66 protein-coding genes (1 of these 66 running past the window's edge) are annotated in these 115,343 nt (G+C 48.4%); 10 read left to right on the top strand and 56 right to left on the bottom strand.

Annotated elements, in window-relative coordinates; translation table 11 throughout:
- From ACLD72_RS17960 to ACLD72_RS18070, 23 genes are all read right to left on the bottom strand, one after another.
- Positions 1 to 11,762, bottom strand: an 11,762-nt coding sequence (locus tag ACLD72_RS17960; protein ID WP_458476089.1) for an SDR family NAD(P)-dependent oxidoreductase, incomplete at its 3' end; no start/stop codon positions are given.
- Positions 11,759 to 21,952: an SDR family NAD(P)-dependent oxidoreductase gene (locus tag ACLD72_RS17965; protein ID WP_411000651.1), complete on the bottom strand. Its 10,194-nt coding sequence runs from the start codon at positions 21,950 to 21,952 to the stop codon at positions 11,759 to 11,761. The genes ACLD72_RS17960 and ACLD72_RS17965, both read right to left, overlap by 4 nt.
- A complete protein-coding gene (locus tag ACLD72_RS17970; RefSeq protein ID WP_411000649.1) occupies positions 21,949 to 34,152 on the bottom strand; it encodes an SDR family oxidoreductase in 12,204 nt (4,067 codons plus the stop codon). The genes ACLD72_RS17965 and ACLD72_RS17970 overlap by 4 nt, the downstream gene beginning before the upstream one ends.
- A gap of 28 nt (positions 34,153 to 34,180) precedes the next feature.
- Positions 34,181 to 43,807: an SDR family NAD(P)-dependent oxidoreductase gene (locus ACLD72_RS17975; protein ID WP_411000647.1), complete on the bottom strand. Its 9,627-nt coding sequence runs from the start codon at positions 43,805 to 43,807 to the stop codon at positions 34,181 to 34,183.
- Positions 43,808 to 43,846: 39 nt separating this feature from the next.
- Positions 43,847 to 44,098: a hypothetical protein gene (locus ACLD72_RS17980; RefSeq protein WP_411000646.1), complete on the bottom strand. Its 252-nt coding sequence runs from the start codon at positions 44,096 to 44,098 to the stop codon at positions 43,847 to 43,849.
- 28 nt (positions 44,099 to 44,126) lie between these two features.
- A complete protein-coding gene (locus ACLD72_RS17985) occupies positions 44,127 to 45,812 on the bottom strand; it encodes an HAD-IIIC family phosphatase (RefSeq protein ID WP_411000644.1) in 1,686 nt (561 codons plus the stop codon).
- The gene (locus ACLD72_RS17990; protein WP_411000642.1) at positions 45,809 to 46,975 is read right to left on the bottom strand and encodes an SDR family oxidoreductase; all 1,167 of its coding nucleotides are present in this window, start codon (positions 46,973 to 46,975) and stop codon (positions 45,809 to 45,811) included. Before ACLD72_RS17990 ends, ACLD72_RS17985 begins: the two co-directional genes overlap by 4 nt.
- Positions 46,950 to 47,771: a thioesterase II family protein gene (locus ACLD72_RS17995; protein WP_411000640.1), complete on the bottom strand. Its 822-nt coding sequence runs from the start codon at positions 47,769 to 47,771 to the stop codon at positions 46,950 to 46,952. Before ACLD72_RS17995 ends, ACLD72_RS17990 begins: the two co-directional genes overlap by 26 nt.
- On the bottom strand, positions 47,768 to 48,904 hold the full coding sequence (locus ACLD72_RS18000) for an ABC transporter permease (protein ID WP_411000638.1): 1,137 nt from the start codon (positions 48,902 to 48,904) through the stop codon (positions 47,768 to 47,770). Before ACLD72_RS18000 ends, ACLD72_RS17995 begins: the two co-directional genes overlap by 4 nt.
- Positions 48,901 to 49,797: an ABC transporter ATP-binding protein gene (locus ACLD72_RS18005; protein ID WP_458476090.1), complete on the bottom strand. Its 897-nt coding sequence runs from the start codon at positions 49,795 to 49,797 to the stop codon at positions 48,901 to 48,903. Before ACLD72_RS18005 ends, ACLD72_RS18000 begins: the two co-directional genes overlap by 4 nt.
- 43 nt (positions 49,798 to 49,840) lie before the next feature.
- Entirely contained in the window at positions 49,841 to 51,454 is a 1,614-nt protein-coding gene (locus ACLD72_RS18010; protein WP_411000634.1) for a PfaD family polyunsaturated fatty acid/polyketide biosynthesis protein, read from the bottom strand.
- A 19-nt stretch (positions 51,455 to 51,473) separates the two neighbouring features.
- Positions 51,474 to 52,277: a thioesterase II family protein gene (locus tag ACLD72_RS18015; protein ID WP_411000632.1), complete on the bottom strand. Its 804-nt coding sequence runs from the start codon at positions 52,275 to 52,277 to the stop codon at positions 51,474 to 51,476.
- On the bottom strand, positions 52,267 to 52,968 hold the full coding sequence (locus ACLD72_RS18020) for a 4'-phosphopantetheinyl transferase family protein (RefSeq protein ID WP_458476091.1): 702 nt from the start codon (positions 52,966 to 52,968) through the stop codon (positions 52,267 to 52,269). Before ACLD72_RS18020 ends, ACLD72_RS18015 begins: the two co-directional genes overlap by 11 nt.
- On the bottom strand, positions 52,965 to 53,960 hold the full coding sequence (locus tag ACLD72_RS18025; RefSeq protein WP_411000628.1) for a radical SAM protein: 996 nt from the start codon (positions 53,958 to 53,960) through the stop codon (positions 52,965 to 52,967). The genes ACLD72_RS18020 and ACLD72_RS18025 overlap by 4 nt, the downstream gene beginning before the upstream one ends.
- A 48-nt stretch (positions 53,961 to 54,008) precedes the next feature.
- Positions 54,009 to 55,346, bottom strand: coding sequence for an aspartate aminotransferase family protein (locus ACLD72_RS18030; protein ID WP_411000627.1), 1,338 nt, complete (start codon positions 55,344 to 55,346; stop codon positions 54,009 to 54,011).
- 14 nt (positions 55,347 to 55,360) lie between these two features.
- Positions 55,361 to 57,028, bottom strand: a complete 1,668-nt coding sequence (locus ACLD72_RS18035) for a 3-hydroxyacyl-CoA dehydrogenase NAD-binding domain-containing protein (protein WP_411000625.1) — start codon at positions 57,026 to 57,028, stop codon at positions 55,361 to 55,363.
- A 36-nt stretch (positions 57,029 to 57,064) separates the two neighbouring features.
- Positions 57,065 to 57,490 (bottom strand): phosphopantetheine-binding protein, encoded by a 426-nt coding sequence (locus ACLD72_RS18040; protein WP_411000623.1) that lies wholly within the window; start codon positions 57,488 to 57,490, stop codon positions 57,065 to 57,067.
- A gap of 12 nt (positions 57,491 to 57,502) precedes the next feature.
- Positions 57,503 to 58,678 carry a pyridoxal phosphate-dependent aminotransferase gene (locus ACLD72_RS18045; RefSeq protein ID WP_411000622.1) on the bottom strand — a complete coding sequence of 392 codons (1,176 nt, stop codon included), beginning with the start codon at positions 58,676 to 58,678 and terminating at the stop codon, positions 57,503 to 57,505.
- Between the two features lie 46 nt (positions 58,679 to 58,724).
- Positions 58,725 to 60,050, bottom strand: coding sequence for an aspartate aminotransferase family protein (locus ACLD72_RS18050; protein WP_458476092.1), 1,326 nt, complete (start codon positions 60,048 to 60,050; stop codon positions 58,725 to 58,727).
- Positions 60,047 to 61,702 carry a 3-hydroxyacyl-CoA dehydrogenase NAD-binding domain-containing protein gene (locus tag ACLD72_RS18055; RefSeq protein WP_411000620.1) on the bottom strand — a complete coding sequence of 552 codons (1,656 nt, stop codon included), beginning with the start codon at positions 61,700 to 61,702 and terminating at the stop codon, positions 60,047 to 60,049. Before ACLD72_RS18055 ends, ACLD72_RS18050 begins: the two co-directional genes overlap by 4 nt.
- A 24-nt stretch (positions 61,703 to 61,726) precedes the next feature.
- Entirely contained in the window at positions 61,727 to 62,509 is a 783-nt protein-coding gene (locus ACLD72_RS18060; RefSeq protein WP_411000618.1) for an acyl-CoA dehydratase activase, read from the bottom strand.
- A 31-nt stretch (positions 62,510 to 62,540) separates the two neighbouring features.
- Positions 62,541 to 62,861, bottom strand: a complete 321-nt coding sequence (locus ACLD72_RS18065; RefSeq protein WP_411000617.1) for a hypothetical protein — start codon at positions 62,859 to 62,861, stop codon at positions 62,541 to 62,543.
- Between the two features lie 50 nt (positions 62,862 to 62,911).
- Positions 62,912 to 63,268, bottom strand: a complete 357-nt coding sequence (locus tag ACLD72_RS18070) for a hypothetical protein (protein WP_458476093.1) — start codon at positions 63,266 to 63,268, stop codon at positions 62,912 to 62,914.
- A 421-nt stretch (positions 63,269 to 63,689) separates the two neighbouring features.
- Between ACLD72_RS18070 and ACLD72_RS18075 the strand changes: the two genes are divergently transcribed.
- Positions 63,690 to 64,571 (top strand): helix-turn-helix domain-containing protein, encoded by an 882-nt coding sequence (locus tag ACLD72_RS18075; RefSeq protein WP_411000613.1) that lies wholly within the window; start codon positions 63,690 to 63,692, stop codon positions 64,569 to 64,571.
- Between the two features lie 108 nt (positions 64,572 to 64,679).
- Positions 64,680 to 65,960 (top strand): glycoside hydrolase family 27 protein, encoded by a 1,281-nt coding sequence (locus ACLD72_RS18080; RefSeq protein ID WP_411000611.1) that lies wholly within the window; start codon positions 64,680 to 64,682, stop codon positions 65,958 to 65,960.
- A 48-nt stretch (positions 65,961 to 66,008) separates the two neighbouring features.
- On the opposite strand, the gene ACLD72_RS18085 is transcribed toward ACLD72_RS18080, so the two are convergent.
- Positions 66,009 to 66,926 (bottom strand): ArsR/SmtB family transcription factor, encoded by a 918-nt coding sequence (locus ACLD72_RS18085; RefSeq protein WP_411000660.1) that lies wholly within the window; start codon positions 66,924 to 66,926, stop codon positions 66,009 to 66,011.
- Positions 66,927 to 67,097: 171 nt separating this feature from the next.
- On the opposite strand from ACLD72_RS18085, the gene ACLD72_RS18090 reads away from it, so the two are divergent.
- Positions 67,098 to 68,588 carry a glycoside hydrolase family 43 protein gene (locus ACLD72_RS18090; RefSeq protein ID WP_411000609.1) on the top strand — a complete coding sequence of 497 codons (1,491 nt, stop codon included), beginning with the start codon at positions 67,098 to 67,100 and terminating at the stop codon, positions 68,586 to 68,588.
- 75 nt (positions 68,589 to 68,663) lie between these two features.
- Here the strand turns inward: ACLD72_RS18090 and sigK are convergent, their stop codons facing one another.
- From sigK to ACLD72_RS18180, 18 genes are all read right to left on the bottom strand, one after another.
- Positions 68,664 to 69,365, bottom strand: coding sequence for an RNA polymerase sporulation sigma factor SigK (sigK, locus tag ACLD72_RS18095; RefSeq protein WP_124332545.1), 702 nt, complete (start codon positions 69,363 to 69,365; stop codon positions 68,664 to 68,666).
- A gap of 313 nt (positions 69,366 to 69,678) precedes the next feature.
- Positions 69,679 to 70,428 carry a DMT family transporter gene (locus ACLD72_RS18100; protein ID WP_411000607.1) on the bottom strand — a complete coding sequence of 250 codons (750 nt, stop codon included), beginning with the start codon at positions 70,426 to 70,428 and terminating at the stop codon, positions 69,679 to 69,681.
- Between the two features lie 625 nt (positions 70,429 to 71,053).
- Positions 71,054 to 72,139, bottom strand: coding sequence for a hypothetical protein (locus ACLD72_RS18105; RefSeq protein WP_458476094.1), 1,086 nt, complete (start codon positions 72,137 to 72,139; stop codon positions 71,054 to 71,056).
- A gap of 194 nt (positions 72,140 to 72,333) precedes the next feature.
- The gene (locus ACLD72_RS18110) at positions 72,334 to 73,497 is read right to left on the bottom strand and encodes a hypothetical protein (RefSeq protein WP_458476095.1); all 1,164 of its coding nucleotides are present in this window, start codon (positions 73,495 to 73,497) and stop codon (positions 72,334 to 72,336) included.
- A gap of 73 nt (positions 73,498 to 73,570) precedes the next feature.
- A complete protein-coding gene (locus ACLD72_RS18115) occupies positions 73,571 to 74,590 on the bottom strand; it encodes a hypothetical protein (protein WP_411000601.1) in 1,020 nt (339 codons plus the stop codon).
- Positions 74,577 to 76,490: an AAA family ATPase gene (locus tag ACLD72_RS18120; protein ID WP_411000599.1), complete on the bottom strand. Its 1,914-nt coding sequence runs from the start codon at positions 76,488 to 76,490 to the stop codon at positions 74,577 to 74,579. The genes ACLD72_RS18115 and ACLD72_RS18120 overlap by 14 nt, the downstream gene beginning before the upstream one ends.
- 69 nt (positions 76,491 to 76,559) lie before the next feature.
- Positions 76,560 to 77,075 (bottom strand): hypothetical protein, encoded by a 516-nt coding sequence (locus tag ACLD72_RS18125; protein ID WP_458476096.1) that lies wholly within the window; start codon positions 77,073 to 77,075, stop codon positions 76,560 to 76,562.
- 82 nt (positions 77,076 to 77,157) lie between these two features.
- Positions 77,158 to 77,919: a hypothetical protein gene (locus ACLD72_RS18130; protein ID WP_411000595.1), complete on the bottom strand. Its 762-nt coding sequence runs from the start codon at positions 77,917 to 77,919 to the stop codon at positions 77,158 to 77,160.
- Complete coding sequence (locus tag ACLD72_RS18135; RefSeq protein ID WP_411000593.1) at positions 77,916 to 78,140, bottom strand: hypothetical protein; 225 nt, start codon at positions 78,138 to 78,140, stop codon at positions 77,916 to 77,918. Before ACLD72_RS18135 ends, ACLD72_RS18130 begins: the two co-directional genes overlap by 4 nt.
- A 246-nt stretch (positions 78,141 to 78,386) precedes the next feature.
- A complete protein-coding gene (locus ACLD72_RS18140) occupies positions 78,387 to 79,052 on the bottom strand; it encodes a hypothetical protein (protein WP_411000591.1) in 666 nt (221 codons plus the stop codon).
- Between the two features lie 158 nt (positions 79,053 to 79,210).
- On the bottom strand, positions 79,211 to 80,158 hold the full coding sequence (locus tag ACLD72_RS18145; RefSeq protein WP_411000589.1) for a hypothetical protein: 948 nt from the start codon (positions 80,156 to 80,158) through the stop codon (positions 79,211 to 79,213).
- Positions 80,155 to 80,676: a DUF6932 family protein gene (locus tag ACLD72_RS18150; RefSeq protein WP_411000587.1), complete on the bottom strand. Its 522-nt coding sequence runs from the start codon at positions 80,674 to 80,676 to the stop codon at positions 80,155 to 80,157. The genes ACLD72_RS18145 and ACLD72_RS18150 overlap by 4 nt, the downstream gene beginning before the upstream one ends.
- Before the next feature lie 142 nt (positions 80,677 to 80,818).
- Positions 80,819 to 83,761, bottom strand: coding sequence for a type I restriction endonuclease subunit R (locus ACLD72_RS18155; RefSeq protein WP_411000585.1), 2,943 nt, complete (start codon positions 83,759 to 83,761; stop codon positions 80,819 to 80,821).
- Positions 83,761 to 85,170 (bottom strand): restriction endonuclease subunit S, encoded by a 1,410-nt coding sequence (locus ACLD72_RS18160; RefSeq protein ID WP_411000583.1) that lies wholly within the window; start codon positions 85,168 to 85,170, stop codon positions 83,761 to 83,763. The genes ACLD72_RS18155 and ACLD72_RS18160 overlap by 1 nt, the downstream gene beginning before the upstream one ends.
- 5 nt (positions 85,171 to 85,175) lie before the next feature.
- Positions 85,176 to 87,302, bottom strand: coding sequence for an N-6 DNA methylase (locus ACLD72_RS18165; protein ID WP_411000581.1), 2,127 nt, complete (start codon positions 87,300 to 87,302; stop codon positions 85,176 to 85,178).
- A gap of 110 nt (positions 87,303 to 87,412) precedes the next feature.
- On the bottom strand, positions 87,413 to 89,572 hold the full coding sequence (locus ACLD72_RS18170; protein WP_411000579.1) for a Z1 domain-containing protein: 2,160 nt from the start codon (positions 89,570 to 89,572) through the stop codon (positions 87,413 to 87,415).
- 90 nt (positions 89,573 to 89,662) lie between these two features.
- A complete protein-coding gene (locus ACLD72_RS18175) occupies positions 89,663 to 90,982 on the bottom strand; it encodes an McrC family protein (RefSeq protein ID WP_458476097.1) in 1,320 nt (439 codons plus the stop codon).
- A gap of 13 nt (positions 90,983 to 90,995) precedes the next feature.
- Complete coding sequence (locus tag ACLD72_RS18180) at positions 90,996 to 92,558, bottom strand: AAA family ATPase (RefSeq protein ID WP_458476098.1); 1,563 nt, start codon at positions 92,556 to 92,558, stop codon at positions 90,996 to 90,998.
- A gap of 601 nt (positions 92,559 to 93,159) precedes the next feature.
- Here ACLD72_RS18180 and ACLD72_RS18185 point away from each other — a divergent pair.
- Together ACLD72_RS18185 and ACLD72_RS18190 are read left to right on the top strand one after the other, a co-directional pair.
- Positions 93,160 to 93,879: a gamma-glutamyl-gamma-aminobutyrate hydrolase family protein gene (locus ACLD72_RS18185; protein WP_411000573.1), complete on the top strand. Its 720-nt coding sequence runs from the start codon at positions 93,160 to 93,162 to the stop codon at positions 93,877 to 93,879.
- Positions 93,880 to 93,950: 71 nt separating this feature from the next.
- Positions 93,951 to 94,880: a DUF3298 domain-containing protein gene (locus ACLD72_RS18190; protein WP_411000571.1), complete on the top strand. Its 930-nt coding sequence runs from the start codon at positions 93,951 to 93,953 to the stop codon at positions 94,878 to 94,880.
- A 416-nt stretch (positions 94,881 to 95,296) separates the two neighbouring features.
- Here ACLD72_RS18190 and ACLD72_RS18195 read toward each other — a convergent pair whose 3' ends face one another.
- Positions 95,297 to 95,656 carry a DUF488 domain-containing protein gene (locus ACLD72_RS18195; protein ID WP_458476099.1) on the bottom strand — a complete coding sequence of 120 codons (360 nt, stop codon included), beginning with the start codon at positions 95,654 to 95,656 and terminating at the stop codon, positions 95,297 to 95,299.
- A 372-nt stretch (positions 95,657 to 96,028) separates the two neighbouring features.
- On the bottom strand, positions 96,029 to 96,979 hold the full coding sequence (rbsK, locus tag ACLD72_RS18200) for a ribokinase (RefSeq protein WP_458476100.1): 951 nt from the start codon (positions 96,977 to 96,979) through the stop codon (positions 96,029 to 96,031).
- 174 nt (positions 96,980 to 97,153) lie between these two features.
- Between rbsK and ACLD72_RS18205 the strand changes: the two genes are divergently transcribed.
- Complete coding sequence (locus ACLD72_RS18205) at positions 97,154 to 97,606, top strand: flagellar brake protein (protein ID WP_411000567.1); 453 nt, start codon at positions 97,154 to 97,156, stop codon at positions 97,604 to 97,606.
- Between the two features lie 74 nt (positions 97,607 to 97,680).
- A complete protein-coding gene (locus ACLD72_RS18210; protein ID WP_411000565.1) occupies positions 97,681 to 100,809 on the top strand; it encodes an ATP-binding protein in 3,129 nt (1,042 codons plus the stop codon).
- A gap of 21 nt (positions 100,810 to 100,830) precedes the next feature.
- Here the strand turns inward: ACLD72_RS18210 and ACLD72_RS18215 are convergent, their stop codons facing one another.
- The 5 genes from ACLD72_RS18215 to ACLD72_RS18235 all read right to left on the bottom strand — a co-directional run bounded on the left by ACLD72_RS18215 (position 100,831) and on the right by ACLD72_RS18235 (position 105,865).
- Complete coding sequence (locus ACLD72_RS18215; protein ID WP_411000563.1) at positions 100,831 to 101,982, bottom strand: response regulator; 1,152 nt, start codon at positions 101,980 to 101,982, stop codon at positions 100,831 to 100,833.
- Between the two features lie 536 nt (positions 101,983 to 102,518).
- Positions 102,519 to 104,153: an MDR family MFS transporter gene (locus ACLD72_RS18220; RefSeq protein WP_411000561.1), complete on the bottom strand. Its 1,635-nt coding sequence runs from the start codon at positions 104,151 to 104,153 to the stop codon at positions 102,519 to 102,521.
- Between the two features lie 20 nt (positions 104,154 to 104,173).
- Complete coding sequence (locus ACLD72_RS18225) at positions 104,174 to 104,614, bottom strand: MarR family winged helix-turn-helix transcriptional regulator (protein ID WP_411000559.1); 441 nt, start codon at positions 104,612 to 104,614, stop codon at positions 104,174 to 104,176.
- 176 nt (positions 104,615 to 104,790) lie between these two features.
- Entirely contained in the window at positions 104,791 to 105,420 is a 630-nt protein-coding gene (locus tag ACLD72_RS18230) for a LysE family translocator (protein ID WP_411000557.1), read from the bottom strand.
- A 13-nt stretch (positions 105,421 to 105,433) separates the two neighbouring features.
- The gene (locus tag ACLD72_RS18235) at positions 105,434 to 105,865 is read right to left on the bottom strand and encodes an Lrp/AsnC family transcriptional regulator (protein WP_251592543.1); all 432 of its coding nucleotides are present in this window, start codon (positions 105,863 to 105,865) and stop codon (positions 105,434 to 105,436) included.
- A gap of 571 nt (positions 105,866 to 106,436) precedes the next feature.
- On the opposite strand from ACLD72_RS18235, the gene ACLD72_RS18240 reads away from it, so the two are divergent.
- On the top strand, positions 106,437 to 107,240 hold the full coding sequence (locus ACLD72_RS18240) for a nucleotidyltransferase domain-containing protein (protein WP_411000555.1): 804 nt from the start codon (positions 106,437 to 106,439) through the stop codon (positions 107,238 to 107,240).
- A gap of 95 nt (positions 107,241 to 107,335) precedes the next feature.
- Here ACLD72_RS18240 and ACLD72_RS18245 read toward each other — a convergent pair whose 3' ends face one another.
- The 5 genes from ACLD72_RS18245 to ACLD72_RS18265 all read right to left on the bottom strand — a co-directional run bounded on the left by ACLD72_RS18245 (position 107,336) and on the right by ACLD72_RS18265 (position 112,321).
- Complete coding sequence (locus ACLD72_RS18245) at positions 107,336 to 108,337, bottom strand: Gfo/Idh/MocA family protein (protein ID WP_411000553.1); 1,002 nt, start codon at positions 108,335 to 108,337, stop codon at positions 107,336 to 107,338.
- Positions 108,334 to 109,527: a radical SAM protein gene (locus tag ACLD72_RS18250; protein ID WP_411000551.1), complete on the bottom strand. Its 1,194-nt coding sequence runs from the start codon at positions 109,525 to 109,527 to the stop codon at positions 108,334 to 108,336. Before ACLD72_RS18250 ends, ACLD72_RS18245 begins: the two co-directional genes overlap by 4 nt.
- A gap of 34 nt (positions 109,528 to 109,561) precedes the next feature.
- Positions 109,562 to 110,668: a UDP-glucuronosyltransferase gene (locus ACLD72_RS18255; protein ID WP_458476101.1), complete on the bottom strand. Its 1,107-nt coding sequence runs from the start codon at positions 110,666 to 110,668 to the stop codon at positions 109,562 to 109,564.
- Between the two features lie 67 nt (positions 110,669 to 110,735).
- A complete protein-coding gene (locus ACLD72_RS18260) occupies positions 110,736 to 112,076 on the bottom strand; it encodes a hypothetical protein (protein ID WP_458476102.1) in 1,341 nt (446 codons plus the stop codon).
- The gene (locus ACLD72_RS18265; protein WP_411000548.1) at positions 112,073 to 112,321 is read right to left on the bottom strand and encodes an acyl carrier protein; all 249 of its coding nucleotides are present in this window, start codon (positions 112,319 to 112,321) and stop codon (positions 112,073 to 112,075) included. Before ACLD72_RS18265 ends, ACLD72_RS18260 begins: the two co-directional genes overlap by 4 nt.
- Positions 112,322 to 112,479: 158 nt before the next feature.
- On the opposite strand from ACLD72_RS18265, the gene ACLD72_RS18270 reads away from it, so the two are divergent.
- A complete protein-coding gene (locus ACLD72_RS18270) occupies positions 112,480 to 113,403 on the top strand; it encodes a helix-turn-helix domain-containing protein (protein WP_411000546.1) in 924 nt (307 codons plus the stop codon).
- Entirely contained in the window at positions 113,381 to 114,343 is a 963-nt protein-coding gene (locus ACLD72_RS18275; RefSeq protein WP_411000544.1) for a hypothetical protein, read from the top strand. Before ACLD72_RS18270 ends, ACLD72_RS18275 begins: the two co-directional genes overlap by 23 nt.
- A 219-nt stretch (positions 114,344 to 114,562) precedes the next feature.
- Here the strand turns inward: ACLD72_RS18275 and ACLD72_RS18280 are convergent, their stop codons facing one another.
- Both ACLD72_RS18280 and ACLD72_RS18285 read right to left on the bottom strand, forming a co-directional pair.
- Positions 114,563 to 114,967, bottom strand: coding sequence for a hypothetical protein (locus ACLD72_RS18280; protein ID WP_411000542.1), 405 nt, complete (start codon positions 114,965 to 114,967; stop codon positions 114,563 to 114,565).
- A gap of 169 nt (positions 114,968 to 115,136) precedes the next feature.
- Positions 115,137 to 115,343: the 3' portion of a hypothetical protein gene (locus ACLD72_RS18285; RefSeq protein WP_411000540.1), read on the bottom strand. Its footprint extends 1,032 nt past the window's final position; the window shows 207 of its 1,239 coding nt (coding positions 1,033-1,239); the start codon falls outside the window, past its right edge; the stop codon is at positions 115,137 to 115,139.

A 115,343-nucleotide genomic window follows, 5' to 3' on the forward strand; every position in this document is an offset into this window, starting at 1 on the left:
CCTTCATGCAGCTCCCGCGCCGGCGCTCCCTCGACGATCATATGACAGTTCGTTCCGCCAAATCCGAAGGAACTGATGCCCGCCCGGCGCACGCCATCCGCCCCTGCCCATTCCTGCAAAGAGCCGTTCGGATAGAACGGGGAATCCACGAATCGGAACCGCGGGTTCGGCTCGTTCAGATGCAGTACGGGCGGCAACTGACCGTGATGCAAAGCCAGCACTACCTTGATCAGGCTGGCGATGCCCGCCGCCGTATCCAGATGGCCGATATTGGCCTTGACCGAGCCAAGGCCGCAGAAGGCTTTGCGGTCCGTCCGCTTCGCGAACACCCGGGTCAATGCCTTGACTTCAATCGGGTCGCCGATCATCGTGCCGGTTCCGTGCGCCTCCACATAGGTGACCGTCTCCGGATGCACACCGGCCTCTTCCAGAGCCCGCTCGATCACCGCCGCCTGCCCCTCCAAATCCGGCGTCGTAATTCCCATCGTATGTCCGTCGTTGTTGACAGCGGAGCCTTTGATCACCGCATAGACCGTATCGCCGTCCGCTAATGCCCGGCGGTACGGCTTCAGCAGCACCGCCCCGACCCCTTCTCCCGGCACGAATCCGTTCGCCCGTTTGTCGAACACGTGGCAGGTTCCGTCCGGTGACAGCGCCTTCGTGGCGCTTAAGCCTTCCAAAAACTCGGCGGAAGATTTGATCTCTGCCCCCCCGGCCAACGCCATGCCGCACTCACCGTCGCGCAGCGCCTTGCAGGCATAGTGAACGCTGACCAGCGAGGAAGAGCAGGCGGTGTCAAACACCAGACTGGGACCTTTCAGATTAAAAAAGTCCGAGATTCGCGCCGCATTGAAATTGGCCAAACGCCCAGTCACGGCAGCCCGCATGGAAGCATATCCATCGGTGCCTGCGGCCGCGGCGGCTTTGTACGTTCCCCCTCTTGCCCCAACGAACACACCAACCGGCTGTCCCCAAAGACTGCTCTTGGAATAACCGGATGATTCAAATGCTGTCCAAGCCGTCTCCAGCAAGATACGATGCTGTGGATCCAGGGCCGCCGCCTCCGCCTCGCTGAATCCAAACAACGCAGCGTCAAACCGATCGATGTGCCGGACAAACCCGCCTTTCGAACTGTAACGCCCGAAGGTAGCTTCCGGCTTCGTTCCCTGCAGCAATTCAAGCTCCGTTCTTTCATCCGGCACCATGCGGACAGCATGAATGCCGTTCTTCAGCAACTGCCAGAACTCATCTGGCGAGTCTGCCTGAGGGAATCGGCAGGCCAGACCAATTACTGCGATATCCTCGCCGGCAGCGCCCTCAATCGGCTCCGTCGCCGTCCGGTTTGCTTCCGCCAGCCTCTCCGGAATGCTTCCGGCCGCTGTGGCGCTTTCCTCTGCAGCCAAAACAGCCGGCGAATCTGTAAAACTCCGTGACGCTTCCCGTGAGGTTAGATTGAAATAGGGCACTGTTACCTTCGTTTCCGCTTGAGGAGCAGGCTCTGCTTTTTCAACTAATTCTGTCGCTTTCTCTGCCGGCCAACTTTTCGCAAGCTCATGTGCTAAAGCGGGCACAGTAGGGTAATCATATAGCCATGAGATTTCTGCGGGACTCCCTAAGCGGCGTTCCAGTCTTTCGATAAACCGTTGCAGGATCAAGGAATCCATACCCATTTCTTCAAAAGTCCGTTCCTCTGACATTTCGTGATCCTGCAACAACAACAGCTCTTTAAGAACCTGTCGAATAAAGTCCTCGATCTCACTTTGACCATTATTTTGAGAATTAGACGCCAGGCTTCGGGCCTGTGCCTCCTCTCCGAATTGCGCTTCCCGTCCGCGGACAAGTTCCGGTTCATTCCCACCCAATTTATAAGTAACCGCCGGATCATCAGTGGCAATTTTTTCAGCGGACGCTTCATTGATCACATAAACGGAAGAGGGGACATCTGCAAACAGACAACTTTCGAAAACATTCAATGCCTCTTCCGATTCCAAAGGCAGCATTCCCGCCGAGCTCATTTGCTTCAACATTCCAGCGGACGCTTCCATTCCTCCCTCGCGCCAATAGGACCACCCGATTGTAAAATATCGTGTTTCCCCGGAATTCGCTTTTTCTTGCGCATAAGCATCCATAAATGCGTTCCCGGCGGCATAATCCGTTTGGCCGGGATTGCCAAACCAAGCGGACAGTGAGGAAAAGCCTGCGATCCATTTAGGCTTCAGTCCCCGAAAAACGGTATCCAACAGAGAGTAACCGACCGCTTTCGTTTCGAATATTTTCTTGAATTCGGAAAATTGTTTGTTTTTAACGAGTGCATCCCGCTTCAAGCCCCCCGAATGAACGATCCCATCTAATGTTCCGTAATGTTTCCTGATATAATTTGCAATGAAGGCCAGCTTCGTTTCATTTGTGACGTCAGCGTCGAAATAGACAACCTCGGCTCCTGCAGACTCGAGTGCGGTAAGATCTCGAATCCGGCAGGCGACGGGGTCGTCTTCTTCATGTTCCATCGCATACGAATGCCAAGCTTCCTTCGGCGGAATTGAAGTTCTGCCGGTCAGAATTATCTTGACACCGTTTCCGCGGGACAAATGAGCTGCGATCTTAAGCCCGATTCCCGAAGCTCCTCCGACAATTAGATAAACTCCACCCTGCTCCGGAATCGGAGAAACCAAATGTTCAGCAGGCGTCAGTCTGGCGAGCCGCTGAACATAACGTCGCTTGTCCCTGTAGGCAACGACCGGAACTTTCTCTTGTTTTGCCATCAACTCTTGGAGAATCAAGGAAGCCGTTCCCCGTTCTTCCACCGCGTGATCGGCGAAATCCACACATCGGCATACCTTTCCCGTCTCTGAACGGATGGTTTTGAGCAACGCAGCCACGGAAGCCTGAGCCGGTCTCACAGAATGATCCGCCGGACTTACCGGAAAGGCCCCGTGAGTAACAGCGTAAATTGCCGTGCGATTTCCTGAAGCTGCTCTCTCTAGCGCCTTCTCCAGCAAAAATAGAGAATAGACGCCTTTTGTCCACTCTTTGCGGGACACTTCAAGTCGTTCAGAATCGGTCTCGGCCACACGATCCCACATGTGGATAATGGCATGGACGTTCCCGTACTGCGAAGACAATTGATCAACTAAGGCTTCCCAATGTTCTTCCAGGCCGGGGTCAAGGGTATAGACATCCTTTTCAACGGACGTAAAGGCAGAAGCCGGCTCTGCCATCACTACCCGCTGCCCCATTTCTTTCAGGAGACTTGCGAGTTCTTCGCAGCAGGATGATGAATCACCGAGCAGGAGCCATACTCTCTGTTCGGGAAAAGAACTCCAACCCGGCGCATCTAGGGACATGCCGCTCAGTTCCCATACCGGGTGATATATGTGCGTCTGTCCAAACGTATTTTCGGTCTCTTCCGCTTTTGTTGATGAGGCTTCGGGCCGTATTACCGCCAGCTCCCGAAAACCGCGGGCGTCTGCAGCCAACTGCGGCAAAGCATCCATTTTCTTCTCCTGCTCGTCCTGCATCCAGTAGGAGCTTCGCTGAAAGGCGTATGTCGGCAATTCCAACTTGTTGTATGCCGACGGCAGAAATTCATAATATTTTGTCCAATCTATGTGCGTCCCCGATGCGTATAGCACCGCCGCCGCCTTGCATAACGAATGAAAAGCCGCCCCCTCCGACAATGCCAGGTAACGTTGCAAACTTTGCGAATTTCCGCCACACTTGCCTCCCAAGTGCAGGACGATATCTTGTTCTTCAGTCACATGACGGCCGATACACTCCCAGAGGTCAAACTGCCTATTCTCCTTCTCCCAATAGTCTGAAGAAGCCACGGTCGCTGAATCCATGATCGTACCGTCCAGACTGGATACGACCGGAACAAGCGGCGAAGCCACGGACACCGTTGCTAGCAATTCTTTCATTTGTTTTTCAAAATCCATCAACCCCTGCCCAAAGGTACGGCGATGTGCCAAGAGGGTTACGGCATCTTCCAGGCGAAGCATCCCGGACAATACGGCGGCCGACCATTCTCCCACACCTTGCCCGATGTACAGGCCAGGCTTCATTCCCCAATCTTGAAGGGTCATTACCATCGCATATTGGAAAGCTAATAGCGACAGATCCCGTCCAATGCCGGAACCGGCTTCCAGTGGAACTGCAGTACACAGGCCTGCATCGTCATTATTCAGGCTGATATACGGGGCCGCGGCTTGAAGCACGGTTTCCCGATGTCTCAGAAAGGCCGGGTGATCCCTCAACACATCCCGACCTCTGGCATCGCCATGATCCGCCTCATTTCCCAGAACAATGACATTTCGGCGTTTCTCCGCTCCTTCGGATCTAAAAATTCCCGAAGGGGCAAGCTTGGACCGGTCTTCCAGCAAGGTAGCTAGTTTCAATTTGTCGGCCAGACCCTCGATGCTGTCAGCCTCAATCGAAATCCGGCAGGGAAAATGTCTCCTGCCCTCACCTGCCGTCCGGCAGATATCTTCAAGCCTCCATTCCTTATGCCGGTCTACCGCTCCGGAATACCGGTCTGCAAGCTCATTGAGAGCGTGGCGGTTTTTCCCGGAGATGGTAAGGATGAAGGGAAGCCGCGCCTCTTCTTTTTTTACCGTTCCGGGATTTATCGGAGCTTCTTCCAAAATGACATGGGCGTTGGTCCCCGTCAGACCAAAGGAGCTGATTCCCGCTCTGCGAGGTGCTCCTACCGTATACCACTCTGAAGTTCGATCATTCACATAAAAAGGGGTATCGGAAAAATCGATATATGGATTCGGGCAATTAAAATTCAGGGTCGGCGGTAGCTGCTTATGTTTCATAGCAAGAATTACTTTAATAATTCCCGCCATGCCGGAAGCCGGCTCCAGATGTCCGATATTCGATTTGACCGAACCGATGGCGCAATAATTTTTTCTGCCGGTAAAGGTTTCGAATCCACGGGTCAGCCCCTTTACCTCAATCGGATCGCCCAATGAGGTGCCGGTTCCGTGAGCTTCGACATAGGTTACCGTTTCGGGATGAACTCCGGCATTGCTAAAGGCCTCACGGATGACATTAGCTTGTTCCGAAGCGTTGGGCGCTGTCAGATTGTTGGAACGACCGTCATGGTTTACCGCCGTCCCCTTGATAACGGCATGAATCGTGTCCTGATCCTTCAAAGCTTGGCGAAGAGGCTTCAGCAGCAGAGCTCCGGCCCCCTCCCCAGGAACATAGCCGTCTGCCGAACGGTCGAATGTTCTGCAGATCCCTGATGGTGACAAAGCTTGAACCTGGCTCATCATAATATAATGCCTGATTCCAAGCACATGAACACCGCCAGCCAGGGCCATGCGGCACTCCCCGTTCTTTAAACTCTGGCAGGCTAAATGCAAGGCGGCCAGAGACGAAGAACAATATGTATCAACAATCATGCTGGGGCCGTTTAAGTTCATAAAGTGGGATACCCGGTTCGCCGTAACGGTATTGCCGTTGCCTAGGCTCCCGAAAGCCGATTCCCCTTCCTCCGACGGCAATCCGGCAAAATAGTTATTGTAGGAGGTACCGACAAATACGCCGACCTTGCGATCCGGTAGATTTCCCCCGTAGCCCGCGTGTTCGAAGGCTTCCCATGAGACTTCAAGAAACAACCGCTGCTTTGGATCCATCAGAGCCGCTTCTCTGGGCGATATATTAAAAAAAGCGGGATCGAACCGATCCATCTGTTTCAGAAATCCGCCGCGCGTACAGTACGTTTTGCCCGGATTGCCTGGCACTTCGCCGTAATAACGAGCCTTATCGAAGCGGGGAGAAGCCATCTCCGTAAGAGACATATTGCCGGAAATGAGATTGCTCCAGTATTCCTCGCCGCTATCGGCGTCAGGAAAACGGAGAGAGTAACCGATGATAGCAATGTCTTCGGATCTTACCGATGCGGGAACTCCGGTCGGCGATTCCGATAAAAGAATCTCCCTCGCCGCTACCCCGCCCATATGGGAAACTTTTTTTCCGGTATTGTCAGCATCATCGTGTAAAATCTCAGGGGCCGTTTCCAGATAAGCGATTCCTGATTCTTCCCTACGTATATTGCTTGTACTGTAAGTATCTTGTCCGGTCCGTTTCGGGCCTCCCTCTTTACTATGTTTCCCCTGCTGCGTGCCTTGACCGCTTCTGTAAGCTTCAAGCCGTTCCCCATACTCCCCCGTCAAATACGCAGCGAATTCGGAGATGGTCTGATATTCAAAAAATACTGTGGGATACAAATTGATTGTGAATTCACGTTCCAATTCGTGCACTAGTGATACCAGCGAGACGGAGTCCATGCCGAGCTCAAGGAAGGTGGGTTCCCGATCATCATCGGTCCATTCGCGGAATCCGGTCGCCGCTTGGACACGTTTCTCCATATGCTTACGGACCCAAGTTTCCAGGTCAATTTGTGCACGGGGATCGGCAGCGCCCTTGCCGGCGTCCGCAAATTCCATGTTCGGCTCTTGCTCCGGCTTATCCTGGGAATGGCCGGGGCCGCTGTCACCGAATGCATAAATATCCTTATTTCTGCGAAGATCGGCCACGATTTGCACTTCACCCGCTGCTACCGCTTTCTCCAAGGCATCCAGCCCTTTGTTCCCGCTAATGACGGCCACCCCCTGTCTGATTGCATTTTGTATGACTTTGGTATCTGCACTCATCCCCGTTTCCTCCCACAGTCCCCAATTGACTGACATCGTCAAGCCCGTAGACTGTTCCGATCGCCACCAGGCAAATCCGTCAACAAACGCATTAGCGGCCGCATAATCCGATTGCGATGCCGTTCCGGCAATAGAGGAAAGGCTTGAAAACAGCACAAAACATTTTAACGGTTCCTGCTTCGTCAGCAGATCCAGATTATACGCTCCCCAAATTTTCGAACTCATTACCTGCCGGAACGATTCCGCCGATTTCGTGGCAATAAAAGAATCTCGTATATGACCTGCCAGATGAAATACGCCGTCTATTGGCCCAAAACGGTTTTTAATCTGGTCAAGAACATCGCTCAATTGCTTTCTGTCGGTAATATCCGCGGTATAATAGACTAATTCCGGGTTTATTCCCCGAAGCCGCAGCAATTTATCTTTTTTGTCTTCAATCCCCGGTTCCGACTTCGCCGTACCGCGTTCATGGCCGGAAAGATCAACCGGGGTTCGTCCGATCAAAGCAATCCGGGCACCGTATTTGATGGACAGACGCTCTGCGAGTAAGGAACCGATCCCGCCCAAACCGCCGGTTATAACATATACTCCGCCGCGTTTCAGTGGTGCCGGCCGTTGTTCGGACAACTCGGGCGTTATTTCCTTCATTGCTGGCACAATGCGTTTGCTGCCGTCGTAAGTAACCAGAGGCTCGTTTGATCCACCTGCCATTTCTTTCATGAGAAGCATCTCTGCGGTACTGGGCACGGCGATGTCCAGAACGGAGAACTGTGCGCCGGGCATCTCCGCTTTTGCCGAGAGGATGAACCCTGTCATCGCCGATTTCCAGGGAATTGTCGCTCTCCCGGCAACGGGAAACGCACCATTCGTCAGTACCCGAAGTTCTTTGGCCCTTCCATTACTTCCGGACATTATTTCTTTTGCAATAGGGAGCAGTGCATAGACACCGAGCGTCAGGCCGTGCTCCCACGCGTTCCGAGAGTCAGCCGCGACCGGTGTTTGTCCGCTGACCCCTTCATCGAGGGTCCACATATGAATCACAGAACCAACAGGTTCAATTAACCCTTCCTTCAATGACCTCATATCTTCGCAGCTGCCCGGACGAACGGAGTATGTCCCATCATTTAACTTGGCGTATTCTGTCCCAGGGCAGACGGTAATAATGCGCAAGCCGTTTTCGCGCAGCCGGTGTTCAATCCTTTCGTGGTACTCATCCTCAAGCCGAAACAGCAGACAGAGTCCTTCCCGTACGGGGGGGCCCGGGTTAAGTTCCCTTATCGGACATTCCCTCCACACCCGCTTGTAGAAGACGATTTCGTCCAGCTTAAACTGTGAATCCTCTCTGTCGGAAAGAGCTGCCGCGAAATCGGAATGCGGGACTTTCTTCGCGTACGCATCCCTGATCAGTACAAGGGGAGTACCATCGCCACCAGTCAGGGTCAAGTCAAATTTGGTGATCTCGTTGTTGCTCTTGGTAACCTTACAGTTGGCCGTACAAGCACCTTGAACGGAACCCAACACGGCAACCTTGGAGAAATAAAAAGGTATAAACGAATGGGGCTGTTCAATCCGGTCATCCGGGCCGACTTCCAGCGCGGCAATTCCCTGCATAGCACTGTCGAGCAATCCGGGATGTATGCGGAAGGTTTTCCTGGCTCCATCGTCTTTAAGATCAAGACTTGCGACGACTTCCATTTCACCGGGATTGGTTTTCACCTCCTTTACTCCCCTAAAAAACGGCCCATGCCGGATTCCGATCTTCTCGGAATACAGCCGGTACAATTCTTCTCCTTTCAGCGTTCGGCTACAACGTCCAGCCAGCAAAGCGAGATCCGTCTGGTGCTCCTTTAACTGAACGGCAGTATTTACCATTCCCCTGGCGTGGACCTTCACCTCTTCGCCTACGCTTCTCAATGACAGGCTCTGCACCTCAAAACGGAACCCATCCCCAATTTTCTCCAGAATGATCTCCGCTCTCCGTTCCTTCTCCTCCTTCAGATACAGCGGTTCCAAGAAATGCAGATCTTCAAACAGCAATTGGCTCAGACCTGCAAAATCATGCACCGCCGCCGATACCGCTTCGATCCAGATGGTCCCGGCGATAACCGGTGCATTCCGCACGATATGATCTTTGAAGTACACTTCATTTTCGCAAAAGGTTCTGTAATAAATTCGCTTTGTATCGGACAGGAAAGTGAAACCGTCAAGCAAGGGGTGAGGATCGGTCATAGGATAAACTTCGCTTTCGGCCGTAGAATGATTCTTGACGGTGGAATGACCTTCGCTCGAAGGCCTGGATTGCTCTATCCAATGCCTCACGCTTTCGAACGGGTAGGTCGGCAACTGTTCGATGGCGGCCGGATCCGCCATTGTTTTGTACAGCGTCGGTGCCTTCGCTGCGAAGCCAGCCCTGTACAGTTCGGCTCGTGCTTCATTAACCGCTCTCCATACAGGTATCCCTTGCTGAAGTGTTGAAACCGATACGATCTCCCGAGGTCCCCCCAAATTTTGCACCAACTGGGCAAGTGTCTTGGATGGCCCTACCTCAAGAAAAACGTCTTTGCCTTCTTCCAGTAGAAGCTGTGCGGTCTCCATAAAACGAACGGGCTCGGTAATATGGGAAATCCAGTAATTGCTGTCTGTTCGGCTAATCTCGGCAGCCTGTAATGTGGAATAAAACGGAATTTTAGTTTCGTTGAACGAAACGGACGTGAGTACCGGGACGAAATCCTGCAAAACGGAATTCATCAGTGGAGAGTGAAACGCATGGGATACAGGCAATCTGCGATGTTCGAATCCCGCAGCTTCAAGAAGATTAAGCCACTGAACAACGGCGGACTCTTCGCCCGAAACAACGGTGTTGTTGATTCCGTTAACCGCAGCGATTCCAAGGAGCACCCGCCGTTCTCGCGGCAGGTTTTCCAAAGCCTCCTTCACACGATTTTGGGGGGCAAACACGACGGCCATTATGCCCTTTCGTTCCAGTTTATGCATCAGCAATCCCCGGTTGCCAATAAGCCGTATCCCTTCTTCCAGCGTAAACATTCCGCTTAGACATGCAGCCGGATATTCTCCTACGCTGTGCCCTATCACGGCACCGGGACGGATCCCCCATTCCATCCACAGCCGAGCCAATGCGTAATCCAGTGTAAAGGTAATCATCTGTGTTACGACAGTATCCTGTAATTCCAAAGCCGGAATGTCGCTACGCAGCAAGTAGTCCTTAAGAGACCGCTGTAGGTACGGAATGGCCAATTCCGAACAACGGTCCACCACCGCTTTAAAACATGGCTCCGTTTGGTAGAATACCTTGCCCATTCCTGAATACTGCGCCCCCTGGCCAGTAAAGAGAAATACCGGAGCTTTGTTTCTTCTTCCGCAGGAGCCATAACGCAGTACCTCCTGTCCGTTCGCTTCAGAGGACCAGGGCTTTAACGATTTCAGCAGCCGGGCTAGTTCTCCCGCACTTCGGTTCCATTGAACAGACAACCTATGACGATAAACGTCCCTGCCCTCCAACGCCCAATGGCAGATCTGGTGAAAAGTTTCCTCATCCGCATGCTCCAGCGCCATCCCGTAGGCATGCACCAGAGACTGCAGACCTTTCTCCGTAGCAGCGGAAATAGCCAGCATTTGAGAGCCCAGGTAGTGGAAGGCTTCTCTTCTTACCCTCACAGGAGCTTCGCACACTATCAGATGACAGTTGGTGCCGCCGAAACCGAAAGAGCTGATCCCTGCTGTTCTTGGTTGATTGTCCTGGGATTCCCATTCCTCCAGGCGGGAGGGAATGTAAAACGGCGAATCGAGCAATTGTAACCTGGGATTTGGCTCGTCGCAATGCAGGGAAGGCGGAAGCCGACGATGGCGAAGACACAGAAGAACCTTGATCAGACTGGCGATACCGGCGGCTGTGTCCAAATGGCCGATATTGGTCTTAACCGAACCCAAAGCGCAGTATCCCCGCTTTCCTGTATGCATACGGTACGTCTGCTCAAGCGCTTTGAACTCAATAGGATCGCCGATGACCGTCCCGGTTCCGTGGGCTTCTACATAACCAACCTGTTCCGGGTGGATCCCCGACTGCCGAAGGGCTTGCTCTAGCACATCCTTTTGTCCCTGCAGATTGGGGCTGGTTATGCCCATAGTACGACCGTCATTGTTCACCGCAGAACCCTTGATAACTCCGTATATGTTATCCCCGTCGCGGAGAGCGGCACCGAGCTGTTTCAATAGCACGGCACCCAGCCCCTCTCCCGCCACGAATCCATCAGCCTTCCTGTCGAAGGTCCGGCATTTGCCGTCTTCAGACAAAGCGCCGGAAAGACTCAGTATATAGTAAGGGAAAGGCTTCAACTTTAGCTCGCAGCCGCCCGCAAGCGCCATATCGCAATCGCCGGAACGAATGCTTTGGCATGCATAATGAACGGCCACCAGGGAAGAAGAGCAAGCTGTATCCACGGACAGCGAAGGACCCCTTAGATTAAAGAAATCAGAGATGCGCCCTGGAATCAGATTGGCCATATTGGCCGTCGCCATATCTTTGGATGGGACTGTTTTTCCAAACACCTCGTATGTTCCGGCCCTCGTACCGACGAACACGCCCGTTCGCGTATTTTCTATTTTCGACTTGGGGTATCCCGCACGCTCAAAAGTTTCATGGGCCAGTTGAAGAAACAACCGCTGCTGCGGGTCCATTAATTTAGCTTCACTATGGGAAATTCCGAAAAAAGCGGCGTCGAACTGATCGATATTTTCAATGAACCCCCCCCATTTCGAATAACTTGTGTTCGGAGTCCGCCTGGAGGGATCGTAGAATTCATCCAATGGCCAACGATCCGCCGGAATCTCGGTAATGGAATCTTTACCGCTGCTCAGATTGTTCCAAAATTGTTCCACAGAAGAGGAACCGGGAAAATTGCAAGCCAGTCCGATTACCGCTATATCCTCCGGATTTAATGAACCGGCCCCATTCTCCATGCCGATTTGATCGGCCGGGCCTTGTTCGACTGCGGCATTCAACAACAAGCGAGCGGCTTCCTCAGCGTGCATCCGTTTGCGAACCACTTCTTCGAGAATATAATCGAGATTCGATCCGTTCATATAATCTCCCCATCACTAACATATTTGTCCGCCAGAATTGCGAAAATCGCCGATTTGGCTTCCGATGTCGTCCATCTTCCCTCATACAAGCCCTCAAATATATTTTGCAATCGCAAGACGCAGTCTTCCGCTTCAAGCGTACCGGAGCTTGCATCTTTTTGAATGTCTGCTTCCTCATCTCCCAAAGAATCGTAACGAGGGGATTCCCCGAAATACCTGCGGTCCAAATAGGCGGAAAGCTGCCCTATGCTGGGATATTCTTCAAAACAGGAGGGATCTACCGCCGCTCCCGTATACTGTTCCAGCCGATACAAGGCATCTTTCATCATAAGGGAATCTATGCCGTATGCTCCCAACTCGAGGTCAGGCTCCAGTTCGCCGGGATCCAAACCTAGCAAACCGGTAAACAAGTCCGTCAGATATGTCAAGGTTCCCCCAGCATGACTCTGTTTGCATAAAGCGTCAGAACCGGGAGCTGGAGCTTTCCCCTCCCCACTTTGATCCAACGTAGAGACAGGAAGAGGCGGTGTGACTTTTTTCACAACGATATCCAAACCAAAATTATACCCTTCATGCATGCGCTCCAGTTCCGACAAGAACCGCTCGCGGTCTTTCAGTTTCAATACAGCTACATTTCCGTTAATGTTGTCAATACGAACAAGGAGATTCAGCAATTTTACTCCCTCCGCGTCCGTTAGCGGTAAAAGTCCATCTTCTTTCAGGCGTTCGGCCAGCCTCGGCTCAAGAACCATGCCTCCGCCTTCCCAGTATGGCCAGTTTACGGAAATCACCTTTTGTCGCGATTCCAGGCCGAGAACAGCTCCTGCTCCGTCCATGAAAGCATTGGCCGCTGCATAATCGGCCTGCCCAGCCCGCCCATAAAGCGAGGCAATGGAAGAAAAAAGAATCATATATTCGGGTCGATCATGGCGAAACAGTTCGGCAAGAGCGGCCAACCCATGGATTTTTGGTCTGCATACGCGACGAATGCTCTCTGGGGTTTTGCCGGAAAGCAGCGCGTCCTCCCTTGTCCCTGCACAATGAATCACTCCATCAATTCTGCCGAAAGCCCCGATCGTTTCCCGCAGCCATTCGAGCATCGCTTGCTTGTCGGAGATATCGACGGTTCCATAGCGAACGACATCACCGAACTTCTCTAATCTCAGCAGACGTTTAATTTTGGCTGCTGTACCCCCACGATCTTCGGACCGTATAAGCCTGTCCCATTCCGCTCGTGGAGGAAGGGGTTGACTCCCAGTTAAAAGCACGAGTCCAGCCCCCTGCTGGACAAGGACTTCGGCCATTGTCGCGCCCAGCCCTCCCAAACCGCCAGTGATTAGATATATTCCTCCCGGCTTGACTAATCGGCGCCGACCTGTTTCATAATCCGATTTAACAGCAGGGACCAATATTCTTCTATGCCTTTTTCCTCCACGATACACGGCTTCCTTACTAGGCTGCAGAGCCTTAATCTCCGAGGTTACCGCAAGAGATATATTCTCCACGCTCATCTCCGGTAAAGATACATCGACGGTAACGGCATAGACGTTCGGAATCTCCTCCGAGAGACTTAACGCTGCGGATCGTACCGCTCCCGCATGCGGTAAATATTCCGCAGTTCCGGAAGAGAATAGGGCTTGATCGGCTGAAACTGTAACAATTCCGACCCTGTTCTTCAATCTGACCGAATGGAGCGCCTGTCCCAAGAAACAAAGGGAATAAACGCCCAGTTGAAGATCCCTTTCCAGCGCCTCTTTGTCATATGAGCCACCATATTCGGTGGAGCACATCCACAAATGGATGATGCCGTGGACTGATCCATAGTCCTCAAGAGCGCATGAAAGCATATGCCGGTAATGCTCTACGTTGCTTGGGTCAAGCGAATAATTGCCGGAATCCGTCTTACTGAATGCATCGCCTGGGCATATTTTAATAACGTACTGCCCTTCAGCTTCCAATTTCCGTTCGAGATCCGCTGCAATTCCGCGATCGTCCTCAAACAGCAGCCACACCCCGCCAGATTTCAGCGCTCCCGTCTTAAGAGCCCCTAGTTCATGCCACTTCCAGCGGAATATCATATCGCTCTCCGTCAGGACCGGCGAGGATTCCGCCTCCGCTTCCCGTCCGGTGCTCTTAATCGCTAATGCTATTTCCGACTTCCTCTCCGTCCCTGAAGAAATCCAGCAGGAGCGCATATCGAAGGCGTAAGTCGGCAAATTGATTCTTGCGCCGTCCGAGGTCTCATTGAATCGATCCCAATCTATTGAGACGCCTAGTACATAAAGGCGGGCCACCGCAGTCATGATTCCCTGAATCTCGTCCGCTTTGTCATCCACCATAGGAATGAATAGCTTCGCCTCACCGAATGTTAATTGACTAATCGGACCGGCAACGATCGTTGCTGCCGGTTCCGTCAATCCGGGCGCAATGGCCGGCGGGTGCTCGATGGAGTGGCGTTCCGCCGCAATGTCATTCGCGGCCGACTTGGGTGACAACGAGCCCGAAGCAGCAGCAACCGTCGCCTTTCCCGTACCATCACCTTTCAGATGCGTAAAACAAACACCCCATTGACAAAGAACACGGAACAAGCTGTACTGTACGATAAAAGACAATATCCGCTCATCGGCTGAAGTAGAGGCGGGATTAAAATTCACGTTTTGGAAATATTGCTGCACCCCTTCGCTGTACGGGTTTACCGCTGCGATGCATTCGTCGACGGCATGCCGGAACTCAGAAAGGCTCTGATACAACTGCCGTCCGTATCCTTTGGCAAGCATCGGCTGCAATGACCGCCAGTCAGGAAAGTACATTCCAACCCCGGCTTCATCTTCGCTCGTTACAGGGGAAATGCTCTCTTTCCCCCCAAAAGGAAAGCTCCCATATACTTTCGGCAGCCCATTATGCCTCCCGAATGACCCGTCGCCTAACGTTACGCTCTTCAAGGCATGCAGCAATTCTTCCGTATCGTCCACCACCACCGCTAGGCGGTAGGGAAAATGTCCTCTTCCGATATTCAAGGTATAACTTATGTCTTCCAGAACTGGCTGACGGACGCCCAAAAACTTGACAAACCGGTCGACATAGCGTTCCAATGCGGTTTGAGTCTTCGCTGAGAACGTGACGACCCTGGGAAGGCTCCTAACTTCATCCCCCGGGCGGCGCAATTGTTCCGTAGATTCCGGTGCCTCTTCCAAAATCACATGGGCGTTGGTTCCCCCCATTCCGAACGAACTGACGCCCGCCCTCCTAGGGGACCCCTCCGTTTCCCACCTTGTGGTTGTATCCGCGATATAAATCGGCGAATCGACAAATGGGATATAGGGGTTAGGCTCGTTGAAATGAAGGCTCGCGGGAATTTGCTTGTGCTTCATAGCGAGGAGGACCTTAATGACACCGGCGATTCCCGCTGCGGCCTCCAGATGCCCGATATTGGTCTTGACCGCCCCCAGCGCACAGAAGCCCTGCTTGGGTGTCAGGGAAGCAAAAGCATCCCGTATTCCGTTGATTTCGATAGGGTCTCCCAGCGCTGTCCCCGTCCCATGGGCCTCAAGATAAGTAATCGTATCTGCGGGTACCTCGGCTTTATGAATTGCCGTACGGATTAAATCAGCCTGGGAACGCGCACTCGGCGCGGTGAGACTGACGGAACGGGCTCCGTGATTCACATGCACCGATTTAATAATGGCGTAAATGGGATCTCGGTCTCGAAGTGCGTCTTTCGCTTTTTTTAATACAATGAATCCGACGCCTTCTCCGTCCACGAATCCGTTGGCCCGCTTATCAAACGCATGGCATCTTCCGTCAGGAGACAAGGCTTCCATCTGACTTAAGAGCACATAGTAATCCGGCTTGACAATCAGATTGACTCCCCCAGCAAGCGCATGCTCGCAATCTCCCGCTTGCAAACTCAGGCAGGCGTTATAAATAGCTACCAACGAAGAAGAACACTGCGTTTCCAGAGAAACACTAGGACCGGCGAAATTCATGAAGTGAGAAATTCTGTTGGCTATGATTGCATTGGAATTGCCCAAGCCGCTGCAGCTGACGTCCGGATCAAACGCTTTTGTAAAATAATTGTTGTTAGATACGCCTACGAAGACGCCTGTCGTCGTTCCTCCCAAGATGCCGCCTCCGTAGCCTGCATCCTCCAGCGCTTCCCATGCAGTCATTAGCGCCAATCTTTGCTGAGGGTCCATGTAGGCGGCTTCTTTAGGCGAAATATTAAAAAATAACGGATCGAAATTGTCGATACCTTCGACCAATCCCGCTTTCTTGCAGTAGGTTTTTCCGGGTCGTCTATTCGTGTCGTAATAATCTTCTGTATTCCAGATCCGACCGGGAATCTCCCCAACGCTCTCAATGCCGTCGCGAAGATTGTGCCAGAAATCGTTGATATTATCCGCTCCTGGGAATCTTCCCGATACGCCAATGATGGCAATATCACATTCTCTGAGTCCGTCTTCGGACAATATACCGCTGTTGCCTTTCATTTTGACAGAATCCCGTTGCATGCCACCGCTTTGCGGCAAGGTTTCTTCTATGTTTTCGACTTCTTCTTCCTTCCCGGATGACATCCCGGAATGCCGGAATTCATCCAAGGCGAGTACGGCTTCGCTGTCCGCTTTGCTGCTAAACAAGGAGATCAAGGCTTCACGGTGATGCTGTATCAGATATTTGCTCAGATCAGGAAGGGTCGGGTACTCAAAAAACAAGGTTGGATATATTTTCAGGCCCAATTCCTGCTCAAAATGTTCGGTCAACAAAACAATACCAAGAGAGTCCAGCCCCATATCGAGAAAGCTTGCTTTTGTATCCAAAGACGTCTCCTCGCGCAGCAGCAGCTTCGCGATTTTAGAAACAAGCAAAGCTTTTATCCGTTCCTCTAGCCGAAATTCGGAAACTAACGATGTTTCCACGGCATTCTCCTTCTGCATGGGAGACTCTTCTTTTTCTTCGGCGGAAAGTCCGGCAAGCGGGTCATTGGAAATAGCCTTCGTCTGGATGACAAGTTCTTTTTTTTCCAGCGGAGCGATGCCGACCTGCACCTCTCCCAATCTCATCGAAACGTCGAAAGCGGCTATTCCTTCTTCTGTCAACATCGGTCTTATTCCTTTGGCAGATAGAGACGCCGTGTAGAACGGGTCGGCTACAATTCCTGCTTCGCCCCAAATGCCCCAATTAATGACGAGCGTTCTCCCGTTTCCTTTTCTTGCGCGGCTACGGGCAAACTGGTCTTTGTACAGACTCCCCGACATATAGTTGCCTTGGCCCGCATTCGCAAAAAATGTAATCATTCCAGAGAAAAGAATAAAAAAGTCCAGTTGTTCGTTTTGCGTTACCTTATCCAGAATCCAGGTTCCATGCAATTTGGGCTTCATCGCCTCCCACATGTCGGCTTCGGTCATATTCCGAATAAGGCTGTCTTTCAGGACAAGCGCTGAATGAATTACCCCATTGATCTGGCCAAAATCAAGCTTAATTCGGCTAACAATTTCAACCATAGCGTCCTGATCGCAGATATCGCCCTGCATAATTACGACGCGTGATCCGGCAGCCTCGATTTCTAGTATCTTTTTAATCTTTGCTGCGATTTCAGGATGGGACCGCCCGGCATCTTCCCAGCTTTCTCTTGGAGGAAAATAAGACCGGTTGATCATGATCAAAACCGTCTCTGCTCTTTCCGCAATATGCTTGGCCACTTCAAGCCCAAGTCCGCCCAATCCTCCTGCGATCATATATACGCCATTATGTTTAAAGGAAATAGGGCTTGCCGGCAGGACCGATTGCCGTATCTGCTGTATTTCCCGAACATACCTCTCTCCTCCGCGAACAGCCACGGCAGAGACGCCGTCCTTGTTTTGCCGCTCCTCCTTCAACCGATGCCAGATTTCAAAGAACGTCATTCCCCGCTCAACATCAAGCAATGAACAGAAGATATTACCGTATTCCAAAGGAATCGTCCGGAGGATACCAAGTAACGTAGCCTGTTCAGACAGCAATTCTGTCTCATCGCCGGTCACATCGAATGCACAGCAGGTGGCCGCCTGTATAAATAGAGGCTGACGAAAGGAATTGCGAACGGCTTTTACAGTATGAAGTATGCTTATGCAGCCGCTATACTGGCTGTTCTCCAATCGCTCAAGGCCGGCCGTGCCGTCTTTGAGCAAGCTCCAGAGATTGATAATTCCTGCGATTTCCCCGTGCTGCTGCCGGATCTGCCGAAACAGCAATTCGTAATGATCGGGGTTGCGTGGATTAATCGTAAAATATCCTCTATCCTTACAGTCTGTTACAAAATCCTGTCCGCTGAATACGGGTATAATCGGTGTATCGCCCAATTTATTTCCCACGGATTGGATTTGCTGTGGATCACAGAAGACAACGACGCTCCGAACCTCTTCGTTGTCGTTCGCCGTGGGCGACAAAGGCGTTCTGACCCAATAAGGGGCATAGAACCAATCTGACTTATCCATGCTCTCCGTGGCAGTTGTGCCCGATTCCTTCTTCTTCACACGAAGCCCTTGAACAAATACACACACATTGCCGTTTATATCAAGCAAACGCACATCTGCGCGTACTATCGTCCCGCCTGCACTCTGTTCAACATTGTCTGCAATCGCATAACCCTTAAATCCCGGCAAGGCGAAATATTGAATTTCCTCCGCACTAAACGGCATGTATGGGCCATCTTCATGCTGGATCGAGTTGACGCCGGTAATACTCTGCAGCGCGGCGTCGATCAGCGCAGGCAGGATATATTCAGGGCCAAGAGCGGCGGCCGCAGCTTCTCCAAGATCAATTTCTGCAAAAGCCGATTGCCCCCCAGGCCACAACGTTTGCAATCCGCTAAACAACGCACCGTATTCCAGCCCTTTGCGGCGAAGTTCCGCAAGCATTTCCCCTCCGGAAATCGGAGCAGTGACTCTTCTTGCAAAATCATCCAGTGACTGTTTAATTGGAAGAGAAGCCGGGGCCGTCAATATCCCTAGCCGATATTCGCCAGTAGTATGAAGAATCCATTCCTTATCAATGTCCGCCTGCCTGCTAAGAATCCTGAACGACCGCCCGGACGCCAATTCTACTCTGCACTTGACAGACTGCCCCTGCTTTAGAATTAGCGGGAACAGATGCACAACATTACGAAGCGCTCCGGCTTCATCGCCAAAGACGAAGCGTACGGCGTTCCGTACGAGTTGCCAGTAACATACTGCCGGAAAAACTATTTCCCCGTTAACCCGGTGATCCCGAAGCAATGGATCGGCGCTGTCTAATTGGCATTCGTAAACTGACATTCCGTCAAGCGTTTCCGTGCTGACTCCTGCCGGCTTCGCCGATGACGCTGATAAATGCCATTGCTGCTCGGCCCAATACTTCCTCAATTGAAACGGGTAAAGAGGAATGGAGATCTTATGACGTAAACCTTCGCGTTCCAGCTCCTGGAAGCATGGTGCGGCTCCGTTCACGAACAGTTCGGCAGATGCCTTTTTCAGGGAGTCCGCGTCCTTCATAAAAGGGGTTAGAGTACTCACTACAGGGAGCTCTACACCCATATCTTTTACCATCGTTGTTAATGTCGTACCCGGTCCAGCCTCCAACAGAATCGAACAGCCGTCATCCCGTAGAAAGTGTATTCCACTTTGGAATTGTACCGGCTGCAAAACATGCTCCTTCCAATAACCCTTGTCGAAATCTCGAAGATAGCTTCCGGTAACATTGCTTACAATGTCGATTTCAGGAGGATGGAACTGAACGGTGTCCAACACCCTGTCAAAAGCATCCAGCATTGGAGACATCAGAGGAGAATGAAACGGATGGGATACCGAAAGCTCACGGCACGTGATCCCCATACCGCCAAGCAAAATCGCTGCGTCCGCCAATCCGGACTTCGTACCTGAAAGAACGGTATTACCAGGACTGTTAATGGCTGCTATAGACAGTTCGGATTTCAAACGTCCGCTCGAGTGTTCCAGGAACTGATTGATTCGTTCATATCCGGCAAAAGCAACCATCATACCACCATCAACCCGCAATGATTGCATCAGTCTTCCCCGTTCAGCAATCAGCTTGACCGCATCCGGGAGATTCAACACTCCCGCTATGCAGGCGGCCGCATATTCGCCGACGCTGTGTCCGAGCACAGCCGACGGAGTAATACCGGCGGCCATCCACATTTTCGCCATGGCGTAACCGATTGAAAATACTAGCGGTTGAGTAATAGCGGTATCCGACAAGGACGCAGATCTATGACCGTTGTCCGCGTCCCCTTTAAAAATCAGGTCGGTAATATTAAATCCTAGCCAAGGTGCAAACAGGTCAGCGCATGCGTCAAACGCTTCCATGAAATGCCGTTGGGTTTGATACAGTTCGCGGCACATACCGGGATATTGCGCACCTTGACCCGGGAACAGAAACGCAACTCGCGTCTCTTCTCCATGACCGCTCGTCCTCATGTGAATTTTAGAGTTTCCATCGATTCCAAAACCACCCTCAGGATTCTGCCGGGCACGCTCCAGCTTGTCGATGGCGTCACTCCGTCCTTCACAAACCACGGCCAGTCTATATTCAAATGACTCCCGCCCGTTATTCGCCGTATGGCAAAAATCAGGAAACTGCTGATCTGAAATCCGCTCCAGCACCTCCTTGTATCTTTCGATCATTTTGTACAAGGAAGCTTCGTTTCTTGCCGACAAAGTGAGCAAATATGTATCTTCAGGTCCAGGAGCCGCCCCCGGTAATGGTTGCTCCGCTTCCCCGATAATCATATGACAGTTTGTTCCGCCAAAGCCAAAAGAACTGACAGCTGCCAGTCTGGGAAATTCGCTTCTCCACTCCTCCGTACGTGAAGCGACATAAAATGGTGAAGTAACAAGCCCGAATCTTGGATTGGGCCTTTGGCAATGAAGGGTGGGCGGTATGGTCTGATGATGCAGCGACAGCACTGTTTTGATAAAACTTGCAATGCCAGCGGCCGAATGAAGATGCCCGAGATTCGATTTTACCGTTCCAAGGGCACAAAAATTGGATTTTGTGGTGAAATCTCTGTACACTTCCGTCAAGGCGCGGACTTCAATGGGATCACCGAGAAAGGTGCCGGTTCCGTGAGCCTCGATCATACCGATCACTTCGGGATTCACGCCCGCTTGCTCAAGGGCCGCACGGATTACCTTCTTCTGGGCCGATACATCCGGCGTCGTCACACCCACCGTATATCCGTCATTGTTAACCGCTGAGCCTTTAATAACAGCATAGACGGTATCCCCGTCGGCAAGCGCGGAAGAAAGCGGCTTTAACAATACCGCCCCGCCTCCTTCACCCGGGACATACCCATCCGCGGTTGTGTCGAACGTCTTACATTTCCCTTCGGGTGACATGGCGTTAATTTGGCTTAACATAATGTACGTCTCCGGAGTAAGCAGAAGATCGACTCCCCCCGCGATCGCCATTTGGCATTCTCCGCTCCGCAAACTTTGACAGGCCATATGAACGCTAACCAGCGAAGAGGAGCAAGCCGTATCCAGCACTATCGACGGCCCGCTTAAATCCATTACATTCGATATGGCTGCAGCAATCATGTTTGGGGCTTTGCCAAGCAATCCGGCCCGGGCCAATTCAATATAGTCTTTCCTGTTTCGCTGTTCCGGAGTTTGCCGGGCCATCTCCTCCAGCACTTGATAAGCGTTCCCCCTCGCTCCGGCGAACACTCCGATATCGTGCCCCTCTCTGGAGCGACGGCTCCCGTATCCCGCATGCTCCAGAACCTCCCAGCAGAGAATAAGAAATAGTCTCTGCTGCGGGTCAGTAAGATTAGCGAATGATGTCTTCATTCCAAAAAATTCCGGATCGAAATCTTCTATCGAATCCAGAAAACTCCCCCACTTACTGTAGCTTTTGAAAGGGATTCCTCTCTCGGACGAGTAGAAAGCTGCGGAGTCCCAGCGTTCGCTGGGGACTTCGGTTACGGAATCCAAACCGGCCGTCAGATTGACCCAGAAATGGCCGGGATCATCCGCTCCGCTGAAACGGCATGACAGGCCGATCACGGCAATGTCTTCGTGAATCGGATCCCGACCGACTGATGCAGCCTGGCTCTCCATATCCAGTTGATGTGCTTTCAGCAATTCGAAGGCTGTTTCGACAGCAATTTCCCTGGCGGCAACTTTGTTCAGCATGAATTCCGTAAATTCACTCATACGAAACCTCCAAGTCTACCAATAGCTTCTTTAACTTCAAGATTTCCGTCATATAAATCCGTCAACAAGCTGCGCAGCCTCTCCTCGTCAGAAGCCAGCGCGTTCGTTCGACCTTCGTCGCAGTATTGCCCCGACTGAGAGTCCTTGCAAGAAACGATGCCAGGGCCCTCTACAGCCAATGTTCCTTCCGAAGAGGCCACTCCCAGCTCATCTATCAAATAGCGTGCTAATGACTGAGTATCAGGATAATCCAAAATAATGGACGGATGGGTATAGACACCATATTCGCTTTCCAATGCACCGATCATATCCGTAACAGTCACCGAGTCTATGCCGTAATCTTGAAACGGCGTTCGCTTGTCAATTTTATCGTGAGGAAATTGCAAAAACTTTGAAATTAAACTAATAATATATTTCTCCACAAGATAATAGTTTCCTTTTATATTATTTGTTTTTCTTGCAAATTTTGATAAATGATCTATTTTTGTCACATTTTTCGTTATTATGGATTCGTCCTTCAACGATTTATAGCCTTCGGGCTTCATTACTATCATATTTCCGTTCAAGGAATGAGACAGAAGATAATCCAGCGCGCTGATTCCTTCCTCTTTGTCCAACGGACAAATGCCGTCGGATTGCGGCCGTATGGCTCCAAGCCCTACCCCCTCCCATAAAGACCAGTTAACGGATAGAACAGGCCCTTTATGACTCCCTAATACGCTTTGCGATAGAGAATCCAGAAAGGCGTTGGCTGCCGCATAATCTCCGAGGCCCGCGCCAAATTTTCCGTGAACAGAAGCAATCGACGAGCACATCAGGACAAAACAGGTATTCTGTCCGGCTTTGTTCAAAGCTTCAAACAGGGCAATTCCACCGTGCACCTTGGGCAATAATACATTACGAAACGAGCGATTCGACTTGGACAACAGCGAACGATGAACGCTATCCAGAATTCCCGAACAGTGGAATACTCCGTCGAGCGCTCCGAAAGAAGCAGTAATCTCTTCAAGCAACTTTTGCATGGCATGACTGTCGGAGACATCCACGCTGCGGTAATGAACCTCCGTTCCGAATCCTTTAATTCTTCGCAACAATTCCGTTTGTGGAGGAGAACTTCGACCGGTCAAAATTAAACGTCCCGCCCCCCGCTCCGCCAATAGTGCGGCAAATGTCATTCCCAGACCACCTAAACCGCCTGTCAAAAGGTAGCAGCCTCCCTTTCGTACCCAAGTGCCGTCCATGCTGTTTCTTGTTAGTCCGCTGTATGGCTCAACACTATGGAGATAGCGCGTACCCTCCCTGTATGCGACCTCTGTATACTTTTCATTCATGTGACGGGCTTCTTCCGAACAAATCTCCTCGATTTCAGCCGTTTCGACGGTACCGGGAGCGAAATCAAAGGTGACACAGCGGAGCTTGGAACTCTCATAAGGAATAACTCTCGCGAGGCCCGTCATCAAAGCATTCATCGGTGCATAAACAGGCTCGCCAAAAACGTTCTGAACACCTGTCGTCGGAATTAAAACATCTGCCAAGCGAATCTCGTCGCATCTGTTCAATGCCTGTACTGTTGAAAGCAAGGAGAGCACGCTCTCTTCCAACTTTCGGTCAACATCGGCGCCTGAGGTCGATTCAGAGAACAGGCCACCGAGATGGACGACCCGGAAATAACCCCCGTGATCTCTTGCCGTCTCCCGCACTGCACGATGATAATCCTCATTATTTTCAAAATTAATAGAGTAGCTGTATGCGGAATGTCGGGTAAACTGCGAGCCCCCAGTTATTATGACCATGTTCTGGTCCTTGCACCCGAATGTTGTATGTCCCCCAAGTTCTCCGTTTGAAGGATAACGGGGATCAAATACCAGCCAAGGAATTCGGTCTTCTGTCTCTTTGTCCCGAATCGTTTCTTCCTTCCAGACAGGTTTATAAAGAATTGTCGGTGTCTCGCCGGACATGGAACGATTCCCTTGGTGAACACACTTTAGTCTTCCTCTGGTCAACCCAAGCAGGCACATATTGCAATTCCGGCAGAAGGAGACATAATCTTTATCACGCTGTAAACGTTCCAGAAAATCCGGTTCACATATAAATGGCCGGGCCAACCCAATCAGATCGGCAGCGCCCTCCTTTAAATATTCGCTGATTTCCTCGCCAGAGCGCAGTCCGCCGGTAAATACCACCGGAATAGAGACAGAAGCTTTTAATGCCTTCAACTCACGGATACGCTCAGCCCTTTCCGCTGAATTAAGGGAATTTCGGGCGTCAGGGCCGGTGCTGAGCTCAATCATGTCGACTCCGATGTCCTCCAGAATACGCAATAGTTCATACTTCTCCGGAGCTGTTAATCCCAACTTCCGCGGAATATCCAGTTTGACGGACAACAGGGGGCCGCGGCCTATTCTCGTCCGAATCGCGGAAATAGTTTGCGCCAGAAGCGACAAACGCCCCGCAAAGCTTCCTCCCCACCGATCGGTTCTCCTGTTCCCAGCCGGAGACAATGATTGGGATAAAAGATAACCATGCGCTGCATGCAGTTGAACACCGTCGGCCCCTGCGAGCACTGCGATCCCTGCTGATTCCGTAAAACGCTCGATGATATCCACGATTTCCGTCTCACTAAGCGCTTCGAATGACCATCCGTTCGGTTCGGCTCCCTGATTTGCCCTGGGACCGGCATGGTTCAACTGAATAATCGCAATTGCCCCCGTGTCCTTCATCGTTCGCACAACCCGTTCTAACATCTCGTGCTGCGGCTGTTCCCTGGAAATGACAATCTCTCTACCGGCGCTTCTTGCCTGCCGTCCGATCATAATGTTTCCGGATATTGTAATACCCGCCCCGCAGCTCTGCCAGGATTTCAACTGCTCAATATAAGCCTCGGTAATTATTCCTTCCGGCGTTCCTAGCGCCGTCTCGATTGCCGACTTTACGATTCGGTTGCCAAAATGTCTATTTCCGTGGCAAAACGATTCGAAGATTGGAATTTCCAATCGGTCCGGCTCTTCGCAGCCGTCCGGGCAGGTCGGAACCGCTTTAACTTCAGCAGCAGGCTGAACTGGGACTCGTTCATCCCAGAATCGCTCCCGCTCGAAGGCATAGTTTGGCAAATCCAGCATATTTCCGCCAAAGTCCGCGGCTATTTTATCCCAATGGACGGATATTCCTTGAGCATAGGCATGGGCAAGCAGCAGAAACAGTTCTTTCAGTCCTCCTGCGTTCTCACTCGAAATTTCAATCACATCGTCAAAATCGTCGGTCGCCTTTTCAAGCCTGATCAAAGAACCAGGTGCGGTTATTGTTTGAATTGCCTCCGACGGTAAATCGTGCGGTTCTTCTCCCGAACATAACTCACGGAAAATCGTATGAAGTTCTCCATCTCCCGACAGAATCCGGGCCGTAAAATCCCCTTCCCCGGCACCGGTTACCGCCAAAGGCGTTATACCCCAATCCATGAGCACCCTGGCGACAGCATATTCGAACGCGGTTCTAGCGATATTAACAACGCTTTGCGATTTCACGTCCAAAGAATTGGAGGAAGCCGCAGCAAGATTAAACAAGGCGGATGGCCGACTCAGTTTTAACGCTTCACTGAAAGGCTTGGCGTAATAGTTGAATCTGGGTAAGCAGCAAAGTTCCAAGCCATTTGCGCCACAAGCCTTTCCTGAAAAGACAAACAATATTCTGCTTTTCCTCACAGAAGGCTGAACGTGATTGAAATAAACAGAGCCCCTGGTCTCCTCTCTGCTCATAGCCTCCAGACATTGCAGCAGTTCCTCCCTGCTGCTGTACACGCAAGCCATGCGGTATGGAAAATGGTGCGCTCTTCCTGTGCCTAGCGAATATGCGATATCATCGCAGGAGTACTGCGGATTTCGCATGATCGCAACCTGAAGGCGGCTCGACAGCATCGCAAGGGATCGCATGCTTTTGGCTGATAGAGCAGCGACATGCACGGCTCTTCCGCTGACGGCCCTGGTTTGCCTTGGGGCCTCCTCTAAAATAACATGGGCATTAGCTCCTCCCATACCGAACGAGCTTACCCCTGCACGCAGCGGGTAAGGCGATGTCCAAGGAACCGCACGGTCATTGATGTAGAAAGGGGTGTCCTCTAGCAGCGTATTTGGGTTCGCTTCCCTAAAATGGAGATGTGGAGGAAGCAGCCGGTGTTTCATGGCCATCACCACTTTGGTTACACCGGCCAGCCCTGCGGCCGATTCCAGGTGGCCAATGTTTGTTTTGACCGAACCGATTGCACAGAAGCTTTTGCGTTCAGTCCAGTCCTCAAAGCTTGACTTCAAGGCGGATATCTCCACTGGATCTCCCAGCGGCGTACCTGTTCCGTGTGCCTCGACGTAAGATATGGTATCGGAAGGGACGCCCGCTTGTCGCAATGCCTCCGTCACGACGGCCGTTTGTGCTTTCGGATTAGGAGCGGCTAACTGGCTCGATCTTCCGTCGTGATTGACCGAGATCCCTTTGATCACCGCATGAATGCGATCCCCGTCTTCCAGGGCTTTTTTCAGAGGCTTAATAACCACTGCGCAGACGCCTTCACCGGATACAAAGCCATTGGCCCGCTTGTCGAAAGTCCTGCACTTTCCATCCGAAGACAGCGCCTTGATCTGACTGAGCATCGAGTAGTATTCAGCCGGGATGACCAAATTAATGCCTCCCGCCAACGCCAGCTCGCACTCCCCATGAATTAGACTGAGAATGGCGCTGTTCAAAGCCACCAGTGATGAAGAGCATTGAGTGTCAATTGACAGACTGGGACCGTTTACGTTCAAAAAGTAGGATAAACGATTGGCAACCATTGCATTGGAAGTCGCCAAAGCACTGAAGGTATCTTCAGGATCAAATGTTAGTTGGTGATAATGATGATTGGACACTCCGGCGAATATACCGGTACGTGACGGAAGCCGCTGGCCGCAGTACCCGGAATTTTCAAACGCCGACCATGCAACTTGTAAAAACAGTCGCTGCTGGGGGTCCATCCGCTTGGCTTCTTTCGGAGAGATATTAAAGAACGCCGCATCGAAGTCGGCGATACCTTCCATCCACCCAGCCCACTTCGAAATGGTTTTCCCCGCAGCCGGCTGTGTTCCACCATAATGCACCTTCGCATCCCATCGCTCCGGACCGATCTCACGAACGCTGTCTCTGCCCGACACTAGATTGTCCCAAAACTCCTCAATATCGTTCGCTTCCGGAAACATTCCCGCCATTCCTATAACGGCAATGTCCGTATCCTTGACAGGCCGTTCCGGAGAAAAAGAAACCGATTCTTCGGATTCAAAATCGCGTTCGTAAGAATCACTTTCTTGCGGATTTTCCCGATTTGGCGACGAATCCGGAGCCGCAGCGATATTGCGTTGAACATACACGGTAAAGGCTTCGTTATACTTCTCCGATAAATGGAGAGACATCTGATCAAACGTCTGATATTCAAAGAACAGCGTCGGATATAGTTTAATGCCGATATCTTTTTCAATGGCCGACGTCAGCGTCACAAGAGCCAGAGAATCGAGCCCTGCCTCCATAAATCCGGTATCCGGACCGACGGCAGTAAATGGCCGGTTCAATAACTGAGAAGCTTTGAATTCCAGGTATTGAAACACATGCTCATATAAATCCGTTTCTCCCACCCCGGAATTCTTAGTGAAATTTCGGTTATCCCGCACCTCGCCGTCTGGCTTCGCGATTGCAATTGCTGCGGAAGCCGCGGCTGTGGCTCGAGGTTCGGCAGACCCAGCGTATTGCGCGACAATGACCGAAAGGGGAAGCCGGACGGATTGCCGGCGGTCCAAAGGAAGACAGACAGCACGTTCAAAACCCAAAGATGGCATTGCCGCTTCCCAAACATCCGGTTCCAACAACGCTGAGCTCTCACGAAACTCCTCGTCTTCATACTTCCACCAACCGTCGGTAATGCCAAAAATCAGATCTGCATAACGCACTACCTTTGTAGTTTCTACCATTAAAAGAATTGCGCCCGGGGTCATCAGCGCTTGAACATGATTCATCGTGTCCCTCAGTCGGGCAGTGGCGTGAAGTACATTGGCAGCGACGACGATATCGTAGCGCTTGCCTTCAAAGCCTTGCAGATCAGGGCTTTTCTCGATATTGAGCACGCGGTAATCCACAAATTCGTACTCGGCAAAGTTTGTTTTTGCTTTATGCACTAAAACGGGCGAAATGTCGGTATAGGTATAAGAAACGGGCAAGTTCGCAATCCGCGGCAGGATACGGGCGGTAGTACCGCCGGTGCCTGCTCCGATTTCCAGAATATTTACAGTGCCTCTACCAGCCGCTTTGATGCGCACACACTCCTCCGCAACATAGGCGGCTAGATCGTTGTAAGGTGAGGGCATATGATACAAAGGGGCCAGGATATCGGACGAGCCCCGAGGGAACAATACCTGCATCGGGTTCATTTCGCCTCGCAGTACCTCGGGATAATGCTTCATGCAGTGACTTACAATGGAAGTGTAAATATCCGGAATGTTAAAGTTCTTCTCCAGACTCGCTCTCAACTCTGCGATGTCCGGCTGCGCTTGCTTGCCGTCCCGCCAGAAGCGGTTCCCATCCGAAGCTATCAATCCTTCTTCTTTGACCATATGGAGCATGGCAGAAAGCATCCGGACATACTTGGTCTGGACAGAGCACTTCTCCAAAATTTCCTCTAGCGACACTCCCGGTTCGGGGCGTACAAACACGCCATTTCCCTGGAAATATTCAAGACAGTAAAGCGCACACAGTTTGTCCAGTTGAACGCCGAACTCCGCTTCTTGCTTCATGTCGACTTCGCGAAAAAGCCGGTCTTTAACGGCTTCGGCATGCTCTATCAATCGGAGGAATTCCGTTTGGCGCATCGTTTCAAAGCCAATAGTCAATAGAGCTTCTGAATCGGAAGGATACGGGTTAGACAACCTGGCTGCTTGAGCCCCATTAATATGGCCGATTCCAATCTGCGTCTCCATTCCGTTACGCAAAACTTGCTCGAGGGAGTAGAGCGCTTCCTTGGTTGTCAGCGGCATATAGCCTTGGTTGCTTAGATTGTCTCTGTAGAAGGAATTGGCGACAACGCCTGTAGCCCCCCATATTCCCCAGTTCACGGTCAGCGTAGGCCTGTTAAGAACGGAAGAACGATAATGGGCATAACTGTCCTCAAACCAGTTTGCTGCGCTGTGATTTCCTTGCCCGATAATTCCGACGTAGGAAACCAGGCCAGAGTATAGAACGAAAAAGTCAAGTTGCTCATTTTCCGTAGCCCTGTCTAGAGCCCATGCACCTAGCATTTTGGGATTAACAACCTGTTCATACGAGGTTTGAGACATATTGATCAAGAGGCCGTCCCGAAGTACTCCTGCTGCATGGATTACTCCGTTCACAGCCCCGAAAGCTTGCTTGGTCTCCCTCACACAGTCAGAAGCTTGGGCTACATCCGTCACATCTGTCCGCCGAATCATCACCTTTGCTCCGTTAGCTTGCATTTGCCGGATACTTTCGATCTGCATTCGTATCCGCTCCGAACCCGGTTCGACGGAAGAAGTGATGCGCTCCCACTCTGATTCATCCGGGAAAGGAGATCTCCCAGCCAGAACAATGGCCCCAGCCCCCTGAGAGGCTAACCAGCAGCCGGTAACAAGCCCCAGTCCTCCCAAGCCTCCCGAAATGATGTACACGCCCCCCGCTCTGACAACAGGTGCCGAACTGAGAGAAGCCGGCATTGGGTGGCGCAGGATAACCCTTGTATAACGATCTCCCAACCGGTACGCGGTCAAGAGCTGCGGACTCGCTCCGAAAGCTTCCTGAAGAACGGCCTCGGCCATAGACCGAAAATCTCCCTCTCTCTTGTCCAAATCAACATATCCAGAAGATATTCCGCCGAATTCCAGTGAAATGTTTTGGATAATTCCGGCAGCTGTGGCGTTTTCGGGCGCCAAGACATCTCCCGACCCTAGCACCGGCTGTGCGTTGGCGGTAACGACGATCAGTCTCGGGCTGGCTTCCGTACGCCTGGTCGAAAGAGCCTGAACCAATGAAAGGAGCGATAGGGCTCCAGCCGCTTGTGCTGAAAGTAACCGTTCTTGATCCAGCGCAGATATTTTCGAGCCTGTAAACGGACAAAGGTGGATAAAAACTAACGACTTCTTCTCATCTTGCTCCAGCCGATTCAGTATAGCCTCGTAATCTTCCCTTGATCCGCCGGCCCGAACACGGAGCAAAGAAATGCCGAGTCGTTCCAGCCAGTTCAGCAGTTCCACGTGTTCGGCCTCTTCTTCCCGATAGAAGACCACAGCGGTTCCATACAGCACGGGTGCAGGTTCTCTCCGTTCTGTCTTCACCCAGACCGGTTTGAAGAAGAGCTCGCCCTCTTTCTCTTTCTCTTTCTCTTTCTCTTTCCCGTCCCCAACCTGCCGCCGCAAAAATCCTGAACGCACTTTCTTCAAACAGAAATCATCAATTTCAACCAGAAGAAAACCCTCCTCGTCCATGATACGGGCCTTGGTTCGCACAATCTCTTGCCCAGCGGAAGACATGTTTAGTTCAAGATAAGCAACTGCACGGGGGGGCAGCGTCCCAAACAACTTGACGCTCCCGCTGTAAAAAGGCATGTACGAATCTGAGAAAGTCCGGTCAAGCATCAGCGAAATCCCTTGCAGCGCGCCATCCAGTATAGCCGGATGGTAGAGATAGAAGGCATTCGAATAACTTCCTTCGGATGGAACTGACAATGTTATGAGCGCTTCCCGGTCCTGCACTGCCATTGCCTCCGCACCTTGCAGGAGTGGACCGTACTCTAGCTTGAGCTGTTGTAAATGCGTGTAAAACGCGGATTTTCCGTCTTCCGGCTGCCCGATCCTGCTTGTTAAGGCAGCCAAATCAAGCCGCGGAACGGGCTCATCGTTCAGCTCCGACACTGTTCCGGAACAATGTTCCAGCCATTTTTCTTCGCCTTCGGGCTGAAACTCTACAACAAACTGCACTTCCTGCCCCTCTGATTCCTCTTCCCGATTTTGGCGGGATGCCATCAAACGGATACGAAGGCTTCCTTCTCCTTGATGAGCGGGCTCAATGATTAAAGGACGATTGTGGCTTACCTCCCTTAAACGGCAAGCGGGCCAGCCGAACGCCTTCCTTGCGGCCGCCGCCGCCGCTTCCCATAAGCATACCCCCGGCATGACGACGACTTCATCTACCCGGTGATGTTCGAAGAGCTGCTTAAGCGTCCGGTCAAGTCTCTTGACATACACTATCTCTTCATCATCGTCGGAGGACACTTTCATTCCAAGTAGACAAGAATCTGCAGATTCGGTACCCTTAGGCATACCGCTTTCCAGCGGCGAAATCTGCAAACCGACCGATTCGCCCGTCTTGGCGCATACCGGATCCATACCATCCACCGACCGTGGATACTTGCGTTGCCGGGCCCCATAATCCCGATACGGAAAAGCATATACCGGCAAGGCCGTCACCTTGCGCACGGTTTCGAACGTGATCTCTTTGAAGTCAACTCCCTGGACAAAAAGCTGTGCCGCTGTCTCCAGAATATGCTCCGCATCCTCTCTCCCCCGGCCAAGTGAAGACTTGGTAAACGCCATGTCTTCTCCCGTTATGAGATCTTTGGTCATCGTAGTCAGTGTAGTTCCCGGACCGGCCTCCAGAAATATACGGTGTCCGCGTTCCAGTAGAAAGTGGATGCCTGGCCCAAACTTAACCGGTTCCATAATATGGCGGAGCCAATAGCTCTCATCCATGCTCCCCGGATGCCAATCCCCCGTCAAATTGCTGACTATGGGGATTGAAGGTCGTGAGGGAACGATCCCTAATTCGCGAAAGGTACGTGAATAGGATTCAAGAACAGGCTCCATCAGATGGGAATGAAAGGCATGTGATACTTGCAAAGGGGTAGACTTGACCCCGGACTCGGATGACTGTTCGATCACCTTTCGGACGACATTGGCGCTGCCGGAAACAACAGTGTTCTTCACCCCGTTCTCAGCCGCTATCGATACTAACCCACGTTCCGAGGGACTCAGCTTTTCAATTAGATCCCAGACATTCGCAGGACTGTCGAATACGACGGCCATACTTCCTCCCGGAGGCAACTCCTGCATAAGGCGGCCTCTTTCCGCGACTAGCAGCGCAGCTTCTTCCAGGGAGAAGACTCCGGCAATGCAAGCGGCGGCATACTCTCCCAAGCTATGGCCGATTAAAGCGGAGGGCGCATACCCCCAGGTCATCCATAACTTGGCCAGTGCGTAATCGAGGGCGAAGGTAATCGGCTGGGACAACGCGGTATGTTGCAGACGCGCAGCATAGGAAGGGGAAACAAGTGCATCCATGATGGAAGTCCCTATCGAACGGCCAAGGTGCCTGTCGCACTCCTTAATGGCATTTCTGAAAATCTCCGAACATTTGTACAAACCGGCTGCGGCGGAAGGATATAAGGATCCTTGGCCGGCAAACATCAGCACCTTCCGCTTGCGCAGGTCTTTCGTTTTTAACCCGATGATCGGGCCTCCGGCTTCTGCCGGACATCCGAGTATCCCAAGCAGTTTTTCACGGTCAGAAGCTACAACCGCCAACCGGTGCGGGAAACATTCTCTTCCCCGCTGGACAGTGAAGCAGATGGAGGACAGCGGCAGTTCTGGTCTTGCTTCAATATATTGTCTGTGCTCCGATGCCAAACGGGCTAGCTCAGATTCCTTCCGGGCGGAAAGAATGAAGAGTTCCGGCCGGGAAAATAAGCATTCCGTTGCGTATGAAGTCGAAGACCTTGGGCCTTCCTCCACAATCATATGACAATTGGTCCCACCGAAACCGAAGGAACTGATTGCCGCTTTCCGCCCTCCATCCATAGAAGGCCAGGGCTCCTGCCGGTCCGCCACGTAAAAAGGCGAACTTTCCAATTCCAGTCGCGGATTCGGTTCCTCACAGTGCAGCGTGGGCGGTATTACCTTGTAATGCAGGGCCAGCACAAGCTTAAGCAGCCCTGCTATCCCTGCCGCGCAGTGTAAATGTCCGATATTCGTCTTTACGGAACCGATCGCGCAAAAAGCCGGCCGCTCGGTATCCTCCCTATATATTGTTGAGAGCGCCTTAAATTCAATGGGATCGCCGATGGTAGTGCCTGTTCCGTGAGACTCCATATATGAAATTTCACGAGGACGGACGCCGGATGCCCGCAAGGCGCGGCGGATGACGTTTTTTTGCCCCTCCAGATCCGGTGTGGTCAATCCGATCGTGTGGCCGTCGTTATTGACGGCGGAACCTGCAATTACCGCATAAATGCAATCCCCGTCACGTACGGCAAGGTCATAAGGCTTGAGCAATACGGCTCCCGCGCCTTCGCCGGGGACATAGCCGTTTGCCTTGCGGTCAAAGGTATGGCATATGCCTTCCGGAGACAGAGCCTTTGCCTTCTCCAAGCCAACGTAAGAGTCGGGATCAATCAAAAGATCGACGCCTCCGGCCAAAGCCATGTCGCACTCCCCGTTCCGGATACTTTGACAAGCCAAATGTACGCTCACAAGCGAAGAAGAGCAAGCCGTGTCCGAAACGATGACAGGCCCTCTTAAATTTAGAAAATCGGCGATCCGTGCAGCGATCATGTTTGGTGCCCTGCCGAGTATGTAGTTCCTATCGGACTCTTGAATCTCGTAATCCATGCCTTTGCTCAAATGTCCGACAGTGATTGAACTCCCTCGCGCCCCCCAGAAAACGCCTACCTGTTCCTCGGCGTTCCGGATATTTCCGTACCCGGCATGTCCAAACGTCTCATACGCAACCTCAAGCGACAATAACTGCTGCGGATCGAGCGGCATCAGATTTTCTTCCGAAAAACCAAAAAACTCTGCTGCATATGTTGTAACACTGTCCAGAAATCCACCCCGTTTAGGGGCGGATTTCTGTTCTGAGCGGGTAAGCCGGGGTCGCCCTTCCGGCATTACTCTTACGGAATCTCTGCCGGAGCATAGATTTCTCCAATATGCTTCAGCATCCATCGCCCCCGGAAATCTACAGGCAAATCCAACTACGGCAATGCCGGCTTCCTTTTGAGTCCGGTTTGAAGCAGCTTCAATTGCCGAACTTTTGCAGTCCGGGGCCGACAATCGTTCGGCTGCGTCACTGTAGTGAAGCTCCCTGTTTTTAACCTTTGTCAGGATATCCCTGATTGCCTCTCTTTCCATCGGACAGGTCCCCTTACTCTTCCTGAATTTATGATAACTCGGAAAGCCCGGTCTCCAAGCTAATTTCCAGGCGCTCCATAGCTTCTTCGATCTCAATTTGACCACAATACACCCGCCGAAGCAGTTCAACTAAAGAACCCGGCTGCGGGACATCTTCCCTGGCGCCAAGTGATTCCTGCGCACTGTCGGGTGGAAATTCTGTTACGTCGCTGTTCGATCGGCTGGTCTTGTCAAGGGTCGTCAAGCTTTCCTTGCCGCCCGATCGATTGTCAAAGCTCTGCGCCAGATGCTCGGCCAGTTCCCTAACGCAAGGGAATGCCAGAAAGGCGGAAGGTTCGATCGGCTGGCCGTAGTGCTCCTCGATTCCGCCCATCACATCCGCGATGGTAAGCGAATCCAGGCCGTATTCATCAAAATTGCGCTCCGGGTCCAACTCCGACTCATCCAGTTTTAGATGAAGCATCAACAGCCGATTTAACAACGACATCTCCGCTTCAAGATTGGCATAGCTGGACCCTTCGTTGGAGCCGTCAGACCGATTGAGACCAAATTCGCGGGAATTATACGGGTTATCCAGTAACGAAGCACTTTTCTCTGGCGTCTGTGGCAAACCTCCGGCAACAAGGACCTCCAGACTTTGGTAATCCCCATCAATTACGATGACGACCGAGCTAGTCCGGTCCGTCATCACCCTCTCAAGCAATTGCAGCGCTTTACTCGGAGCAAGCGCAAATCCATTAGTCGTGGACAATCCTTTGGTACTCATCCCTGCGCCTTCCCAAACCGGCCATTGCACACTTTTATAAAGCCCCGTTTCCTCTACCGACAGTCGGCATGCCACCGCATCCATGAATGCATTGGCTGCGGCATAATCCGCCATTCCGGCTCCGCAAGCTCCCGCTGCCGAAGAGAGAGATGAGTAGAAGAGGGCCGCCGGTATTTTATATTTACGGATCAGCCGATACAAGCAGAGAGTCCCGAATACTTTAGGTTCCAGAATATTCCTTACCGAATCGCGGCTTTTGGCTTTTATTGAGACGCGGACACTGTCGATCACCCCTGCGCAATGGATAATCCCTTTAAGGCTTCCCCAACGGTCCTGGATTTCTGACAGCACATCCTCCATCTCACTCGGGCTGGATACGTTTGCTTGGTAATATTGAGCTTCCGCTCCCAAACTTCTGAGTTCCAAAATGTTCCTTATCCGCAATGCTTGTTCTCCGTGCGGCTCCTCAGACAAGAAGCGTTGCCACTCCGGTTCGGGCGGCAGCTTCATCCGGCCGGTCAAAGCGATTTTTGCCTTTGTCTTCTCCGCCAATCTGCGTGCAGTTAAATAGCCGATTCCTGTCGCTCCCCCGGTAATCATCACTGCTTCTCCCGGTTTGAGCCAAGCCGTTTCACCCTCCGGCTGATTCGACGGGAGCGAAGCGAGGCGAGGCACATAACGCTCTCCGCGGCGATAGACGATCTCCGTGCAGTCATCCCAAAACGCCAGTTCGCTCAATATAGCCCGAACTACCCGGTCCCCGGCAGGCTCACTTTGGTCGAAATCGATGCTCTTGGCCCGAACTCCTTTCCACTCGTGGGCAAGGGTCTGGACGAACGCGGATTCCGCCGCCGCTGCCGGTGAAATCGGTGCCCCGCTACCGAAGGGTTTTGCATTTAAGGTGACAGCGACATATTTGAGCGCTTTACGTAAAGGATTTCTCGGCAGGAAAGCTCTAGCCGCCGAAAATGTCGACACGAGCCCGTAAGTTAAGGTATCTCCGATCAATCCGAGCGAAAGATCATCCTGTCTTTGCTCGCCTTGACTCCCGGGCCATAACTGCACAATTCCTTCAAACCCGCCAAATTTTGATTCGATGTCTTCCGCCAACCGCTGATAATCCTCTTCTCTCGAAGGGAGCAGCTGGCATTCGCAAGTATTGATCCATTCATAAGTAGACCCGATGACCGCTTTGATGACCGTACAGCCTTGACTCTCAAGCCCCGCGGCAACCCGTGTTCCCGTCTCTGATCCGTCCGTCATCACTAACCATACGCATTGGCTGATTTTTCGGGAAGAAATGGGACTCGGCTGCCAAACCTTGCGAAAAAGGCAAGGCTCCTCCTTGCCGCGGGCCGCCTGCTCCTGACCGGATGGCTTGCCGGCATCATTGCCGCCATCGGCCCAGTACCTTTTATGCTGGAATGGATATAACGGCAATGGAACGCGATTATATTCGGCTAAGTCCCGGTAATATCCCTGCCAGTTGATATCGGCTCCCGCCAAGTATAAGGATGCCAAGGCATTCGCCGCCGAATAATGTCCCTGATAACCCGGAATCATAAACGGTACGCTCGTTACTTTCGCCGAACCATTCTCCTTCCATTCCATGTCTCCAATTTCAATCGCGATCAAGCGCCGCCCGCGGGCTGTTTCTTCAGCCAATTTCTCTCCCCATTCTTCCGGAGTATACATCTTACCGGCGTTATCGGGAGTCGTCCCATGGAGTGCGCACAGCAGGGCTTCTTCAGAAGACATCCTTCCCATAAAGCATGCCGCCGCGATATGCCCCACTCCTGAACCAGCCGCCGTTTCCGGTTCGATTCCCCACGACCGGAGCAGTTCCGCCGCCGCAAGCGCAACGGCAAGCGCATAGACCTTGGCAAAATTTAAGTTTTCAATCCTGGCATGGGAAGCCAGCATAGACGGCTCACTCAAAAAAAACTTGATTGATCGGCCTGAAACGAGGCTAACGTAACGGTCATACTCATCAAGCGAAGCGGCGAACACTTTATATCGTGAATGCAATCCTGCAGCCACTTCCAGAAACCGTCCATCCATACTCCCGAACAGCAGCGTCATTCCTGCGTTCTTGTTTCGCTTGCCGGCTTCGGAGCCTAGGGACCCGGCATTCAGTCTTGCCAGCCCTCTTTTCATATCCGAGAAACTTCCTGCTGCGAACGCCGCCCTGTACGTTTGGTGATCCCTGCTTACGGCAAGGCTGTAGCATACGTCCTCATAATGAATATCCCCGTGATCGGTCAAGTATTGTTCCAGTTGAAGAAGCTTCGCCTGAAGCGCCTCCTTGCTCTTGGCCGATACGGTTACAGGATGAAACAGCTTCGGATAATCCTCAACCTTCATACTGGTCTCGGGGGCTTCTTCAAGCACAACATGGGCGTTGGTCCCGCCGAATCCGAATGAACTAACGACTGCCCTTCGCGGATACCCTTCCGAACACCACTCCGCAGCCCTGTCATTAATATAGAACGGAGAATGTTCAAACGGGATCAGTCCGTTCTTACGGTTAAATTGGCCGGTTGGGGGGAGTATTTTTCTCCGCAGCGCTTCTACAACTTTAATGATTCCGGAAATGCCTGCCGCAGGCTCCAGATGGCCAATATTCGATTTCACGGAGCCGATGGCGCAAAAGGCGATATCGCCCGTATAATTCCTAAACGCCCGGGTCAGGCCTTTGATTTCGATAGGATCTCCCAAACGCGTGCCTGTTCCGTGCGCTTCCACAAGGGAAATGGATCTGGGGTCGATTCTTGACCGCTGCCACGCTTCAAGAATGACTTCTTCCTGTGCCAACGCGTTCGGCGCCGTCAAACCATTCGAGTAGCCGTCCTGATTGACCGCCGTTCCCTTGATTACGGCATATACCGTGTCCTTGTCTCTCAAAGCCTGAGTTAAGGGCTTAAGCAGTACGACGCCCGCCCCCTCGCCTCTTGCATAACCGTCAGCTGAATCGTCAAACGTTTTGCATCTCCCGTCCGAGCTAAGCATGCCCGCTTTATCGAAAGCCATCGAGAAATATGGAGTAAGGATCAGGTTAATGCCTCCGACGATCGCCATGCCGCATCTTCCGGTTTGAATGTTTTGACATGCCGTATCCAGCGCCACCAGCGACGAAGAGCAAGCGGTATCCAGCGTCATGCTTGGCCCTTTCAGGTCCAGTAAATAGGAGATCCGGTTGGAAAGGATCGATAGTTCGTTTCCAGTCCCGATTAGCGGGTCTAACCTCCCGATGTACTTGGTGTACTCTGTAATGCAGGCCCCTATAAACACTCCCGTCTGAGAGCCCGACAGCATGGAACGGGTTACTCCGGCATCTTCAATGGCATGCCATACCGTCTCCAGCAGCAATCTTTGTTGAGGATCCATGAGTTCCGCTTCACGAGGCGAAAGATCAAAGAATAACGGATCGAAACGATCGATCCCATCCAAATAGCTCCCCAATAGCCGATCCCGATATTCGGCATAGTCGGCGCTTGCATAGATATCTACGTCACCGTGCACCCTTTCCTGCGGAAAGGAGGAGCCGCTCCATCTTCGCTGCACAATATTCTCCCATAGCCGGGCCACGGATTCCGCACCGGGAAAACGGCCGGCCAATCCAATAATCGCAATATCGCCAGCCGGCTCCTCGACTTTCTCCGGCGTTCCCCAGCCTGGCTCTTCATTGAATAGCAGTCTGCCTTGCCCTTGGGACGGCAGTGGGCGAGGCGATTCTTTCGGGCGTTTATCTTCGTCCAGTATTCGGGGCAGCTCTTTATTTCCAATTATATCCAGGAGATAAGAACACAACGCTTCAATATTCGGGTAATCAAAAACTAGCGTATTGTCCAAAGGAATCTCCAGCCAGAGCGACAATAACTCCGTAAACTGTACGGCCAACAACGAATCTACTCCCATTTCCATAAATGGCATATCCGGTACCAGATCCTCAATTCCAAGTTCCAGCGTAACCGAAAGTGCCCGCAGAACCGTTTTTTTCAAATCTTCGGCATTTCTTGTGGAAGACAAAAAATGAGAATCGGATTCAAAACAGTCTTCTCGTCCGGGAAATGGTGGTCTCGTGTAGTTTTTTTCTACGTCGGGCAAAAGTACGCTTACAAACTCGGACAGTTTGGATATATCGGGGTAGTCGAAAATCGATGTGGCATCTATGTCTATACTCCAATAGTCCGCGATCTCCTCGGCAAACGACACGGATAATAGAGAATCCATCCCGTATTGGATAAACGGCGTCTCCGCATCCAGTTCACTCGGGTCCAGTTCCAGCAGCCGCGCCAGCATGCCCAGCAATTCGCGCTGAATTCCGCTTCGTTCCTCATTTCGGTACACTCCGCGACTCTGAGCGGAAGCAATACTCGGGGCACTCAAAGTTGTCCGCTCTGGCCGTTCGATCTTAGAAGTTCGACTGAACGCAACGATGTGAGCGTAGGGCAACTGCAGCGCCTTTTCCAGAACCAAGAGTCCTTCATCCTTATCCATAGGCCGATATCCCCGATTAATTGCTGACTGTATAAAGTTCTGCCCCATGCCCGTTTGCCAATAGGACCAGCTAATTGAAAGGCACGGTGTTCCTTTACGGGTAAGAGCATGAGCATAGGCATCCATGTAAGCGTTGGCCGCGGCATAATCGATCTGCCCCACATTCCCGAATACGGAAGAAATCGAAGAGAACAGTACTAGAAACGATCCTGGAATCCTCTGGGCTAGCTCACCGATTACTTTCGTTCCTTTAACTTTCGGGAGCAAGATATCGGTGAATTGCTCTGGCGTTTTGGCTTTGAGCAATCCGTCCCCAATCCTGCCTGCAGCATGAAATATTCCGTTGATAGAGCCGAATCTTATGCTCACCTCAAGAAAGATTTCTTCCATCCGATTGGCATCGGAAACGTCCCCGGTAAAGCACGCAATCTCTGCTCCGGTTCCCTTTAAAGAAGCATGTAGACGAACTATGCGTTCGCGCTTTGCTTCAAGAGGCCCGCCTGTGACGAGCGCAACCCGGGCTCCGTACTGTTTTCCCAGCCAGAGTGCCAATTCCGTTCCAATGCCTCCAAGCCCTCCCGTAATAAGATATACGCCGCCGGGTTTCAGGCGAATCCTTCCGGAAGCGCTCGTCCCGAAGGCTGGGTCCAGACGGAGCACATGTCGGGTCCCGCCAAAAAAAGCTATCTCCCGTTGCTCGCTTCCGCCGTTGATTTCATTAGCCACCGCTTTGAACACTTCCGGTTCTCCCAAATGGGGATGATGCACGTCGAAATTGATCCATTGGGACGATAGGGTAGGATACTCTAGGGAAAAGACTCTGACCATACCCAACAGTCCGCTGTCGACAGGAGCCGTATCCCCGGGCTCTCCCTCCCCTCCGTGAGGAATTCCGGTGATTACCAACAGTCGGGGGGCCTCCGCCGCAGGAATCCGTACAATCGCTTTCAGCACATGCAAAAAACACTGAAGTCCGACCGCTTCGTCGAATTGCCCGCTGAAAGAGGAAAAGTAGAGTATCGCTTCAAGCCGCTCTCCGCTTCCTGTCATCTCTTTCAGTAAGCGGTTATAGTCGTCTGGCTCTTCGGGACGGATTTCATAACAATCGGTTTCGGGTTTATAATATCGGCTACCGGGAACCGCCCAAATTAAGCGTGTTCCGATTTCTTCGCGGCTGATAATAGGTTTCGAATCGGCGAAACATAACCAGCGGCCGCTTTGCGCCCCAGGTCCGTTCCCGTTTGATACAAGCTGCAACGGCAACCAGACGGGACGGTACATAACGACCGCTTCACCCGAATCCGCCGAAACGCCAGCGGATGCATGATGAAGCTGCGTTGCCGAAGCGCGCTTGAAAGTTAGGCTATCTATAAAAAGAATAGGTTGATGATTACCTCCATAAACGCCAACATCGACTTTAAAGGTATCGCCTATGGATGGCCCGGTCGTCCGGAGCTTGATTGCACAGGTTACTTTGGCTTCGAACCGATCCAACAGGCGGATTTCTTTCCAGCCGAAAGGAACGAAGGGACGTCCTTCAACCATTTCACCTCTCGTATAAATCAGTCCAATAGCCGTCTGCAGCACACCGTCAAGCAACGGAAAAGGGATTTCCAGACCCTCGAAGACGCTGCCTTCACTCGCTTTAAGTTCCGAAACTGCCTCTGCTTTCCCTGTACATAGACGCTTGAGCACTCGGAACCGGGGGCCGTAACGAATTCCCGTTCCTTCAAAACTTCGATAAAAAGCGGCCAAATCGATTTCATTGCTGCAAGCGCTCAAGTCCTGATCAAGATGAAATGCCTGTTTCCGTAATGCCGCTGCATGAAATACAGCCTCACCCGTTGCATGCGTCGACAGAGCGGCTCCCCGCTCGCTTGCTTCCCGAGATTCAACCCTGAATCTGATTTCTCCCTCCTTCTCTTCGGTTGTAACGCGGATTATACGCCCTGTAGTAATCACTAGAGGAAGGGTGAGCAGTAAGCCTCGGATTTCGCAGAGCATCCCTTTTCCCATGCTCCCTATAAGACTCCTGATTAGTTCAGGATAGGCTGCTCCCGGCAGGACCGGCTTGCCGGACACTTCATGCTCAGCGACTAGTTCGGCCAGCGCATCCGTTACCTCCCACTCATACACGGCTTTGCCGTCAATCTCATGAAGGTGTTGAAAAGAAAACCACTGCCCAGTATGATTCCTGCCAACGTCTCCAATTGCAGCAGGAACTTGGGCAACCTGCTTCCTTCCGGGATAACAGTACCGCTTTATATCAAAAGGATAGGCGGGAAGGGAAATCATGCCGACGGATAAGCCTTTGTACATCGAATGAATCCGTACCGGCGCTCCTTTAACATACATTCTTGCCAGCAACTGTAGAAAACTCGCCACGCTTCCGTCAGGATTGCCGTCCAGCCGAACCACTTCGGTTTCAGGGAAAACGCCGGCTCCTTTCAGCAAACCTGTCATTGCGCCGCCCTCTTGAATTGGCAGGGCTACCCGCCGCAAGGCTTCCTCCAGTCCAATCTCTCCACTTGCCGCCATGGCGCCGAATATGCCAAACCCGGAGCCATCTATAGCTTCCGGCCGAATCCCTAGCTCGTTCAACAACAGCATATAAAAAAACTGAATGCAAACCGACCGCTGCTTCAAGCGTATCGGTGAGCACTCTTGATCTTCAAGCAACGAAACACCCGTTATTTCCCTATACTCGCGTTCAATGGTATCCCATGCCGGCTTGAATGGCCCGCCATACCGGAAAAACTGGCGGTCGGGCAGAGCAAGCGGATTATCTCCGAATTTAAAGACAACGCGTGGCTGTTCGATTTTGGTTTTGCTTTTTCTTTCCGGCTGTTCGCCCGTCCGAAAAGCCTCCATGTTCATTTTTAGTTCTTCCATCGAAGAAGCGACAAACGCTACACGATAAGGGTACTCGCTTTTTATACGACTTGCCGTATAGCACAAATTGTGAAACATATTGGTCTCCAGACCCGCTATCCATTTGGCGTGGTCGCTTACCGTTCTTGCCAAGGCTGCTTCCGATTTAGCCGAGAGCAGAAGTACTCCCTCCGATAAACCGGACGTATCAAAGGGGAGTTGACGGTTGGGAGCCTCTTCAACGATGATATGAGCGTTTGTACCGCCCATACCGAAAGAACTCACTCCGCCTCTACGAACTCCGCATTCCGGTTCCCAGCGGAGCGGAGCGTCCTGTATGTAAAACGGCGTATTCGCTAAATCGACAAAATGATTGACGCGCTGCACATGAAGGGTTGGCGGCAGTATCCTGTGTTTCATCGCCAGAATCATTTTCAGTAATCCGGCGATGCCCGCTGCAGGCTCCAAATGGCCGATATTGGATTTGACCGAACCGATAGAACAATACCCCTTCCTGTCCGTATATTGGCCAAACGCTTTTTGCAATGCCGCCAGCTCAATCGGATCGCCAAGCGCCGTTCCGGTTCCATGCGTTTCAATACAGGTCACAGTTTCAGGGTGTACGCTAGAAGACTCCAACGCTTTGGTAATCAGTGATTCCTGCGCTTCAGGACTGGTTGCGGTAAATCGGGAGGATTTGCCGTCGTTGTTTACGGCAGTTCCCTTTATCACCGCCTGAATAGGATCCTTGTCCGCCAATGCCTGATCCAGCCGCTTCAACAGAACAATTCCAACGCCCTCCCCGGAGACTATGCCATTCGCTCCATCGTCAAAAGGTTTACAGCGTCCGTCTGGGGAGAGAACGTTCATCTGACTCAACAGTGCATAATGTTCCGGGGAGAAATGAAGATACGCTCCGCCCGCTAATGCCAAACGGCATTCACCCAACATCAGGCTTCTCACGGCCTGATGAATCGCGACAAGCGAGGAAGAACAAAGCGTATCGATGGTTATACTGGGGCCTTTAAGATTAAAATGATATGATATCCGGTTAGCGGAAAATCCAAGCAAACTGCTTGTAAAAGCATGCCCGTGCAACGAAGCGGCATCCCTTTCCGTGAGCAGACTGTCGAAATACCCCCTTCCCATCATGCCGAGAAACACACCCGTATCGGAACCCGACAGCATTTCCTCGCTGTAGCCGGCTCCCGTGAACGCCTCGAATGCCATTTCTATCGTTTTCCGATGCTGTGGGTCCAAATAAGGAGCTTCCTTGGGCGATATCTGAAAAAAAACAGGATCAAAATCATACACTCCGTTTATGAAACCGCCTCTTGTGCCCGGCTGTGGCTTAAGTTCGCCGGACTTATTAAAATAAAAGTCTTCTCTGTTCCATCGATCCTGTGGGATTTCCGTAATAGAATCCTTTCCTTGCAATAGATTATCCCAGTATTCTTCCAGATTTCTTGCTCCCGGGAAGATTCCGGACATCCCGATTACCGCAATCTCTTGGTTCATGATTCTCCACTCCATTCCCACCGTTCCAGGCAGATCAGATTAAATCTTGCAGGACAGCAAATACGCTAGATCGTCAAACGATCTGGCATTCATAACTTCTTCGATCCGAAAGGAAATGCCGAAAGCCGATTCGATCTCCATAATTAAACTTAAGTGGCGGGATGATCCCCAAGTTTCGATCGTATCTTGATTGACGTCACTCGGATTCGTACACCTCGGAATTTCAAGGTGCTCATAAACAAGGGTCACTAGTTCTTCCCGCCATCTCTGTTCCAATTGATCCATTGCCATTGCTGTGCTCTACCTCCATATATCCATTTTAATGATCGATCATTATCGGTGAGATTATCTCGATGTAAGCAGGCTTGCGAATGTCTTCGCAGGAAACTGTCCAGACGCTTCTAACCTGCTCTTCAAATCCATGCACCGGCAGGAAACTTGCGCAAGGCTTGTTTTTGGGGGTAGGCACATAACAGGCGGTCATCTTCTGCCGGCCGATCATACCGGCAAATTGCGCAAGAACATATAGCATTCCTTGCTCAACGCCCCTTCCCATGGCCCTGCAGCTCAATAAAAAATCCATGACGCCGAGCGCCTCCTCCTTCAGTTCAATTGTAGCTAGGCCAATGGAACCATAATCACCCAACCTATCATTCAGGCGGAACAGAAAGGCTCTTCGACCTTCACCTCCAATGAACTCCGCAAACTCTGTTTGTCCCATTCGCCGGGTCAGCAGATTAAACTGATTCGTTTTGTTCAGCAATTGAACCGCCCTAACTATGTTGGAGCGACCAACTTCCTCGACCGTTAACCTTAATTGCAGGCTATCCAGCCAATCTTCAATAGAAGTCAATTCCTCCAGCGCCTTTCTGCGGTCTGCTTCTTCCCGATAATAACGGGTTCGCTCCCTGTCCTCCCCGCTGCGGGCGCTCCCCGAGAAACATTTCAACTCGGATAAAGCCCGGGAGTAATAAATCGGATCTTCCGGCCAATCCGGCACAAACACTGCGGGGAGAGCCTTTCGGATCCTGTCCCTTTCCACGGGATTGTCGTCGATGAAAACGAAGGAGTCCACCCCCAGGTTAAGTTCCTCGGCCATATGGATGATATTACGGGCCTTGTCCTCCCAATTAATTCTCCAACTACTGAAATCCTTTCTCCTCAAAACCATATCAGGATGCCGCTCAATGGCTTCAAATGCATTCCCTTCCTCATTCTTGCTCACAATCCCCAATAGGGTGCCATTATTCTTCAAAGCCAGCAGATGACGCTGAAAATCCTGATAAGCTTCTCCTGCGGGGTCCGGCCCTCCCAGGAGAATTCCGTCGATTCCGTCCTCTCCGATCACGCCGCCCCACAGCGTGTTATCGAGATCTAGGACTAACACCTTTCGGGTGGTTCCGTAGAATGCTTGAACAGACGCAATGATATCTTCCGCCGCCTGAACGAACACTTCCCTTGAGAAAGGAATTTTGCCCAAATACCACAGAGCCTCGTTAGCCGACGAAACCGATCGAATTAACCATTTCTCTGTGGAAAGCAAAAAGACGTTCTCGTAAGCTTCGAGCTCTTCGGCAAGAAGCAAGTTCATTCGGCCCAGCACATTCCGAATTCCGGTACGGTTGCGGTAATCCGCAACTCCATCGCCCGCCAGATGAGCGGGCAATGTCCATACTGGCACAATTAGCAAGCTTACCTTGGTAGCAAGACATTTTAGGCTACGGGCATAATCCCTTACCTCTTCGTATACCGCCTCCAGGTCGGTTGCGCCTTCATAATACAATTTGGAGAACGCCGGTACGGCTTTGAAAGGCTGGGTCCATACTACTGCCCCCTGCGGAATTGATCGCCAACATTCATGATCCGCTTGATGGATCACCTGCCGAACTTGATCGATAGGGCCTATCATACAGGGCATACAAGGATTTTTCGATTTTCTTAAGCAATCGGCCAACGGATCGATCGTAAAATCAGACAGGAGCAGCCACGTAAACGTGTCGTTCATCCTATCCCACCTCCGGTAATCGGCGTATTCGTTCCGTTGATAAAAGAAGCCCCTTCTTCGCACAGGAACATCACGGTTTTGGCGACTTCCTCCGGCTCAGCCAGACGCTTCATCGGGTTTTTTTCCGCCTCCGCCATTTTGAACGGATTTGAAATGCCTGCCGTAAGATCCGTTAGCATCATGGAAGGGGAGACCATATTGCAGGTTATACCGAAGCCGCCGTAATCGGCGGCAAGACTCTTAGTCATCCCCCATAGGGCTTCTTTGGCAATAACGTAAGGATACATGGACCGGGGAGGAGGCCCGAGAATATAGGATGTTCCCAATGTGACGATCCTGCCGAAGCGATTTCTTGTCATGGAAGGCAGGCACTCGTTTAATATAGCGGTCAACCCGCCCACATACACGTCCATAAACTTTTGTACAGCCTCATATGTATCCTCCTGCAAGCTCGCTTTGACAGGAACCGGACTTGCCCCGTGAACGATCATGTTGACAGGACCACAAACATCGCGTGCTTGTTTCAACGCCAACGACACGGCCGACTTGTCCGAAACATCGGCGCACAGGACATGCAGTTGGCCTTCGTATTGCTGCTGCAGCAGTTCTAAACCTTCGGAATTCCGGCGTGAGAGAGACAAGGTGGTATAGCCCTCTTTCAGAAACTCTGTAACGCAAGCCAGTCCGGCCCCGCGAGACCCTCCCGTAACAAGCACAATTCGCTCGCTTTTTTGTGGCATAGTCAACCTCCCGTTAAACTTCTTCAGCACCATAACAAGACAAGTCCCGGTCAGAATCTCTCTCCCCGTTTCCTTCGTCTTCACAAGAAAGGAAAGCTTGGCCATCTGAGTCACGGCCGAACAGCGGAGAACCTCCACTTCGATATCCAGGATATCACCCCAAAACACGGGCCCCAGAAATGTCAACGATACATCCGACCAAAGAGCGCCTTCCCCTGGCAGCTCCGTCCCGATAATCCGGCTGATCTCCGACAGAAGAATAGCTCCATGGGCAACTGGCTTATCGAATCCGTACTGCCTGGCTTCCCTTAAAGAGATATGGAGCGGATTGACATCGCCCGACAATGCCGAAAAAGCGTGAACCCGTTCTTCCGTTACTTCAAATATCGTACGGTATTTAGTGCCTACCCGGGGAATCGTCATTCCCTTCTCCTTCCTGGGCCGTACCTGCGACACATCGGATCATCTTGTCGGCGACGGTCTCGGCATGCGTTAAAATATATTGGTGCCCTCCAACGGCTTCAAGATAATGGATATTTTTCGCGTAAGCTTCCCATTTTCCGAGATGATCCCATTCGGACAGGGGGTCTTCCTTGCTGCCCATAATCCATACTTTCCCTTTGAGAATAGGTGGCGCGATCCTCTCCGGCTCGAAGCTGCGCAAGAGCCTATAATCGAGATTAAGAAGCGGCAAATAAAATTTTGCCATTGAACTTCCGGCCATTGCCGCATATTTATCTCCACTATCCATAAGGAAAGCATTCAGGTCTTCAATTCCGAGTCTGCGGTCGCCCCATCCGTTGAAATCCCTAATCTCCAGCGGGGGCGCGATCGCGCTTAGCACCGTTCCTCCCGGTGGATGCCCCGCCTCTTCCAATCGGGATGCCAAAAGATAAGCCACCAGACCGCCCAAACTATGTCCAAACAAATAAAACCGTCCTTTGAAATAAGGCTTGAGCAATTGGAAATACAGCTCCGTAAGTGTATAAATGTCCAGTACCGGCTTACCCCTCGCTTGCCCGTGGGCTGGCGGATCTACGGCCACCAACTGCCATTCTTCTGTGAGATACTCCGCAAGTGTACGGAAATGAGAGGAATTTCCACCGATGAACGGAAACGCTATCCATTTGATAGCGGCATCATCAGGCCCAAACAGCCGGACGGCAATCGTATCGGCTATATGAATAATTTCCCCCCGCTTCTTAATCGTTTTGCTCATGCTTTACGCATATAGCGCCGGCCGAACAAATAGACGCCTAAAGTAAAGTAGCCGCCCGATAACAGAACCAGCACGATAAATTCCGACAGAATCTCTCTAAAACCGGCATTGTTGAGCAGGATTTTATTCATAGCGGTGACCGCATCTAATGTCGGCATAAAAGTAAGCAGTTCGATGTCCTTACCTAGAACGCTGAACAAATGCAGGGGCGGAACCTTGAAGAAAATTCCCGCCAGGAACATCATCGGCGTTACCACAACATTACCGATAATGAAAGCTTCCAAGGATGTTTTGCAAAAAGCGGCGAGAATCAAACCGATACCGATTGCCGAAAATGTCGTAACCAGACTGACTAGATAGGCAAGAACAAAAGAGCCGGATGACGAAAATCCGAGCAATACGGCAGAGGCAAAAACGAGCGGCAGCATAAGGCCCGCAAGCACAAGCTGTGACAGACTGATGCCTGCGCAAAATTCAAACGGTCTGACTTTTGACAGTATAATTCGGTGTATCGTACGATTCTCCACTTCTTTCGTAATAACCATAGAACTTAAAATAAGCAGGAAAAAAACCGAGAAAATCATCAACCCCGGGGCCATGTTTTCGAATTCCGACTTGACCTTCACTTCGCCCAATTCTTCATACAAAATCTGAACCGGACTAACGGCTGTTCCATTCTCCCATACGAAATTATGAATATAGTTCTCCACGAAGCTGCTGATAAAGTTGTAAGAAAGCTTCGACGGGTTGCCCATTAGCGTCACCTGCGACTGTTCGGCGCCTTCTCCGCTTTGTAGCGATTGGCTAAAGCCGGGCGGAATATAAAGATGAGCATCATATTTGTCTTTGCGGATATCATCCTGTAATTGTTCCTTTTTATAATCGATCTGAACGACTTCAAATAGTTTGTTGCCGTTTGGGTACTTACTGCTCTTGATCTCACTGACCATTCCGGTGCCTAAAGGTCCTGTATCTTCGTTGGAAATCGCAAGCGAATACGTATAAAAGCCTTGACCGAATGCCAATCCGAAAATGACGATAAAAATAATTGGGGATAAGATAGTAAGTATGGTTGCCTTATAATCCCGGAACTGCTCCATCACGCTTTTTTTGAATACCGCCCATAATCTCATTCTCTCAAGCTCCTTCCGGTCAGCTTAATGAATACGTCCTCGAGCGTGCTTTGTCTCAGACTAAAAGTAAGCGGATTGCCGTATAAGGAATTCAGCTTTCCCAGAATCGTCTGAACTGAATCAGTTAATCGGTTACCGGTAATAATTATGGTTCTATCGTCAAACTGAGCAGTATAGGCAGGCGAATCTAGCTTGTTTGTCGGCTTAATCGGATGGTTAAAGATAATTTCCAGCGTTTCCTCCGGCGCAATCTTGCGGCGAAGCATGTCCGGTGTGTCGCATATCAATACTTTTCCTTTGTCCATTACAGCAACTCTAGAGGACATTCTTTCCGCTTCATCCATGTTATGCGTGGTAAGCAACACCGTTTTGGATTCGGCAAGGGATTGGATGAATTCTCTCACTAACACCCGACTTTGGGGGTCAAGACCGGCCTCTGGTTCATCCAAAATAATGATTTCAGGATCATGAATGACCGACATAATAATATGAAGCCGCCGCTGCATTCCTCCGGACAATTTCTTCGCAAGTACATTGCGCTTATCCTCCAGCCCGACGCTTTCGAGCAGCATAGTCGAACGTTTTTTGATCGTTTTCCGATCCATTCGGTTCAGATTTCCAATAAACTGAAGTTGCTCCTCGCAGGTCATCAAAGGCCAGAGTTGTTTTTCCTGCGTGCAAACTCCGATCATTCCCGTTAGTGGGCCTTTTCCCGTGAAAGGGACGCCACCGATCTCAATCGTTCCCCGGTCCGCTTCCATGAACCCGGTAATCAAATTGATCGTTGTGGTTTTGCCGGCCCCATTGGGACCGAGCAGGCTGAAAATTTCTCCTCGCTTTATACTTATCGATAGCTGTTCCACCGCTTTGTAATCGCCGAAGCTTTTTTCCAATTCCTTTATTTCAAGAGCGGTATCCGTCATCGTTATCACCTCCCTATATACTTAAGGATTTGTTTTGTTGTTTTACGGGCACGTATGTCTCCCATTCAGAATCGGTCTCCAATCCCTGAAGCTTCAGGTGCTGCAACCGCTGCAATAATTTGACACCTTCCATTATATTCAAGGCAATCTCTACAACGGAACGGTTCTCCGGTGCTTCAAGATAAGTTCCCTTAACCCACCGGTTGAAAGCCCCCATGCCGGGTCCGCATAGAATTTGAAAGTCTACCTTTCTCGACATTTCTCCAGTTTGCGCCCAATGAGCGGAAAGGCCCAGATACCAACGAAATACAAGCGCCATTTTAACCCTTGGATTAGCTTCCGCTTTGTTTACAATCTCCGGAGCTTTATTTAAAAAGTAGCTTCGGGTGGATGCCCACACGTTGTCGAGGGTATCTCGGAACGTCTTTTCTTCCAGTTGAATTCTGATTTTCTCCGGTATATCTTCCAGCGAGGAATAATTCTGATACAACTCATATAATTTATTCGCTTTGAGGTGAAACATCAGTCCCTTGGTCATCACCTGCACCTTGCTTCCCATCTCGAACATATCAGCCGAAGGCGCATTAGCTACATCGCTCATGGATACCTGGGATAACATCGCTTTGACTTCTTCTGATGTTCCGGCTTCAAGACTGCTCTGATTAATGGAACCCGTAACGACAAAATCAGCTCCCAGTTGAAAGGCCGCCATGGCGGTTTGCGGTGTGCATATTCCCCCGGCTGCTCCGATCCGGATTTTGCTATGTGGGTAAAGATGCTGTTTCATCATTTGATTGCGAAGATGCACCATATTCTGAAATAACAGTAAGGCAGGCCGGTTATCGGTATGTCCTCCCGAGTCCGCCTCGGCGATGATATGATCGGCCATAGGAACCTCTGCCGCCATGTCCGCCTGATCGCGATCGATCTTTCCATGATCCAGCAAGGACTGAACGATTTTGGAAGGCGGCGGCGACATAAACAGGGAGGCAACCTCCTCCCGGGAAACTTTGGCAAAAACATGATGTTTGGTGCAGATTCTCCCTTGATCGCGATAAAGTCCCTTGATTCGATACTGAACCACCGCAGGGCTTAGTGTAATGGAACCTGCAACCTCCACTTTGGAAACGCCATGCTTCAATAACAGTTCAATTATCCCTTGATCGTTTTGGGGGGAGGTGGAGATCATATTGATTCCGAAAGGTTCTCCGTTATCGAGCCGGCTTTGCAGGGAGACAATTGCTTGTTCCACTTCCGGCAAGCTTAATCCGCCCGTTCCGAAGAAACCGAGCATGCCTGCTTGTGCCAGCGCCACTACCATTTGGACGGACGCGATTCCTTTGGCCATACCTCCTGCAACATAGGGGTAGCTCAAGCGATGCTCCATCATAAATTCCGCTGAACCCGGGGTGGCTGTATCATTTATTCCATCATATGCCAAAAGGCGATAGCCCCCCGGCTCCGGGAAGCAGGTGACGTCTCCGCCTTGTGCGGCAAATAGCCGACCATCCTCTTCATAAATGTAGACTGGTTGCGTCAAATCTCTGATTAGCCGGGCGCTGTCTCCAAAGGGTATCCCTTGTACCGCTGGTTTGAACCACATGGTTATTGGAAAAGGCAAATTCATCGTTCGCCTCCTTAACTGTTCAATGTAAACTCGATGTTCTGTACTTCAAAATGGTATCCGCCACCGCCATATATTCGGATTGAATAAACAAATGATTGCCCGACACTTCTTCGTAGCTCACATTCTGTCCATATATATCCCATTCAAAGAATTCGTCATCCTTTATAAACGCGTCTCCTTTGCTGAACAAAACGATCAAAGGTGACATAAGCACAGGCTGGCGCTTGATCTCGGTACTTAGGAATACCTTCACATCGGCCTGTACAGGCTTGGCGGCATGCCGCAAAAATTCCGTGTTCTGCATCAGGGTTTCCGCGATTCCGCCGTACTGTGCAAGTACTTCCATGATCTCCAGATCATTTTTATTTCTCAAGTATTGATATTCCGAAATTCTGTGCGGCACCGGAGAAGCACTTACGAATACAGCCGCCGGGGGATTTCCGTCGCGTTCCAGCCATTTGCCCAACTGATAAGCAAACAATCCTCCCAAGCTGTGGCCAAACAGAAAGTAACGGCCGACGAATACAGAACCAAGCTGCTCGTAATAAAGCCGAAGCAACTGATTAAAATCCGTGAATAATTCGCCTTTGGTCCAACCATGTCCCGGCGGATCTACCGCCCAGCATCGGAAGCAGCCATTAAGAGCTTTGGCAAGAGGGGCAAAAGAAAGGGAATAGCCTCCGACAAACGGAAACATTATCAGATTCGGTACGTTCTCCGTTTTTCCATCCCCTAACCTTCTTAAGCTCAATCCGTCTCGCAGGCGTATCAATTGTTGCGCGTTATTCGCATTCATCTCGTCTCCAAGTCCTTTAAACGCCATTATATTGATTTCGTAAAAGCACAAGAGTGCAAACATAATGTTCTGTCAGATGGCAATTTACTGCGAATCTGACTCCCGGCTGAATATGCTGCCCAGGGGACTTGAACAATTGTCCCCGAAATTTGCCTAATCCTTCATCCCACTCCAGATGGGCATCAAAAAAGTCGAGCATAACGTATTCCATGGGAAAAAACGCCTTAAACACCGCTTCTTTCGCCGAAAACACCGTATGCAACCGGAGCTGGCTGGCCGCATTGTCCGAGGCCGATTTCACCCAGTCCAGCTCAGTGTGATCACATACCCGGCAGGCGATATCGGAAGACAGCGTCCGGGTGATAAACTCAATGTCAATTCCAATGCCCGCATAATGTTTCTTCCAACCAACAGCCGCTATGGCCGCGGGGCCGGAATGGGACAGGGATCCGATTACCCCTTCCGGCCATAGGGGTTCCCGGTAAGGGCCCCTCAACACAGGAACCGCGTGCCTGCGGGTTAAATGGCTGTAAGCCTCATGAGCGGCCTGACGGCCCAAACTGAATTCTTTTCTCCGCTTCAGGACAGCCTTTTCGCTAAGCAACAACCGTTCTTCAGGAAACAATCGGGATTCTTGAAATTCCTCTTCGGTTTTAACCGAAAGAACGATGTCTTCCCCCAGACCACGGCTCCATTGAAGCAGTGAATCCAGACTCAATAGCATGAAGCAGGTGTCAAATGCTGCGGATATACCGTATTTAGAGCTTTGCGGATCTCGTAGCAGAGATGGCACTCGTTCTGATATCCCGACTCCAAAACGATTCCATTCTCTTCAGCCAGCCGTGTGAGCCCCGGTATCCCTTCATTTACCAACGTAGCAATGATGGGGTTTTTCTCGTAGTTGTAGTTCTCCAGCAAATCCTCCAGCGAATCCTTCTTCAAGTCCGCAATGGCAACACCCGGACATAATTCAACAATACCGTTGCAATCGATTTCGATTGAGAACGGGTCTTTCAGATTTTTGCCCCAAAAGACCGTACCTCTGCATTTCTTGAAAGATGTCGGGAATTGCTTACCTTTGGCCTCCATTTCTTTCACATAGGAAGAATACAAATCGGAAGCTCTTCCTCCAGGAATCAATACGTAACGGTCGTATACCAAAGATTTGGACAACGGTCCCATCTTTTCCTTGAAGGATTGAAGCAGCGCCCGGGTTTCCCCGTCAAGCGGATGATCACTTTTAAAATCCAAAAAATACTCACTGGTAATGCAAACTGTCTGAATGCCCTCCTCCAATGCCACCGTTGCCGCATTGATGATATTCTCGATGGGGATAAACTCTTGATGAAATGCATCTAAGCTGAACCAAATAATATTCAGGCCGGCTTCCTTGAGCGGTTTCAAATATTGCCTCGCTCGTTCCTTGGTTGTTGCCCAGAAGGCATTGGTCATGACATAGATATCTTTAATGTCGTATTTGACTGTCTCCTTGAAACATTCCATCAATCGGTCGTAATACAGAAACGCCTCACCGCCACAGCCTAACCCGACCCAGCGCAGCTTGTTCCGCGAAGCCACGGTACTCAAATAATATTTAAAATCCTCAAGTTCCATGACCCCTTTGGTCGACGGCTTGCAGTTATAGAAACAATGGCCACAGGTGATGTTGCAGTTTTGGTTAAGCACAAAATTCAATCCCAGAAGATCCATAATTTCCTCCTACTATAAATTAGATATTCCGCAAACTGCGCGGCACATTCAATACATTTCCTGAAAAGTTTGCCGAATCGCTTGAATTAACGTGTCGCAATCTTCTTTAGTATGGGATGCGGAAAAAAACATTAATGGGACGTCCGGCACCAAAACACCGTTTTTGATCATGTATTCACGGAATACACTGAAGGCGCTGCTATTGTCCGACCATGAAACATCCCTTGGTTTGCCGACTTTGCGGTTGGAGAAAAACGGAAGGAACCATGAGCCTGGTCCAATCGCCTGAAAAGGAAGGTCCATCTCCTTAGCCGCAGCCTCAATGCTTCTAATTACATAACTCGAGAGTTCCTCTATTTTGGTATAGATCCCGGGATTATTTTTTAAATACTTCAACGTTGCGGAACCCGCGGCACAGGTAACCGGATTGCCATTAAACGTGCCGACAATAAAAACATTTCTTCGCAAATCCTGGCGGATATCTCCCGTAGTAATCATTGGCTGTAGAAACTTTCTTGATCCCGTGATCGCTCCTACCGGAAAACCGCCTCCAATAATCTTGCCAAAGGTGGAAAGATCAGGTTCGATTCCGTATGCTTTCGAGATGCTTCCATAGTTATATCTGAAGCCACTAAGTACTTCGTCAAAGATCAATATAATATGATGCTTATTTGTAATCTCTCTGATTTGTTGAATAAATTCCTTCATTTCGATCGGACAACAGGTCGGAACAGGCTCCAGTATGATAGCAGCCAAATCATCCTTATGCTTCAAAATAAGGTCGAATGTTTCCGGCTGATTATAGGACAAAGTTATCACCTGGCGGACGGTATCGAGAGGAATTCCTGTGGATACCGGGACGCTGAGAGGCTCCTCGACGGGACCAAACGCCATCCCTCTTCCCGAGATCTGGACGTAATCATGGGTCCCATGGTAGCTGCCCTCAAATTTGCCGACCTTATTCTTGCCTGTATAGGCACGGGCGATTTTGAGCGCATGCATTGTCGCCTCGGTTCCGGAGTTCGTAAAAGTAACCATGTCCGCAAAAGGTACTGCATCTGTCATCCGTTCTGCAAATTCAACTTCGTATTCATGTCCAAGACCATGGACACTTCCCGTCTCTATCGCTTCTCTTGCCGCCTCTACTACAACGGGGTGACCGTGCCCGAGAAAAACTGGTCCATATCCCAGGCACATATCGAGGTATTCGTTTCCATCCACATCAGCTACTTTACTGCCGTGGCATTTTTCCACAAATACAACAGGTTTCATCTCTCCCCACGAGCTGGTGGCATAATGGGAGAGAAGTACTGATTTGGACCTTTCTAACAATTGATTTGAGGCTTTCAGTTTACTTTTCATTAATTCCCTGTCTTTTCGATTCATCGTCATATTTTCCTTTACTGGGTCAGTATAGGGTTGAAATACACATGGAAGCCTTCCCCTTCAGCGGCCCCCGTCTTGCCGTTTTGAAGCATGCGCTCAAGGGAGACAGGAGCATAGAACGGTTCTCCATAAACGGCCGACAAGTAGTCCGCCATTATCTTAAGCTCACGCAAGCCGAAATAATCGATATCTTTGAATATTACGTCGCGATCAAGCAAAATTTCGATAGTATCCACATCGGCTACCCCTTCCTCTACCATGCGGATTGCTTCGAACATCTTGGCTATAAGCAGAAACATGAGCGGGCGGGCGTACCCATCCTCCACTTCGATGCAATCCCCTGCAATCTCCTTTAGAAACCCCAGGACATCACCATAGATCTCGTTCCCTTCTTCATGAGTTCTAACTAATTCCGTATTGGACAAATAGGATTTCTGCACGTTGGCGCCGAACAGATATGCCCTCTGATGTTGCGAAGCCTTCGCCAAATCGCTTATTCGATATACGGGTGTAAATACAATCATGGGAATCCTGTCCCCGTGCAAGGCGGTTATAGTGTTCAAACGCTGGACCAGGTGCTCCTGCGGCAAGATTTCGGAAACAATGATCATATCATATCCGTTCTCCTGTGGATTCTCGTCGGCGAACTTGATTTTTCCAAGGACCTTTAGGGCCAATTTCTCGTCGGTTCTGCGCAAGGCCTCCAAGTAAGGGGAGTTGCGATGCGGAAAGTAGACCTCTTTCCCGCTATTAATCAACCGCAGCAAAAAGTTCGTCTGATTCAGCAGCAGGTTATCCATGTAAATCTTCCGAAACCGAGAAGGCAGGAGCTGCTCGTTCCGCGAATTCAACAGGGTGAAGGGATCTTTTACTCCGGTATAATCCAGAAATCCTTTTCCCGTCTTTACACCGAACTCGTTCTTTCGAACCTTCTCCGTCAGCAAGTCGGAAATATAATATCTTTCACCCAGTTCCCGGTGCATAAAGCGAATAATGGACTCGGAAATCTCTATACCAAGAAGATCGATGAAGCCGACATTCCAGTTCCCTTTAATCGGATAAAGCAGATACTTCAGCATGGAGTCATAATCAACCAGCCCCATTTCATAGGCTCGGATGATATTAGCCAGTTCCAGTCCCTTCAGCCGATTAAAAACGAAGCCTGGGCACTCCCCGACCCCAATAGCCTTAAATCCGGCTCGCGTCAAAATATCGAGTGAAGAACGAAGAGTCTGGTCTGAGGTTTCGGCCGAAGGAATCACTTCCACAAGCTTACTCCCCCAGTTCACACCGAGAAAATGGATGTTGATGCATCGCTCCTTGCGCGACAGGTTCCTGAAAATGCAACTGGCTGGAAATGCGGATGAATTGGAGGCGAGAATTGCACCCGGTGCGGCCACCTCTTCCACCTTAGCAAACAGCGCCATTTTCATTTCAAGATTCTCGGGAATATTCTCGATGATTAAATGGCATTCGTCCAAATCGCGAATTTCCCCTGTTATGCGAATGAAACTTTGAATAGAGCGTTTCTTTGCTCCACCCAGTTCTGCATTAACTTTGCTTATTTGATCCGGATTCGCATCGTACATTACGACCCGAAAACCATTTCTTGCAAACCAGTAGGCCGCCGCTTTCCCTTGAAATCCTGCTCCGATAATCCCGATTATGGATTGTTCGTCCATGTGGTTCCATCGCCTCCCTATGGTCTGAAGCTACATTTAGCTCATATCGTCTTCAATCTCGATTCCTTTTTGTTCCTTGAGGGCTTTTTGCAGCGAATAAATCAATGAATCCACACTGAACAGGCGTGGAAGATCCCCCATCCGCAACCCGGGTTTGAACTCAGCGGGATCAATTTCCGGCATTAATGCAGGAAGGGCCTCAAGCACTTCCGACGGCAGTTCCCCCGTTTCAAGCTCTTCTTCGGAAGTCATGTTTCGAATGGCCTCGTCGATATCCTCTCCTTTTTCCATCTCTACATCAAACCGGCGCTCCATGCGGGACATAATATCCAATAAATCAATAGATTCCGCTCCCAGGTCGTCGATCAGCTTCGACTTCAGCGTCACTTCTACCTCCTCATCTACGCCCAGCGTATCTTCCAGAGTATTTTTAATTGTTTCAAAGATCTCGGATTTTTTCATAGTATTTTCCTCCTAATAAATATGTGCTTTTAAAGTGCCTAAGGCTTCAGCTGCAGCTATCAGCGTTTGCTCGCTCTTGCAGAAGCAGAACCTGACAAATCCGCTTTCTTTCGTTTTGTCGGAATAAAAGGAAGTTCCGGGTACAGTCGCCACACCTGTCAGCTTAATCAGTTGCAGCGAAAACTCGGTATCGTTCTTGATATTCATCTCCCGCATCCAGTCGTTTGCATCCGTCAAAAAGTAGTAGGCCCCTTGGCATGGATAGGGCTTAAACCAGTTATTTACCAGCGTATCGTACATAAAACTGCGCGCCTGTGTGTATCTGCTCTGCAACTGATCATAGTAAGAATCGTCCAGCGTCAGAGCATGCGCCGCCGCTTCCTGAAGCGGGCTTGGCGCTCCGACTGTAAGAAAGTCATGAACGGTGCGGATAGATTGAGTGATCTCGGAATTGGCGATGGCCCAGCCGATGCGCCAGCCAGTAAGGGAATAAGTTTTGGAAATCGAGTTGATGGTGACGGTTCGGTCCTTCATTTCATCCAGAGTCGCCATCGATGTATGACGATTATTGTCATAAACGATATGTTCGTAGATTTCATCGCATACCGCTATGGCGTCATGCTTTATACACAGATCGGCAATTTCCTCAAGCTCCGTGCGGGAGAATACTTTACCTGTCGGGTTGTTGGGTGTATTGATGATTATGGCCTTCGTTTTGTCGCTGAACGCAGCCTTTAATTCCTCATAGTCGTAGTTCCAGGCTGGAGGATATAGCGAAACAAATTTGGGCTCCGCTCCCGACAGGATGGTATCGGGACCATAATTTTCGTAGAATGGTTCGAAAATAACAACTTCATCTCCCGGATTTATAAGCGCATTCATGGTGGAGATCATCGCTTCCGTCGCTCCGCAGGTGACAGTAATTTCAGTCTCCGGATCTGCCAAAATGTTATTGAATTCTAGCGCCTTTCTGGCGATAGCCTGCCGGAGAGCAGGACTTCCAAACGTAACGGAGTACTGATTAATATCCTCCTTGATGGCCTTTACTGCCGCTTCCTTGATTTCCTGCGGTGCAGCAAAATCGGGAAATCCCTGGGAGAGGTTGATTCCGTTCATTTCATCGCACACTCTTGTCATTTCGCGGATTACCGACTCGGTGAAGCTTTTTGCACGATAGGATAAATTCATCCTCTCATCGCCCCTTAAACATGATAATGGCTCCGGACTCCGCCGCTTATAGCAGTTCGTAAATCGATTGCTTAAAGGCGGCTACGACCGTTTCGCAATCCTCGTCGGTGTGCGCTCCCGACAGAAACATCACGCCGATTTCCGGCAGATTAACGCCGTTCTTCAACATGTGTTTACGCAGGAAATTGAAGGATATCGAATTGCTCTTCCAATTTGTATCCCTGGTATGCTTTACTTCGCCTTTGAAGAAATAGGGAACCATAATCGATCCTCGAGTCAACAACTGCAAAGGATATCCAACCAAATCCGCGTAATCTTCTACCTCCTGCTTGATCCACCGAGCTTGGCGTTCCATGCGTTGGTAAATGCCAGGATCCTGCTTCAACTGTTCCAGATTTGCGATTCCGGCGGCGCAAGTTATGGGGTTGCCCGAAAAGGTGCCCGTCGAGGAAATTCTCTTCCTGTTCGTTTCATGCTCATTATCAAAACGGAACAGGCTAATAAACTCTCTTTTTCCTCCTACGGCCCCAACCGGCAGGCCGCCGGCGATTATCTTACCGTAAGTGGAGATGTCGGCCTCGATATTCAAAAACTCCTTCATACCTCCATAACAAAAGCGAAATCCCGTTACTACCTCGTCAAAAATCAGTACGACGCCGCATTCGGCCGTAACCTCCCGCAGCTTGTGCAAAAAATCGGTGGCATCAATTGGACAAAACAAAGGGATAGGCTCCACGATGACGGCCGCCAATTCGTCCTTATGCCTGCGAATTGTATCGATGGCACTGGGATGGTTGAACGACAAAGTAATGACCTGATCAACCGTTTCCTTTGGGATACCCCCATATTCCGTTACACTTTCCGGTGCCTCTAACGTTCCCGCCGTCGAGGTACGTCCGGAAATTTGGGCATAATCATGCGTACCGTGATAATGCCCTTCAAATTTGGCGATTTTCAGCTTGCCGGTGTAGGCTCTAGCGCATTTCAAGGCGAACATGGTAGCTTCGGTTCCCGAATTGGTAAAGGTGATCATATCGACGCTTCCAAGGGCTTCTGTCATCATCTCCGCATAACGAATCTCATCGAGATGTCCCAAGCCGTGAAGCGTACCTTTTTGTACGGCACGAATGACCGCTTCTTCTATTGCAGGGTTGGCATGTCCGTGAATCAGCGGACCGAGTGCCATGGAAAAATCAAGATACTCGTTTCCGTCAGGATCATAAATCTTTGATCCTTTACCGTGATCAAAGAACAGGAATTCGTCGAAAAAACCTGTAGTATAATGAGACAGCAGAACCTTCTTCCCTCGATCCGCAAATTCATAGGATGATTTCATTTTTTCCCGCATCATCAACCTATCTTTCTTCTTCAAGCCTCCTCATCTCCTTGCATATAATCATGCTCCAGCCGCTCAGCGACTCCGGCAGGCAGGTTGAACATGTTGCTGTAAATAGGCCGAAGGACATCGGATATAACCTTCAAATCCCGATAACCGATCGCTTCTATGTCCTGGAAAATCCCATCATCGACTCCAAGCGCTTCTACGGTTTCCTTGTCCGCGATCCCTTCGTCCACTAGACGGAGCGCCTCAAGCATTTTGGATAGCATTGCAAGCGCAAGCGGCCTTACTTCCGAGTCGCTTACTTCAATTATTGTCCCGGCGAATGACTGAAAGTAGGCTTTAAGTTCGGTGTAAACCTTTGGATCCATTAAGGGGTGCGATACCAATTCTGTATTGGTCAAATATAGTCTTTGCGTATAAACCCCGAAGATCATGGACGGATTTAAAGCATTCTCCGTCAAATCGCCTAGCCGGTGAACAGGGCTATTAACCAAAACCGGCACATCGGTTCCGAACCGCTGCTGAAGATCTCGAAGCCGAACTATCTTTTCACTTTTGCTTTCGATGGAAAAATCGATAATCAGATTAATTTGTTCCGGTTCTTTTGTACAAAGCACTTGGAGTATTTTGTGGTGTAATTTGGGGTGATTCCGTTCGATTTCGCCCAGATAAGAAGTGCAGCCGGGATCGAAATAAACTTTGGTAGCTCTTTTGATCAATTGAAGGAGAATGTTGTTATAGATAACTTTCGGTCCCGTGACGTACAGCAAATCAAATTTACGCCCCGGCAGGAAATCCTCAGGCGGTAATTCGCTTCCCAAAGAGGGTGAAACATCTGCTTCGGCGATGATTTTGTGGAGATTCTCAGAAGTGTAGGACCGTTCAGTGAAGGCCGGGGAGTAATAGCGGTCCCCGTATTCCTCTTTCATCCGTTTGAAGAGAGGAAGTAGATCCGGCATCTCTGTCTTCATTTCATCGGCCATTCGAACATGAATCATATGAGGAGGTCTGACTCTGGTGACAATAATATACTTGCATAATTCGGAGAAGGAGAACGTTCCTTTTTCATACATGCGCAGAAGGTTCGATATTCCTATTCCCCCGACTCGATTATGTATGAACCCCAAGCATTCTTTGATAGGGTATGCCGCAAACCCGGCATCGATTAAATAGTTTTGGACATAGTTTAACGTTTCGGCTGAAACATGTTCATGAGTGATCAATTCGACATTGTTATTAGCGTAGTCAACGTCATAGAAATAAGCGACCAGCAATCTGGTATTGTCTTTCATCCACTTACCGACAGTACCAGGCAGCAGATTCATAGACTCGACAATAATCGGCGTATTCCAGGCGGCCGTCGCGTTTTCCAGCTCAGAAACCCGTCTTCGAATACCTTCCTCATCGTCGGAGGTGGCAACAATCAGCAAATCTGATTTGGACAAATCCTCAATATTCGACGTCCACTTCATCATAAGCGGATTAACGCCCACTTCAACGAGCTTGCCGTTGATTTTTTTGATTTTAATTTTCTGCTCCTTACAGGAAGGGTCCATCCTGCTGCTCCGATTGAAATCGCGTAGTTCGATCATCAGTACGTTATAACCGTTTGAAGCAAAATGATATCCTAGTGCATCTCCTTTTATGCCATCACTGATGATGCCGACTTTTCCTTTCGTCAAAGAATCATCTCCTATCCAGCTGCCTCATACGTCACTCTGCGCGGAAAGAATGGCTCCACCCAAAGCTCCGACAAAATCGCAATCTTTGGGTACGGTGATTTGCTCTACGCCAAATACATTTTTCATAGCGTTTACCATACCGACATTTCTAGCTACACCGCCGCAAAACGCTAGCTCCCCGTTCATCCGAACCCTTCCCGAAAGACCCTTTGTCTTCTCGGCGATAGAATGATGAATGGAGTTAACAATATCTTCCGGATTGACCTCCTGGGATATTAACGAAATGACTTCTGATTCTGCAAAAACCACACAGATACTGCTGATTGGTAATACTGTATTCGATTTCTGCGACATGGGACCCAGCTCATCCACTCCTACGTCGAACACTCTGGCCATAACTTCAAGAAATCGTCCCGTTCCCGCCGCGCATTTGTCATTCATTGCAAATTCCTGGACATCCCCATTATCCGTTAAACTGATTACTTTCGAGTCTTGGCCGCCAATATCGATAACGCTTCGGATCGAGGGGTTAAGAATATGGGTCCCCTTGGCATAGCATGTGATTTCTGTCACATTTTGTTGCGCAAAAGGAACATACTTTCTTCCGTAACCGGTCGAAGTAATCCGATTAATCTTATCTAACCCGATATCAAGCTGTTCCAGACACTGATTCAAAATTCGTTCACCAGCACCGCGAATATTTCCGGAAGTTAAGGTTTTGCCAAGAAACACGGTTTCGAGATGCTCATTCACGACTACCATTTCTGTGGTCGTTGAACCAATATCGATACCGCCGTAATACTTCATATCCATCGCCTCTCAATCAGTCAATAATGGATTAAACGGATTGTGGAATTTCAAAATCAGCAAACAGATTATGTGTATTCGTTTTAGTGAATACTTCTTCAAACCGTTCCCTTTGCTCTTCAATCGGAACCATCTTGGTCTCGAAAACGGTTTTAAGCATTTCCAGCGCGCTGCGCATCTGATCGATGGAAGGTTCTAATCCGCTTTTTTCCAATTGATTCTGCATCTCCTGAATTCGGTTATACGGTTCAATGACGCCATTGCGGTACTGGTCATTATCCCAGTTTCTGTTGCGTGTGCAAACTACAATTCTTAAACACTCCGTAACAACAGTCGGTACATATTCAGCCATTATGTTTCCTCCATTTCGGATCTGAGATTACTTTCGAAACCAGCAAATAGCTAAACAAAGAACCTGTTAAAATAGGAATACAGGATAGATTGAGACAGAGCACGAGCTTGTCGGGCATACTTCTCGCCCATAATCTCCAAGTACTCGTTCTCATCGTTATTAATGAAATCTTCTATCGTAAACTTATCGATCACGAGCCGGATAAACAGGCTTGTAAACTCGGCCAAATCAGTCTCTTCACCCGGGCATTGCCACCGAACCACTTGAAAATTTTCACCATCGCAAAACAAATATAAGAGAATAAGACCCCCGGATATTTCATCATAGAAGGAAACCTTCAAATTCCAATTTTGTTCTAAAGAATTGAGGTATTCTCCTTGGATCTCGTAGCTTTTGTGACTACTCATCATAAATCACCTCTAGTTTTGAGTTGCTTACGAGAAAAAACCTAGAAATACTTTCAGGCCTGTTCTTCATTTCAAAATCTCCCATTTTTCAAAAACGTCACCAGCCTATAGAAAACCCCCTCCCCGATTTCCAAAATGATAAATCAATGGTAATAAAATACGAAAAATACCTAAGATAATAAATATAATACAATAAATCTATAAAATCCAAAAAATTACTCTAAATCCCCTTTAGTATATTTTGTCATGTTATTAATTTCAACCAATTCCCTCAATATTCATATTTTTGACAAATTTTGCATTGCGGTATGAAACTTAAAGTTCAAATTCATGAAGTCCATAGCAAGAATACCGGTTAAGTCGTATGATTAATTACATACCTCCCTTACCAGTAAGGCAACTCACTTCAAGGAGGACATTTATGGACATCCCCAAAGGCACCTACGGCTTTCGGTTCGCGGAAGATCGGGAGCTCCAGTTATGCAGATTATTTGCGGCCGGCTGTGATTCGATCACCACTCCTTCTTATCGCTGGGACGGACTGGAGCGGACCGATGGGCCGCTCCTGCTGTTCCAATACACCCTCTCCGGCGAAGGCGTATATGAGTCGGGGAACCGGACTTACCGCGTCACCGCCGGGCAAGCTTTTCTCGCGGAAATTCCAGGACCCCATCGCTATTATTATCCCCCGGAATCTAAAAAGCCTTGGGATTTTCTGTTCCTGCTGTTCCGGCCCGATCTGATATTGCCCCATTGGCGTAAGTTCCTGCGTGAAGCGGGGGAGGTTCCGCAGCTGCCGGCAGACTGTGCGCCAGTCCGGTTATTGCGAATGATTGTGGCCGATGCGGCAGCGGGCAGAATCACCGATCCCTTGATCGCGTCGTCCTGCGTCTACCAGTTCATGACGGAACTTGCCAGAATGCAGGTCACCACGCTGCGGGACTGGGAGAACTGGCCGGAGAACGTAAGGCGCGCGGCCGAATTTATAGAGCACAATTATTCACGGATGATCAGCATCGATCAGCTTTCCGAGCATGTCTCCCTGTCCAAATACCACTTGATCCGGCGGTTTTCGGCCAGCACAGGCCTGACGCCCGGCGCTTATTTGACCCGCGTCCGCACCGAAAAAGCGATGGAACTTCTGCGGGGAACCGGCCTTAGCATTGAGGCCATAGCCGAGCGGATTGGCTACTCCAGCGGAAGTTATTTCATTAAAGCGTTCCGCAGCTTGACAGGGCTCACGCCGGGAGAATTCCGCAGCGGGGGCGAAAGCCTTGCTTATCGCAAGCTGTTTTTCGATTAACCGCAATATTATGCTATCGAGCTTTCAAGATTACTATAGATATTGCTAATCTCCTTTATTATGATGAACATGGCAAGAGCAATAATTAATCTGTAAAGGAGCTTTGCAATGGATCATAAGCTTACAGCGCCTGCTCCGCCGCTTGGTTGGAACAGTTGGGATTGCTACGGCGCGGCCGTAACAGAAGACGAGATTCGGGGCAATGCGGAATACATGGCGAAGCATCTCAAACCATTCGGCTGGAGCTATATTACCGTCGATATTCAATGGTACGAGCCCTATGCGAATTCCTCGCAATACCGGCCGTTTGTTCCGCTCGTGATGGATGACTATTCCCGGCTCATGCCTGCCGAAAACCGGTTCCCCTCCGCAGCGGGCGGCCAAGGCTTCAAGCCGTTAGCCGATTATGTACACAGCCTTGGACTGCAATTTGGCATTCATATCATGCGCGGCATACCGCGGCAGGCTGTTCACGCCGCCGCTCCAATTCTGGGTACAGCCGCGACGGCACGCGATATTGCACATACGAACTCGATCTGTCCCTGGAATACGGACATGTACGGCGTGGATGCCTCGAAGGAAGGAGCCCAAGCCTATTACGATTCTCTCTTTGAACTTTACGCAAAGTGGGGTGTCGACCTGGTGAAGGTGGACGACATCGCGGCTTCCAAGCTGTACGACACCCATCAGCCGGAAATCGCCCTGATCTCCAAAGCGATCAAACACTCCGGCCGGCCCATCGTGCTAAGCCTATCCCCCGGACCGGCTCCGGTGGAATACTCGGCGTTTTTCGCCGAGCATGCCAACATGTGGCGTGTCACGGATGACTTCTGGGACCAGTGGCCGCTCCTGCTGGATATGTTCGACCGTTGCCGGGCATGGCAGGGCGTACCGGGGGCAGGTTCCTGGCCGGACTGCGACATGCTGCCGCTCGGTCACATCGGCATTCGCTCGGTGGATGGCGGAGGTTCGGACCGCTGGACCCGGTTCACGCGCGACGAGCAGTTAACGATGATGTCGCTCTGGAGCATCTTCCGCTCGCCGCTCATCTTTGGCGGCGAATTGCGGGACTGCGACGACTGGACACTGTCGCTGCTGACCAACCGCGAGGTTCTGCGCATGCACCGGAAGAGCCGCGGAGCCAAGGAAGCGTTACGCCAAGGAGATCTCATCGTCTGGACGGCCGAAGACGCCGAAGGCTCCCGCTATGCCGCCGTATTCAACATCGGCGAAAGCCCGCTGCCGCTGGACCTGGCCCTTGAACAGATCGGCCTGACAGGTATCGCCGCAGGCACCGAGCTGTGGAGCGGAGCGCCGGCCGAGCTTACGGCAGGCATGCTGCGGGCCGCTGTGCCGCCGCACGGGGTGCGCCTTTGTCGGTTCTTTTGAGAAATAACAAAGAGACCTGCCCGCGGGTGAGGCAGATCTCTTTATCAACTAATGATCATCATTAAGATACGCGCGGATGACAATGTCTTGATCGTGATTGCCGAATCCGGAACCATACAATGTCAATCCCCCTACGTTAACCGCCTGCTCATCCACCGCGAAACGAAGCGTCCAGAACGGTTCCCGCAGCTTGATATCCGCGAGGGTCACCTCCGACATCCGCTCATTATCGATAAATGTACCCGAGGCATCAATGCGGATCGTCTTCAATAACCCGTATTGATTCACATTTCGATGCCACCACTCTGGTGTAAATCTACCCCGCGCAGCTCTTCCGAAGTCAGCCGGACTTGTCCATGTGCCAAGGGAGATCCCGTTAAATATGAATTCAATATCCGAAGGCCAATAATCTCTTAAACCGGGAGCTTCCGAAGCGATCTCCATGGAGATTTCGATAGCGTCCGCGGTTTGATCGGCAAGCAAAAAGTTAGGCATTTTGTATTCCACATAACCCCACCCAAACCACAGAATGGCGGCGTGAACCCGCTCGGGATCGAGAAAATAGCGCGGATCGTCCCAAACCCCGATTTCTTTCTCGCGCGTACCAAGCCCGCAAGTAGGATGGACTTCAAAAGCGGTGTAATGACCGACGGAAATACTCTGCTCTCTGGTCTTCGCGCTGTGACCGGCAGACGGCAACTCAATTTCGACGGTTTTTTGCTTGAGGAAACACATTTTGTGCGTTCCCCCGTTCAGCCGTACCCTGCGGCTTCCGACGAGCCCGGCTTGTTCAAGTTTTCGGATGTGCATGGTAACGATCGAGGGGCTGAGTTCCAACCGATCCGCAATATCCTTCACATTCATCTCGCAACCGGCAATGAGACTCATCATTTTCCATCGGACTTCGCTGGCCAACGCTTCGTATAACGGCATAAATTTCGCTTCCCCGTTTGCTTTAATGTTCATCATAATCTCCTAACCGCATCTATTGAATTTACATATATATTAATTTAAAAGATATAACATGAACCATCAGGCTTAATCCATTGCATGATATTAAACCATGGTGTTTAATTTCCTTAGCTGCTAATCACACTTAGATTTATATACATGTGAAATTATGAAAGAGGTGGATCGATGAAATACAATAACCCGGTCATCAAAGGATTTTATCCTGACCCCAGTGTATGCAAAGTAGAAGATACCTATTATTTGGTATGCAGTTCCTTTCAGTACTTCCCCGGCGTTCCGATTTTTGCGAGCGAAGACCTGATTAATTGGAAGCAAATCGGTTTTTGTCTAACCCGAGAGAGTCAGATTCAGCTCGGCAAGGTGGGCAGTTCCGGCGGCGTTTTCGCTCCCACGATTCGGCACAACAACGGGAGGTTCTACATGACCACGACCAACGACACCACTCGTCAGAATTTCTATGTATGGACTGACGATATTTACGGTGAATGGTCCGAACCGATCTATGTGGATCAGGGGGGAATCGATCCCGATTTGTATTTTGAAGACGGAAAGGCCTTCTTTATGAGCAACGGGAAAGACGATAACGGGATTGGCGGAATCGTTCAGTGTGAAATTGACATTGAAACGGGCGGCAAGCTATCGCCAAACCGTTCGATTTGGCGAGGAACAGGCGGACGATATTTGGAAAGCCCTCATATGTATAAAATAAATGGCCGGTATTACCTTATGGCGGCTGAAGGCGGAACTGAATATGGGCATATGGTCACTTATGCACGGGGAGATTCGATCTCCGGTCCGTTCGAAGCCTATCCGCACAATCCCGTGCTGACCAACCGCAATCTGGGCGGTTATGAGCTGCAGGGGGTTGGCCATGGCGATCTGATTCAAGACAACGCCGGAAATTGGTGGATGCTCCATCTGGGTTTCCGGCAAATCGGCCAATGGCTTACCTACCATCACCTTGGCCGCGAAGTTTTCCTTACGCCGGTTACTTTTGGCGAGGATGGCTGGTTTACGGCAGGACATAACGGCACCACCCTTACGAGTTTTGAAACTGAGCGGATCCCAAGTCATGTCATCCAGCAGGAGAAAAAGACTTTTACGTTCGAGAACACGGAGTGGAGTCTGGACTGGTGTTATCTCCGCCATCCTGTTGCGGAAAACTATCGGTTAGAATTCGATAAGGCAACGCTTAAAGGGACCGGAGTGACTCTGGATATGCCGGAATCCCCGACATTTATCGGCATTCGCCAAAGGGACTTCAACGCGGAAATCTCTTGCAATGTACAGCTTACAAACGGAGAAGCCGGCATCACACTGTATATGGATGAAAATCACCATTATGATTTGGCTGTACGTAAAGATGAGCACGGGTACAAAGTGATCGAGCGCCTGAATATCGGTGATATTAAATCCATTGAATATGAAGTAGACCTGGGAAATGACAACCATGCTGTTCTGATGATACGGGCCAGTCATGAGCGCTATAGCTTCCTGGTTCATGCAAACGGCAAGGACATCCCCTTAGGCACGGCGCAAACCAGATACCTTTCCTCCGAAGTTGCGGGAGGGTTTACCGGCGTACTTATCGGTTTATATGCCTATGGGGAAGGCTCTATGGCTGAGTTTACAAAATTCAAGTGCGATTATCTTTAAAAATGGTAAAGCCGGCTACCCAGGATTAACCTGGGAACCGGCTTAAAATGAGGCAGTGTTATTCTATAGAGGCCCTCATTTCTTCTGTTTATAAAACTCATGATAAAGCTTCATGAGCGCTCTTTTTTCGATCCGGGACACGTAACTGCGGCTGATCCCCAGTTCCTTGGCGATTTCGCGCTGGGTCCGTTCTTCTCCCCCATGCTCCAGCCCGAACCGCCCTTTGATCACTTCCTGCTCCCGCGCATCCAATATATCGAGGTTCCGGTATATTTTGCTCTTTTCCATCTTGAGCTGTACCCGATCCACCACGTCATCTGCTTCCGTCCCCAAAATATCGATCAGGGTAATCTCATTGCCTTCCTTATCCGTCCCGATCGGATCATGCAAAGATACGTCCTTGCGCGTTTTCTTCAGCGATCTCAAATGCATGAGAATCTCATTTTCGATACACCGCGCCGCAAACGTTGCCAATTTTGTGCCTTTTCCCAGACGGAAGCTTTCGATGGCCTTAATCAGCCCGATCGTGCCGATCGAGATCAAATCCTCCAGATCCTCGCCGGTGTTGTCGAACTTCTTCACGATATGCGCCACAAGCCGTAAATTGTGCTCAATCAAAATGTTGCGGGAAACCGCATCCCCTTCAGCCATCCGCTGAAGATGCTTCGTCTCCTCCTCCTCCGTGAGCGGCTGGGGAAATGCGTTGTTTTTCACGTAAGAGACGAGCAACGTCAACTGTTTGATGAACAATGCTATGGCGGTAAATAATCCTGGCATAGATGACACCTCCTGCTGAATCACATGGCAATGAAAATAAACCTGCTTCATTTTGGGTCATTTCATTGTATGTGGGCAGAGGCCCAACCGTGCCTGTACGGGGGGAATTTTGATTTCTAAGTTATTTGCTCGGTAATCTTATTCTCTTTCTTCTTTCTTAGCATGGGGGCTAATTGTATGTAGCAAACCGACAGCAACAATAGAAGCAAAGCAGCTATTTGCAGCCAGCTCAATTTTTGGCCGAGGATAAGCACATCAAGCGCCGCAACTTGAAGCAAAACAAGATTATTCAGGACACTGCTTTCGTATGCTCTTAATTTTTTTGAGTCCAAGTCCATAAATAAAAAGCCAGAGCCCCATTTATTGAGCCAAGCCAAAAGAGGATTAAAGCAAGTTTCAAGGAGATACCCGGAAAACCGTCTTTTATTAAACCAAACAGGAGCGTAAAAACCGCTCCAATAAACATCGGACGCAGGACCAGATCTTTGGTCTCGGCCAGATTATTGGACATAAAGTGACGAGTGGCTCCTAAATTAATGGTATATCCCACTGAGGATAGTAACACGAATCCAATGCCAATCAGACTTCCAAATTCAAATTCCCACGGATAATAATACATGACAATACCCATCGTAATTCCGAAAATGCCAACTAGAATGCCGTGGCTTTTGACCGCGCGAAGCCATAAAATATCCAGCAATATAACCAACAAATTGTTCCCAATACTTAACATCATGCTTGTCTGTGTTGGAGAGATGAAGAACTGGCCGGCGTATTGCAATCCTTGTGCCATCACGTACCCGGTAATTCCAAGCAACAAATAGTGTTTCATTTTCAACTTGGAGGTAGCACCATCAATTCTATTATTTTTATGTATAGTTCTTTGACGTAAACGTACGGCAGTGGAGATCAAATACATGACCAATACGGCTATAGAATAACGTAACCCTGCTAACATAAGCGTGCTTATCCCTTCCTCAAATGCAACTTTATTCAAAATATAAGAGGAGGACCAGAGAAAAGTTACGAAAACGCCAACCCAAACAGCAACCAACCGGTTCATGAATATCTCCTTCGACAAGTTCTACGCCACCCGCAGGTGTCTCCATCCGTAACTTATCATAGTTGTGTTAACTGGGTATTATTTTCATTAGTTACTTTCGAAGAATTCATCATCCTCAAATAATTCCTTCTGAGGGGTTACTTGAATTTACCCCGGTCAGCATTTCCGCGAATAGATATTTTAGTTGTTACATCAGAAGCAGTATTTAAATGCCATATCGTATATGATCCCGAAAAACCCGAAAATTTTATATATGCCTCTTCTTCGGTAACATCGCCTGATTTGCCGGCAGCTATCTCCCGAATCCATTAAGCGCTCTTCAGATCAATATCCGCTGTCTGGACGCTTTGCACGATTATCCCGTTTGATCCGGAAGCAGAGAGGGAGATAAATTCAGGAGAAGAAAATAGGTTTGGGAGAAGCAGACATGTTCGAGATCGTTAGACAGGTTGGTGAGAATGAGGGTTAGGTGAAGTGAAGCAGACCTGACGGGAGGAATGGGGGCAAGACACCGGGAAAAATGAAAGGACCGTGATAAGCCCCCACCCTCTACCTCTGAACAAAAGGGATAATCGTGCAAAGCAGCATGCAGGAATACCAGGACACGAACGCTATCATAATTTATTTAGCGAATTTTCGTCCAATGGAAACCGTCATTCGAAATGACAACATTACTTCCATCTCCATAACCGATTAATTTTGAGCCTGCTTGAATAACCGACATGGCATTCGGTAAAGACTTATCCAGATTGGTCGTTTTCCAATGGACTTGGTCAGTTGAGGTCAGCACTTTGGAACGTACCACCCCCGGGCTAAACCAATATTGTGCAAAAATCATGTAATTCTTTCCGATTTTGAACATTGGGGAACGGGAATAATTGGTGTCCAGCGTTTTTTTAATGCTTTGCACCGTAAAGGTTGTCCCGTTTTTCGAGGTCAGTCGGTTGCCGAAATCGTCGAACAAGGTAACGATGCCGCCGGTGACCGGCTTCTCAAGCTGAAAGCTATAATTAATTCTTGGAACATCATTGACTGCGAAGGAGTATCTCAAGTCCGACTTAACGTTGCCGGATTGCATGGTCCAATTTTGAAGGTCGTTTGAACTGTAAACAATCATTTCCGCATACCTTTTCTTATTGGCATCCACGATAAATTGATTTTTGGGATGCGTTTTTGACTTCGTATAAAAGGTATACCCGCCGCCGAAAGCGGAATATATCTTTCCATTGTCACTAAATGCCTTAGCGAGCAAAACGTATTGTCCGTTTATGTATTGGACGGTTTCAATCGTGTAGGGTTCGGAGTCTTCGTTACTCAAGCTGAAGGAAAACCACTGTTTTCCGTCCGTGGACTCATAAGCATGAATGATCGAATCCTGTTGGTTTACATGCATGGTAGCCAGGTAAAATTCCCCTTTGGCATAGTGAATCCGATACATTTCATCCGTAGGAATCCGGTAAGATACCCAACTTTTCCCGTAATCGCGGGTAACGTTCAAATAATCGTACGTCACGACCATGATCGTCCCCTTTTCATCCGCTGCAATCGAAATAATTTCATCCCCGGTTGCGCGATTGAAAGCAACCTGAAACTCCACCGGATCACCCGTAATATGAATTTCGGTCTGCTCTTCGGCCGCGTTTATGCCGCTTGGCAGTATATTCGACAGAATACAAACGATCACAAAAATTGCAAAATACTTTTTTCCCATCCTAAAGCCTATTTTTGTTTCACTATTCATTTTGCGCACCTGACCCTTTCATAATAGTTTAGTCGATCCCTGCTCACTTCTTCGACCGGTAAACGATCACAAAGTCGCTGTTCGCTCCCGCAGGGGCGATCCAGGAATCACCACTAGTAAGGTAGTAAGAATTATCCAAATCGATGATTAAATTCCCGGAGTTTTCATCGGATACGACATTGTGAACCAAAAAAAAGTTGATCCGCCGAATCGGGAACTTGTTTTCGGTTTATTTTCACGGCAATCGGATCATCCCATTCTACTTCAAGGCCATCGTATTCTTGCTTGGGATAGCTCACGCGGTAAATGCTACTGCTCAGCAGCTTGTACTCAAACTGATCTTCTTTGTCCGGATCCAGGGCACTATAATCGGCCTTTGTAAAGGAATCGTCTTCCGTCAGCGGACGAGCGGAAAAAACGACATCTTCGGAGGTTCGGAATTCCACATTCTCCAACATAGAGGCTAGACTAATCCCCTCTCCGACATCAACATATTCAAAACGGTTTTCTTTCACTTCCAGCGGTTTCATGTCGCTTTCGGGGTATTCTTTCTTGATACGTTCTATGTATTGGGTGTTATGAATTTCACCGGTCATCCTACAGTAATTATACGCGGGGCCATAAATAATCGGATCGATCGCTTGCGGATTTCTGATGTCCAGAATTTCCTTCATTCTAGCGTCCATATATTTGTCTTCCTTGTTGACGTACAGGGAAATTTCGCCTTCCCCGTTACCAAAACGGCTGGCCAACTGGTGAAACAGTTTATTGGTTTTATCAAAGTATTGATTCTGGTTCGCCTTACCGCCCTTGAAGAAAATCTCCAGCTCCAAGCCGAAATGGCTGTTCTTCAAAAATGTCTCCAAATCCCCGTCATATTTTTGTTCCAGCGTAAAATAATCGAAACCTCCGTGGTCAAGCTCGCTGGAGATGCTGTACTTCTGAACGTAATACTCATCCGTTACTTTAAATTTGTCAATCAGTTGCTCTTTAATATCGGCTTTAATCCATTCGGTTTGATAATTATCCGAAAGTACATTTTTAAACTCATCGCTGTACCGGTTCCATGTGGGTCCAGCTAACACTTGAAATGAGGTACCATTAGACTCCAAAGTAACCGTCCCGCTTTTGGGGACTTCACGCTTAAAAACGGGAATCGGCCCGTTAAACCCAGCGTAGGACAGATTCACCTCCACCACTTTCACGTCGTTCATCCCGTATTTTTCTATGACGTAAGTTTGAGCCATTTGGGCCAGCCCTTTTTTTACCTGCTTTTCCTTCGCCTCCCTCGAGCCGGAGCATCCGGTAACCAGGATACAAACTGTCAAAATGATCACTATGATGCAAATGGTTTGAAGTGCTAAGTAACTTTTCATTTAAACACCATTCCTAAGTTAAAAATTACAAAATATATAGTTCTAACTCTTCACAAATGTCCTGTGTAATCTTGGCCAACACCTTTTTATCCAGGTTTTCATGTCCAATATAATTAGATGTAATCATTTGGATCACATCTTCACGGCTGGAAAAGAGCCGACCGCTGTACAGACTGTACAACTCATCAATTTGTGATTCAGTGTAGACGACCTTTTTTCTAATCAAATCGAGCACATGATCTTTGTGGTGATTATATAACTCCTTGATTTTAAATACCTGAAGGTTATTTACTACTTTCTGCCTCAACACAGGATCCATACATTTGTCCCGTATGACAATTTCAAATTCTTCGCCTTTGCCAAACAAATAATCAATCTGAGAGGTAACACCAGGTTTTAATTTGCTTTTATCAACCATGTCGATTCCGAATTTGAAATATTGACCGAACTCATCTACGTATGGATTTAAATGCGTGTCTATTGTAAAATCATCGGTTCCTTTGAGATCGGAGTTGCAAATACTGCAACAGGGAATCAGATTGTATAAGGATGCAGCAAGATAGGGATATGTCGCTTTGTCATAGAAATGATCGAGCCGAGCTCGTGTTTTCCCTTTGTAGACCGGGTCGTCGCTGATTACCATAAATGTATATTGGCGATTGCAATAAGGGCAAACATTTACATTCAACTTGGAAACAAGTTGGTAAGCCCCCCATTTTGCCGGCGGATAGCTCGTAACAAAAGTATTATAATTAAATATTTGAAGCAACTCCCTGTATAACACGGTTTTTCTTGAGGATTTATCTTCGAATGTGACTCCATACGAACCTTTAATTTCCTTAGCTATTTGATCTAATCTCTGTGGTTTACCGATTAGAATATCGTCAATATAATCTCGAAGATATGTATAAAAGGGTTTGTTTCGACCGTGCTTGATTCCAATTTTGAAGCTTAACTTGCGAATAATCTTTGTTTTAAAATATTTTAGATGTTCCCTCTCAACTTCAGCCATATTGACCTGATTATCTGCATTAATTAAAATCATTACCCTTCCCTCTTTTCAACTCTTCAATCTCGATTTGCATCTTTCTGATCGTTTCAAGAAGTTGCCTGTTGCCTTGAGTACTGTCCACATAATCGTGGATCTTATTTTTCAGCATACTAGAAATTTTCGTTCGAAGTATAGGTTCCCCGATCTGCCCAATTAGGGATTCAAGCACAACCCGTCGTTCAAACAATTCCGGGGACGGGGTTTCATTTATGGTGTTGATAAGCGATAACAAAACTTGATTCGCAAATTCACCAATTAGCCCGGTTTTTATAAAAAAGGCATCGGCAAATAATGTATGGATATTAGCGGCAAAGGTTTGTTTGGTTTCCTGCAGCCCATCAATGACCTGGCTTCCATTTTCTCCTTTATCTATAAAAATCAGGTTAGCCTTGGGTAAATCGGAAACGATGATGGGCGAATTGGAAGTGAGTATGATTTGTATATTCCGATTGGTATAGATGGACGGTAAATATCGAATCAAATTGTATAAAAAACTCTTTTGCCATTCCGGGTGTAGATACAGTTCGCCTTCATCAATAAGAATTAGCACATTTCTCTCTAGATGCATATTGCTAGCGATCTGTTGATTGTCAGCTAAGGCATAAAATCTTGCGTAGCAACTTAAAAATGCTTTTTCCCCAGAGCTTAAATCCCCCCAGTTAAAATCGAGGAGAGGGAATAAACGTGCCACTTCCACATGTAAATCTAGTAGTTTTTTTAAAGGAGATTCGGATTCATTTTCTGATCCATTAAGCGGAATAACAAACGAGTAATCTACATGGCTGACTGTATCTTTAGTTATATGTACTTCGAAAAAATCAAGTAATTGCTTGATGCAATCAAACCAACGCCAAAGTGCATCGTAACTGTACTTATTATTTTTAATACCCTGTATCATGGTCTGGAGAACAAGTGTTAGTTTTTTATAAAGACTATCCTCTTCGTTATATGCATAGTTTAACACAGTTTCATCTAACACTAACTCTAAGTTCATTTCTTGAAGTTCCTGAAAGAATGTATCTAAAAGTGAGACCCAAAAGTGTTTTTTTACTTTATCGGTCCAATTTTGTTCTGAATGCGAATTCACTAAATGTCTTATGATGTAGTTAAAATTAGAATTGTCTTTTTTCCTTTTATTTTTCGGATCTACAGCCTGAATATCGAATCGAGTGGACCGCGTAGTTACAATCACATGATCTGGTAGTTTGAAAGGTAAATATTGCAGTTCATTTCGAGTGCTATAGATAAAATGAAGTTGTTTTCGGATTTCCTCCAATCGATACAATTCGGTTTCGCTAATCAAAAAATCCTCATTCATTTCTTTAATGTCATGTTTATAATGTTTTACTAAGTAATTCGTAGAAATATTGCGCATTCCAGCCCATTCAAGTTCTTGTCGGACGTCGAAGATGTTCGAATAGAACACAACAGTTGTGTCGCTTATCACAGAAGTAAACAACTGCAGCATTTTATCGGCATTTTCTTCATAATAATAAGGTTCCTCAAAATCGAAGTCATAAAAGTTACCTTTTTCAATCCTTAGGTCGGAATGAACAAAAATTTTTCCCCTTCCTTTCTCATTTCGCATGATGATGATTGCTTTATCTAAAAGCCCTCCTGCTCCCTCAACAAGATTCTCTTTTATGTATTCCAGAATTGTTGTTTTGCCAGCTCCATTTTTACCGATTATGCCTGTAACGTTCACGATCTTACCATGCTCAGGATCGCGTTCATTACCGATTTGAAAAAATTGAGGGAGATACTGATCATTCCTCTCAACACGTAATTCCCTTGAGGCCTTGTTATATTTAAAACGCAGCTCACTACTGAAATTAAACTGCTGTTCTTTAAATACACCTCTGTAGTTGTTTAAATAGATATATAGTAGCTCCATTTCACACCTCGTTATAAGTTATGAAAACAAGTGGAAACCCTGTAAAAACACAGGGTCTAGTCCTTTCTACTACAATTGCGGTAACTTTAATAGGGATTCAAAAACTTGTTCTTTAATGGATGCTGCGTCGCATACGTTAACAAGGGGGATTGTCTTTCCAAGCGCCTGCTGAAGGCCCCAATACCGGTTTACGGACTTGTCTCTTGTCTTGCTTATCCATAGCCCTTCGTTTTCAATGATAAAATGATTTTCTAAACGGTAAGGATCGTGAAACAACCAATGATCCGAAATGGCCGGCATATGTTCCCATTTGGACAAGTCGTAATGAAAACGCGACAAAGTGATTTGCGGGCACACCTCTTCACCCTCCAAATCTATCTCTACCACGAATACCGGTCCATCCTTCAAATCCGGTACCTGATCATTGCCAGCGGATTCACCTTCCAACTGATATACTTTAATAAAGTTACTGAGCAGCCAGCCATCCTCATAACTATCCGATTTCCAACGCAAAAATTTGGAATTGAGGGAGACAAACCCTTGCTCCCGTCCAACCATGTCCATTTCGCCCAAAAGCAGGCTCACATTTTTGTACGTTTTCCGAATCACTTTTACCGCAAGACTAATGTTTCGCCATACTCATTTATTGAAGACATAGTATTCCTCCTTAATGGTCGTTTTTTGTTGGCCAAATCATATTTTTGTATTCATGTGTCCTAGCTTTAAAGGTATAAACCTGTTCATGAATAGTTAGTTGTCGAACTTCTCCGGTTAAAAACCCGTGGAACCGCTCAAATCCCTTTTTCTTTAACAAATCCGTCAAATTCCGAATAATCATTTGCTGTCCCCTGTCATAAGAAGCGGTACCGACCGTTTGCAATTGCTCCAATACGTTCTGCCACGCCAAAAAGCCCAAAGGGATGCTCAAAGGAATAATCGCCCGACTCTTTATATCGGCTTCCACGGGCAACAAAATTTCAAAAGGAGCCAAAAAGACAAGGTAGGCCGGGCGTCCGTTTCGAATGTCCTCGAGCATTCTGGCATATCGAGCCAATTGATGACTGCTCACTTCAGGAGAAACTTCCTCCAACTCTTCATCATCCGATGAAATGCCGCTATAATATTTGACCTCAATCCCTATGATTACATCGGAATGCTCCAGGATAAGATCGATCTCCCCCTCTGTATATCGCGGCCAGAAATGGAGTGTATAGTCAAAATCTTGAATGGAATCAAGAAGCTTACGCCAACCTGAATCAGGAGCCTGTACATCATCTTCAAGCCGAACAGCAGCAAGTACATGTTCCAGCCCCTGTTGAAAAGGCAGATAACGGATCGCTCCGAAAAAATCCCCGGTTAATTGATCTTCCAGCCGATCAGACAAATTGCTTCCTGTACACGAAATTTTGTTGTGAATTTCAGCAATCAATCACCTTCCCCTCCTTTGACCAAAATATGATCCACCCACTCCATTAAGGCACTTCGGTCCCCTCCTGGAGTTAACCCGATAGCCCCCATATTGTATCTCCTGTGAAAATCCGGCTTAAAAAAATCCAGGTCCTCATCCCATACCGGAGTCACGATAAACACGCTATCCACCGCCCGTTGATCGACGCCCGCCAAGAAAATCCCGTCCGTGTACTTATGCATCTCCCCGAGAGTTCTAGAGGCAAACTTCCAATGATACTTCGCCTGATACTTCGCCGCCTCGACTAAATACGCCTATTCCACTGGCCTCCAAGCTTTCCCTTTCGTACGGGGAAACAATACTTGGGATTCAGCGAATCGTAGTAAGTATTATTTAGCGTTTGACTGTAAGTAGCTACCTTGTAATCCTCGCTCAGCAACTCCACGGCCAATCGGTCCATTTCCGCTTCCATGGCTTTAGTCTAGTTCTCAGCGAATAGGCTTTCTATTTTTTTCCACAGTTCTTTGATATAATTCATGCAAATCATCGATAATGAACGGACGTTGTTTTGGAATCTGGGGACACGGATGGTAGTAATAATAGCCTGATTTTCGTGTTGGATGTGGTTTTCCAAAGGAAAGGATACCCGAGGTTTGAATTAACGAAAACCACTGTTCTTTAATTTGGACTAGAGGTTGCCAATGTCTTTTATGCGGCTTCACTCCCCACCCCAGAAGAATCCATGGATGTTGTTGCAACTCAGCATTTTCAATTAATGATTCGTCGTAATCAAACATTTCACGTTCCACTAGGTCCACGTACTGTTCAATCGCATCTTGATCATCCGTATTTTGCAGCCAAAACAAATTGTAAATATGGAACTTTCCCTCTACCTCTTCACCATAGACCCGTTCCAGAAACGCAGCCAACTGTTTCATAGTAGGATCTGCGTTGACTTGTCCCTGAGCCTCTTCGTTTACCAAAAGTTGCTTAAAAAGGTGTGGTTCAGTCCTTTCCAACGAAGCTGATCCTGGATTCAAAAGCAGGCAGCACCCCAACGATTTGTTAGATCGCCCCCATTGAAGATACGCTGCCTTGCGAAAAAAATGCTCCCCGCGTTTCAGGAAATGACCGTGCACTTGAAAATTTTGCATCCTATTCCTCCATCCTCAGATAAGTGATTTCTATACCATTCATTTACATAAACTAAAAACTTATTATGAATTTTTAAACGGTTGTCCCTAAATTAATTTCGGTAAGAAACAAAAAAGAGAAGAACTTATTTTAAGCCTCCTCCTTCTAATGCTTCCATTTAGTCAAGGTATTCAACGTCATTTAAAATCCAAGACACCTTTTCTTTTCCGGCAGAGCTTTGTGTAATTATTTTCAACAATCCCGCACGGCACCTTTTATCAAGATATCCTGCAGACTTTGATACCTTATCTTTCACAATTCTACCCACAATTTTATTTCCATCTGGAGTACATAATTCAAACGAGTTAGTCCTTACATTAATGCCAGTCAATCTGCCTTCAAGCACTACCTCTTCCTCTCGCGAGGATAATCGTTCGTTAAGAATTGTAAAGATCTTTCCTGCCTTATCAGGATCAAAAGATGCTTTTGTTTCTTGATTATTAGCTTGAATAGTAACCCAATTAATTTCCACAGGGACATCCAAATCGCGGATACTCTTTGTCCAGTCCGTATAATATTTTAGGGTTCTGGTTCCCAAGGATGATACTGCCTCCAATAAGGATTCTTCTTCGTCAGAAGCATTAAATAAACTGTAAAGTTCTGAAATAATTTGACGTTGTGGGGCTTCGTCGATCGTCAATTGTTCCTCATGCTTCAAATCAATAACAGCAATAAAAGATCCAGCCTTTACCTCTTTAAGAATCCAAGAATTTCGTTCAATTATCTCTTGTGGAATTGGACCACGGTTACTAGGTTGATTAAATAATGTATTGGCAACGCAATCCGTAAGAGCTTGTAAACCACCTAGAACAGTTGTAAGGGTTCTAACCGGTATCTGCCCAGAAGGAAGACTTTTTGTTTCCAACTTTACTTCCAGTTCCTCTGACTGAAACTTACTCTCTTCAATAGCTTGTCGTTTTAATTCATCAAGTCTCTGATGTAACGAACCGATTTCCAATTCGGAGATATAATTCGGCAATCCTAAAGCTTCATGATTCGCTTTACAAACTTTAATTATTTCTTCAGTTATTTTAATTTGATTGGTTAGTTCATCAAAGGCGTTCATCGTTTTACACCCCCTGCCATAAGTGATAGTAACTCCTGTTGTTCTATTTGTACCATACCTTTCGGGTTCCGTGACCTATCAAAACTAAACTGTCCCATCCAATAAGTCTGCATAATTTTTATATTTTGCTCGGGAAAAGCTGCAAGTTGTTGTGGGTCCCAATGTTCAAAAGACAAACAAAAATATGCATCACAGTCATATCTTCTTGATACACTTTGAATTAAATTCTTAAGTGTCGTAGCTTGTTCGCCGCTTTGAATATCTTCAGGGTAGTAAAATACAACAAGGTCAATATCATTAGGATCAACCTTCTGGGTAAGAAAACTTCCATCTAACCAAATATATCGAGGTGTAAGTACTTCTAGCAACTGTTCAATCCATTGCTTGAAATTATGATAAATAACCGATCTTCTTACTGATGTTGAAAAATCATAAACAAACTGCTGCTCAAATTCGCTCAAATTATAGGTGTGAATCCCAGGTGTAAGATTGCCGTTTGGCAAGAATTGTTGTATCATAACCTGTTCTCCTCATTTTTCCCATTTACGCAGTACTCTATCCCCTAATTATAACCTAGAGGTAATTGCTGTCAATGTTAACCAACTTCCCATACTTTAAACAAAAAAGAAGTGGCACCATTCATGCCACCTCTCACCTTTTCTAACCAGCAGTTTTTCTATATGTTAAAGTAAACACCATATCTGACAGCCATTTCTTAAATGACGGATTGTCGTTAAACTGCTTGAAAATCTCCATATTATCCGTCATTAAATTAATGATCGCTTTATTCAGAGCTTTGTCACTCTCAATTTTTGCATTTTGCTTGTCGGAATTTTTCATTGCATTTTGGTAATCTTTATCCTTGGACACCATTTCAGGGATGCTGGTGATATGTTTGATGACCTGGTCCGCATCCTTCCAAGGAATATTCCCGAAAAGATCATGAAAACTCGATAAAATGTTGCTCAACAAATCCAACTCCGGCACCGGCTTGGCTCCCCCCGCTCCGGCAGGCACAGGATCAACCTCATAGGTTGCCTTTTCTTCCAATACAATGGACATGGTAGCCTGCGCCTCTGCCCGATAACTATCCAAATCAATTGTCTCAAGGATTCCTTTGCTAAGGTCCTCCTCCTTGGGGGACGGGAGTTTCGGAATAAGCAAAGTCAAGAAAATGGATAGCTTCTCCCATTCCGCATTACCGTAAGGTAAAATAGACGACAAAAAACCGTATGTTCTAGTAAAAGCTTTGACTTTGCTCTTAAAATCGACTTGTTGATCTTCGTCTAGTTCATCCTCATAATTTTTTGAGCATACATCGAGAATCGGATCAAGTTTATCCCGTTCAGCTCCGTTAAGATACAGTTCCACAATGGTATCCACATGATAATCTGTAAAAACATGATGCCCTTTAATATCACTTTCCAAATCATTGAGTTTATCCGGATCGGTCTCATCAGATAAAACAGTCGTCGTGTAATACTTGGAAAAGGCCTCTTTGATCGTATCCGTCTCATTGGCGAAATCCAAGACGAAAGTATCATGTTTCTGCGGATGAGCACGGTTTAGTCGGGATAAGGTCTGAACCGCTTTGATATCTGAAAGCATTTTGTCAACATACATCGTATGAAGCAACGGTTCATCATAACCCGTTTGAAATTTATTTGCGACAACCAGTATCCGATATGGATCTTTTTTCATTTTCTTTTCAATTTCACTACTTGGAAAAGCATTTATCCCGCTTTCCGTAAGCTTCTTTCCGCCAAATTCATGTTCACCTGAAAAAGCGACGATTGCTTTATATGGGCTTCTCCTCTTCTCCAAATACGCAGATATAGCGTAATAATATTGGATAGCTCGCTCAATACTGCTGGTTACCACCACGGCACGGGCTTGACCGCCTACTTTCCCCTTGGCTATGACTTGTTCGTGAAAATGATCCATCATGATTTCGGCTTTCAATGCAATGGCTGTTTCATTGGATTCCACATAGGCACGAAGTTTTTTCTGTGCTTTTTTCTTATCGAATAAAGGATCATCTTCAATGATCTTAGCAAGCTTATAATAACTCTTGATCGGCGTATAATATCTGAGCACATCCATGATAAACCCTTCCTGGATGGCTTGTTTCATCGTATACACATGGAAGGGTCTGTGCTTGGTTTTACCACCCTCCGGATAAGGAACACCGAACATTTCCAACGTTTTATTTTTGGGAGTTGCCGTAAAGGCGAAGTAACTCGCATTTGTCAGCATCTTACGACCCTCTAATATTTTTAAAATCTTATCTTCCGTCGTTTCCTCTTCGCTATCCTCATATTTATCGGATAAAGCGATGTTCATCTTGGCAGACATCGTTCCGCTTTGACTGGAGTGGGCTTCATCGATAATAATCGCAAAATTGCTTTTCCGATGTTCATTTCCGATATCTTCAAGGATATAGGGGAACTTGTGCACCAGCGTGATAATGATGCTTTTTCCGCTTTGAAGCAGTTTCTTAAGATCACCGGAGCTATCAGCATGACCCACCGTATTCGCCACTTGCATAAAACCTTTTATCGTATTTTTAATTTGTTTATCCAAGTTGACCCGGTCCGTTACCACGACGATAGAATCAAACATATTTTTTCCGTCTTTCGTCATGGAAACGAGTTGATGAGCAAGCCAGGCAATGGAATTGGATTTCCCACTGCCAGCGCTATGTTGAATCAGATATTTCTGTCCAACCCCTTGGATACTTACATCCTCAAGTATCGACTTCACAGCGGCAAGTTGATGATAACGGGGAAAAATTTGAGTTCTTTTAACCTTCTTGGTCTCGGCGTCCTTCTCTTCTACGATTTGTGCGTAGTTTTCAATGATATTGGATAGCTCATCTTTCTTCCATATCTGCTTCCACAAATAATCCGTTTTTATGCCTTCCGGATTAGGAGGGTTTCCCGCTCCATCATTGTAGCCTTTATTAAAAGGCAAAAACCAAGATTTCTTGCCATCGAGTTTCGTACACATCTTCACTTCGTTATCATCGACCGCAAAATGCACCATGCATCGTCCAAAACTGAACAGCAGTTCTCGCGGATCACGGTCGGTTTTATATTGATATACCGCATCCTCAACGTTTTGCTTAGTAAGTCTATTCTTCAGTTCGCAGGTAATAATCGGCAAACCATTGATGAAAATGGCAAGGTCAAGGGCAAGCTTCGTATTGTCACGAGAGTACATCAACTGCCGAGTAACACTGTATATGTTCTTACGATACAGTTCTTTAGCCTTCTCGTTCTGCAATGAGGGGGTGAGATAATACAAATCAAGCGTGACCGGATATACTTTGATGCCATTTCTTAGTACATCGATTACGCCATTTTTCGCAATCTCACCCTGCAAGCGATTCAGAAACTTCGTTTTATTCACTTCGCTATCGAAAACACCCAAAGTTTTTAGCTTGTCTGGCTGAGTCGCTTGCAAAAATCGAAAAAGGCGAGTCTCATCGATGGCATATTCTTTGTTGTAATCGCTATTTCCCCCTTGTTCATACCCGTTATTTGTCACTAGATAGTTTACAATTAGATCCTCAAGTCCGCTCTCTTTGGTGTTGGTTGGCACTAAATCTCAACCTCCTCCAGATCTGCAATTTCTTCATTTTGTACTACATTTTCATCAATTTCAATGGAGTCAGTATCTAGTTCATCCATATCCTCAATTACAATATCATGCACGTCAATTTTACCAGTAACAACGTCAGAAATAAGGCGAGTACGATATTCATTTATTAATTGAACTTCTGTTTGAATACTATCAATACTCTTATCGATTTTTTGAACTTTGTCTTTTACAAATTGAATAATTGATTCTTGTTCTTTCATAGGCGGCAAAGGAAACCATGTCTTTCTAATAATATCTTGACTAATATTTGGTTGTCCCCCACCCTTGCTTTGCTCTATTAAAGAATTTCTGCAAGTAAAAAGAATAAAAAAAGCATATTCAATTGATACCTTTTTATTATTTATATTACATAAACAACAACAAGCTTGATTGCAGCAAGCTTCAACCTTTGTTAAAGAAAGTTTTCCTATTGAAGCACCGTACATAGCTATTGCTATTGTGTCTTTTGGGTAAATCTTTAATGTTGAGTAATCTATTAATGCTTTAATTGTAAGTTTTTTCTTAGTATCATTTAATAAACTATCATTAAGATCACCGGAGTTGATCCAATTAACCTCACCATTATAATAACTGCTATCTCCACTTTTAGGGGTAGTACCACTTCCAATAATGTTGAATAATCTTGTAATTTTATCTTTTTCCCAATGTTCAGGAATATCACCAACCCAATCAATACCTGAAAGTTTCATCTTAACATTAGGGTTAAGACCCTTAGTCACTGCCTCGTTAATAAGTGCTTGCTTTTGTTCCTTTAAAACTTGAATAAGTTTCTTCTTAGCTCTTATATATTTATTGATCTTCGCAAGCTTAGAGTCCAAAAATTTCACAATATGGTCTTGCTCGGAACGAGGTGGGATATAAAGTTTTATATTTTTGAAATCGTCATACCGCATATCCCATTGCCCTACACGAATACCATACGAAATTCTATTATAGATAGTTTTAAACTCGGATGACCTTAGTAAATAATGAATGTAATCATAATTCAATTCTCCAACAAGTCTACAAACGATATAAGCGGGGCTAACTATACCTTTATATTTTGATACACCCAATGATCCTTGCCACATTTTCATTTTGTTAAGAACTAAATACCCATTATCTACATACTTGTAATTAGATAAGTCTTGACTTTCTACATTATGATTATCGTCTCTTGATGATTTTCTTATTACTCCATACTCACGATAAACAGATAATAGTTCTAAATCAGTTCTAGAACCATTCCTTTCATTGGAAAGCTTTGTTATAGAACGTATCGTCTGTTTTTTCCAATGTTTGGGCACATTTCCCAACCAATCATATTCTGTTTCAATATACTTCCCATAGGGTTTAAGTTCTTTATACATCCAGGTTAACCCCCTATGATTTCTTGCAACAACCCATCTGTCTCGGCTTCAAGGGCCTTAATATCCGCCTTAATTTCCTCAAGAGTCCGTAGTTTTACCGGCTTGTAAAAATACTTCGTAAAACTGATTTCATAACCGATCTGCGACTTACTGTTATCAATCCATGCGTCGGGTGCAAAAGACAATACCTCGTCTTTAAAAAATTGTTCTATACCGCCTCCGTATAAAAGCGGGATCTGTTCGGTATCTCGCAACTCCGCATCAGACTCATATTCCACGACGCATGCTTTGCCGTTCAGAGTCACGCTAAACAGGCCGTACAAGGGATTCGCCTTTGTTTTTCCTGGTTTATGAATTTTTTTGATGATCTTTTCAGCGGTCTCATCTGTATAAGCAAGGTTGTTTTTTATCAGATTCAACTTTTTGGCTGACAGCTTAATGTTTAATCGTTCGGCAATTTGGGTTAATTCTTTTTGAAACAAATTATAATCGTTGATTTTGCCATAATTCTTGGTTTCAGCCAGGTCAGAAATAACCTTGACTAACTCATCTTCTTTCTGTTCCGTGCATAACGCAAAAAGGGATTCCAGCCTTTCCTTCGCTAAATCCACGCTTAAACGGAGCGGTCTTTCCACCGTGATTTTCCAATAACCAAATTCCTTATTGTCGAAAATCTTTGAATGTTCCGTTTCCTCAAATGAAATCAGCATATCAACGATTTCTTTTCTAAGTTCTGGCGTGAACTCACAGTTCTTGTTGCCCAAGTTTTTCCTTAATGGACTTGTTAAGTTCGTTGCATCAATCAGTTGTACCTTGCCTCGGCGATGAGAAGCTTTACGATTGGTTACTACCCAAATATAAGTCGCAATTCCCGTGTTGTAGAACATGTTTTCTGGCAAGGCAATGATTGCTTCGAGCCAGTCGTTTTCAATAATGTATCGCCGTAAATTGCTTTCGCCTTGGCCCGCATCCCCGGTAAATAAAGAAGAGCCGTTATGGACTTCTACAATCCGGCTGCCAAGTTCGGTATTATGCTTCATTTTACTAATTTTGTTTGCCAAGAATAACAACTGCCCGTCACTGGAGCGAGGAATCATCCTGAAATCCGGTTCACCATCATGAGATACGACAAAACGCGTGTCTGTAATATCACCTTTTCCGCCTAACCGCTCTAAATCGGTTTTCCAACTCTTACCGTAAGGAGGGTTAGATAACATGAAATCGAAGTTCGTACTGGGAAAGCCATCATTAGAAAGCGTCGAGCCATAAGCGATATTATCCGCTTGCAAGCCTTCACCTTTTAGTAACATATCCGCTTTTGTGATGGCATAGGTTTCAGGGTTGATCTCTTGACCATACAGATTAATAGAGATCTGCTTATTAAATTCAGAAGCGAGTTGCTGTAGTCTTTCATCAGCGATGGTAAGCATCCCGCCGGTACCGCAAGCACCGTCATAAACGAGGTAAGAACCATCCGTAATTTTGTCCGCCACGGGGAGAAGGGCGATGTCTGCCATCAATTCAACAACATCACGGGGAGTAAAGTGCTCCCCGGCTTCTTCATTATTTTCTTCATTAAATTTCCGAATCAGTTCCTCAAAAATGACACCCATGGAATGGTTATCAAGTGCAGGTAGCTTAACCTCACCTTGATTATCCAACACGGGTTCCGTGCTAAGATTGATTGTTGGACTTACGAATTTTTCAATAACCGCACCTAATATATCCGCTTCCACCATCGTATCGATTTGGTTTCTAAATTTAAATTTATCAAGGATTTCCTGAACATTCGGGGAAAATCCGTCTAAGTAGGCAATAAAGTCTGACTTCAACTGCTGTTGTTTAGCTCTTGATTTCAAATCTTTTAGTGTGAAAGGAGAAGCATTATAAAAAGCTTGCCCTGCTGCATTACAAAGTGCGCCGGTTTGATTGAGTACACCGGCACTATCCAATGTAGCTTTCATCTCAAGTACAGCTTTCTTAGTTGGTTCAAGTACCGCGTCAAGGCGGCGGATAACCGTCATTGGCAAGATGACATCCCGATATTTTCCTCGTACATATACATCACGCAGACAATCATCCGCGATTCCCCATATAAAGCTTACAATTTGGTTGTGCAATCTTTGGTCCATGTATAATTCCTCCAGTAATAACAATTCAGCAAGATCATCATATAAAAAACAATACACTATTTAATATATCATTTTTACTTCGAACTATAGTAAACTCACCTAAATTATCATTAATACGCAAACAAATGATTCGCAAAAACAACAGTCTGCATCTTTTGAGGCGCGACAAGAACAGGCCAGAAGAATGGCGTGCCGTTCCATCCGGCAGCAGTACCATTTTGTTTAAGTAATACAATCGCTGGAATATCCACTGCTTTTTCTTTCGCCAACCCTTTTTCTTGATAAGACTCTGGGGAGTTCTCAAGACGTCCGTCATTCTTTGCCCGGGAAATATCACGATCTCGCCTTACGATAGCCCAAACTTTTCCTTTAAGTGCTTGATTTTCAGGAAGGGTAGTCAAATACTCCAAACTTGCGATAAAAGCCTTTTGATTCCAAGTATGTCCTTCCTCAAAGGTAGTGGCGATGTAATTAATAATTTCAATCACGTCGCTTACGTCCATCATAAATGGTTCCGGAGAGTTACCAGTATCGTGGCAATACTTTCCGATAATATCCTCGATGGCCGCTACCGGCTTTTGAACATGAGTTTTTGCCTTTACTTTAAACCCGATAGGCAGAAGACGCGTTCTTGGCTTCAGCGTAGTCGTATCGGACAATAAGATTTTATTTGGAGAACACGGAATAATGTGGCTGCTCGCATCTTTTTGAATGAATACAACTCCGTTATCGTGACTACCTTTCTCAAAAGCTTCACGAAGGGCGGAATCAAATTCATGGATACGTTGCATAACTGCATAGATACTTGATGTGGTATAGAATCTAGTAACTGTTAGATCTTCAACTGGTCTTGCTCCGTACATACGAGAATGCTGCAGAACTGTGTCCTGTTGGAAGGTCTTGGGGCGCCTACCATAATAGAACCCAATCAGATTTCCAATCGTTATACCTCGGTCCAAGATTTGTCCGCCGATAAAAATATTCAGGGGCGTTCTAAGCTTCAACTGCCCGGAAGCGTCCAAAAGTTCGTTCACATCTTTCTCGGAGTTGACCTTCGTAACCATAATATACCCATCATCTAATGCTTGTTTCGCTTCAATAATTACTTCAGAAAGTCCCGGCATCTTCATAACAGAGAGCTTAATAGATTCCTCCATGTTCCCATAAGCCTCTTGTACCAATCGTTGGAACAGTGGCGAATTGTCTTTGGACTCCTCTGCTAGTTTTTCGACAATGGCATCAATGATGCTCTCCTGCCATTCGTGAGCAGCCTTCCCTTGCTCCGTATGGATGATAAAGCTATATTTCTTACCGGCGCTACTTTCATATCTGTTCTGAAGCCGTCGAATACAGCCGCCAATAATAAAATTTACGATGGCATTTCGAAGGGATTTAATTTTGTTGCTGAATAAGCATTCTTCAATTTTAAAGACACGACGATCTTGTTTCTTTAGGACTGACAGCTCATCTTCAGAAACTTCCTCAAATAAATGATAAGCGATAGTTCCTTCTTCTTCACTTTCGTGAAAATAATATTCTCCACCGATGTACTTATCATGGATAGGAACCAATTCAGTAAAGACCGGTTTAATTGGCTTGAACACTTCAGAGTCAATCACGATATCTTCAGGCTGTAAATAAAGAGAGTAAGGTGTAGCTGTTACTTGTAAAAAGCTGCAATCTGCAACTTTTCTTCTGAATTCATCGATTTTCCCCGCAATCTTTTTAATTTCCGGCTCTTCATCCTTCTTACTCGTAAAACCTATGCTTGCAAAATCAGCCTCGTCATCAATAATAAGAATTTTCTTGTCTACGAGATCTGGATAAGTATCAAAGAAGGCTTGATGTAGCCGTTCCATATTACGAATTTCCTTTTTGACCACAAAGGCGAGTTTTTGATTTCGTTCATATCGGGTCAGTGACGGCACGACCATAATATCAAATATCTGTATGTAATCTTGTTCATTCAAGTCTTTAAATTCGGACTTCAGTCGCTCAAGCGTTTGCTGTGCAAGTGCTTTGGTTCCTTTGGTCAAAATGATGACGACATCATAACCATTATCATATGCCAATGACATGACACCAAGGAAGGTACGGGTTTTCCCAGACTGAATTTTCCCCAGTAGCATGCCCGGTCGATCCAACGTTGTTTCTGTATCAAGTAATTTTTGGACAGTTCGCTCCATGCATCCAATTATATTCGTGTCGTAATGGTTCTTCTCGTTCAAATAGGTAAAGAAAGTCCCCTTAAGGTCTAAAGTTTTAATCATTTACCCCTCATCCTTTCTGTATTACATATTACTCTTAATTGGTGACACTAAGTTGCCAGCAAATGAATGTTTGAAAAGAGAGGATAGCTATCAAATCCCCAACATCATTTCATCCACCAACCCATCCACACATGCTTTCCCTAAGCTTAAATCCAAAAAAGCGACGCGCACCTCCACCCCATCACCACTATCGAATCGGATGGGCTGTGCAACTCCCGACAAACGGGGAGCCCAGGGATAAATCAAGTAGACCTTACCCGCCCCGTACTTTTTGCCGTAAGCATACGCCTGGTACATGTCCGCTTGCGAAATACCGAAGTCCAAACCTTGGGAAAGGATCTTCCACTTCGTGTCCAGCACTACAACTCCAGACGGTCCTTGTACGACAATGTCCGGTTTCAACTGAAATCTTGGCGGTTTATCAAACAACCGATAAGACCGATCCTGCGTCTTTACGCGGATTTGGGGGTGTGCGAGCATTTTTTTCAAAAGTCCGGCCACGTAACGTTCAAATACTTTTTCCATCGGGAACAACAGCGCGTAAGCGACACTGCCCTCTTTAAATGGAGTAAAGCTTTTACCGGCTAAGAATAGGCGGCACCACTCCAATATCGTCTTGTATTCTTGCATGGTCCGGTCCGTAGATACGTTGGCCCAATCCCGCTCCGAATACACGGATCTCTCCACGCTGTCGAACGCCCCCTGTAAAGAATAAAGGTCCTTTTGGTTAATTGGATTGTCGCTAACCTTAAGCAACAGTTCCACCGTTGTCTTGATCAGCCGATTTTCCGGCCGGTTAAGACTGAACTCGTCATATTCGATATAAAAGCGTTCTTTGTGGGCGGCATTATGCTTCATATGCTGGGAAAAGAGAAGTTTTCCATTGTAGAAGCGCTCGTTGTCTTGATGCACCGAATAATCGAATTTCAAGCCGCGTTTGACTAAGGCTGCAGCTTCTTCGATGAACATGCGAATGAAAATGTCCAGTACATGGTTCTTCTCCGCGCTAAGGCCGGTCGGATTGAATTGTTTATTCGGTATATCGTTGATGGACCTCAACATATCGATAAAGATGCTCTTCGTTTGTGTTATAGAACTTTCATCATCCCGAGCGTATATTTTGGGCAGAATTTCGATTTGAGTCCCATCGGCCATGGCGATCACACCTACATGGTTTTTGGCGCTGATGATTTTGCCGATCCCTCTTCTGCTCCCCACGGTCATTAGTTCAAGAGCATCCGTCATATTGCCTGTTCCTCTGCTTTCCAGTACAAAACGCTCCAGGCGGTCAAAGGCCGATTCGGCTATGCACTGATATCCAAGTGGAAGTCCGTCAGGATTTTTGCATAAAGTTCCATACTCTTTTAACGTAACCTTATTAACCTTTCGACTGTTATTGAATAGATTCATGCTCATTGCGCACCTAATCCGAGTTGTTGTAGTCGTATATTTTTAGATAAGATCCTAATTGATGGAATGCATCACGATTGATTTTGTAAGTAATAGATTCTTCTAGATCAACTTCGTCCAGATTACCGAATAGCCCTTTCATATCCACCTTGTTAACAACGATAAACTGTTCCGACTCCGGCTTGTTGCTGTCCCCCAACACAAGGCGGATTTTCTCGTAATTGTCGTAGAAATATTCCTGGAGCAGAGGAATAATCGTATGCTCGAAAAGATGCCCCAGTTTCCCAAGCGTGGGCTCCTCGTACAAACTCAAAAAGTATGCATGACCAATGGTATGCTCACGATCGTACAACGCTTCAATTCTCCGGTTCATCGTTTCCAGAATCGTTGCCAGATTCAACAGTTTCCCAGCGACCTCAATAGAGGCAAGACGGCCAGGATCCGGCATCATCTCGGCAAATGAAAACCGCCGCCGCAGCGCCGCATCCAACCGGGCGATGGAACGGTCCGCCGTATTCATGGTAGCGAGCAGATAAACATTATTCGGAATGCCAAAAGGCTCTTGCGAATACGGAAGCTTAAGCTTGATTTCTTCCGGCATCCCGATCCGTTTTGTCGGTTCGATAAGGGTGATCAGTTCTCCAAAAATTTTGGAGATGTTGCCGCGGTTAATTTCGTCGATGATAAAAACATAGTTTTTGTTACTCGTCGTTTGGATAACCGAACTAACATGCACGTTGTTATGTTTCTCCAAAATAGAAAGTACATGCTTAAGCTCAATTCTGGTCAATCGGTAAACGGAACCTAATGTCATGACCTTATTTTCATTCAACTCCAAAATGTTCTCCCGGATATCCTTGACTAACCAGTTCACCTTTCGGGAACGTTTGTATTCCTCCATCTCTTCCAGCCACTCGTACTCTCCCGTGACAACACCGATCGCATCAATGGATTCTTCGTCATGAAGAACGAGAACAATATCTCCTTGCCTCATCTCATGAATAAAGCGAGAGAGAATCATCTTTCCTCCATACTGGCTGTAATCCGTGTCTTCGCTTAAGATCTCGCCATAAGAATCCCATCCGATACGAATCCGGTTATTATTGAAGCAATCCCGCTTAATCGGATTCTCTTTGGAACCTCCCAGAGAGACCTTCCATATCGTTGGTTCATTACCAATTCCGTAGTCGTTGCCGTCCTGAACGATTGGCTTTTGCGCCTTTTCACAGAACTTCTTAAACACGCCGGGCACAATATCGTAAACGACTTCCCGGTTCCCGGGCTCCGTTTCTCCATCGGATGTCATTTTCGGTTTGATGCCCTCGATAAACTCCTCGTAACCGTAGGATTGATGGAAAGTCGTAAATTCGATCTGTCCATTTGCCTTATAGGCTTCAAAGCGTTTCTTGATTTGAACGTATCCGTCTGCCTCTTCTTCTTCGAGAACGACGTCGAGCGGCTTATTCTCAAGCATCGAAACCGCATAAAGCACGGTATGATAGGTTTTCCCGGTCCCCGGCGGCCCGTATAAAATGATATTTTTGTCTAACAGCCGTTGATTCTCCGAACCTAACACAGAAGATCCAGTAACATTAATGGAGAGATCGCTCCCTTTACTGGCTATAAATTCTGAACTCAAATCGTTTTCTCGCTCCCTAAGAAAATCCTCATAGTATGCAAGGCCATATTGAAATGCTTTGTTACCGCCTCTTTCATTTACCAGTAAAAAATTTTCCGCCTGCTCCATAGCTATTCTCATGTTCCGATATTGATCGGCGTCGGCTATTTCGAATACATTGGTTGTCTCAAGTTCAATATTAAGCTTAGCTGGAGAAGTGTTTAAGTAGTGGACATATTGACTAACAGTTCCTTCAGAATAAGGTTGTCCATCCGCTTTCTTCTTCCGTCTTAACCAGTCGGTATATTCTTTTTTTCGCAATTTGGCCTGATCTTCCATGAAAATTCACCTTTCAACGATATTTTGTAAATGCTTTGGCACTTGCAAGATAAAATCCGCTCACTTCAGTACCCTCCTATGGATGAAGGTATCTATAATGGACCTTCGACAAACCATCTAGTTCTTCCTGCCTATTTGAAAGGAGTAATCGATTCTGATCATGTATAATATCTACTAAATTCATAGATTTGACCCTTATAGGGGTGGGGAGGACATTTATATGAAAAAACCGCTGATCGGGGTTTTGCCTCTATACGACAAAGAGAAAGAAAGCTACTGGATGCTGCCAGGTTATATGAAAGGCATCGAGGAGGCCGGCGGGATTCCGTTTATGCTTCCGTTAACGACGTACCCAGAAACCATTTTGGCCATAGCCGAAACGTTTGACGGTTTTTTGTTCACGGGCGGGCACGATGTTAACCCGGAAATTTACGGGGAGCCGGTCGATCCGGTTTGTGGGGCACAGTGCGAGGAAAGAGACGTCATGGAAAAGCTGCTGTTTAACCGCGCGATCGAGCAGGATAAGCCCGCTTTCGGCATTTGCCGCGGCCTGCAATTGTTTAACGCTTTGCTCGGCGGGACGCTGTACCAGGATCTTCCTACGCAGCGGGTGAGCTCTATTCAGATCGAACATAAGCAAACCCCGCCATACACCATCCCCGTTCACGACGTCCACATTGAACAAGGAAACCCGCTGTATGAGATCGTGAAGGCGGAGTCCTTAAAGGTAAACAGCTACCATCATCAGGGGATCAAAAAATTGTCCGGGCAGCTTACGGCCGCCGCTATAGCGGAGGACGGGCTGATCGAAGCCGTCGTCATGCCGGAAAAGAGATTTGTCCTGGCCGTGCAGTGGCATCCGGAATTCAACTTTAAGCTCGACGACAGCAGCTTCCGGCTTTTTAAAGCATTTGTACAGGCGTGCAGTCCAAAGCAATGAAACCGTCCTTCACAAAGACGGCCATATAACCGATTGAGACACATCTATTCAACTAGAGAGAAGGAATTTTAATGAAAAAAACGTTGGCAGTTTTATGTTCTTTGGCGCTGCTCATCCTTTTGGCCGCACAGCCCCAGTCCGTCAAAGCGGATAACAAAGCGTCCGCGATTACAACCAAAACCTTGTCCTACAAAGGCCAGCAGTACGTACAGATCTCCGGGGCCAGCAAAGCCGTCACGCAGCAAATCAACAAAATCCTCAAGCTGCACGCCGTAAACGCCGCCGTTTCCAACAGTGCCGCCAAAAAGCAGTCCAAAAACGGCTCTTTCAAAACCACGCCCAGCACGAAATACAACAAAAACAACCGCCTGTCCATCGTGTACAGCGATTACTACTACGCGGGCGGAGCTCACGGGATGCTCGCTTCGGTTTCCTACAATTTCGACATGCAGACCGGGAAACAGATCAAGCTGAAGGATATCCTCACCAAGGATTATCAGAAGGACAATCTTGAGATCACCCTCGCGAACGAACTGGCCAAAAAATCAGCCGCAGGGGAAAACGTATTTCCGGACAGCGCCTATTCGTTCACTTTGGACATGGACAACAGTTTTTATCTCTATGACAAAGGCATCGTGTACCGGTTCCAGCCTTACGGGGTCGCGCCTTATTCGGAAGGTTTCGTGGACATCAAGGTACCGTACGAGACGATCAATAAGCAAACTGAAGCACCCTTCTCTTTGCCCAACAAAAACAATATCGCCGATTCGATCAAACAGGACCCCAATTATGCCGAAACCAGCCTGAAAGGCGAGTTCACCGGATTCCAGCAGGGCAAAATCTACGAGCTAGCCAACGGCCAAAAATGGAAACAAATCAGCGATCAGGCGACCAGCGTCAGCATATCCCATCCGGAAGTCATCGTCTTTCCTTATGAAGGGGACATCTTTCTCGTGATCGAGGGCCAAACCGTCATGCCAATCATCGAGAAAGCCGAATAACGATAACTCGCTTAATAACTAGTAGAATGATCCGGAAATAATATGGCTTATCTGCGGACAGGGGCCATGGATCGCTTTGTTCTATATTAGTCTTGTGCTCAGTATCGTCCGTCCCCATAAAATAGAGGAACTTTAGGGTCTTATTTTCCGAATGTGAGCCTATTCATCACGATAGGGGAACTATTGGGTCTTATTTTTCGATGAACAGGTCGAAAGGCACCCTTTCGCTACTAAATCGTAAAAATAGCGCCATAAAATTCCTCTATCCCACGCAACATGGGGGATATCGCTGAAATAGCGCCTTTTTTTCCTTTATGCTGTCTCTTCTCCCGAGATCTTCAATAGACTAATTTTGCCGTTTTCTCAAGTCTTCATTTGCCATCATGCTAACGTTATTTCCAGAATCGTCTACTAGCTTAGCTGGTCAGCCAGCGCTGCAGCACAACCGCATGATTGCAGACCGGATCTTTGGCGGCATAAACGAGCGTGACCCGCTGCTTCTCCGCCATTTCGCGAATGCGGGCCGCAAGTATGGCCCGCTCCGGATCCGTCTCCAATTCGCGGACATAGCTGTCGCTAAAAGCCGCAAAACGCTCCGGCTGATGATTAAACCATTTGCGAAGCTTGGGGCTGGGCGCGATGGCTTTCATCCATTCGTCGATCGCGGCTTGTTCCTTCGAAACGCCGCGCGGCCACAGCCTGTCCACTAATATACGATACCCGTCCCCGGAAGCAGGCAGTTCATAAATACGCTTCACACCAATCCGACTCTCCATCACAAAATCCATCCGGCATTCGCATCCTTTCCAGTGTTAAGTTAGCCTGCCTGAAAACCTAGGCGAAAACATAAGGGAAAAAAATGGCGTTATTTCGGCGACATCCCCCAATCTGGCTGATATAGGGGAATTTTATGTCGCTATTTTCTTGAATCGCAGAGAGAAGGCCACTTTTTGCATCGTCTATTGGAAAATAAGACCATAAAATTCCGCTAATGGGGTGAACAAGGTCCATTCCAGAAAATAGGATCATAAAATTCCGCTATTTTTGAAAGCCGGGAGATTAGTTGAGATCGTTCTGCTACTGTTGATCTGCCGCGATTCGCGGTTAGTGCAAACCGCGGCGGCTTTGCGGTTGAACGGCAAGCACCGTCACCCACCAACATTCCGCTCATTCCGCTCATTCCTCTCGGCCGCAAACAAACGGACCTCTTCCTCCGTAGGCATTCCCGCCTGCGCGCCAAACTTCGTGACGGCCAGTGCGGAAGCCAGCGCCGCGTATTCCACCGCTTCCCGCAGGCTCCGTCCCTGCGCGATCGAAACGGCTAGCGCGGCGTTAAAGCAATCGCCCGCCCCCGTCGTATCGACCACCGGCACCGGATGGCCCATAGCGAGGCGCACCTCGCCGTTTCCGTCCAAATAAGCCGACCCGCCGGCCCCCAGCGTTGTAACAACGTTGGCGGCGCCCAACTCCTGCAAACGCCGCATAGCCGACCCGAGCGTGTTTCCATCGGCCGCGATGCCGGTATAGCCGCTTAGCTCGGTCCGGTTTGGCGTCACGAAGTCGGCGCAGCGGAACAGCTCCTCCGGCAGCGGCTGTGCCGGGGCGGGGTTCAGCACCACCATTTTACCGAGCTCCTTCGCTTTCCGGGCGGCGTAAAGCGCCGTTTCGACCGGGGTCTCCAGCTGCAACAGCACGATATCCGCCTGATTCAGCTTCTCCGCATTGCGGTCGATGTCCTCCGGCTGAACCTGTCCGTTCGCCCCGGGAACCGCCACGATGCTGTTGTCCCCCTCGCTGACGTAAATCGAAGCGATGCCCGTCGCCGTCCCGCGCAGGCGTTTTACGCCGGTTACATCGACGCCGTCCCGCTCAAGAGCGCTTAGCAGTTCCTGGCCAAAAGCGTCGTCCCCCACGGCCCCGATCATCAGGGCTTCCGCCCCGAGACGCGCCGCCGCAACCGCCTGATTGGCCCCTTTGCCTCCGGGCATAAACCGGACACGGTCGCCAAGCAGCGTCTCTCCCACCTGCGGATGGCGCGGGGTCTCCACGACGATATCCATATTCAGACTGCCGATAACTGCCACTTTCGTATGGTTCATAGACATAACATCCTTTAAAATTAAATGTGCTTGAATGCACAAGATATTTTACCAAAAAAAATGTCCTCATTCACGCGCGCCGGTCCGGTTTTAGAAATTGTAGAGTTTTGTATGGTCTACTTATAGTATAGTCTGCTGCCTCCAGTTGACACAGACTAAAGAGGAGGGATCGCAATGAACATCGGCGAAGACGACGGCGATGATGCCGGATACCTGAAAAACCTGCGAATCGAGCGAAAAAAAAATCAGCATCGCCACTTTTTCCGCGTTCCTCTGGAAATCGAATTAAAGCTGCGGGCGAAACCGGTTGATCACGCCGCCGGCGAGGATGAGCAACTTGTTTTTACCACCCTCGACATCAGCGGAGGCGGTCTTTCGTTTCTTTGCCCTGCTCCGTTGGAACAGGGAGAAGAAGTTCAAGGGTCCATTTATTTAAGTAAGAGTGTCTACCAAAAGCATATTCCGTTTACCGGTAAAATTATCAGCTGCGCGAAACATTCCGAACAAAAATACCGGGTTGCCCTTAGGTTTGTCGAAATCAAAGATTCCTTCCGTTCCGACATCATCCGATTTTGCTTGTATAAACAGACGGAAATGCGCAATAAATTTAAAAATTATCCAATATAACGCCACCGGTTAAACGATTACCATCAACCGGGAACAAAAGGAATTCCGCCGCAGATGTCGAATCTTCATAGATTATGAGAACGTATAAAAAACAAATTATACTCATTTTGCTATTTCTAGCCGCGATCAACGGAATCCGGCTTGCCTGGCTTAGCTTTCATCATACGATCGAGCAGCCGACCGCCGCCGCGAACGGCATTCTTGATTTGCGGGGATGGGAGTTTCCGCCAGACCATACGATCACCCTCAACGGGGAGTGGGAATTTTATCCGAATCAGTGGCTGAAATCCGCACCGGATTCGGCGCCGGACTCGGACTTTACGAGCCCCTCAACTGCTAAGCCCGGGAAAGTCGTTGTTCCGGTGCCCGCCGCTTGGGATAAATATTTTCCGGACGATCATCCAGGAAGCTATACTTACGGAACGTATCGGCTGCGAATTTTCCTGGACGAACCGGCTCCTCAAACGCTAGCATTGCGAATCGCCGAAATATCGCGGGCCTCCGCCGTTTACGTCAACGGCCAACCCACCGGCGGCAAGGGGATCCCTTCCGAACACATCGAAACGTACAAGCCGGGGCATCGCCCCTACACCGTAAGCCTTCCTAAAGGCAGCGATACCTATGAAATCGTAATTCAGGCCGCAAACCATGCCGGAGAAGGTGGTATTACCAAATCGATCCGCTTCGGCACAATGGATGCGATCAATCAGCGAACTGCGCTTTCCATAACACTGCAAGGCTTGCTTAGCGTCGTTTTTCTGGTTCATGGCCTGTATGCCATCATGCTGTATTTTTTGGGAGCCGCCAATAGAGGCCTGCTGTACTTTTCGGCGGTCATCCTATGTGCGGTAATCAGCGTTTTGGGCGTTGACGACAAGATTCTTTTCATATTATTGCCGTCCATGTCGTATGAAATCGACCTTAAAATCGTTCTATTGTCTTACGTGGGGGTCGTTTCCTTCATCCCACCGTTCATTAAAAACATGTTTCCCGAATACGGCCAGCTAAAAATGGTACGCTGGTTTGCCTATCTTGCTTCAGGCTATGCGCTGTTTGTGCTGATCGCACCGTCGCAGTACGTCATACCGTCGGAAAAAATTTTTTTGGCGCCTATTTTACTGTTATCTGTCTGGATCGCAGGTTACATTCTGCAAGCCGCCGCCCGTAAGCAGAAAGACGTCTTCTTCCTGCTGCTGGCCTGCGCCATCCTTGGAAACAATATCGTCTGGATCATTGCTGCGGCCAAACTATCCTTTGAATTGACGTTTTATCCGTTTGACCTGATCTTCACAGTGCTGGCCTTTGCGGCCTTTTGGTTCAGGCGGTTTTTTAGGGCGACGACGCAAACGAAGCGCCTGGCCGAAAGGCTGCAGTTCGCCAACCAGCAAAAAGACGACTTTCTCGTCAATACGTCGCATGAACTGCGAAATCCGCTGCATGGGATTATGAATATCACGCAAAGCGTACTGGACGATCCGGTTCACCCTACGAGCGAGGAGCATCGCCAAAGGCTGGAGATTCAGTTGTCCGTGGCCAGGCGCATGTCGCTGCTGCTGGACGACCTGGTGGATATAGGGCGGCTGAAGCAAAACACCGTCCGGCTGCAAATCAAACCGGTTCGCGTCCAATCCGTTATCGGCGGTATTTTTGAAATGCTCAGGTTCATGTTAAACGGTAAGCCGATCGAGCTTGAGGTGAATATTCCGGACGGGTTTCCCGCCGTAAAAGCGGACGAAAACCGGCTCATCCAAGTTTTGTTCAATTTGCTGTACAATGCGATCAAGTTTACGGACCAGGGGAAAATTTCCCTGGATGCGGAAGTCGTGGACGGCATGGCTTATATTCACATCAGGGATACGGGGATCGGCATGGACGAGGAAACCCGGCAGCGGGTCTTTTTGCCCTATGAGCAGGGAGATTCGACCGCTGCGCGAGCCGGCGGAGGGTTCGGACTGGGCCTCAGCATCTGCAAGCAGCTGGTAGAGCTTCACGGCGGGACGATCACGGTGCAATCCACACTCGGCCAAGGATCGGAATTCACCTTTACGCTCCCCGCTGCCGGAGAAGAAACCGAGGTTTCGAAGCAACCTATTCTCGCCCATGATGTTTTCCATTCCTATGCCGAAACTGCGGCGGAGCTTGCCGACGAAGCTGGCATACGGGACGCAGCGGGCCATAGGGCCCAAGCTGTTGCGGAACTTCCCCCGGAGGCGGTCAGCAAACCGAGATTGCTCATTGTGGACGATGACCGGTTAAACCTGAAAATACTCGCGGACATTCTCGGTTCGGTCCAATATGAGATCACTACCGCCGCGAGTGGCGACGAAGCGCTGCCCCTTCTCGACAACATGCGGTTCGATCTCATGATCTCGGACGTGATGATGCCCGGCATGTCGGGGTACGAATTGACGCAGGCGATTCGCAAACGGTTTTTGATTTCCGAGCTTCCAATCCTGATTCTTACGGCGCGAAATCGTCCGGAGGATATTCTTACCGGCTTTCAGTCGGGCGCCAACGATTACGTCACCAAACCGGTGGATTCCTGGGAGCTCCGGTCCCGGGTGCAGGCATTAACCCAATTGAAGCTGTCGATCGAAGAGCGGCTGCGAATCGAAGCGGCTTGGCTGCAAGCCCAGATTAGGCCGCATTTCCTGTACAATACGATTAATTCCATCGCCGCGCTGGCAACCATGGACCTGTCAAAAATGCAGGCCCTGCTGGAGGAGTTCAGCAACTATTTGCGGACGAGCTTCGATTTTCACAATTGCGATCGGGAGATTCCCGTCTACCACGAGCTTTCCCTGGTCCGCTCGTATTTGTTTATCGAGAAGGAACGATTTGCCGAACGGCTTCAGGTACAGTGGGAGCTCGATCCGGACCTGCACTTTTTCCTGCCGCCGCTGGCCATCCAAACGCTGGTGGAAAACGCCGTGAATCACGGTATCCTTAAGCGATCCCGGGGCGGCGAGGTGGTTATTCGCATCAAGCGTTTGGCCGGCGAATATGAGGTATCCGTCAGCGATGACGGCCTTGGCATGAGCGCGGAACAAGTCCGCCAGCTCCTGGATTCGCCGGATCGCCGCGACACGGGGGTCGGCATCCGCAACACCGACCGGCGCCTTACGCAGCTGTACGGCCGCCGTTTGGAAATCGAAAGCGCCCCCGATCAAGGAACGACCGTCCGTTTTTGCATTCCGATGTAGACCAAAGGGCTCTCCCCCAGCTTAAAGCTGTCCGGGGAGAGCCCTTTGGTTTTCATCGGCCCACTGCTGGTACCACTCGGTTATGTATGGACTTGGCCGCTCGTTTAATTCCTCTGTTAAAATCGCGGTCAGCAAGCGGTACTGACGATGGACGGAAAGGTGATTGTCCAGCACCCCGTATATTTTCATCAGCGCAAAATGCGCTTCTTCCGCCAAGGGATACCGGTTGCAAATTTCGAGATATTTTTCCACCGCTTTGTCCCGCTGCCCGCCGGAATCGTACCACTCGGCCATTTGAAAGGAGGCGCGGAGCCATAACGTTTTTAATCGGAATCGTTCGCTTTCCGCCCACCAGTACTCGTAATTCTGCAAGTAATCCCCCTGGTACAGCTCCATGATCCCTTCATAATCGCCGATCGTTGCTTCGCCCACCGGATACCCTGAAAGAATGAAACGTTCCCATTCCTCCACATCCAACCGCGCATGCTCCAGATTCAACACATACCCATCCGTTGCATTCGAAATATGAAAATAAGGGCTAAAGGGCTCAAGGGTTTTCCGAATATGGTAAATCGCCGTATATAATTGGGAAAAGGCCTTGCCAGGCTCGTATTCCGGCCAGAGCAATTCGATCAGGGCCGATTTTCGCACAAGCTTGCCGCGATGCTGCAGCAAATAAAGGAACAATTCCTGGGCCCGGGACGTTCGCCACCGGATCGGCGGATACGGATGATCTTTCAATGTCATTTGCAGTTGCTGAAACATGCATACGCGCAGCTTTTCTTTGGCCATGGCCACTGCCGCCGGTACTCTTTCCAGGCGATCCCGGATGCGTTCCAGGGTGATCATCAGCCGTTCTTTTCGCAGCGGTTTCATGATATAATCAAGCGCATTCAATTCAAAGGCTTTAATGGCATAATCATCATAAGCCGTAACGAAGACGATATTAAGCCGAGGCTTAAACTGCAGAAGTTGTCCCGCCAGTTCAATGCCGCTGATTTCGGGCAAATGGATATCCAGAAACACGACATCGATGTCCGTGCGAAGAATGAATTCCTTGCCCTCGATCGGATTGATAAACTTGCCAGCGACATGAATTCCGTACATGCTTTCCAAATGATGCTCCAAGTAGTTCAAAGCCAAGTTCTCATCATCGATTAGGACAACATTCATGTTATTCTCCTTGGGTATGTATGTGATGTATGTTACATCAAGTATACATATATTTGATAGAACTAGACAATTTCTTGACAAAAAAAATTAAGAAAAAATACCTACGAGATAGAGTGCACTTTTGCAGCTGATCCGGTCAATTCAATTAAGAAAAACGCCTGACGGCGTCCTTTAGTGGCTCTGACTTCTACTTTGGACTTCTACTTTGAACGTTGCTCTAACGGACACCAGCGACCTTATCCGCCCATTTCCCGGGTATTTCCCAGCCTAACGGACACACGTGACCCTATTTGCTCTAAACCCGTTCATCCAGGACGATTTGAGGTAAATAACGTCATCTGTGTCCGTTTACATTTTGCAAACTCTCGTTTTTTCGAAAATAACGGCTCTGGTGTCCCTTAGCCCCCTAATTCCTCTTCTCCTCCCCACTCTACCTGCGCATCGCCCTCTACCATGCCCGATATTTTATAAATTCTATAGTGTTAAAAAAGAGCCACGCCTAAAAGACGTGACTCTCTTCCGTATGCAAAACCTATCTACGCTTGATTGGGGGCGGCGGTTTGAACCGCGCCTTCCGGTCCTCCGCTAGGCGCAGCCGATGGGCTTGGCGCCTGGTTCGTGGACCGCAGCGGCAGCTCCTTCAGGAAAAACACCAGAACAAAAGCTGCCACGAGTACGAGCGTCCCGGTCAAAAACACCGTAGACAACGTCGTTCCGAGCGCATCGCGGATCCCTTGAATCATCTGTGCGAACAGCGGCTGCACGTCGGCGGGCAGGCCGGCCTGCGTCTGCTCCAGCAGCGGTTTGTTCATCAAGGTCTGCGGATTGGCAAAGGCCAGAATCTGCTCGGACATTTTTGGATCCACCTGGCTCAAATCCGGAGCGGAAGAGGAATGCATCTCCGCCTTCAAATTTTTCGTCAGGTTGTTGGACATCACCATCCCCATGACCGCAATCCCGATCGTTCCCCCGAGGTTACGGAACAGCTGCGTCGAAGCGGTGACGACCCCAAGCTCCTGATGCGGCACCGCGTTTTGTGCAGCGAGCGAGAACACCGGCATCCCCAGGCCAAGCCCGAAGCCGAACACGATCATGCTCAGCACGGCCAGCGGCACGTTGTTCATAAAGATCATAATGGCCATGCCGGCAATCATGATCGGAACCCCGAGCAAAGCAAACGATTTGTATTTTCCTTTTCTGGCAATCAACTGCCCGGTAATCGCGCTGGATACGACCATCACGATCGACATCGGCATCGTCACGTAACCGGCATAGGTCGGCGAAATGCCAAGCACACCTTGCACGAAAAAGGACAGATAAACCAACGCGCCCATCATCCCGAAGTTCATCAGGAAGCCGATAATATTTGAGATGGTAACGATGCTGTTTTTGAATAAGCGAAGCGGCAGGATCGGATTTTTCACCTTGGATTCAACGAATATGAAAATGATAGCGGAAATCGCCGTGGCCGCGATCAAGCCGATAATCGGCGCCGAATTCCAGGCATATTCCGTGCCCCCCCATGAGAATGTGAGCAATAGCGGCACAAGCGTCGTCGTCATGAACAGCGAACCGAGGTAGTCGATTGCATGCGACTTGCCGCGTTCCATTTTTGGAAATAAGCTAAGAATCATGAAAAAAGCCACAATGCCGAGCGGGAGGAAAATCCAGAACAGCCAATGCCAATCCATATGATCAACCAAATATCCGCCAAGCGTCGGCCCCAGCACGCTGGAGAAACCGAACACCGCAGTCATCAGGCCCATCCATTTGCCGCGTTCACGCGGCGGGAACAAATCGCCGACCGCCGTAAAGGCCGTTGATTGAATAATCCCGGCGCCGATCCCCTGAATCCCCCGGTATGCGATAAACTGAAACACATTGGATGAAGTCCCGGTCATGAAGGCCCCGGCCATAAAAAATAATATCCCGATCAGCAAAAAAGGCTTCCGCCCGTAAATATCGGACAGCTTGCCGACCAGAACGGTGGCGATCGTCGAAGTTAACAAGTAAATGTTGATCGTCCAGGTATAATAATCCATGCCGTCAAGAATCGAAATAATCCGCGGCATCGCCGTACTTACGATCGTCTGGTTAATCGCGGCGAAGAACATCGCCGCCATAATGGCGATCATAATCGTGATTTTCCGCTTTAAAGAAAGGTGTTCCATTGTTGTCTGTTTCATCTCCATTAATTTTTGGTTTGCTCTAAACTCGCCAGCAACAGGGCGAATATCCGCCGCAAATGCTGCAAATCTTCCTCCCGGAGCTGATTGAATATCCCGTCAATCATCTCCTTTTGGTTTTCGTTCACTTGCCGGATGATATCTTTGCCCAGTTCAGTAATCGAAATATTCACAACCCTGCGGTCAATTTCCGCGCGCTCGCGTTTGACATAACCTTCCGTAAGCAGCTTGTCGGTAATCCCCGTAATCGCCGCCGGTGTGATTCCGAGGCACTCTGCGAGTTGCGATACTTTTTGCGTTCCCGACATATCCAGAATATACAGCATTTTGTATTGCGGGAAACTTAGGTTGTATTCCCTGCCGCGCTTGTTCCACTCCTGTGAGATCGATTTGAGCAGGGTGCGGAACATCGAGGTCACTTCAAACAGCTCTTCCTTTTTGACCATGCATTCCTCCTCCCTTCATCCAACCTTCTCGGTGCTGAAAACCGTCCTTTTTGAACACGTACTTTAGGCGACAATTGGTAGTTCAAAACTATTTAATAACTAATTAATTTAGAACTAAAATATTAGAGCATTTACATACTATAGCGCTGTTGATGCGGTACGTCAAGCCGAAGTTTTTATGCCCATTTTATGAATTGGATGAGCGCGCTGACGCCAAATCCTAACATAACGAGGCCTGACAGTTTATTGAAAATAGATAGTCTAGGACCATTTAGAATCTTTGCCCGGAAGAAACTTACCGCGCTCACCAGAAAAAGCCACCAAAGCACTGATCCCAGGAAGACACCGCCGATCAGTAAAGAAATTTCCTTGCCGCTGGCCGATGAAGAAACAACACCGGAAACACCGAAAATTCCAAGAAAAGATACGATCGTCATCGGATTGGATAAGGTGAGGAGGAAGGTCACCGTATAGGAGTTTAACGTACTTTTTTGCAGCGGTTGTTTTTGGAGATGGACTTGTGGAGTTTTAATAAAAAATTTAATGCCGAGGTAACAAATAAACAATCCGCCTAAGCCTTGAAAAAGAGCTTTATACCCCAACAAATAACATATGACGGAGGATAGTCCGAGCCCGGCGATACTGCCGTAAACGGCATCTGCCGTCGCCGCCCCCAGACCGCTAAACAGTCCGCTTTTAAATCCCGACGACAATGTTTTTTGAATGCAGAAAATGCCGATCGGACCTAGCGGCGCAGCAATCGCAAGACCCAATAAAACGCCCTTAAGCAACCATTCCCAGGCCATAACGTCCACTCCCCTACTCTTCTTTTAATGTTGAGAGAATGAACACGGTGTTTGACCTGACGATATTGTGGTTAGCTTTTAAGGTGTACATGATGAACTCCTCGAGTTCAGAAATTTCCGCAAGTGCCACTTTTAGCATATAGTCGTATTCTCCGGAGGTGTGATGGCATTCCAGCACTTGCTCCGATTGAACGATGGCTTCGCGAAATTTTTGGGTTTCCGCCGAACCGTCCAGCTGCACAAAAATATACACGATACAACGCTGCCCCATCGCCCGCCGGTTCAGTTTGACGGTAAATTGATCGATCACCCCGTTTTTCTCCAATTTCCGAATTCTTTCCGCAATGGAAGGGACGGACAAATGAATCACTTTACTGATGTCGGAACTGGTAGTGCGGCTGTTAGCTTTTAAAATTTGCAAAATCTGCAGGTCGATTTCATCCATGCACCGCCCCTCCTTCCTTTTAAGTTGATTATAGATCATTCGTAAAAAATGAAAATATGTCTCTATTATTTCAATAAATATTTAGATCATATAGCACAAATAGTTAAAAAAATAAACAAAGCGGTTTGCAACGCAACACTTTACTTAAAAAATTAATGTTCGAGATGGGAATCAACCTCAAAATCTGCGCCTGACTAACGTGTTAATCTCGAATGATCAGGCTAACCGCAACATCTTCTGCGCTAACGGTTGTCATCGCGCTTATTTAGTCAAAACCGCCCTATTACTGCCGAAAAAAAGGAAAATAAGCTCGGCTGGCAACCGTTACATTTTGTATTCGCTCGTTTTTGCCCAAATAGTGTCGCTCACATCCGTTAGATTTTTTTCGCGCTCTTTTACGTTATCGAACCTGTCCCCGGTCAAGCGCCGATTTTCTTAAACATTTTAATATTGCCCCTTTTTTGTAATATTCAGCAGAAGGGTATTTTCATAGCTGATGGAAGAATATAAAGATGATACCTTGATTCAAACTATTTTTCCATATATTTCATTATAAAAGGGGGACCGCAGGATGAACCCGATGCAAATGTTCGATCATCATAAACAGACGCTGGACAATTTTATAGAAAAGTGGAAGTCCGATTCCTCTTGCCGGGCCATTATGATCGGCGGATCGATTGCTCACGGAACGGCCAAGGAAACCTCGGATGTGGATGTTTATCTGCTGATGACGGAGGAGGCTTACGAGATACGGCGCAGGGACCGTCATCTATCATTTGCGGATCATTCCGTCAGCGCATATGAAGGAGGTTATGTGGATGTGAAGGTCATTTGCCTGCCCTTTTTGGAGCTTGCCGCCAAGGAAGGCAGCGAACCGACAAGACATTCGTTTATCGGTTCCAAAGCCGTTTACTCCACCATAACCGGATTAGATGAGCTGCTGTCCCGAATCTCCGTTTATCCCGAGGAGAACCGCGAGAAGAATCTGCGGGACTTTTCCGCCCAGCTATATTTATACGCCTTTTATTTCGCCAAGGAAGCCGGCAAGAAAAATGATCCCTATCTGATGGCCCATGCCGTAAGCAATCTGGTATTATTCAGCGGCCGCATCATTCTCGCTGTCAATCGCATTCTGTTTTCCGGACATAAATCCCTCATGGAAGCTGTAGAGGCCGCTCCACAAAAGCCGAAAAATTTCCGGAAACTGGCCACAGAGCTTCTGCAGCAGCCAAGCGCGGAGAAATGTGCACGATTCGCAACGATGATGCTGGTTTTTTATAATCCTGGGTTATCCTTCGATCAGGCTTTGGGCATATACGTCGAAAATAACGAGCGGAACTGGGTGAACCAGGCCCCTCCCCTGCAGGACCGTTAGCCTCCTCCTTAAACGAAACAAAGCCTGCATCCTATACGGCTGTACCGCAGAATGCAGGCTCTTTGATTCACGCCCTGCTTTCTCACCGGTAGCCGCTAACGCTGTTCAGCAGCCGCCAAGATCGCAGATTGAAGCTCCACCCGTTCCAACGCTTTCTCGTATTCCTCCGCACGCGCGCCGCTAATGACTTCCGTAAAAGCCTGAAGCTGGTTCACATAATAATGCATCGGCGCAAATTCCACAACGGTGCTGCGGTCAGCGGGCAGGTCATGGCGAATTTTCATTTTGAAAAACCCTTTAATGGCCCGCAGGAAGTCCGGAACCAGCAGTACGGTCTGATCAAAATAAAGAGCATGCGAAGCCCGGTAAGGCAAGTCATAAGAGACAAGGCATTCCGCCTTCAGTTTGCTGCCATAACGCAGCTCTGCCTGAAAGGTCCAATCGCACCCATCCGGGCCATCAAAATCGGACTGGGCGGAGATCTCCGTACAATCAAGCCCGGCCAGCCTCTGCACAAACTGCAGCCAATAGCAGCCCAGATCGGCAAAAACCCCTCCGCCACGCTGCTTGACGCTGCGGTAATTCCCTAAGTGCCTGTCCCTGGCAGGTATGGAAATCCGGGTTCGAATTCGGTGAAGCTGCCCGTATTGTCCTGATTCCACGATAGATCTCAGTGCCTCCTGCCAAGGGTGATGCGCCACCATCAGACCTTCCACAAGCCTCGTCGCCGGATTACGAAGCTTGGCTTGTCTTAGCCGGTCCGCTTCATCCGGATTGAGGGCAATGGGCTTCTCGACCAGGACATGCTTGCCCGCGTCCAGCGCTTTGATGGCCCATTCGGCATGGAGCTCATTACTTAGGGCGATATAGACCGCGTCCAGTTCCTCCATGTCAAGCAGCTCATCCAAATGGGCTGCGATTCTCGGAATACGGTACGTTTCCGCCAGCCTCTCGGCTTTCGACAACGTGCGGTTGGCAATGGCGTGTACGGTGACGGACGGGACATCCCGCGCAGGATCAAGCAAGGCGGGCCCGGCAATAGCCGAAGCGCCCAGTATGCCTAACCGGCAGGAAAGCTTGCTGCCTTCGGTCTTCATAGGTGTACCAGCGATGACGAAGTATTCAGGTATAATACATTGCATTTGGAGCAAGCCGGGGACAAATTTTTATCCAGAATGCACCGCAGCCGATCGTAGCGATCGGAATTCCATATTTCCGTCAGCGATTGCTCCTGCACATTGCCGACCGACAACTCCGCGAAAAACTTGCACGCGCTCACATTGCCATTGGGCGAAACATCCACTCTGGTACTTAGCGCCAAACATTGGGACGAACTGCGGGGCGCCATTGGCTTGCCGGACACGAAAGCCTCGATTTCATCAAAATCAAGCCCCGGCTGATAACGAATCCGTGTATTGCGCCAGGTGCGGCCGTTGATTCGCCCCAGGTCCGCCATCAGAGACTCCACTTTTTCGGGCTGGAGATGATATTTGAAAGCATGCCAGCTGCTGCGGTGATGCGGATCCAACTCCCCAAGCCACTGGAAATGTTCATTGTAGAACCGATCCATATCCAGGCTCGTCTCGTTGGAGATGTACCATGGAAAGCAGAGCAGCACCAGATCAACGCCCTTTTGTTCGAAAAATTCCACCAGTTCGTACAGCCTTCCGATCATATGATCATTGATCACATTGTGTACCGAAATTCTACCGCGGAATAATCCCTGCTCCCGCAGTTCAAGCAGCCGGTCCACACTGTTCATCACCTTCTGAAATGATCCTTTTCCCCGCAGCAAGTCATGCTCCTCGGCGAAGCCTTCAATCGGAATCAGCAGCTCCAGATGATCTGATATTTGGCAAATCCCTTGCTCATACTGCTGGATCAAATACGCATTGGTGCAAATTGTAGTGTCCCGGGGATGCTCCTTCAATAAATCCAGAATCTCACTAAAATTTCTGTGAAAAAGCGGCTCCCCTCCCCACAAATACAAACGGGATTCCGCTTCATCCGTCTCTTCCAGCAGCCTGCGGATCATGTCTAGGCTCATATCCAGATTTTGCTCCGCCTGGTCCATATCATGGTGATAGCCGGATTCATTCCATTGGTAACAGTGCTTGCAACGAAGATTACAGCGGTTGGTCAGCTTCAAGGACATAATTTCCGGCATGGTTGTCTTAAACCCCGGATTCAGCTTCCGCCTTCTGTGGGGGATAACTACGTTTTTAATCGTCCGTTTCAACGCCTCGAACGATTGGTCATTCAAAGCCACCTTACTGTTAGGTTGCATACTTTACCCTCCTTCCGTTTGCCCTCGCCCTGCTTCATTCTCTTCCTTCCATGGCGTACAGCCGTTCCGCATAGCTGGCGATATAATCGGGATAACGTTCTCTGGCCTGCATCAAATTGCGGGCCAACTGCTGCAACGGTTCCGCCGCGAAGCCCGAATCCCGCCATTTGTCATAACGAATACCGAAGCCAAGAGATTCCCAGATGTCACTGTTGATCTTCTCATGAGGGCCAAAAGGCTCCAGCAGCACAAGCGGAGTAGCCGAAGAGAGGGAATCCAGCAAAGTTCCTCCCCCCGGCTTGCTGATCATCGCCGCCGACTGCCGGATGATGCCGTACAACCCCTGGCCATATTCCGCACAGGCCTGAAAGTGCTGTTCGCTCCGGCTTACCCTGCCGAACCGGGGAAACGTATACGTCCCGCTGCTGTCACGAACCCAGGTGCGCCACTCCGGGTCTATCATGTAATAGCGCCTCCCGCCCGTATCCTCGCCAATCTCGTCCACGCTATAAGCGGAAATATCCAGCTCGTAACCCGCCGCTTCCAGCGCATCAATCTTCTCACGGAAGGTTCCAATGCCCCAGCCTCCGCCATGGACAACAAGCCGGCCGTTTCTTGCCGTATACGGCAGCGGCGGCAAACCCTCCACATCCAATCGCCACAGCACATCCTTGTTTTCGCGGTCGTACATGCTCACCTCCCGATATGGCCCCGCATATCCGGGATTCAGTTTGCGGAGGTTTTTCCAGGAAGGGGACAGATCGGAATCCACATACAGCAAGTCGGCATAAACCGGGGAGCCCGCAGCTTCCCGAAACATGTCAAGAATATGAACCCAATGCCCGGACAGAGCAATGAAATGCTGCCGGTCTTCTCTCCGCCAACGCTCAAACAAGCTTTGTACCTCCGCCGGATCAAGACTGTTGCGAATGTCTCCCGGTATTTTTTGCGAACCTAGCGCTACGGAAAAATTTTGCTGATACGCTTTACGGCTACTGTCCGTCATCCTCCGCTTGTCATCGGCCATCAAGCTTTCGAAGACCTCCGTTTCCGCTTTAATCCCGAGGGCATGAAGCTTCCGCTCAATCAGCAATCCGGGAACATAGAAGCCTAGTCCAAAGCCGGAACATAGTATTGTCACGGTATTGTTCATTTGCTCGCTTCCTTTTCTTTTTTGTATAACCCATACTGCTTCCTGCGGCCGTTCATCAACGAAGCATGGTAAACCCGGTGTTTTGCAGAGCCGAACCCAACTTATCCAACAGCTGCTTTTTGTGGCCTTCGTCATGATAGGCAACAGCCGCATACAGCTTGCCTTTGCGGGGCCCGGAGGAACGGGCCTTGCCTGGCGGGTTCAGAGCTCCCGAGGTTAGCGGAAGCACCCCCTCCCCGGTTCCCTTGGCAAACAAAATGCCGGCCTGCTCCATTTGCTCCAGCAGAGCCGGGTAACAGGCATCCTCCCGGGCGAGAAGCGCCGCCTGGATCAGACAGGTTCGAATGTCCGTCTCACCAAGATAGCAATCAAACCCGCGTTTAATCAGACTCATAGACTTTCTGGCATTGATTTCTACCAAAGGTGCCAGAGTTCCATCGCGCAGCAACATCGAGTCAACGCATACATGTCCAAAATAGCCGTCTGCGTAAAGCTCGGTTCCAATCCTGTGCATCAGTTCAAAATAGCGCTCCCGATCCAGCCTTTCAAGTAAAGTGGCATCAGGGGAATGGGATTCACCGAAGGCGAAGCCGTTATTGATTAGCTGCTGCACAGAGAGAATCGTAACCGTACCGTCCTGATCGATGTAAAACTGGCAGGAGAAATCCATTTCCCGATCCAGTAAAGGCTCCAGTACAAAACGTATTTTCTTGGCTTTGTTTCTGCCGGCTTCCAGATATCCGGCCAATCTGTGCAAGATGCGTTCCGAATCCACTGTCTGATTTCCCTTGCCGGATACCCCGTAGTCATCCTTAATCAGAAACGGCCCATTCTCCAGCAATTCCAGTCCCTTATCCAGCAACTCCTGACTGCTGTGGACTACAACTCCCACATTGGGCAAGGACAGCCTGTCCCGCATGGCGATAGAATAGACTTTGGTATTTACCCTCCGAACCGTTTGTTCATCCGGAAGATCGGGCAATAAACCATAGCGCTGAACCATCCTTGCCGCTCCGGGCAAAACAGCAAAAGGCTCAAGCGCAGCCCCTTGGGGGATGAGTGCGCCAGCCGGGTCTTCCAGCGTTAACCCCCCCAATAATTGAAAAACATTCATCCCTTCCTGCGCCTCCGGCCCTTCCCCGCCGCTTAACGTAAGCGGTTCCAAGTTAGCTTTGAACGCATAACCTAGGGAATGCAAATAATCGTACTGGTCCCGGTTCATGCCATAGCGGGTCAGCAATATATCCCCGCTTACGCAAAACACAAACAGCATTTCATCCAGCGCTGAAATGATAGACATGGCCCCGGCATCGGGCAAGGCCGGCAACGCAGCCAACGCTTCCTCCCGCCAATAGCGCTCCGCTTCGAAGCTGCCGCAATGAACCGAGCTGCTCATACCTGCACTCTGACGAGTTCCGCAATATAGTTGGAGAAGGTTTCTACGGATTTCAGATGCTCCTGTTCAAAGCTGTCAAAATCAATCTCCACATTAAACTCATCTTCGACCCGCAGAATAAAATTTATGATTTGCAAGGAATCCAGCGCAGCATCAAGCATCAGATCGGATGAGCCGTCAAGAGAGCGGATGAGTTCAGGATCTTCCTTGACTTCGGCAATAATGGCGATTATTTTTTGCTGCATCGTATTTGCCCTCATTTCTTTGTGGTTTTTAACTTAAATATAGCAAAATTTTACTTTCCAATATATGGTTGAATACGCCAAACTATTTAGTTATACTAGAGAGTAATTTATATATTTGTAATATTCTGTAACAAAAGAATAGAAAGCGAGGTTTGTCCATGGGGAGTTATCCAGTATTAACCGCAGACTATCTATTCGACCGCAATTCGCCGCTGCAAATGCTCTTATCGGAGGAAACACTGACTTCCGTATGCCATCAACATGCTTTCATGGTACTGGCGTACGTTTATGAGGGAGAGGGTATCCACTATATTGCCCAGGATAAAATTCGGGTAGAGCCGGGAGATTTGTTTGTCATTCCCCCCGGTGTGACTCATGTCTTTCAGCCGCTGGACTTTACAGGCTCACGGCCCCTTCGCATTCTGAATGTATTGCTCAAGCGTGAAATTTTCGATATTCCCCCGGAATTATCCGGGTCCCTCTCCGAAGCGGACCTTGCCCGATTAGCGCTCCTCCGGAAACAGACAAGCTGGTCCGGGTATAGGGATAAAGCTATGGAGCTTACCGATTTGTTCAATAACCTGCAAAAAACTTATTCCAACCAGACCTCCACCAGCCTGCCGGCGATGTATTCCTTATTATGCAAGCTTTTCTCCATCATTGACCCGCATAAGCAGGTTCCGTTTCATGAGGAGCCTCAGACGGAAAATGACCCGTTTCATGATGTCATTCTGTTCATGATTAACCATTTCAACCAGCGTATTTCGCTTCAGGAAATCAGCCGATATATCTCCATCAGTTCCCGTCATTTTCAACGCTTGTTCAAATACAAAACCGGGAAATCCTTCATTCAGATGCTCCAGGAAATCCGCATGAAGTACAGCTGCGTTTTCCTTGCCTTTACGGATATGCGCATCCAGAATATTGCCCTGGAGGTTGGAATCGGCGATATGAAGTATTTCTACCGTTTGTTCCGCGAGTACAGCGGAATGACTCCGGCCAGCTACCGCCATTGGCAGCAATATCACTATCATTCGATTCTAGAGGGGATGATTTATAGTGCTCGACATTCAGCCCATTAAAAGCACAACTCATCCGACCATTCATAATTGCATCGACGATGTTATTTTCTCCGTTGCTTTATGGCTTGGAAGAGACTGCAAGTATATGTATGGGAATGCTTGGAAGTTATCATTTGCGAAACAGCGGTTTCCCGATCAGCCATTGATTGAATGTGTATCCATTCCCCAAACCAGCATGGAATACCTGGCTGCTTATCACGGAATCAACCTCCGCTTTGTGGAGCGTGATGATCCGGCTATGGACAAAACCTTTATGCTGAACCTGCTGGAAACAAGGCTGGCCTACGGCATGCCCATATTGCTCGGATTCGATTCCTACTCTTGCCCTTGGTGCAAGGCCTACAAAAGATTGCATACCAGTCATGCCTGCCTGGCTATCGGGCTGGATCGCTCCTGCAACAAGATCTATTTAATGGACGCCTACTATGGAAGGCCGATGGAATCCCTGGATTTTGACTATTTCGAGCAAGCCTGCCACTTTTATGGACTTTTTACGCTTTGCGATGATGCGCTCCTCCCCATCGACAGGTCCAACGTACTGCGGACAACCCTGGCCAGCACCGAAGATCATGTCCAGCCCTCCCTTGTAGGAGAGCATATCAAAGCGTATGCCGACGCGTACCTGGAAACCGATATGATTATTTCAGAGTCTCCCGAATATATGCTGATGCGATCCATGAAAATCCCCATAAGCCGGGCAAGATACAGCATTTTTCTAGAGGCTGTTTCTGAAGAATTGAGCCTGCCCGCACTTCAGGAGATATCCGTTAGATATCAGGAGGCTGCGGAACAATGGCTTTTCATCCATCAATGGATGATCAAGTGCTTGAGCTCAGGAAACAAACCGAGTCAGCGAAAAAAAGTCCATAAAAAAATGTTCGAGCTTGCTCATTTGGAAGAACAGCTGTTGCATGAGCTTGCTGATATTGCGAGTTTATAAAGCAAAATTGATTAATGAGGTGTAATTATAGATAATACATCTACGTATAATACCCTAGAACATCACGAAAATAGTTAAAGACATATAATTTACAAAGAAAGAGTCTACGATACAGTAGTTAAATTACTTTATCGAGGACTCTTTCTTCCAGCAAGTTTTCTCTTGACTTCCAATTCGTTTTTTTATCTTTATCCCTTAATGCAACATAGAATCAAATATTCATCTATTTGTCTCAAAAAGGCGATCAATATACTCATCATCAATTTTTTCTGATTCACCAGTGTAAAAGAAACTTCTATATCTTATTTTTTCACTATTGTTTATTATAATTTCTTTGTATACTTTTCCATGATCATCATAAATAGTCATTCGGAATTTGTACCCCATATACCCGATACTAAGGTTTCCTTTCCTAAAAGTTATCTTATTAAGATTGGAAATTATGTACTCCTTCGGTTCATCATCAGTTACAGTAACTAGTTCACCACGATTCCCATCAAATATTTCTATTTTGGATACTTTCGACGGTTGAATAGTAACTAACTTCTTAGGAATAAAAGTAATAGAATATAGCCCTCCAACAAAAATTAAAATTAATAAAAGAATCATCCTTTTCTTTTTCAAAACTACTCTCCTCCAGCACCTTAAATGAACAGTCAAAATAATCCAATACTCTATTCTAAGGGATTTTTGAAATTTACTTTACTTAAAAAATTAATTACTAAAAAGGGCGTCTCTACATTTTGCAAAAACGCCCTCCACTACTTGGTAAATATTACATGCTCTCGTTCTATTAATTTATTTCAAAAGTTGTCACGCTACCAATTTCATCCCACATTTCCGAGAAATGAATATATCTCGTTGAAGTAGACCAATTATCCTTAACCAATAAGAAATCTGCAACATCATATATTCTATACCCAAAGACAGAAATTGTGTGATTTTCATAGTAGCCAGAACCAAGATTATACAAAGCTGGTCTTTCATCATCAATTTCATT

The sequence above is a fragment of the Paenibacillus lacisediminis genome, from assembly GCF_046567315.2.

Bases quoted from the DNA above. Each gene is read 5' to 3' on its own strand.
- ACLD72_RS18190 (WP_411000571.1), top strand. From the start codon at position 93,951: ATGAAAAAAACGTTGGCAGTTTTATGTTCTTTGGCGCTGCTCATCCTT.
- ACLD72_RS18120 (WP_411000599.1), bottom strand. From the start codon at position 76,490: ATGGAGCTACTATATATCTATTTAAACAACTACAGAGGTGTATTTAAA.
- ACLD72_RS18060 (WP_411000618.1), bottom strand. From the start codon at position 62,509: ATGAAGTATTACGGCGGTATCGATATTGGTTCAACGACCACAGAAATG.
- ACLD72_RS18135 (WP_411000593.1), bottom strand. From the start codon at position 78,140: ATGCATAAGTACACGGACGGGATTTTCTTGGCGGGCGTCGATCAACGG.
- ACLD72_RS18240 (WP_411000555.1), top strand. From the start codon at position 106,437: ATGAACCCGATGCAAATGTTCGATCATCATAAACAGACGCTGGACAAT.
- ACLD72_RS18085 (WP_411000660.1), bottom strand. From the start codon at position 66,926: ATGAACATTAAAGCAAACGGGGAAGCGAAATTTATGCCGTTATACGAA.
- ACLD72_RS18065 (WP_411000617.1), bottom strand. From the start codon at position 62,861: ATGGCTGAATATGTACCGACTGTTGTTACGGAGTGTTTAAGAATTGTA.
- ACLD72_RS18230 (WP_411000557.1), bottom strand. From the start codon at position 105,420: ATGGCCTGGGAATGGTTGCTTAAGGGCGTTTTATTGGGTCTTGCGATT.
- ACLD72_RS18220 (WP_411000561.1), bottom strand. From the start codon at position 104,153: ATGGAACACCTTTCTTTAAAGCGGAAAATCACGATTATGATCGCCATT.
- ACLD72_RS17985 (WP_411000644.1), bottom strand. From the start codon at position 45,812: ATGAACGACACGTTTACGTGGCTGCTCCTGTCTGATTTTACGATCGAT.
- ACLD72_RS18165 (WP_411000581.1), bottom strand. From the start codon at position 87,302: ATGGACCAAAGATTGCACAACCAAATTGTAAGCTTTATATGGGGAATC.
- ACLD72_RS18145 (WP_411000589.1), bottom strand. From the start codon at position 80,158: ATGAACGCCTTTGATGAACTAACCAATCAAATTAAAATAACTGAAGAA.
- sigK (WP_124332545.1), bottom strand. From the start codon at position 69,365: ATGCCAGGATTATTTACCGCCATAGCATTGTTCATCAAACAGTTGACG.
- ACLD72_RS17975 (WP_411000647.1), bottom strand. From the start codon at position 43,807: ATGAACCAAGAGATTGCGGTAATCGGGATGTCCGGAATCTTCCCGGGA.
- ACLD72_RS18260 (WP_458476102.1), bottom strand. From the start codon at position 112,076: ATGAGCAGCTCGGTTCATTGCGGCAGCTTCGAAGCGGAGCGCTATTGG.
- ACLD72_RS18115 (WP_411000601.1), bottom strand. From the start codon at position 74,590: ATGATTTTAATTAATGCAGATAATCAGGTCAATATGGCTGAAGTTGAG.
- ACLD72_RS18070 (WP_458476093.1), bottom strand. From the start codon at position 63,268: ATGAGTAGTCACAAAAGCTACGAGATCCAAGGAGAATACCTCAATTCT.
- ACLD72_RS18195 (WP_458476099.1), bottom strand. From the start codon at position 95,656: ATGGAGAGTCGGATTGGTGTGAAGCGTATTTATGAACTGCCTGCTTCC.
- ACLD72_RS18035 (WP_411000625.1), bottom strand. From the start codon at position 57,028: ATGGACGAACAATCCATAATCGGGATTATCGGAGCAGGATTTCAAGGG.
- ACLD72_RS18150 (WP_411000587.1), bottom strand. From the start codon at position 80,676: ATGATACAACAATTCTTGCCAAACGGCAATCTTACACCTGGGATTCAC.
- ACLD72_RS18185 (WP_411000573.1), top strand. From the start codon at position 93,160: ATGAAAAAACCGCTGATCGGGGTTTTGCCTCTATACGACAAAGAGAAA.
- ACLD72_RS17970 (WP_411000649.1), bottom strand. From the start codon at position 34,152: ATGGAAAGAGAGGCAATCAGGGATATCCTGACAAAGGTTAAAAACAGG.
- ACLD72_RS18210 (WP_411000565.1), top strand. From the start codon at position 97,681: ATGAGAACGTATAAAAAACAAATTATACTCATTTTGCTATTTCTAGCC.
- ACLD72_RS18175 (WP_458476097.1), bottom strand. From the start codon at position 90,982: ATGAATCTATTCAATAACAGTCGAAAGGTTAATAAGGTTACGTTAAAA.
- ACLD72_RS18000 (WP_411000638.1), bottom strand. From the start codon at position 48,904: ATGAGATTATGGGCGGTATTCAAAAAAAGCGTGATGGAGCAGTTCCGG.
- ACLD72_RS17965 (WP_411000651.1), bottom strand. From the start codon at position 21,952: ATGAGTGAATTTACGGAATTCATGCTGAACAAAGTTGCCGCCAGGGAA.
- ACLD72_RS18100 (WP_411000607.1), bottom strand. From the start codon at position 70,428: ATGAACCGGTTGGTTGCTGTTTGGGTTGGCGTTTTCGTAACTTTTCTC.
- ACLD72_RS18205 (WP_411000567.1), top strand. From the start codon at position 97,154: ATGAACATCGGCGAAGACGACGGCGATGATGCCGGATACCTGAAAAAC.
- ACLD72_RS18250 (WP_411000551.1), bottom strand. From the start codon at position 109,527: ATGCAACCTAACAGTAAGGTGGCTTTGAATGACCAATCGTTCGAGGCG.
- ACLD72_RS18040 (WP_411000623.1), bottom strand. From the start codon at position 57,490: ATGAAAAAATCCGAGATCTTTGAAACAATTAAAAATACTCTGGAAGAT.
- ACLD72_RS18075 (WP_411000613.1), top strand. From the start codon at position 63,690: ATGGACATCCCCAAAGGCACCTACGGCTTTCGGTTCGCGGAAGATCGG.
- ACLD72_RS18025 (WP_411000628.1), bottom strand. From the start codon at position 53,960: ATGGATCTTCTGGGATTGAATTTTGTGCTTAACCAAAACTGCAACATC.
- ACLD72_RS18245 (WP_411000553.1), bottom strand. From the start codon at position 108,337: ATGAAGACCGAAGGCAGCAAGCTTTCCTGCCGGTTAGGCATACTGGGC.
- rbsK (WP_458476100.1), bottom strand. From the start codon at position 96,979: ATGAACCATACGAAAGTGGCAGTTATCGGCAGTCTGAATATGGATATC.
- ACLD72_RS18225 (WP_411000559.1), bottom strand. From the start codon at position 104,614: ATGGTCAAAAAGGAAGAGCTGTTTGAAGTGACCTCGATGTTCCGCACC.
- ACLD72_RS18270 (WP_411000546.1), top strand. From the start codon at position 112,480: ATGGGGAGTTATCCAGTATTAACCGCAGACTATCTATTCGACCGCAAT.
- ACLD72_RS18140 (WP_411000591.1), bottom strand. From the start codon at position 79,052: ATGCAAAATTTTCAAGTGCACGGTCATTTCCTGAAACGCGGGGAGCAT.
- ACLD72_RS18015 (WP_411000632.1), bottom strand. From the start codon at position 52,277: ATGGCGTTTAAAGGACTTGGAGACGAGATGAATGCGAATAACGCGCAA.
- ACLD72_RS18045 (WP_411000622.1), bottom strand. From the start codon at position 58,678: ATGAATTTATCCTATCGTGCAAAAAGCTTCACCGAGTCGGTAATCCGC.
- ACLD72_RS18235 (WP_251592543.1), bottom strand. From the start codon at position 105,865: ATGGATGAAATCGACCTGCAGATTTTGCAAATTTTAAAAGCTAACAGC.
- ACLD72_RS18080 (WP_411000611.1), top strand. From the start codon at position 64,680: ATGGATCATAAGCTTACAGCGCCTGCTCCGCCGCTTGGTTGGAACAGT.
- ACLD72_RS18105 (WP_458476094.1), bottom strand. From the start codon at position 72,139: ATGGGAAAAAAGTATTTTGCAATTTTTGTGATCGTTTGTATTCTGTCG.
- ACLD72_RS17990 (WP_411000642.1), bottom strand. From the start codon at position 46,975: ATGACGATTCCCCGGGTAGGCACTAAATACCGTACGATATTTGAAGTA.
- ACLD72_RS18170 (WP_411000579.1), bottom strand. From the start codon at position 89,572: ATGATTAAAACTTTAGACCTTAAGGGGACTTTCTTTACCTATTTGAAC.
- ACLD72_RS18010 (WP_411000634.1), bottom strand. From the start codon at position 51,454: ATGAATTTGCCTTTTCCAATAACCATGTGGTTCAAACCAGCGGTACAA.
- ACLD72_RS17980 (WP_411000646.1), bottom strand. From the start codon at position 44,098: ATGGCAATGGATCAATTGGAACAGAGATGGCGGGAAGAACTAGTGACC.
- ACLD72_RS18160 (WP_411000583.1), bottom strand. From the start codon at position 85,170: ATGTATAAAGAACTTAAACCCTATGGGAAGTATATTGAAACAGAATAT.
- ACLD72_RS18090 (WP_411000609.1), top strand. From the start codon at position 67,098: ATGAAATACAATAACCCGGTCATCAAAGGATTTTATCCTGACCCCAGT.
- ACLD72_RS18030 (WP_411000627.1), bottom strand. From the start codon at position 55,346: ATGAATCGAAAAGACAGGGAATTAATGAAAAGTAAACTGAAAGCCTCA.
- ACLD72_RS17995 (WP_411000640.1), bottom strand. From the start codon at position 47,771: ATGAGCAAAACGATTAAGAAGCGGGGGGAAATTATTCATATAGCCGAT.
- ACLD72_RS18265 (WP_411000548.1), bottom strand. From the start codon at position 112,321: ATGCAGCAAAAAATAATCGCCATTATTGCCGAAGTCAAGGAAGATCCT.
- ACLD72_RS18215 (WP_411000563.1), bottom strand. From the start codon at position 101,982: ATGAATGTTGTCCTAATCGATGATGAGAACTTGGCTTTGAACTACTTG.